This is a genomic window from uncultured Marivita sp. (assembly GCF_947488135.1).
Lineage (GTDB): Bacteria > Pseudomonadota > Alphaproteobacteria > Rhodobacterales > Rhodobacteraceae > Marivita.
Genome location: NZ_CANKYW010000003.1, coordinates 51781 through 165401 on the forward strand (window position 1 = coordinate 51781; position 113621 = coordinate 165401).

Consider the following 113621-nt stretch of genomic DNA (forward strand, 5'->3'; position numbering starts at 1 on the left):
TTACACCAGCTATGAAACCGGAATGCCGCGCGTGCATGTGCTCGAGGTGGGAACGGTGCAAAGCCGGATCCTGCAAGGCCAGGATGGCGTTATGAGCTTTGCCCCCCGGTTCGCGCCGAATGGGCAGACGGTGGTTTATTCCCTGACGCGGGGATCAAACACAGATATCTGGGCAATGGATATCGGCAGCGGCGGGACCCGGCAGCTGACGAACGCGCCGTCGATCGAAACCGCGCCCAGCTATTCTCCGGATGGCAGTCAGATCGTTTTCGAAAGCGACCGCTCTGGCACGCAGCAGCTTTACGTCATGCCCGCAGGCGGCGGTGAGGCGCGGCGGATCAGCTTTGGTCAGGGACGCTATTCCACGCCGGTCTGGTCCCCGCGCGGTGACATGATCGCGTTCACCAAGCAGAACGCGGGTCGGTTCCATATCGGTGTGATGCGGACGGATGGCTCCGAAGAGCGTCTGCTCACCGCGTCGTTCCTCGATGAGGGTCCGACCTGGGCTCCGAATGGGCGGGTCATCATGTTCGCGCGGGAAACGCAGGGCGCGCAGGGGGCGTCATCGCTTTATACCGTCGACATTTCGGGCCGGAACCTCAAGCGCGTGCGCACACCGGAAGGGGCGTCGGACCCGAGCTGGGGACCCTTGCAGTGACGCGTGCGACTTCACCAGAAATTAATGTGGAGCGCCCAGAATTTTCGTACGAAAATTCTGAAACACCGCAGATGACTAGGCGCGGCAGCGATGCTGTGATAAATTCCGTTCAAAGATAAAAGAGAGCAGGACATCTCATGCGACTTTCCGCAAAAATCACGATGCTGATGGCCGTATTGGCCGTGTCAGCCTGTACCAACGCCAATCGCTTCGACAACGACGCCGTGGATCTCAACGCAGCCACTGGTCAGGCCGGGGGCATCGTTCCCGGCAGCGCGAGCGACCCCAGCTCCCCCGCCTATTTCCAGCAGACCGTCGGGGACCGGGTGCTTTTCGCGGTGGATCAATCCACGCTCAGCCCCGAGGCGCGTGCGACGCTGGACGGTCAGGTCCAATGGCTGCGCACCAATGCCGATTACAACGCGGTGATCGAAGGCCATGCCGACGAACAGGGGACGCGCGCGTACAACCTCGCGCTCGGCGCGCGCCGGGCCAACGCGGTGATGGAGTACCTGATCGCGCAGGGCATTCCGTCCAACCGTCTGCGTTTTGTCAGCTACGGCAAGGAACGCCCCATTGAAATTTGCTCGGAAGAGGCGTGTTATGCCAAGAACCGGCGGGCGGTGACCATCATCTCCGCAGGTTTGACGAGCTGACGGAGTCCTGAATGCGCCTTGCGGCAATCTTACTGAGTTGTGCCATCGCGGTCGCGCCCCTTGGGGTGCGGGCGCAGGAAACCCTGGCGGACATCCGTCAGGATCTGTCGGTATTGTCCGTCGAGGTCCAGAAACTCAAACGCGAGTTGAGCACAACCGGCGGCACATCCATCGTGCTGCCCAGCGGTGCGCTTGACCGGATCAATGCGATCGAAGCGGAATTGCAGCGTCTGACCGCCAAGACTGAAGAGCTGGAGTTCCGCGTCAGCAGCGTCGCCGAAGACGGCGCACAGCGCGTGGGCGATCTTGAATTCCGGCTCTGTGAATTGGAACAAGGCTGCGACATCGGCGCTTTGGGCAAGACACCGACTTTGGGTGGGGAGACCGCAGCGGTCGCTCCGCCGGTGGTGTCTCCGGCATCGCAAACGGGCAACACGGAATTGGCTGTCGGCGAAGAAACCGACTTTCGGCGAGCTGGGGAGGCGCTCGCCCAAGGTGACTTTCAATCCGCCGCAGAGCAGTTTGCGACCTTTCGCCAGACCTATCCGGGTGGACCGCTAGAGGCCCAGGCGCTTGTCGCCGAGGGTCGTGCGCTCGAAGGATTGGGCAATACGCGCGATGCCGCGCGGCGGTATCTGGATGCCTATGCCGGCTACCCTGACGATGCCGCCGGGCCAGAGGCGCTGTGGCGGTTGGGCGTCGCTCTTGGAACGCTCGGCAATGTCTCCGAAGCCTGTGTGACCCTGTCCGAGGTCGCTGGCCGGTATCCCGGCAGCAGTGATGCCATCGCCGAGGCCAACGCCGCCAAGGCCCGGTTCAACTGCCAGTGAAGGACACGCCGCTAGCGCAGCGGTTTGCCGACACGATGGGCCAGCTTCTTGGTCCCGATTTTCCATCCGATCTTGGGCTTGCGGTCTCCGGTGGTGGGGACAGCATGGCCATGCTTTATCTCGCCCATAACTGGACACGCCAATATGGTGTGCGGCTTTGGGTGGTGACTGTCGATCATCGGTTGCGACCCGAAAGCGCGTCCGAGGCCGCGATGGTGGCGGAGGAATGCGCTGCACTTGGCTGGCCCCATACCACGGTCCGCTGGCAGTGGGATGGTCGCGGCAACGTGCAGAATGCCGCCCGGCGGGCCAGGCTCTCCTTGATTGATAGGTGGCGCGGCAATCTGCGCCACGTTCTGTTCGCGCATACACAGGACGATCAGGCGGAAACGGTGTTGATGCGGTTGATGCGCGGGTCGGGCGTGGACGGTCTGGCCGGGATGCGTGCGGTCCGCGAGGTGACGCCGCATCCGGTGTCGATACCGGCATTGGACCCTGAGACCGTCTCCGGTGATCTGCCGGATCGGGGCCAGGTCTCGCCCGGGTTTTCGTTGGTGCGTCCTTGCCTGGAGTTCCAGCGCGAGGAGTTGCGGCACTTTGCAGGCGTGCTCAAGGGCCGCTGGGTCGAAGACCCGACAAACGACGATCGAACCTACGATCGGGTACGCGTTCGGCATTTGTTAGGACATTTGCGGCAAGAAGGGCTTACCGCAGAGGTGCTGGTCGAAACGTCCCATCGCATGGCGCGGGCGCGGGACGGGTTGCAGGCGCGTCTGGTCGATGCCTTTCGGCAGATTTCCGTTCCGGCGCCACTGGGGCAGGTGCGCGTCGAACGGGACGGGTTCGCGCGTTTGGACAGCGAAACGCAGCTTCGGCTGCTGACATCGGCGCTGTGTTACGTGGCGTCGTCCGAATACAGGCCGCGCGCAGTGTCGAGCGAGGGGCTGCTGACGCAGGTGCTGTCGGGAAAAGGCGGCACCCTGCACGGCGCAGACGTGATTGTGGAGCGGGACCATATTCGCATCGTGCGCGAAGCCGCGGCTGTAGAGAAGGGCCGGTGCAGTCTTGAGCATCTTTGGGATGGCCAATGGCTGCTTTGCGACGATGACCGCGCCTTGCCTCAGGATGCGGTGGTCGGCGCATTGACCGAGGCGGGTTGGGCCCAGATCGCGGATCGCTCGGATCTGGGCGTGCCGCACCGGGCGGCGCTTGGTCTGCCCGCGGTCTGGTCAGGTGACGCTTTGATCGCGTGTCCGGCTCTTGGCGTGGGGCCCGGGATTACGGTGCGGCGCTTTGTCCTTGGGCGGCCCGACACCGGTTTTGAGGCATTTTGTCTTTCGCATTGAACACGCGCTGCGCATGTCTATGTTAAAGGCCAAGAGACACGGGCCCATTCGCCCCTGTCACAATCAGGAGAAATTTCCTTGGGCAACGCACGAAATATCGCCTTTTGGGTCGTTCTGTTCCTGCTGATCCTGGCGCTTTTCAACATCTTTTCTGGCGGTGGCAGCACCCTTCAGAGCCGTGAAATCAGCTATTCCGATTTCGTGGCTGCGGTTGAAGACAACACGGTCAGCTCGGTCACGTTGGACGGTGAACAGCTACGGTTCCGCAGCACGGACGGTCAGGACTACGTGGCGATCAAACCGGAAGACGCGACCGTCACGGATTTGCTGATCGAGAACAATGTTCCGATCCGCGCCGAGCAGCAGCAGCAATCGGGCTTCCAGTCCTTCCTGCTCAGCCTGCTTCCGTTCCTTCTGCTGATCGGTGTCTGGATCTATTTCATGAACCGGATGCAGGGCGGTGGCAAAGGCGGTGCGATGGGTTTCGGCAAATCCAAGGCCAAGCTGCTGACGGAAAAGCATGGCCGTGTGACGTTTGACGACGTGGCTGGCATCGACGAAGCCAAGGAAGAGCTGGAAGAGATCGTGGAATTCCTGCGCAACCCGCAGCGGTTCTCGCGTCTCGGCGGCAAGATCCCCAAGGGCGCTCTGCTTGTAGGTCCTCCGGGGACGGGTAAAACGCTTCTGGCGCGCGCCATCGCGGGCGAGGCGGGTGTGCCCTTCTTCACCATTTCCGGGTCCGACTTCGTTGAAATGTTTGTCGGTGTCGGCGCATCCCGTGTGCGCGATATGTTCGAACAGGCCAAGAAGAATGCGCCCTGTATCGTCTTCATCGACGAGATCGATGCCGTGGGTCGTGCCCGTGGCGCGGGTTACGGTGGCGGCAATGACGAGCGCGAACAGACGCTCAACCAGTTGCTTGTCGAGATGGACGGGTTCGAGGCAAACGAAGGCGTGATCATCGTGGCGGCAACCAACCGGCGTGACGTTCTTGACCCGGCGCTGCTGCGTCCCGGTCGTTTCGACCGTCAGGTCACGGTTCCCAATCCCGACATCAAGGGACGTGAGAAAATCCTCGGCGTGCACGCCCGCAAGACGCCGCTTGGCCCCGATGTGGACCTGCGCATCATCGCGCGCGGGACGCCCGGGTTTTCGGGTGCCGATCTGGCAAACCTCGTGAACGAGGCTGCCTTGATGGCGGCCCGGGTCGGGCGACGCTTCGTCACGATGGAGGATTTCGAGAACGCCAAGGATAAGGTCATGATGGGGGCCGAACGGCGCTCGATGGTGCTGACGCCCGAACAGAAGGAAAAGACCGCGTATCACGAGGCTGGACACGCCATCGTCGGGCTGACGCTGCCGCAATGCGATCCGGTCTACAAGGCGACGATCATTCCGCGCGGTGGTGCTTTGGGCATGGTGGTATCGCTGCCCGAGATCGACCGCCTAAACTGGCACAAATCCGAATGCGAGGAAAAGCTGGCCATGACCATGGCGGGCAAGGCGGCCGAGATCATCAAGTATGGCCCGGAGAACGTCTCGAACGGACCTGCCGGTGACATTCAGCAGGCCAGCGCGCTGGCGCGGGCGATGGTGCTTCAATGGGGGATGTCCGACAAGGTCGGCAATATCGACTACCGTGAAGCAGCCGAAGGTTATAGCGGCAACACTGCCGGTTTCTCGGTCTCGGCCAACACCAAGGAAATGATCGAACAGGAGGTCAAGCGCTTCATTCAGGAGGCTTATGACCGCGCCTACGAGATCCTGACCGAGAAGAAGGATGAATGGGAACGGCTGGCACAAGGTCTGCTCGAGTACGAAACGCTGACCGGCGACGAGATCAAGCGCGTCATCCGGGGCGAACCTCCGCATTCCGGCGACGACGACGCGTCCGGTGATGTGGCGGACAAGAAGCCGAGCCTGACAGCCATTCCCAAGACAAAGCCGAAGTCGAAAAAGCCCACGGACGAAGGCGGGATGGAGCCGGAACCGACGGCCTGACGATCGGCAAAACCAAGATCAAAAGCCCCGATGTTCATGCGAACGTCGGGGCTTTTTCGTTGCGGTACCACTCGTTTTGGCTTGTCCTCAGGGACGCTCCGGGGTTCTTTCCCACCAATCATGATCGGAGGGATCGGTATGCCTGCTTTGAAACCCACGGAGTTTTCCGCGACCGTCAGGTGGATCGGTCGGGTGCCGGTCGAGGGTGAGGCCATCTTGTCCGCCGCAATCGATACGCTCGACCTGGGATTTGACGGTCCGGTCGGGGAACGCCATTCCGGCCGGACACGGCCTTCATGCAGCCGCGTGACCTCGCAACACGCGCGCGGTATCGAGATTGCCAATGTGCGGCAGCTTTCCATCGTCTCTGCCGAGGAACTGGCCGAGATCGCGTCGGAGATGGACCTCGACCGGATCGACCCCACTTGGTTGGGAGCAACTTTGGTCATCGAAGGGATCCCGGAATTCACCCTTGTGCCGCCGTCGTCCCGTTTGCAGGGTCCGGACGGGGTGACGCTGATCGTGGATATGGAAAACCGCCCATGCCATTTGCCCGCGCGGGAGATCGAAGCGCTGCATCCGGGCAAGGGCAAGGCATTCAAGACCGCCGCGAAGAACATGCGCGGTGTGACCGCCTGGGTGGAGCGTCCCGGGCGGCTGACACTTGGCGACAGCCTACGGCTGCATGTTCCGGATCAGCCGGTTTGGTCGCATCTGGGGGCGGCGCGCGCCTGACAAAACGTGCGGAGGTTTCCGATTGGCGACGGTAAGACGTCGATCCCGCCGCTGTTTCGTCGGGAAGTGTCGGTTTCGCAGCGCCTTGCCTCTGGTGTGCGACTGTATGCCTTTGGCACATACAGGTCCGAACAGGGGAGCCCTTCATGTCGTTCAAATCGGATATCGAGATCGCCCGCGAGGCGCAGAAGCGCCCCATTCAGGAAATCGGCGAGAAAATCGGGATCGGGTCCGAGGACCTGCTGCCCTATGGCCATGACAAGGCCAAGGTCAGCCAATCCTTCATCAATTCCGTGCAGGATCGCCCGGACGGCAAGCTGGTGCTTGTCACCGCGATCAACCCGACCCCCGCGGGTGAGGGCAAGACCACCACGACGGTCGGGCTGGGCGACGGGCTGAACCATATCGGCAAGAAAACGATGGTGTGCATCCGTGAAGCCTCGCTGGGGCCGAACTTCGGCATGAAGGGCGGTGCTGCGGGTGGCGGTCATGCGCAGGTGGTTCCGATGGAGGACATGAACCTGCACTTCACCGGTGACTTCCACGCGATCACCAGCGCGCACAGCCTGCTGTCGGCGATGATCGACAATCACATCTACTGGGGCAATGAGCTTGATATCGACATCCGCCGCGTTGTGTGGCGGCGTGTGGTCGACATGAACGACCGGGCCCTGCGCCAGATCACCTGTTCGCTGGGCGGTGTGGCCAACGGCTTCCCGCGCGAGGCCGGGTTCGACATCACCGTGGCCTCTGAGGTCATGGCGATCCTGTGTCTGGCCAAAGACCTCAAGGACCTCGAAAAGCGTCTGGGTGATATGATCGTTGCCTATCGCCGCGACCGCAGCCCGGTGTTTTGCCGCGACATCAAGGCGGAAGGGGCGATGACGGTGTTGCTCAAGGACGCGATGCAGCCGAACCTCGTGCAGACGCTGGAAAACAATCCGGCCTTCGTGCATGGCGGTCCCTTTGCCAATATCGCGCATGGCTGCAACTCCGTTATCGCGACGACCACGGCGCTGAAGCTTGCAGAGTATGTGGTGACGGAAGCCGGGTTCGGGGCGGACCTTGGGGCCGAGAAATTCATGAACATCAAGTGTCGCAAGGCGGGCATCGCGCCGTCCGTCGTCGTCTGCGTCGCAACGGTGCGGGCGATGAAGATGAACGGCGGCGTGGCCAAGGCCGATCTGGGCGCCGAGAACGTGGACGCAGTCAAGGCGGGCTGCCCCAACCTTGGGCGGCATATCGAGAACCTCAAGAGCTTCGGCGTGCCGGTCGTTGTGGCGATCAACCACTTTGTGACCGACACTGACGCTGAGATCGAGGCGGTCAAGGACTTCGTTGCGGGCCAGGGGGCCGAGGCGGTTCTCAGCCGTCATTGGGAACTTGGGTCGAAAGGCTCGGCTGACCTTGCGACCAAAGTGGTCGAGGTTGCGGAGCGCGGTGAGGCCAAATTCGCGCCGATCTATCCCGACGAGATGTCGCTGGCCGACAAGGTTCGGACCATCGCCAAGAAGATCTACCGTGCGGATGACGCCGTGATGGATCAGAAAATCCTCGATCAGCTGAAGCTTTGGGAAGACCAGGGTTACGGCACGCTGCCGGTCTGCATGGCCAAGACGCAGTATTCGTTCTCGACCGATCCCAACCAGCGCGGCGCGCCCACGGGATTCACGATCCCCGTGCGTGAGGTGCGGTTGTCCGCCGGAGCCGGGTTCATCGTGGTGGTCTGCGGTGAGATCATGACCATGCCAGGTCTGCCGCGTGTGCCATCGGCAGAGAGCATTTGTCTCAACGATGCAGGCCAGATCGAAGGGTTGTTCTGATGTGATGACGGGTGGGCGCTCGGGCTGCGCCCATCGCCCCACCCGCTATCCCATCTCGCGCTGTTACTCAGCCCTTGCCGATTTTGGGCCAGCGGTGGATATGCATATTTGTGAAAAGAAGAAGGACGGACCATGAGCGCAAAGATCATTGACGGGAAAGCTTTTGCGGCGACGGTTCGCGAGAAAGTGGCAGGGCATGTCGCGCGCCTGAAAGAGGAGCACGGGTTGACGCCGGGCTTGGCCGTGGTGCTGGTGGGCGAAGACCCGGCGAGCCAAGTCTATGTTCGCTCCAAGGGCAAGGCCACGAAGGAAGCGGGTATGCTCGGGGTCGAGTACCGGCTCGATGTCGATGCGCCGCAGGGCGAATTGCTCCGCCTGATCGATGATTTGAACGCGAACCCAGCGATCCATGGCATTCTGGTGCAGTTGCCTTTGCCGTCGCATATCGATGCGGATCTCGTCATCAACGCCATCGATCCGGCCAAGGACGTGGACGGGTTTCACATCTCGAATGTCGGGTTGCTGGGCACGGGACAGAAAAGCATGGTGCCCTGCACGCCGCTGGGCTGCCTGATGATGTTGCGCGACCATCATGGATCGCTGTCGGGCATGGACGCGGTGGTGATCGGGCGGTCGAATATTGTGGGCAAGCCGATGGCGCAGCTTTTGCTGGGCGAGAGTTGTACCGTTACCATCGCGCATTCGCGGACGAAGGATCTGCCCGAGGTGGTGCGCCGTGCCGATATCGTTGTGGCGGCCGTCGGTCGACCCGGGATGGTGACAGGAGACTGGATCAAACCCGGTGCCACGGTGATGGATGTCGGCATCAACCGGATCGATGCGCCCGAAAAGGGTGAGGGCAAGACCCGGCTTGTCGGGGATTGCGATTTCGACAGCTGCGCAGAGGTGGCCGGTGCGATCACGCCGGTTCCCGGCGGCGTTGGGCCCATGACTATCGCCTGTCTGTTGGCGAACACGGTGACCGCGTGCCGTCGGATCAACGGCCTGGCCGAGCCGGAGGGCCTGACCGCCTGACCGCCTGACGGCGTTAGCCGGTCTGCGCCTTTGGCAGAGCGCAGAGCATCTCGAACAAGAGGTTCGACGCGATCAGCGCCGTGGTGCCGGTGGCGTCGAAGGGTGGGGACACTTCGACCAGATCGCCGCCCACCAGGTTCAGCCCGGCGCACCCGCGCACGATTTCCAGCGCCTGCCACGTGCTGAGCCCGCCCATTTCCACGGTCCCCGTACCGGGCGCAAAAGCGGGGTCGAGGCTGTCGATGTCGTAGCTCAGGTAGACGGGCACATCACCGATCTTATTCCGAATATCGGCCATGAGCGGGGCCAGCGATTTGTACCAGCACTGTTCCGCTGGGATCACCGTCCAGCCCTGATCGCGGGCCCAGTTCCAGTCGTCCGGGCTGTAGCCCGAGCCGCGCAGGCCGATCTGCCAGACCTTGTCGTTTTGCAGGCAGCCTTCCTCCCAGGCGCGGCGAAACGGGGTGCCGTGGGCTTCTTTTTCGCCGAACATCTCGTCGCTGGTGTCGGCATGGGCATCGACATGTATGAGCGCGACGGGCCCGTGCTTTTCCTTGATCGCGCGCAGGATTGGCCAGGTCAGCGTGTGGTCGCCGCCAAGGGTCAGCGGGATCGCACCGTGCTTCAGGATATCGCGGTAGTGATCGGCGATGATGCCGATGGTTTTCTTCAGATCGAAGGTGTTGATCGGAACATCGCCGATATCGGCCACCTGCATGTGTTCGAAGGGCGCGGCCCCGGTCGCCATATTATAGGGGCGCATCATCCGGCTTTCCTCGCGGATTTGGCGCGGACCAAGACGGGTGCCGGGGCGATTCGACGCGCCGTGATCCATGGGTATGCCGACGAAACAGGCGTCCAGCCCTTCGGCGGTCGGCTGCGCGGGCAGGCGCATCATGGTGTTCGGGCCGGAAAACCGGGGAGAATCATTGCCGCCAAGCGGCTGGTTGAACGTGGCCATCGGGCGTATCCTTCTAAAGATCGACGGGCATCATCGTGCCCATGAGACAGGCGACATGGCGTTCGGTGCGATCGGTTTCGGCGTAGACGTCAGAGGCCACGACAATCAGACGCCGCCCCGGTTTCACGACGCGACCGCGCGCAATCAACCGATCTCCCTTGGCAGGGGCGAGCAGGTTGATCTTGATCTCGGCGGTGACCACTTCCTGATGCACCGGGATCAGGGTTAGGGCGGCATATCCGGCAGCGCTGTCGCCGATGGAGAATGTCAGTCCCGCGTGTCCGAAGCCCTGTTGCTGCATCGCTCCGGGCAGGATCGGCGCGGTGATCGTGGCGCTGCCATCACCGGCTTGGATCAGTTGCGCGCCAAGCGTGGCCATCATGGACTGTCGGTCGAAACTGGCCTGGATGCGTGGGTCGATGGTCATGCCGAACAGTGAGCATGCCGCGCGCGTCAAGACAAGGGGGCGAGCCCCGGCATCGGGATTTGGCAGGGGCGTGCACCGGTCAGGATCGCTTGCGCGCTGGGGGACATGAGCCGCGTCAGGGCCGGGTCATGGCAGTGCAACCCGCCCGTGAACGCGCCGTAGGCAGGCAGGATAAGGCGCGTGTCGTCGTAGAGAAAACAGGGCCGGGTGAGGGCGCGTCCGCGCAGCGACAGGGTTGCCTTTGGATGGTAATGGCCGGTGACTTCCCCTTTGGTCGGGGCGGCTTCGGCGATGTGGCGGAAGTGCAAGGGCCCGATGATCAAGCTGCGCCGATGGGTTCCGCCCAATTGCACCGGACCGGGGTCGTGGTTGCCTTCGATCCAGACCCAGTCAAGCCCGGCTTGCAGGGTTGTCAGCGTCAGGAGGTCGGCTTCGGGCAGCACCGACTGAAGCGCCGGTGCGTCGAAACTGTCACCAAGGCAAATGACACGTTTCGCCCCGGTTGCGCTTAGGTCGTTGGCAAGGCGGGTCAGCGTTTCCGTGGTTTCATAGGGCGGCAGTTGTGCGCCGCCAAACCGTGCCGCGCGGGCCGATTTGCCGAGATGCAAGTCGGAGACCACAAGCAGGGATTCGGAGGGCCAGAACAAGCCACCGCTCGGCAGGGCGTGCAGGGATTGGTTGCGGAAAGAAAAGTCGAGCGCGTTCATGATTTGTTCATGGCTTACATGATCAATGAAGGCAAGAGGTCCGGACCTCTCTCACAGCATCGCGGGAACCACCTGATCGGGTGGCCGATGCCCATCGGCAAAGGTTTTGACATTGATGATGACTTTCTCGCCCATCTCGAGGCGACCTTCCTCGGTGGCAGACCCCATATGGGGAAGCATGACGACATTGGGCATGTCGCGCAGTTCGGGATTGCCGCGATGGCCGTGTTCGTAGACGTCGAGCCCGGCACCAGCCAGATCACCCGCCTTGAGCATGCGGGTCAGGGCGTTCTCGTCGATCACCTCTCCGCGCGAGGTGTTCACGATGACCGCGCTGGGTTTGAGCAATTTCAGACGCCGGGCATTGAGCAGGTGGAAGGTGGACGGCGTGTGCGGGCAATTGACGGACAGAACATCCATCCGCGCGACCATCTGATCGAGACTTTCCCAATAGGTCGCCTCGAGAGCCTCTTCGATCTCGGGACGCAGGCGGCGGCGATTGTGGTAGTGGATCTGCATCCCGAAGGCTTTGGCGCGGCGCGCGACGGCCTGACCGATGCGGCCCATGCCAAGGATGCCAAGGCGGCGTCCGCCCAGACGACCACCCAGAAACGCGGTGGGGGCCCATCCCTCCCATTCGCCTTTCTGCATGACGTTCAGCCCTTCCTGGATGCGTCGGGTGACGCCTAGCATGAGGGCCAGAACCATATCGGCCGTGTCTTCCGTCACGACGCCCGGCGTGTTGGAGACAAGGATTCCCCGGCTGCGCGCGGTGTCAACATCGATGTGATCGACACCCGCGCCGAAATTCGCGATCAGGCGAAGCTGGTCACCGGCCTGACCGATCAGTCCCGCGTCGATCTTGTCGGTCAGCGTTGGAACAAGCACGTCCGCCTCCTTGACGGCGGCGATCAGTTCGGCCTGAGTCATCGGCGCGTCCGTGTCCCGTAGCGAAACGTCGAAAAGCTCTTTCAGGCGGGTCTCAACGGCGTCCGGCAAACGTCGCGTGACGACAACACTCAGACGTTTTGATGGCATGGTTTCGCTCCCCCTGCTTCCCCGTCGTGTCAGGTTTTGGCACAGTGTCCCAAAGGCGCGGCAGGCACAAGAACCTGCCGGCAAAAACCAAACAACAGAGCAACTTGAGGCGCATCACATGAGCTGGCTTTCGGTCCGGACCTTGTCGGGCAACTTGCTACCCCTTGCATTGGCGATGGCGCTGCTGGGCGGGTCGTCTGCGGCGGGTGCCGAGCGCGGATCGGTGACGAATCTGCCGCTGCCGCGATTCGTGTCCATGAAGGCGAGCGAGGGCAATGTGCGTCGTGGTCCGTCGCTGTCGCATCGGATCGACTGGGTCTACAAACGCCGCAACATGCCGTTGCAGATCACCGCAGAGCATGGCCATTGGCGCCGCGTTCAGGATCGGGACGGCGCGGGCGGCTGGGTGCATTATTCGCTGTTGTCAGGGGTGCGCACGGCCATCATCGAGGTAGACATGCTCAACCTGCACGCGCGGCCCGATCCATCGACGCCGGTCAACGCGCAATTGTCGCTGGGAGTCGTGGCCGAGGTGCGGGAGTGCCAGACCGACTGGTGCGAGTTGTCGGCCGGTGGTTACAAGGGCTGGGCCCGCAAGGGGACCTATTGGGGTGTCGACCCGAAGGAAGTCTTTGACTGATCGCGGATCACGCCGCTTCGTGCAGCAGGATCGCGGCTTCGGAAGAGGACAGGTTCCGCCGTGCGTAGCGGCCATAACTTGTCGGGTTGAATTTCACGCTTGGCAGCATGGACATCAACCGCGCGCGGTCCTCACCGTCGAGCGTCGAGAGCGCCGCATTGGCCGGATGGAAGCTTTCCGATTCGACGCCGTTGGCGAACAGGATCTCATGTTGTGGCAGGAGCATGTGGACATAGGTGATCTCGCGCACGGTCAGATCGACCGAGACGCTGTCGTGATCGATCAGATCTCGCGCCGCGACAAGCACTTCGGGTGTGTTGAACAGGTCCATCGCCACGCGCCCCTTGATGAGCATCCGGTGTTCCGGTGACACGAGCAAATCCTCGTCCGGTTCATCGAGGCCGAACACGCCTGCCCGGATGCGGATCGGGCGCAGCTTCGGCATGGCGAACAGGCGCGCTCCGCTCATGCGGCGCTGGCCCATCCACTGGATCGGCTGACAGCCGTTGTCCTTGGTCTGGACATAATCTCCTTCGCGCAGCTCTTCGATCGGCTTGATCCCGTCGGCGGTGAGAATCCGGGTGGTCGGGGTAAAGCAGATCACGGCGCCCTGGGTTTCCGCATCGCTCTGAGTGACAGCGGTCGTCAGGGAGGTGTGTACGACCCAGAGGTCCCGATGGCGCGGCGGCATCGCGTTCAGAAACATCAGGAGCGGCGGTTTGCGTGTCCCCGAATCGATCAGTGTTACCGTGTAGGTGGTCTGTCCGTCGGTGACGACAAAGCTCTTGTCCGCGATTGGATGGTCGATCGTGATCGCGTTCGGATCCGCGCTGTCTTCGACCGCCGCACCCACGAGCCGTCGCACCATGCGCGCGGCGCGTTTGCGGCGTTCTGCGTCGCCTTCCGCATCATCCAGTCGCAACAGATCGTTTGGGCCGTCCACACGGACGGCTTCGCCTTCCCAGCCCCATGCAGCCCCGACTTTCAGGAAATCGACCGGAGCCGCCTGAAGTGTGTCGATTGTTGTTTGCGACCAGGAGATGACGAACGTGCCATTGTAAGCCGTTCCCATGTTCCCGCTTGCCTGCTCTTGTTGTTTTTCCTCACGCTAGCGAAGCGCGTTCACGTTTGCAGGCGAAAATTCGCTCTTCCGAATCACTGTGGCGAATTTGTTTTGCAGCGTGATTCTTTGGCAACGGATGCCGCAGGGGAAGGCTTATTCTGCCGGGCTGAAGCCGACGATCAGTTGCCGCAACCCGAAGGAGGCGCCTGCGAAGATCGACAGGAAGGTGACCGGCGCGCTGAAGGCGAGCATTGAAAACGCGCTGATGCCTTGACCGACGGTGCAGCCCAGAGCGATGACGGCCCCGGCCCCCATGAGGCCCGCGCCAAAGATCTGACGCCGCAATTCGCGCGGGTCTTCGCAGGCTTCCCAACGGAAGTGGCCCTTGATCAGGGATCCGATGAAGGCCCCGAACCAGACACCCGCGACCGAGCCGACGGCAAAGCTCACTGGTTGGGCCGAGCCGATCATCCACCAGAGGATTGATTCGCCCAGGGGCGCGGCGAAACTGTGCGAGACGACGGGCAGAGCCTCGAAGCCGGTCTGTGCGACGTAGGACGTGCCGGCCCATCCGCTGATGATCGCGATGCCGACTACCACGGCCCACACCGCGTATTTCGGGCTTTCGACGAAAACACGCGCGCTCGCCGAGACGATCAGGATGGCAAGGCCAATGACGATCCCGATGGCCGAGGCAGGAATGCCGGTCCACTGCGCGGTGGCATGTGCGATCCCCGGCGGCACGTCGCCGGGCAGCACGGGGCTTTGCGGAAAGAGCATGTCGCGGAGGGGGGCCAAAGGTCCGCTGAGAACGACATAGGTCGAAACGCCCATGACAAGTACGATCACGAAACTGCGCAGATCGCCGCCGCCCAGACGGGCCACCGCGCCGTAGCCGCAATTCCCTGCAAGCGCCATGCCATAGCCGAACATCAGCCCGCCGATGACCGACGCCCAGGGCAACCAGGCGATAGAAAGATAGTAGCTTTCACCCCCATCTATCCATCCCAGCGCCATCAGTGTGAAAGCGCCCAGGATCGCGGTGCCTATGGCAATGCCCCACATCCGGATGCGCATGTCGGAGCCGCCGTAGAGCAGGTCTTCGATGGCGCCCAGGGTACAAAAGCGTCCAAGCCGGGCGGCCAGCCCAAGAAGGACGCCCCCAAACAGGCCCACGGCCGCAACAAGAATGTGCTCCGGAACGCTTTCCAGCATGATGCTGTCCTCCCAAGACAGGCTCCCGCGGCAAGTATGCGGTCAGTGCGATGTGAGGGCAAGGAGAGAGTGAGAGGCCGGGATCAGTCGTCTTTGCAGAACAGATCGTAGACGCATTCCAGCATCTTGCGCGGTTTGTCATCCGCCAGCCTGTAATAGATCGTCTTGCCGTCGCGGCGCGGTATGACCAGCCCTTCGAGGCGGAGGCGCGACAACTGCTGTGATACGGCGGCCTGACGGGCGGACAGCAGCTCTTCCAGCTCGGTCACGGATTTTTCCCCGGTCACGAGATGGCACAGGATCATCAACCGCCCCTCGTGGCTGATCGCCTTGAGGAAGTTCGACGCCGTGGTCGCCTTGTCCACGATACGGTCAAGTTCGTCGTCGTTCAGATCGGGGCTGAGCTGTGGAAGTGCCATGCCGTGCCTCTAGTTCCGGACCGTTTCGGTGTCTGTGGCAGATGAAAACTCGGTATTTTCCTCTAACAGCTTGGTCAGAAGGGGCCAGAAGAAATCCTCACCGGGATAGCCTTCGATACGGGCCAGCTCCTCGCCTTCATCTATCAGGACGAAGGTCGGTGTGAACACCACGCGCCGCGCGTAGGTCACGCCGTCGGGTGGGCCGGCGCGCAGATCGGCGCGGACCAAGGGCGCGAACTGCCCTTCGGCGGTTTTCGGGTAGGCCGGGGCGATTTCGGCGTCCCAGCGTTCGCAATACACGCAGCCGGGTTGTTCAACCATGACCAGTTGCGGTTCCGCCGAAGCAGACCCCAACCATGCCGGGCTGGCCAGAAAAGCTGTGGCCAAGGCCATGAAACGAAACGCCGACATCAGACACCAATTGACGAAGCAATAACAAAACACTTAATCTGAATATGTGAATAATTCAAGGAATCTCCGCCCATGTTCGATATTTCTTTCGCGGGTGCAGCGCTTGCTGGGATCCTGAGTTTCTTCACGCCCTGTATCCTGCCTATGGTGCCGTTCTACCTGTGTTATATGGCGGGGATTTCAATGAACGAACTCAAAGGCGAGGAAGACGTGCCGCAAGGTGTGGCATGGAATCTCGTTCTGTCCGCCTGTCTTTTCGCGTTGGGCGTCACGACGATCTTCGTGCTGCTGGGTATGGGCGCCACTGCCGTGGGGCAGGCCTTCGCGGATTACCGAGAGCCCCTGCGCTATGTCGCGGCCGCGGTTCTGACGGCATTCGGTCTGCATTTCCTTGGTATCGTGCGGATCCCGATCCTGTACCGCGAAGCGCGTGTCGAGGCGAAAACCGAACCGACCACGCTCGTTGGCGCGTATGTCATGGGGCTTGCTTTCGGGTTCGGCTGGACGCCCTGCGTCGGCCCGGCCCTGGCGTCGATCCTGATGATCGCCGGGGGCATGGGCGACGTGTTCCAGGGCGGATTGCTTTTGTTCGTCTACGGGGTCGGCATGACTGCGCCTTTCGTCATCGCGGCGCTGTTCTCCGGGCCGTTCCTGCGCTGGACGGCGCGCAACCGGGGTTTCCTGAATTACGCGGAAAAGGTCATGGGCGGGATGCTCATCCTGTTTGCCGTGTTGATCGCGACGGATAGCGTTAATCTGATCGCAGATGCGATGCTGCGGTGGTTCCCGAACTGGTCATCTCTTGGGTGATCGTCGGACTTTTGGAGGAGGAGGAGGGAAGATGAGACATTTTCTGATCGGGGCGTTCGCGCTTCTGATGGCGCTTCCGGTATCGGCGGCCGAGATCGGGGATGACGGTCTGCACAAGCAGCCGTGGATGCGGGACACTTTCAAGGACCTGCGCGAAGACCTGAACGAGGCCAACGCCGAGGGCAAACGCCTGGTGCTGTTTTTCGAACAGCGCGGCTGTATCTACTGCCAACAGATGCATGAAGAGGTGTTTTCGGATCCGGGCATCAGCGACTACATCGCCGAGAATTACTTTGTCGTTCAGTTGAACCTGCACGGCGACATCGAAGTGACCGATTTCGACGGTGAAGCTCTGCCCGAAAAGGACATGGCACGGAAATGGCGGGTGATGTTCACGCCCAACATCTTGTTCCTGCCCGAAGAGGTGCCAGAGGGCCAAAACGCGCTTGAAGCGTCGGTCGCGGTGATGCCGGGCGCTTTCGGCAAAGGCACCACGCGGGATATGTTCACATGGGTCGCTGAAAAACGCTATCTCCTTGATAACGGAGAGGATTTTCAGAGGTATCATGCCCGTATGATCCAGGAAAGAAGCAACGGTAGCACGGACTGACGCTGCGACATTCATACTCAATTATTCACTTTTGTGAATTTGATGTTGCATGAATCAAGGTCAGTGGCCTACGGTATACAGAGCCATATGTCAGCTCGGTCAACGTATCGGGCGGTAAGGGAGGGACAATGAAGCTAACTGGTATTTCTGCCGCAATCGTGCTTTGCGCGAGTGCAGCCATCGCAAACCCGGTCACCCCGGGTGAAGTGACTTACGACGAATACGGCGCCGTTGCCACATCGCTGAGCGGTGCGCCGGGCGACCCGGAAAACGGTGCGGCCATCATGGTCAACCGTGGCAAGGGTAATTGCGTGGCCTGCCATGCCGTCACTGCGCTGAATGACGCGCCGTTCCACGGCGAGGTCGGTCCGACGCTGGACGGGATCGGTGGTTACCGCACGGAAGAGGAACTACGCGGAATCATCGCGAATGCGAAGATGATGTTCGAAGGCACGATCATGCCGGCCTTCTACAAGACAAGTGGCTTCATCCGCCCCGGTGACGGATACACCGGCAAGGCGGCGAAAGAAGAAGACCTGACGCCCATTCTGTCGGCGCAGGAAATCGAAGACGTGGTGGCGTTTCTCATGACGCTGCAAGACAGCTGAACCGCCTTTCACCGAGATAGGAGATACGACATGGAATTTACGAGACGCGAAACTCTGGCACTGGGCGGGGCAGCAGCACTGACCTTCGTTTTGCCGTTCCGCGCCAACGCTGCGGTTGACGATGCGATCGCCGAGTTCACTGGTGGGGCCGATTTGGCCGATTCCGGTGTTGAACTGACCGCACCCGAGATCGCCGAGAACGGCAACACCGTTCCGATCGAAGTGTCCGCACCGGGCGCCTCCGCGATCATAGTGCTGGCAGCAGGCAACCCGACACCCGGTGTTGCAACGTTTAATTTCGGCCCGCTGGCCGCGTCCCAATCCGCAAGCACGCGTATGCGTCTGGCGGGCACGCAGGACGTGATCGCCATCGCCAAACTGGCGGATGGCAGCTTTGCACGCAGCGCCAAGACCGTGAAGGTCACCATCGGCGGCTGCGGCGGCTAACGGTCAACACACAGATTTCAGGAGATAAAACATGGCATCCGGTGTAAAACCCCGCGTCAAGGTTCCCAGTTCCGCCTCTGCAGGCGAAGGCGTCGTCATCAAGACGCTGATCAGTCACCCGATGGAATCGGGCCAGCGCAAGGACGGTGACGGGAATCCGATCCCGCGGTCGATCATCAACCGCTTTACCTGCGAATTCAACGGCCAGAGCGTCATCGACGTCAAGATGGAGCCCGCGATTTCGACCAACCCGTATTTCGAATTCGAGGCCACCGTGCCCGAAGCCGGTGAGTTCAAGTTCACCTGGTACGATGACGACGGGTCCGTCTACGAAGACGCAAAATCCATCACGGTCTGAGCAAAAGCTCCTCCCTGTTCCGGTTCCACGGGGCAGGGCTGATTTTGGGAGGGAACAGAATGAAATATAAGGCAATGACCGCGTTAGCCGCGCTGGCCGTTTCGGCCCCGATGCTTTTCGCGGGGGGTGCGGATGACGATACGCTGACGATCGATGGTCAGGAAATGATCTCGAAGACAGCGGCGCCCGCACACATGGAAGAGACCGGCATCGACACGATCATGTCGGGCTGGCACTTCCGTGAAGACGACACGCAAGCCATGCAGATGGACACGTTCGACAACCCCGGCATGATCGCTGTGGATCAGGCGATGGACGCGTGGAACACGGTCGAAGGCACCGCCGAGAAGTCCTGTGCGTCGTGCCATGAAGGCCCGGAAAGCATGAAGGGCGTCCGCGCGGTCTATCCGAAGTGGAACGCCGAGGCCGGCGAAATGCGCACTCTGGCGATGCAGATCAACGACTGCCGGGAAAACCGGATGGGCGCCGAGCCCTATGCCTATGACAAAGCGCAAATGACGGCGATGGAAGCGCTGATTTCGGTGCAATCCCGCGGGATGCCGGTCAACGTGGCAATCGACGGCCCAGCCGCCGAATACTACGAAAAAGGCAAGGAAATCTACTACACACGGTATGGCCAGCTCGAGCTGTCCTGCGCCAATTGCCACGAAGAGAACTACGGCAATTACATCCGTGCGGACCATCTGTCCCAAGGTCAGATCAACGGTTTCCCGACCTACCGTCTCAAGAATGCCGGCCTTGTCCAGACGCATAACCGCTTCCGCGGCTGTATCCGTGACACGCGCGCCGAGACGTTCTCGGTCGGATCCCCGGAATTCGTTGCGCTTGAGCTTTATGTCGCGTCGCGCGGCAATGGTCTGAGCGTCGAAGGACCATCGGTCCGTCAATAATTCAAAGGCCCGCGCAGTTGGCTGTGCGGGCTTTTTCCCGTTTAACTTATTCACACATGCGAATGTGTGTCTGGAAATCAAGAAGGCCCTCCCATGATTTCACGTCGCGATTTCCTCCAGGTATCGATGGCCGCGTCCGCGCTGGTCGGTGCGTCAGGCTTCGGCAACTGGTCCCGGCTGGCCGCACAGCAGGCGCTGACGCAGGACCAGCTGTTGCAGTTCGACACGTTCGGCAATGTCTCGTTGATCCACGTCACGGACATTCACGCGCAGCTCAAACCGATCTATTTCCGCGAACCGTCGGTCAATATCGGTGTCGGTGACAATCGCGGTGCCGTGCCGCACGTGACCGGGGCCGATTTCCGCAGGCTTTACGGCATCGACGACGGTAGCCCTTCCCATTACGCGCTCAGCTCTGGCGATTTCTCCTCCCTGGCCCAGGCATATGGACGCGTTGGCGGACTGGATCGCGTGGCCACTGTGGTTAACGCGATCCGGGCCGATCGCCCGGATGCGCTGCTGCTCGATGGCGGTGATACATGGCACGGCTCCTACACCTGCTACCACACCGAAGGGCAGGACATGGTCAACGCGATGAACCAGCTGCGCCCCGACGCGATGACATTCCACTGGGAATTCACGCTGGGGTCGGATCGCGTGCAGGAAATCGTTGAGGGCCTTCCCTTCGCGGCTTTGGGTCAGAACATCTTTGATGCCGAATGGGACGAACCGGCCGAGCTTTTCCCGCCTTACCAGTTCTTCGAACGCGGTGGTGTGAAGATCGCCGTCATCGGCCAGGCCTTCCCTTATATGCCGATCGCGAACCCGGGCTGGATGTTCCCCGAGTACTCCTTCGGCATCCGCGACGAGAACATGCAGGCCATGGTCGATGAAGTCCGTGCGCAGGGCGCGGAATGCGTCGTCTGCCTGAGTCACAACGGCTTTGACGTGGACAAGAGCATGGCGAGCAAGGTGACCGGCATCGACGTGATCCTGACCGGTCACACGCATGATGCGCTGCCGGAACCGGTGCTGGTGGGCGACACGATCCTGATCGCCTCCGGCTCCAACGGCAAGTTCGTGAGCCGCGTGGATCTCGACATCCAGAACGGCCGCATGATGGGCTTCCGCCACAAGCTGATCCCGATCTTCTCGGACGTGATCGAACCCGATCCGGAAATGGCCGCGCTGATCGAGGAAGAGCGCGCGCCGTTCAAGGACCAACTGGAAGAGGTGATCGGCCAGACCGACAGCCTGCTTTACCGGCGCGGCAATTTCAACGGCACTTGGGACGATCTGATCTGCGACGCGCTCATGAGCGAACGCGAGGCGGACATTGCCATGTCGCCCGGTGTGCGTTGGGGGCCGAGTCTGATCCCCGGCGACGACATCACCCGCGAAGATATCTGGAATGTCACCTCGATGACCTATGGCAAGGCGTACCGGTCTGAAATGACCGGCGAATTCATCAAGGTCATCCTCGAAGACGTGGCCGACAACATCTTCAACCCCGACCCCTACTACCAGCAGGGCGGCGACATGGTGCGCATCGGGGGCATGGGCTATCGAATCGATATTCAAAAGCCGCAGGGCGAACGCATCAGCGACATGACCCTTCTCAAGACAGGCGAAGCCATTGATCCAGCGAAGAATTACGTCGTGGCCGGCTGGGCGTCGGTCAATGAAGGCACTGAAGGTCCGCAAATCTGGGACGTGGTCGAAGCGCATATCAAGAAGCTCGGCACCGTCACCGTTCAACCCAATGACAGCGTCACGGTCGTGGGCGCGTAATTCAAATCGGAGTGTGAGAAATGTCTGACATCCTCAAACCCTCCCGTCGTGCGTTTTTGCGGGGCTCTGCTGCGGCTGCGGCGGGGCTGACCGCTGCGGGCGCTGCACGGGCCAGCGGACCTGATCCGCTGATCACCGAAACCCAGGATTGGGCAATCTACTTTGGCGAAGGTGTCGATGCGACGCCCTACGGCCTGCCGATCCAGTACGAAGCCGACGTGGTCCGCCGCAATGTAGAATGGCTGACCGCCGACACCACGAGTTCGATCAACTTCACACCGATCCACGCGCTGGATGGAACGATCACGCCGCAAGGCTGCGCGTTCGAGCGTCATCACTCGGGTGCGATCGAGCTGCGCAAGGAAGATTATCGTCTGATGATCAACGGCTTGGTCGATACGCCTTTGGTGTTCACCTATGCCGATCTCGAACGCTTCCCGCGCGAAAACCACGTCTATTTCTGCGAATGTGCGGCGAATACCGGCATGGAATGGGCGGGCGCACAGCTTAACGGTGCCCAGTTTACGCACGGTATGATCCACAACATGGAATATACCGGCGTATCGCTGCGCACATTGCTGACCGAAGCCGGGCTGGATGCTGCGGGCGATCTCTCGGACAAATGGGTTTACGTCGAAGGGGCGGATGCGTCTTCGAATGGGCGCTCCATCCCGATGGACAAGGCGCTCGACGATGTGCTCGTCGCGTTCAAGGCCAATGGCGAGGCTTTGCGCAAGGAACACGGCTATCCCGTGCGCCTCGTCGTGCCCGGTTGGGAAGGCAATATGTGGGTCAAATGGCTCCGCCGGGTCGAGGTCATGGACGGTCCTGTGGAAAGCCGCGAGGAAACGTCGAAATACACCGACACGCTTGCCGATGGCACCAGCCGCAAGTGGACGTGGGTGATGGACGCAAAATCCGTCGTCACCTCGCCCAGCCCGCAATCGCCGATCACGCATGGCGCAGGCCCGCTGGTCATCACCGGTCTGGCCTGGTCGGGCCACGGCGCGATCACCCGCGTGGACGTGTCCAAGGACGGCGGCAAGACATGGGAAACCGCGCGTCTGGCCAAGCCGGGCGAGAAGATGGCGCTCACACGATTCTATCTCGATACCGAGTGGAACGGCGAGGACATGCTGCTTCAGTCGCGCGCGATGGACGAAACAGGATATGTTCAGCCGACCAAGGCGCAACTGCGCGAGGTGCGCGGCGAGAACTCGATCTACCACAACAACTGTATCCAGACATGGCACGTAAAGCCTAACGGGGAGGCCGAAAATGTCGAAGTCTCTTAAACTATTCGGCGGAACCGCTCTTGGCACCTTGGCGGTGCTAACGATGTCGGTGAATTTTGCCGATCGAAATATCGCGTCTTTCCCGGATAATCCGGCCGTGATGACCGCGATCGCGGCACCGGTCGTGTCCAGCGGCCTCATCAGCGCGGCGAACGCGTCGACCAGCGCAGGTGAAGGCAAGCTCGGCCTGGGCCGTGCGGCCCTTCCCGAAGAAATCGCGGCATGGGACGTCGATGTCAGCCCGGATGGCACCGGCCTTCCGGTCGGGTCGGGTTCTGTTGAAGACGGCGAAATGCTCTTCTCCGAGAACTGCGCGGTCTGCCACGGCGAATTTGCAGAGGGCGTGGGCAACTGGCCGGAACTGGCCGGTGGCGAGGGTACGTTGGCCAACGAGGATCCGGTCAAGACGGTGGGCAGCTATTGGCCGTACCTGTCGACAGCGTGGGATTACGTCCACCGCTCGATGCCCTACGGGCAGGCGCAGACGCTCAGCACTGACGAGGTGTATGCCATCGTTGCGTATATTCTCTATTCGAACTTCCTCGTCGAAGACGACTTTGTGTTGAGCAACGAGAACTTCCTTGAGGTCGAGATGCCGAACGCCGACGGTTTCATCGTCGATGACCGGGCGGAGACCGAATATCCCATCTGGCGGACCGAGCCTTGCATGGAGAACTGCAAGGACAACGTCGAAATCACGATGCGGGCCTCGGTCCTGAACGTGACGCCGGAAGACGAAGCCGCGGCCGAAGCGGAAAAGGTGATCGAAGCGGCCAACGCCGTCACCGAAACCGAAGCACCGGTCGAAGAGGTTGTCGCGGCGGTCGAGGAACCTGCGACGGATGCACCCGATCCTGAACTGGTTGCTGCCGGTGAAAAGGTGTTCGGCAAGTGCAAGGCCTGCCACCAGGTTGGCGAAGATGCGTCCAACCGGGTTGGCCCTGCGCTGAACGGCATTGTCGGTGCCGAAATCGGGGCGGTCGAGGGCTTCAAGTACTCCCGTGTGTTCGACGAAATGGACGGGACCTGGACGGAAGAAGAGCTCGCGGCCTTCCTCGCGGATCCGCGCGGATATGCACGGGGCACGAAAATGAGCTTTGCCGGTCTGAAAAGCGAAGAGGATATTGCGGCAGTGACCGCATATCTGGCAAGCTTCGACTGAAGACATCCGCGCGGCAGGGGCTCGCCTTGCCGCGCGGCACCATAGACTTTCTGCAACCCGGGAGAGTTTCGATACGCGCGCCATGACCTCGACATCTGGGATTTTCGCTTCTGTTCTTGGCGGCGCGGCGCTCGTGCTTGGGATCGCCTATGGATGGACCGCGCGGGATCATCGGGAACAGGAACTGGGCGCGCTGACCGACCGTATCGAACAGCTCGAAAGCAGCAATGCCGCACTGGCTGACCAAGCAGCGCGACAAGACGACCTTCTGGCCATAGTAACCGAGTTGGAAACCGCGCTTGCAACGGCGCTGGACGAGGCCGAAGCGGCACGGCAGGCGACGCCGGTTGCGCTGGCCGAACCGGAGCCCTCCGCCGCCGAAGAGCCCGAAACAGTCATCGCCACGGCCACGGGGCTCGAATTCGGCGATCCGGAACAGGGCGAGGCGGTGTTTGCGCAATGTCGGTCCTGCCACCAGATCGGGCAGGGCGCGACCGACCGGATCGGCCCGCATCTGAACGGCATTTTCGGTCGCCGCGCCGGGGCGCATGACGGGTTCAATTATTCCGACGACATGGCCATGATGGGGTCGGACGGTCTGACCTGGACCATCGAGACCCTGAACGCGTATCTGGAAAATCCAAAGGCTCTGGTGTCGCGCACGCGCATGAATTTCGCCGGTCTGAAGGACGCGGATGACCGCGCCGATATCCTTGCTTATTTGCGCCAATTCTCGGCCAGTCCGCAGAACATTCCTGAAGCCGCGCCCACCGCGCAGGCCCGCGAGGTGGAGCTTGCCCCCGAGGTTCTGGCGATCGTCGGAGACACCGATTACGGCGAATACCTCGCCAGTGAATGTACGACCTGCCACCAGCAGGACGGTTCGGACCAGGGAATACCGTCGATCACGCACTGGCCGACCGAGGATTTTGTCGTCGCCATGCATGCCTACAAACAGAAGCTGCGCCCGCATCCCGTGATGCAGATGATGGCCAGCCGTCTGTCTGACGAAGAGATCGCCGCGTTGGCGGCGTATTTTGCCGAAAGTGAGTAAGAGCCCGTAAGAGGCTGCGGAGTCGCGGACCGGAGTGAAGAGTTCCAAAGGGAGGACAAACCATGAAACTGAACAGACGTGTCTTTATCGGCACCGGGATGGCAGCGGCCTCGACACTGACCGCCCCGATGGTGCACGCGGCGTCGCACGGCAAACCGAAAGTGGTCGTCATTGGCGGCGGCGCCGGTGGGGCGACCGCGGCGCGCTACATCGCCAAGGACAGCGACGGCGAAATCGACGTCACGCTCATCGAACCCACGCGCAGCTATTACACCTGCTTTTTCTCGAACCTTTATCTTGGCGGGTTCTGGGATCTCGAGAACCTGTCGCATTCCTACGGAACGTTGGCGTCGGATTACGGCATCAATGTCGTGCATGACTGGGCCACCGGGATCGACCGCGACGCCAAGACCGTCGCTTTGGCGGGCGGTGGATCGGTGCCCTATGACCGGCTGATCCTCAGCCCCGGTATCGACTTCGTCGAAGGTTCGGTCCCCGGTTGGGACCTGTCGGCGCAGAACGCGATGCCGCACGCCTATAAGGGCGGCAGCCAGACCGAGCTGCTCAAGGCGCAGGTCATGGCGATGCCGGAAGGTGGCACCTATGTCATGGTCGCACCGCCCAACCCGTACCGTTGCCCGCCCGGACCGTACGAACGGGTGTCGATGGTGGCGCATGTGCTCAAGGCCAACAATCCGACGGCCAAGATCATTATCGCCGACCCGAAAGAGAACTTCTCGAAGCAGGGCCTGTTCGAGGAAGGCTGGCAGAAACACTATTCCGGCATGATCACGCGGATCGGCCCGGATTTCGGCGGTGGCAACGTCACGGTCGATCCGGCGGCGATGACGGTCGATGTCGATGGAGAGCTGATCCAGGCGGATGTCGTCAACGTGATCCCGGCGCAGAAAGCGGGCCATATCTGCGAGGCGGCGGGGCTGACCGAGGGCAACTGGGCGCCGGTGGACGGCGCAAGCATGGTGTCGCGGCTGGATGAGAATATCCACATTCTCGGCGACGCCTCGAATCAGGGCGACATGCCGAAATCCGGCTTCTCGGCCAATTCGCAGGCCAAGGTGGCGGCGATGGCGGTGCGCGGTGCGCTGACCGGGAGCCGCGTCTTCCCGGCGAAATACTCCAACACCTGCTGGTCGCTGATCGCGACGGATGACGGCGTCAAGGTCGGCGCGGCCTACGAGCCGAACGAGGAAAAGATCGCCAGCGTGTCGAGCTTCGTCAGTCAGACCGGCGAGGATGCCGCGCTGCGCAAGGCGACCTACGAGGAGAGCATCGGCTGGTACGAGGGGATCACCTCGGACATGTTCGGCTGATCGTCCGGGTAAACTCTCAGGAAAAAGGCACCCCGCAGATATCTGCGGGGCGCTGTCGTTTGCGGGGGCGGGTGTGCGGGACCGCTCTTTTCTGACTTTGGATCGTTGCGCCACGGATGCTGCCCTTGTCGCCGCTCCGCGCCGCTATACATACCGACTGTCGGTCTGTAATCAAAAGAGTCCACATGACGAAACACAGCAGGTCCCAAGGGGTGCGCCGCAGGATGGCGCCTGATGAACGCCGGGAAGCGATCCTCGACGCGGCTCACGGCCTGTTCATGGAACATGGCTGCGAGGCGGTGACCGTGGCTGACGTGCTGACGGCTGCCGGTATTTCGAAGGGCGGTTTTTATCACCACTTCAGGGCCAAGGAGGATCTCCTGACCGGTATCGTGGAGCGAATGACCGAGCAGAGCCTTGCTGCCGCACGAACCGTGAGCGGGCAGTCTGTGGGAAATTCGTTGACCAGATTGAAAGCGTTCCTGACAAGCCTGGTGCGGTGGAATGTAGAGAATGTCGCCGAGATGCGCTTTTTTGCGGTGATGCTCACCAAACCGGGGAACGATATTCTCTACCGCCGCATCTTTGACGCGACCGCCGCTGTCATCGTTCCGGTGCTGGAAGAGCTTATCGACGAAGGTGTGGCAGACGGTATGTTCGATGTCATCGATGCCCGGCTTGCGGCGGAAATGATTGTCGGTCTGTCGCATGGAAGGCGGCAGGTGCTCGACGAGGCGCTGGCGATGACAGGCGCTGGCGATCTGGAGCTTGCGACCAAGCATCTCAACACAAGAATGCAGGCCGAAGGTGCGACATGCGACCGGTTGCTTGGCCTCTCGCCCGGCACCATACCGCTGTCCCATCCAGAAGACTACCGGCGGATGCTAGCCGGGCTGACCGGTATCGACACGCTCTCCGCCGAAGGGGAGCGTTCGGCGGAACCTGAAATCACGAAGGGACGATAACATGCCGACCGCTAGTGAACCGCATACACGCCTTTTCGAATTGACCAAGGACGTCGCCATCACACGTGACGGCCGTGCGACAGTCCGTTCGGAAATCGTCGGCACCAGTCGCGACGGGGATCGAAATGTCTGGAGATAGGGAAGAGTTGTCGTTTCAGGATGACAAGGGCGCCTCGCGCTCGACATGGATTGCCGGTGCCCTCGTGGTGGCGATCATCGGCTGGATGGGCAGTGGCTTCGTGCTGCCCTCTGACGATACGGATGCCCCGCAAGCCCGAGAGACCCGCGTCGCGCCCGTTGCCGTCGCGGTTCAGCAGTCCACGGCCGAGCCTGTGACGCTCTATTTCCAGGCGGAAGGGCAGGCGCAGCCGGATCGTGACACGACGATCCGCGCCGAGACCTCGGGAGACGTGGACGAAGTTCTCGTTATGGAGGGGGATGATGTCGCGGATGGCGCCGTTATCGCGCGACTTTCTGCGACGCGCGTGAATGCGGAACTGGCCCGCGCCCAAGGAGAGTTGGACCGTGCACAGCGCGAGTTCAACAACGCGTCGGAGCTTCTGGAGCGCGGCGTGGCGACCGCCGACCGCGTGAGCGAGGCCCGCGCCACGCTCGCTGCGGCCGAGGCGGCGGTCACGACTGCGGAAGAGGCACTGGAGTCGCTCCAGATCACCGCGCCCTTTGCCGGGCGGGTCGAGTCGCTGACGCTCGACGCCGGCGAGTTCGTTCAAGCCGGTGCCGATGTCGGTCGTATCGTCGACAACCAGCCGCTGACGGTCGCGATCCAGGTGCCGCAGCAGGCACTCGGCCGGATCGAGAGCGGCCAGATCGCGACCGTCAGCTTCATCACCGGAGAGCAACGGCAAGGTCGGGTGAGTTTCGTCAGTACCGCCGCCAATGCCGAAACGCGGACCTTCCTGACCAAGATCACCGTGCCGAACGAGGGCGGCGCCATTCCTGCCGGGATTTCCGCCGAAATCCGCGTTCCAACCGGTGAGGCCGAGGCGCATTTCGTGCAACCCTCGACGATCTCTCTGAGCCCTGAGGGACGTCTGGGCGTCAAGACCGTCGGGGAGGAGAACAGGGTGGTGTTCCACCCGATCGAAATCGTGCGCGCGGAAATCGACGGCCTTTGGGTCACCGGACTGCCCGAAACCTCCCGCATCATCACCGTTGGACAGGGGTTCGTAAGCGAAGGCGAGACGGTCGCACCATCGCCGGCACCCGACGCGCCCAACACGCTCGCACGGGGAGACTGAACCATGAACACCCTCATCGACGCTGCGTTTTCGCGTAGCCGTGTCGTGCTCATGGCTCTGTTGTCGATCCTCGTGGTCGGCGCCATCGCCTATGTCACGATCCCGAAGGAAGCCAACCCCGAGGTCCCGCTTCCCTTGGTCTATGTCTCGACGGGGCTCGAAGGGATCAGCCCGGCCGATGCGGAACGGCTTCTCATCGAACCGATGGAAACGGAATTCGCCGCCATCGAGGGGCTCGACACGATCGAGAGCCACGCCTCCGAAGGCTTCGCCAGCGTGCAGCTTGAATTCACGCCCGGCGGAGACATCGACGAGGCGCTCCGTAAGGTGCGCGAGGCGGCCGATCGCGTCGAGGGTGATCTGCCCGAAGACGCCTCCGATCTGACGATCACCGAGATCAACACGGCGCTGTTCCCCATTCTTACTGCGATCATCTCGGGCCCGGTTCCCGAGCGAACCTTGAACGACCTGGCTGACGATGCACAGGAAACCATCGAAGGTGTCCCGGGTGTGCTCGAGGTCGATATCGGCGGCGCGCGCGACGAGTTCCTGGAAGTCCTTATCGATCCGACCGTCTTTCAGACGTACAACCTCAGCTTCGATGAACTGATCGGCCAACTTCAGCGCAACAACCGGTTGATCGCCGCCGGCGCGATCGAGACAGGCGGCGGCCGGATCGTCCTCAAGGTTCCAGGGCTGATCGAGGACCTTCAGGATGTCATGGAGATCCCGGTGAAGGTCCGTGGCGATACCGTTGTGACCTTTGAGGATGTGGCAACGGTCCGCCGGTCCTTTCAGGACCCGACCGGATACGCGCGGATCGACGGCCAGCCCGCGCTGGCGCTGGAGATCAAGAAGCGCTCGGGCGCAAACGTCATCGACACGGTGGCGGCATCGCGGGCGGCGCTCGACGAGTTGCGTGAGGACTGGCCCGAGAGCGTGGAAGTGACTTATCTTCAGGATCAGTCGGAGCAGGTCGAAACGCTGCTGTCCGACCTTGAGGCGAATGTCATCGCCGCCGTGCTTCTCGTGATGATCGTCATCGTGGCCGCGCTTGGATTGCGGTCAGCCATCCTCGTGGGACTGGCCATCCCCGGCGCCTTTCTTGCGGGTGTAACCGCGCTGTGGGCGATGGGCTTCACGATGAACATCGTCGTGCTTTTCTCGCTCATCCTCGTGGTCGGCATGCTCGTCGACGGTGCCATCGTCACGGTAGAGCTTGCCGACCGGCACTTGCAGGAAGGGGACGACCCCAAGACGGCCTACGCACATGCGGCCAAGCGCATGGCATGGCCGATCATCGCCTCGACGGCGACCACGCTCAGCGTGTTTTTCCCATTGCTTTTCTGGACCGGCATGGTTGGGGAATTCATGAAATTCCTGCCGATCACGGTCATCCTTACCTTATTCGCTTCGTTGTTCATGGCGCTGATCTTCATACCTGTGCTGGGTGGTCTGATCGGCAAGCGTCAGCCACAGAAAGCCGCCGCCAAGAAAGCTTTGGCAGAATCGGAAAAAGGCGATCCGCGACGCATTGGTGGGTTCACCGGACTGTATGTCCGCGTGCTTGAGAGGGCGATCCTGCGGCCTGTCTCGACCGCGGTATTGGCATTGGCGCTGCTGCTTGGTGCGGGTGGGCTCTATGGCCAGTTCGGTAAGGGGCTGTCCTTTTTCCCGTCAGTAGAACCGGAATTCATGCAGGTGCAGGTGCGTGCCCGAGACAACCTTTCGATCTATGAACGGGACGCCCTCGTGCGCAGGGTTGAACAGCGCCTGTTGGGCTACGACGAGATCGCCACCGTCTATGCCCGCTCTACCATGAGCGCAGGACAGGGCGACGAAGAGACGATCGGGACGCTTCAGCTTGAACTTATCGACTGGGACATCCGCCGCTCTGCCGACGCGATCGGTGCCGATATTCGGCAGGACGTCTCGGACATCGCCGGTATCGACGTTCAGGTTCAGACCGAGAGCGGCGGCCCGACCAGCGGCAAGCCGATCAATCTCCAGATCGCCGCGCGCAATCCGGGCGTTCAGGCCGAAGCCGTCGAGCGGGTCCGGGGGATCATGGACCGGATCGGGGGCTTCACCGACGTGACCGACACCCGCCCGCTTCCCGGCGTCGAGGTGTCCATCCGGGTCGACAGGGCCGAGGCGGCGCGCTACGGGGCGGATGTCAGCTTGCTGGGACAGGCGGTTCAGCTTCTCACGCAGGGCATCGCCGTGGCCGATTATCGCCCCAACGACGCAGACGGCGAAATGGACATCCGGGTCCGCTTCCCGGCCGAGGAACGGTCCCTGTCAGAGCTCGGCAACCTGCGCGTGCCGACCTCGGCCGGCCTCGTGCCGATCTCCAACTTCGTCACCTTCGAGCCGGTCGAGCGCACCGGCATGATCACCCGTATCGACGAGCAGCGCGTCGTGACGATCGAGGCGAATGTCGCACCAGGACTTTTGGTCAACGATCAGGTCACGGCGCTCGAGGCGGCGCTGGAAAACGCCGAGCTGCCCGAGGGCGTGAGCTACAGCTTCGCGGGCGAGGCCGAGGAACAGACCGAGGCGATGATCTTTCTCATCAGTGCTTTCGTCGCGGCGATCTTTCTGATGCTCGTGATCCTGGTGCTGCAATTCAACAGCTTCTACCAGGCCTTCGTGGTCATGAGCGCCATCATTTTCTCGGTCGCCGGCGTCCTTCTGGGCCTGCTCATCACCGGGCGCCCCTTCGGAGTGGTCATGGGCGGCATCGGGATCATTGCCCTGGCCGGGATTGTGGTGAACAACAACATCGTCCTGATCGACACCTATAACGACCTGAAGCGGTCCGGGATGTCTGCCCGCGAGGCGGCCCTCAGAACCGGGGCGCAGCGTTTGCGGCCCGTCATGCTGACCTCGATCACGACGGCGCTTGGGCTTATGCCGATGGTGTTGGGTGCGAACCTGAACTTCTTCACCCGCGAGATCGTCTTCGGTGCCCCGTCAACGCAATATTGGACAGAGCTGTCCAGTGCCATTGTCGGCGGTCTGGTTGTTGCGACGCTCCTCACGCTTGTTCTTACCCCTGCCATGCTCATGCTTGGAGAAAAGATCGCAAGCCGCACGCGTCCTATCGCGACTTCTGCGGCGGAGCCGACATAATGTGGAACGTTTAGAAACTGCCGGAACGCGGACAGTCCCCGTCCCTTGGGGGTGTCATTGTGCACAAGGATCGGATCGCTTCGCGATCCGACCGGTTGGAGGGCCAGCCCTCCAAACCTCCCGGCATATTTTTGGAACGAAGAAGATCAGACGCTCTGCAAACCCTTCATCGCGCCTACCAATTCAGGGATCTTCTTCTTGAACTTGAAAAAGCCGGCTGTGGCATGTGGCCAAGCGCGGCGGTCGAAATCCCGCAAAGGGCGGACAACCGGCAGTGCGCGGATGTCGGTCAGCACCGATGCGGACGGCCCGACAGGCGCATAAGGCGTGACGATCTGTTCCGCCCCGGCGGCGCGTGCCCATGCCTCAACGTCATCCACCGATGTCAGACCGGTGCTGATCGGACCGAGTGATTGGGACCATCTGGAGGTGCAATCTTCCATCAGTGCCGTTTTGAACGCTTTGACATTCGGCGCGACATGCAGAGGGCTGATCCGTCCGGTTGCGTCCAGCGTTGCTGTCGCGATGGGTTTCAGTCCCAGATCGAACAGCCATCCCGGGCTGAGGTCATCCTCGTGCAAGAGCAGGGCCGAGAGTTTCGAGGGGTCGAGTCTGTCGCCGGTCGGTGCGTCCATGCGCGGCGGTTGGGGCGGGCCGTCCAGCGGTTCGGGATCGGAGGTCAGCTGGTATTTCGGGCAAAACCGGCCTTCGGTGTATTTCGAAATGTTGGAAGCGCGGGCGGCGTAATTCTTGCCCTGCGTCTGAAGCCCGGCCACCCAGCGCCAGCTTAGCGTGTTCGAGGCGGGATCGCCGTCGTAGAGGTGGCGGAGGAAGAAATCCGCGCCCAACTCCCAGGGCAGGCGCAGGGTGAAGATCCAGATCGAGGCGAACCACATGCGCGCGTGGTTGTGCAGATAGCCGGTGTTCACCAGTTCCTGCGCCCAATGGTTGAAGCAGTCGATGTCGGTTTCGCCGCGACAGGCAACCTCCCATTCGGCGCGCAAGCCGGATTGGGTTTGTACCTGGTCCCAAGCGCGGGACAAGCCCTGCTGGTAGCCGCCCCAGACCGCCGGGCGCATTTCCAGCCACCCCTTCCAGTAGGTGCGCCAGTAGACTTCCTGAACGAATTTTTCAGCACTGCTGAGCGAATAGCGCCCCAGCACGGCTTTCAGAACTTCTGGTTCGGTGATCACGCGGTGGCGGATGTAGGGCGACAGGGTCGACACGTTGTCGTGATGGCCGGGGCCGCGATCATAGTTGCGCTGCGCCGCATAGTCGCGCGCGGCCTTCGGGACGAAGGACGACAGTCTTTCGAGCGCGGCAATTCGGGTGGGATGAAACAGGTCTGACATGCTCCGCGAGGTAACGTCGCGCCGTCCGGGGTCAAGGCGCATCCCGAACCGCTGCCCCTTGCAGCCCCCAGAACCGGGCACTAGTCTTGAGGCAACTCGCAACCAAGCCCGCCGTCCGGCGGGCGCATCATCCAGGCAGGCATAGATGAAAGATCCCTTCGATACATACATGAACACGCTGGTTCCCATGGTGGTTGAGCAGACCAGCCGTGGCGAACGCGCCTACGATATCTTCTCGCGCCTGCTCAAGGAGCGGATCATCTTCCTGAGCGGGCCGGTCCATGACGGGATGTCGTCGCTGATCGTGGCGCAGCTTTTGCACCTCGAGGCGGAAAACCCGTCCAAGGAAATCAGCATGTATATCAACAGCCCCGGTGGTGTCGTGACCAGCGGTCTGTCGATCTACGACACGATGCAATACATCAAACCCAAGGTCAGCACGCTGGTGATCGGGCAGGCGGCTTCGATGGGGTCGCTGCTGTTGACGGCGGGTGAGGCGGGGATGCGGTTCTCGCTGCCCAACAGCCGCGTCATGGTGCACCAGCCGTCCGGTGGCTATCAGGGGCAGGCGACGGACATCATGATCCACGCGCAGGAGACGCAGAAACTCAAGACGCGGCTCAACGAGATCTACGTCAAGCATACGGGCCAGACGCTCAAGAAGGTCGAGGCGGCGCTGGAGCGGGACAACTTCATGTCCCCCGAAGAGGCAAAGGACTGGGGCCTGATCGACGAGATCGTGGAGAGCCGCGCGAAGATGCCTGAGGAAGACTAAAACGTGATTGGGTCACGACGCCTCGGATGTGTTTTTGGCGTTGTGGCCCAAGTTTTGCTGTCCTAAGGTTCTGAGAAGAAAACATGACACACGCTTAAGGTTAGCAGACCGCTTGCAACTATCCTTCAGGTGAGTCAGGAAAGGTAAAGAGATGGCGACGAATTCTGGCGGCGACAGCAAAAATACCCTCTACTGTAGCTTCTGCGGCAAAAGCCAACACGAAGTGCGAAAGCTGATCGCAGGGCCGACCGTCTTTATTTGCGATGAATGCGTCGAGCTTTGCATGGACATCATCCGCGAAGAGACGAAGGGCGGCGGCCTGAAATCGACGGATGGGGTTCCGACCCCACGTGAGATCTGTGACGTTCTGGACGATTACGTGATCGGACAGGCGGTTGCGAAACGCGTGCTTTCCGTCGCGGTCCACAACCACTACAAACGCCTGAACCATTCGCAGAAATCCTCGGATATCGAGCTGTCGAAGTCGAACATCCTGCTCATCGGGCCGACCGGTTGCGGCAAGACCTTGCTCGCCCAGACGCTCGCGCGGATTCTCGACGTGCCGTTTACCATGGCGGATGCCACCACGCTGACCGAAGCGGGCTACGTGGGCGAGGATGTTGAAAACATCATCCTCAAGCTGCTCCAGTCGTCGGAATACAACGTCGAACGCGCACAGCGCGGCATCGTTTATATCGACGAGGTCGACAAGATCACGCGCAAGTCCGAGAATCCGTCGATCACCCGTGACGTGTCGGGCGAAGGTGTGCAGCAGGCATTGCTCAAGCTGATGGAGGGCACGGTCGCATCCGTCCCGCCACAGGGCGGGCGCAAGCATCCGCAGCAGGAGTTCCTGCAAGTGGATACGACCAACATCCTCTTCATCTGCGGCGGCGCTTTTGCCGGTCTCGACCGGATCATCAAGCAGCGTGGCAAGGGCTCGGCCATGGGCTTCGGGGCTGATGTGCGCGACGACAGCGAGGCGGGCATTGGCGAAACCTTCAAGAGCCTGGAGCCCGAGGATTTGCTCAAGTTCGGGCTGATCCCGGAATTCGTCGGCCGTCTGCCGGTGATCGCGACGTTGGAAGATCTGGATGAAGACGCGCTTGTCATCATCCTCACGCAGCCGAAAAACGCCTTGGTCAAGCAGTACCAGCGCTTGTTCGAGCTGGAAGACACGACGCTGACCTTCACCGACGATGCGCTGAGTGCCATCGCCAAGCGGGCGATCCAGCGCAAGACCGGGGCACGTGGCTTGCGGTCGATCCTCGAAGATATCCTTCTCGACACAATGTTCGAACTGCCGGGCATGGATGATGTCGTCGAGGTGGTGGTGAACGAGGAAGCCGTCACATCCGACGCCAAGCCGTTGATGATCTATGCGGATCAGAAGAAAGAGCCTGCCGAGGCAGGTTAAGCGGCTTGAGCCGAGTACGATTTTAAGGTGGGCAATTTGCCCGCCTTTCTTTTTGGGAAAACGACCATGACGATCACACGTATTTCTTCCGGCGGCGCCTTTGAAGCGAAGATCGGCTATTGCCGCGCCGTTGTTGCTGGGGGCTTTGTCCATGTCGCGGGCACCGTGGGGCAGGGTGATACAGTGGCAGAGCAATGCCAGAGCGCGCTTGACGTGATCGCACATGCCTTGAACAAGGCGGGGGCAAGCCTGGCCGATGCGGTTCGCGTGACGTATTATTTGCCCGACCGTCACGAATTCGAAGCCTGCTACGATATCCTCGCTGCGACATTCGGCGACAACCCGCCCGCTGCCACAATGATTGAATGCGGTCTGATCGACCCCAAATACCGCATCGAGATCGAAGTCACGGCACTCGCCCCCGCTGCGTCATAGCTGCGCTGGACCTTGGCCCGCAAAGCGCCCTATAACGGCGCTGAACCAACCCCGAGGAGTCGTCCATGGGCATTCTGAACACCCTTCTTCGCGCTGTCACCTGGTGGAACGGGCAGACGCTTGGCACGCAATTCTACACCTGGCGCAAAGGTGAGAAGGTCGGCGAAGACACTCAGGGCAACATCTTCTACCAGTCGCGCGATGGCAAGCGGCGCTGGGTGATCTACAACGGAGAGGCCGAGGCCAGCCGGATCGACCCCGATTGGCATGGATGGCTGCACCATACCTTCAAGGAAACGCCCTCGGATCGTCCTTTGCCGAAGAAAGACTGGGTCAAGCCGCATCAGGAAAACCTGACCGGTACGGCATTGGCCTACGCGCCTGCGGGCTCGATCCGTCGGCCGGAACCCAAGGCGCGGCAGGACTACGAGGCCTGGAGCCCCGAGTGATCGGGGCTTGAGACTGCCCTTTCACCGGACCGAAGGCGGACCGTCATGACACGTCTGACCACATGGATCGCCGCACTGCTGTTGGCGTCAGCCGCGCTGGCCCAACAGGCCACGTCGGATGGCACGGGCGTGACCGTGCGCGCGCTTGATAAGCTCACCGGCAAGGTACAGGACCTTGAGATTGCTGCGCGAAACTCCGCCACAGTCGGGCGGATCACCATTACCGCGAATGAATGTCGCTACCCAAGCGGCAACGCGGCAGGCGAGGCCTATGCGTCCCTGACGATCACCGAAATCGGCAAGCAGGCACCCGTTTACCAAGGTTGGATGATCGCATCCTCCCCTGCGTTGAACCCGATGGATCACCAACGCTACGACGTCTGGGTATTGCGCTGCACCACGTCCTGACCTGACGCCGCCAACGGCGCGCTGGTGATGTCGGCCTCCATTCTGAGAGCCTGCGCCAACTGTGTCCGGTACTCCGCCCGGCTGATCTCGATCGCGCCCAGCGACGCAAGATGATGCGTGATGAATTGGGTGTCGAACAGAACGAACCCGGTGCGCCGCAACAGATCGACGAGCCAGGCCAGCGCGATCTTCGATGCGTCGCGTTCGCGTGAAAACATGCTCTCACCGCAGAACGCGGCACCGACGGTGACGCCATAAATTCCGCCGACCAGTCGGTCGTTCATCCAGATTTCAAGAGAATGAGCATCGCCGCGTTTGTGCAGTTCCTCGTAAAGCGCACGGATGTCGCGGTTGATCCATGTCTCGCTACGGTCGGCGCAGGCATCGATCACCTCGGCAAACCGCGTGTTGCGGGTCACGCGATAGGCGTCGCGCCGCAACGTTTTGGCCAAGCTGCGCGAAATATGGAAACGGTCCAGCGGAAACACCCCACGCTTGCGGGGATCGACCCAGAACATTTCTGGGTCGTCGCGATGTTCGGCCATGGGGAACACGCCCGCGCGATAGGCTTGCAGCAAGAGTTCAGGCGTGACGGTCATCGGGCATGGCCGGTTGCCTCAGTGCGGGGCGTGGATTGGTTTATCCTTGCGGGCTCGCATAGGTGCGCTCCAACCAGTCTTCGAGCCAGTGGATGTTGTATGTCCCGCTGCGCACATCGGGGTCCTGCAACAAGTCCCGAAAGAGGGGCACCGTGCTGTCGACGCCATCCACGATCAACTCGCCAAGCGCGCGCGACATGCGGGCCAAAGCCTCGTCCCGGTCCCGGCCATGGACGATCAGCTTGCCAATCAGGCTATCGTAATAGGGCGGGATGCGATATCCATCGTAGAGCGCGCTGTCCATGCGCACACCCAGACCGCCGGGCACGTGGTACTGCGTGATCCGGCCGGGAGAGGGCGAGAAATTCGGCAGTTTTTCCGCATTGATGCGTGCTTCGATGGCATGGCCATTGATGACCAGATCATCCTGCTCGAATGACAGTGGCAGACCAGAGGCAACGCGGATCTGTTCGCGGACCAGATCGACCCCGAAAATCGCCTCGGTCACAGGATGTTCGACCTGAAGGCGCGTGTTCATCTCGATGAAGTAAAACTCGCCATTCTCGTACAGAAACTCGATCGTTCCGGCACCGGCATAATTGATCTTCGACACCGCGTCGGCGCAGATCTTACCGATCCGGGCACGCTCCTCCGCGGTGATGCAGGGGCCGGGGGCCTCTTCCAGAACCTTCTGGTGGCGGCGCTGCAACGAACAGTCCCGCTCGCCCAGATGGACGGCCTTGCCTTTGCCATCGCCGAACACCTGCACCTCGATATGGCGCGGGGTGGTCAGGTATTTCTCGATATAGACTTCGTCATTGCCGAACGCGGCCTTGGCCTCCGATCGGGCGGTCTGGAAGGCGCGCTCCATGTCGGCGGCCGTCTGCGCCACCTTCATGCCGCGCCCGCCACCGCCGGCGGTTGCCTTGACGATGACCGGATATCCGATCTCTTCGCCCACGGCCTTGGCCTCGGCCAGATCGGCCACGCCGCCGTCCGATCCGGGAACGCAGGGCACGCCCAACGCCTTGATCGTGTCCTTGGCGGTGATCTTGTCGCCCATCACTCGGATATGTTCCGCGGTCGGCCCGATGAAGGTTAGCCCATGGTCTTCGACGATCTGCACGAAGCGCGCGTTCTCGGACAAGAAGCCGTAGCCCGGGTGGATCGCCTGCGCGCCCGAGATTTCGCAAGCCGAGATGATGGCCGGAATTGACAGGTAGCTTTCGGTCGAAGAGGGCGGCCCGATACAGATCGCCTCATCGGCCATGCGTACATGCATCGCGTCTGAATCCGCCGTCGAATGCACCGCGACGCTCGCGACACCCATCTCGCGGCAAGCGCGGATCACGCGAAGGGCGATTTCGCCACGGTTGGCAATCAGGATTTTGTCAAACATGCCAGCGCCCCGTTTATTCGAGTATCACAAGCGGCGCGCCGTATTCGACGGGGGCTCCGTCTTCGACCAGAATGCGTTTCACCGTGCCGCTGCGCGGGGCCGGGATATGGTTCATCGTCTTCATGGCTTCGACGATCAAAAGCGTGTCGCCTTCGTTGATCTGCTGGCCAACCGAAATGAAGGCGGGCGCGCCCGGTTCGGCCTGCATGTAGACCGTGCCCACCATCGGTGAGGTGACCGCACCGGGATGCGCGGCGGGATCCTCGGGTGGCGCGGCAGCGGGCGCGGCCGGTGCCGCAGCCGGTGCGGGGGCCGCCGGCGCAGCCGGTGCGGCATGTGCCACGGGCGCTGCTTGGGTGACGCGGCTGACCCGAACATTCAGGCTATCGTCTTCGCCATATTCGCGCTTGACCTGCAATTCGGTCAGATCGTTTTCCCGCAACAGCTTCGCCAGTGCTTCGATAAAATCGACATCGGCGTCATGGTTGGTCTTGGTCATGCTGTTCCTCGCCCGCTTCTTGGTCTTGGCTCTCGGCGGCGTGCCTCCGGGTTTCGGAGATGTCCGCTAGCGTTCCCTACGGGCACCCCCGTATTCCAAGTCTTTCCTTGCACCGATTACACCTTGGGAGCAAGGGGGGCGACCCATCAAACTGCGGCCTCCTGTCCGCTTCAGCCTGTCCAGTCAGCGGTGTCCCTCTGCGTCGTCCCGGGACGCGTCGTCCAGCGCCTGCGCCTGTTCGTTGATCAATTCCTTGATCTGCATCTGAACCGCCGAAGGCGGCGCGGCAGGGGTTACGGCTTTGTCGTTGGTTTCTCCACCGGGAAGCGCGGGTGAGAGCGACATCGCGGGAAGGACGACCGTCTTCGTCAGGGATGGCGCATCGGCGCGGGACAGTATTCTGGGCGTAGCGTTGGGTGCGACTGGAACTATCATTGCCATCTCAAGCTCCTAAAAAAGGAGCCCCCACGACATGAATACTACACTCGGAAAGCTCGCAATGCAGCGAATTAGTTCAAACAAGGTGAATCAAATCGGAACGAAAAAGGCGACCCGAGGGCCGCCGTTTCTTTGGAGTTTGCGAATAGTCACCCCTTGTTCATCCGGTTTTCGATGAGGTCATCGACGACGGAGGGGTCAGCGAGTGTGGATGTGTCGCCCAATGCGCCGTAGTCGTTTTCGGCGATCTTGCGCAGGATGCGGCGCATGATCTTGCCGGAGCGGGTTTTCGGCAATCCGGGGGCCCATTGGATGAGGTCCGGCGACGCGATGGGGCCGATCTCGGTGCGGACCCAGGTGCGCAGCTCCTTGGTGAGCTCATCGCTGGGCTCGACCCCGTTCATCAGGGTGACGTAGCAATAGATGCCCTGGCCCTTGATGGCGTGCGGGTAGCCCACCACGGCTGCCTCGGCGACCTTGGCGTGCGCCACCAGCGCCGATTCCACCTCGGCCGTGCCCATGCGATGACCCGATACGTTGATCACGTCATCGACCCGACCGGTGATCCAGTAATCCCCATCGGCGTCGCGCTTACAGCCGTCGCCCGAGAAGTAATAGCCCTTGTAGTCCGAGAAATAGGTCTTCTCGAACCGCGCGTGATCGCCCCAGACGGTGCGCATCTGCCCCGGCCAGCTGTCCTTGAGCGCCAGCACGCCCTCGGTGGGGGAGCTGTGGATCTCCTCCCCCGATTGCGGGTCGAGCACCACGGGCTGCACCCCGAAGAACGGCTTCATCGCCGCCCCCGGTTTGGTGGCATGCGCGCCCGGCAGCGGGGTCAACAAGTGCCCGCCGGTTTCCGTCTGCCACCATGTATCGACGATCGGGCAGCGGCCCCCGCCCACCACGTCGTTGTACCAGTTCCACGCCTCGGGGTTGATCGGTTCGCCCACCGTGCCGAGGATTCGCAGGGAGCTTAGATCGCATTTCGTTACGAACTCGTTACCCTGGCCCATCAAGGCGCGGATCGCGGTCGGGGCCGTGTAGAATTGGTTGACTTTGTGTTTCTCGCAGACCTGCCAGAAGCGCGACGCGTCGGGATAGGTCGGCACACCTTCGAACATCACGGTGGTCGCGCCATTGGCCAGCGGTCCGTAGACGATATAGCTGTGGCCGGTGACCCAGCCGACATCGGCGGTGCACCAGTAAACGTCGCCTTCATGATAATCGAAGGTAATTTCGTGGGTCAGGGCGGCGTAAACCAAATATCCACCACTTGAGTGCACAACCCCCTTGGGCTGACCGGTCGAGCCTGATGTGTAGAGAATGAAAAGGGGGTCTTCGGCATTCATTTCGGCAGGGGCGGAATAGTCATCCGCTTCCAGCGCCATTTCGTTATAGTCGTAATCGCGGTCAGCGATCCAGGTGGTCTGGCCGCCGGTGCGCTTGACGACGAGGCATTTGACCGTGTCCTTGCAGTGCAGCAGCGCCGCATCGGCATTGGACTTGAGCGGGGTCTTGCGGCCGCCGCGCGGGGCCTCGTCGGCGGTGATGACGACCTTGGCGTCGGACCCGTTGATGCGGGCGGACAGCGCGTCGGGCGAGAAGCCGGCAAAGACGATGGAATGGATTGCCCCGATGCGGGCGCAGGCCAGCATGGCATAGGCGGCTTCGGGGATCATCGGCAGGTAGATCACCACGCGGTCGCCTTTCCGCACGCCCAGCGTTTCCAGGATGTTGGCCATCTTGCAGACGCTGCGGTGCAGGTCGCGGTAGGTGATGTGTTTGGCCGCCTCGTTGGGGTCGTCCGGCTCGAAGATGATTGCGGTCTGGTCGCCGCGCGTCTCAAGATGCCGGTCGACACAGTTGGCCGCCACGTTGAGCGTGCCATCGGCAAACCAGTTGATCTTGACCTGGCCCAGCGTGAAATCGACATCCTTCACCTGCGTCGGTGCCTTCATCCAGTCCAGACGCTCCGCAGCCTCCGCCCAGAACCCCTCCGGATCGGACACCGACCGCGCATACATCTCCTCGTAACGCGACGCATCGACATGGGCGTTGCGGATCATGTCTTCGGACGGGGGATAGGTTTTGTCAGTCATGGGGTGTCCTCCTCTTTGATCAAAGAAAACCGCCCCTGCCGGGAAATGGCAAGGGCGGCTAAGGTAGCAACACACAAAAACGCCGATTTAGATCGCGAGGTATTCCGCGCGCAGGGAGTCGTTCTCCAGCACCTCTTCGGCGGTGCCGTCGAACACGATGGAGCCGGTATCGAGGATGATCGCCCGATCCGCGAGTTGCAGCGCACGGATCGCGTTCTGCTCCACGAGGATCGTCGTCATACCCTGTTCCTTGATGTGGCGCAGGGTCTTTTCGATCTCGTCCACGATCACCGGGGCCAACCCTTCGTAAGGCTCGTCCAGCAAGAGCACCTTGATGTCGCGGGCCAACGCGCGGGCAATCGACAGCATCTGCTGTTCGCCGCCTGACAGGGTCACGCCTTCCTGCTTGCGGCGTTCGCCCAAGCGGGGGAAGAGATCATAGAGCCGTTCGATCGACCAGCCGACGGGCGGCGCGATCTGGGCCAGTTGCAGGTTTTCCTCGACAGTCAGGCCGGGGATGATGCAGCGATCTTCGGGCACAAGGCCAAGTCCGACGCCCGCCGCCTCGTAGGATTTCATGTTGTGCAGCGGCTGGTGGTCCAGCCAGATCTCGCCGTGGTTCACCTGGGGGCTGTCCATGCGCGCGATCGATCGCAGCGTCGTCGTCTTGCCCGCCCCGTTACGGCCCAGAAGCGCTAGGATCTCACCTTCGTGGACGTTGAAGGAAATGCCCTGCACGATGTAGCTTTCGCCGTAATAGCTGTGCATGTCCCACACCGACAGGAAGGCGGGGGCGGTCTGCGCCATGTTGGCGTTTTTCGAAAAATCGGGTCTGACGTTCATTGTCTTGTCCTTTCGATCCCGCGGGCGTTACGCCGCTTCGCCCAGATAGGCTTCCTTGACCTTCGGATGGCCCTTGATGTTCTCGGGTGTGTCCTCGACCAATGGGGTGCCTTGAGCCAGCACGGTGATCCGATCCGCGAGCGAGAACACCACGTGCATGTCATGCTCGATGATCGCGATGGTGATGTCGCGTTTTTCCTTGATTTCTTTCAGCAGGTCGATGGTGTTGTTGGTGTCCGCTCGCGCCATGCCTGCCGTTGGCTCGTCAAGCAGCAAGAGCTTCGGGTTCTGCACGAGGCACATCGCCATTTCCAGCCGCCGCTTGTCCCCGCGCGACATGGAGGCGGAATGCATGTTGCGCTTGTCGAGCATGTTGACCTCTTCCAACATTTGCTCGGCCTGGTCGCGCAGTTCGCCTTCGCTGAAGACCGACCTGATGCCGTGCAGGGCGAAGGATCCGTCGCGCCGTGCGAAACAGGGGATGAGCATGTTTTCCATCACCGTGAGGTCGCCGAAGATCTCCGGTGTCTGGAACACGCGGGAAATGCCCATCTGGTTGATTTCGAATGGGGTCCGCCCCAGCACCGACTGGCCGTCGAACATCACCGACCCGGTGTCAGGGATCAGCTTGCCGACAAGACAGTTGAGCAGCGTGGATTTGCCGGCACCATTGGGACCGATGATCGCGTGGCAGGTGTTTTCCGCCACGCTGAGGTTCACATCGCCCAGGGCCTGAAGGCCGCCGAACCGCTTGTTGACGTCTTTGACTTCGAGAATTCCCATCTGTCCGTCTCCTTATTCGGCGGGTTCGGTGGTGGCGGTTTTGGTGTCCTCGGCTTTCTTGCGTCCGAAGAGACCGGCGAGCTTCTGACCGCCCTGAACCAGTCCACCGGGCAGGAAGATCACGACCAGCATGAACACGATGCCAAGCGTCAGGTGCCAGCCCTTGCCGATGAACGGGTAGATCATGGTCACGACCAGATCCTCAAGCCCATCGGGCAGGAAGGCGAACCAGCTGTGCAGGATGTCGGCGTTGATCTTGGAGATGATGTTTTCCATGTATTTGATCATGCCCGCGCCCAGAACCGGCCCGATCAGGGTGCCGACGCCGCCGAGAATGGTCATCAGAACAACCTCGCCGGAGGCGGTCCAGAACATGCGCTCCGCACCTGCTAGCGGGTCCATCGACGCCATCAGGCCGCCCGCCAGCCCGGCATACATGCCCGAGATCACGAAGGCCGCCAGCGTGTAGGGGCGCGGGTTGAGGCCGGTGTAGTTGAGCCGCTGCTGGTTCGACTTCACGGCCCGAAGCATCATGCCGAAGGGCGACCGGAAGATGCGGATCGACACGTAGAACGAGATCAGCATGATGATCGCTGCGAAGTAGTAGCCCACGTTGAAGGTGAAGATCCAGTTGCCCAGCACCAGATCCGTGCTGTCGCGCATTTCCATTCCGAAGAAACCCGGTACGGGAATGTTGTTGGTCTGGTTGGCACCATCGAGGATCCTCGGGTCGTCCAGCGCGAGCTGCAACCCCGTTTCACCGCCCGTGATTGGTGTGAGCACCGAATAGGCCAGGGCAAAGGACATCTGGGCAAAGGCCAGCGTCAGGATCGAGAAGTAGATGCCCGAGCGCCGCAGGCTCACATATCCGATGATCAGCGCGAACACGCCCGCCGTGATGACGGCCAGGATGATCGCCGGGATCACGTTCATGCTGAGCAGTTTGAACATCCAGACCGCCGCATAAGAGCCCACACCGAGGAAGGCGGCGTGACCGAAGCTCAGGTATCCGGTCAGACCGAACAGGATGTTGAAACCGATGGCGAAGATGCCGAAGATCACGAAGCGCTGCATCAGGTCCGGGTAGCCCGCGTTGAACTGCGCCATCGCCGACCCTTCCGGGAACGGGTTGAGCAGGAAGGGCGCAAAGGCCACAAGAACCGCGACGATCAGCAGGAGGGATGCGTCTTTTTTGTCCAGTCCGAACATGGATCAGTCCTCCATCACGCCCTTGCGACCCATGAGGCCACGCGGACGCGTCAGTAGAATTATGATGGCGACGAGGTAGATGATCACCTGGTTGATGCCGGGTATGATGGCGATGACTTCGCGCATCGAGGCAAAGCTTTCCAGAATGCCCAGCAGGAACCCGGCCAGCACCGCACCGGGCAGGGACCCCATGCCGCCGACGACCACCACGACGAAGCTCAGGACAAGAAAGTCCATGCCCATGTGGTAGTTGGGCGAATTGATCGGGGTGTACATCACCCCGGCCAGACCCGCGACGGCGGCGGCCAGACCGAACATGATGGTGAACCGCTTGTCGATGTTGATGCCCAGAAGGCCGACCGTTTCCCGGTCAGCCATGCCGGCGCGCACCACCATCCCGAAGGTGGTGAATTGCAGGAACGCAAAGACCGCCCCGATGATGACTGCCGCGAAGGCGAAATAGACCAGACGCCAGTACGGGTAGATGATCGTCCCCGGATCGAACCCGACCAGCGCACCGAAATCGAACGAGCCCACAAAGGCCGACGGGGCCGGGGTCGGGATCGGGTTGGCGCCGTAGAAATACTTGATGATCTCTTGCAACACGATGGCCAGACCGAAGGTGACGAGGATCTGGTCGGCGTGCGGGCGCTTGTAGAAATGCTTGATCAGACCGCGCTCCATGATGACGCCGATCAGGATCATCACCGGGATCGCGAACAGGATCGACAGAGGCACGGCCCAGTCGATGATCCCGGCACCCAGGCTTTCGCCGAAGATTTCATATGCATAGGGCACATCGCGCATCATCGGGTTGCCAAGAAAATCGGTCTCCCCCGGAACCTCGACCTTGTGGCTGAGGCTCAGCACGCGGGACAGCGTGACAGCGCAGAACGCCCCGATCATGAACAGCGCGCCATGCGCGAAGTTCACGACCCCAAGCGTGCCGAAGATGAGTGTGAGCCCGAGCGCGATCAGCGCATAGGCCGAGCCTTTGTCGAGCCCATTGAGAATTTGCAGAATAATGGCGTCCATTGCCCCACCCTTCACGGTCCTGAGTGTGGAAGTGCAACAGCCCGGGATGCGGGCTGGAGAAAGGCGGGGGCGGGCGCGTAGCCCACCCCCGTTACGGCGTTATGCGCCGTTGTTGCAGGAGCCCAATGCGCCGCCCGCGAATTGCGGGTGATCGGGCGCATATGTGACCTGTTCGACCGGCGTGACTTCGACGATCTCCACGAGGTCGAATTCGTTCTCCGGGTTTTCCTTGCCACGCACCACGACCACGTCCTTGAAGCACTGGTGATCTTCGGCACGGTACAGCGTGGGTCCGCTGCCCAGACCGTCGAATTCGAATCCTTCGAGCGCTTCGACCACGGCACAGGGCTGGAACGAACCGGCCCGTTCCACGGCATCGGCATAAAGCAGGGTCTGCACGTAGCAGGTATGCGCGGCCTGGCTGGGCGGGAAGCCGTACTTTTCGCCAAAGGATTTCACGAAGGCATTGGTGCCGGTGTATTTCGCGCCAAGCTGGTTTTCCAGTTTCCAGTCCCAGTTCTGCGAACCGAGGATCCCGGCGATGTTCGATCCCGCACCGCGGGCCATCAACTCGGAATACAGCGGAACGACGATCTCGAACTGCTTGCCGTTGACCTGACGCTCGCGCAGGCCGAACTGCACCGCGTTGGTGAGCGAGTTGACCATGTTTCCGCCGTAGTGGTTCAGCACCAGAACGTCAGCATCCGATTGAAGTACCGGCGTGATGTAGGACGAGAAATCGGTCTGCGTCAGCGGTGTCAGAACCGTGCCGACGGTTTCCCAACCCAGGGCTTCGGTCGAAGACCGGACCGCCTCTTCGGTGGTGTAGCCCCAGTTGTAGTCGGCGGTCAGGTGATATGCCTTGCGGTCCGCCCCGTATTGCGCGGCAAGGATGGGTGCCAGCGCCGCACCGGACATATACGAGTTGAAGAAGTGACGGAAACCGTTGGCCCGCTTGTCCTTGCCGGTGGTGTCGTTGGCGTGGGTCAGACCGGCCATGAAGATGATGCCGGCTTCCTGGCAGAGCGCCTGAACTGCAACGGCCACACCCGAGGACGAGCCGCCGGTGATCATGATGGCACCGTCTTTTTCGATCATCGACTTGGCCGATGCGCGGGCCGCGTCGGATTTCGTCTGCGTGTCACCGGTGACGAATTCGACCTTTTTACCCAGGATGCCGTTGCCCTGAAGCGCCTTCGACGAGAAGGTCTGAAGCATACCGCCGTCGCCTTCGCCGTTCAGGTGCTCGACCGCGAGTTCATAGGCGCGCAGTTCGTCGGCACCTTCGTCGGCGTAGGGGCCGGATTGCGGGACGTTGAAGCCCAGCGTGACGGTCGATCCCGTGGGTGCGTTGGTAAAGCCGCTTTCCTGTGCCGACAGATATGTGGGCAGAGCAAGACCCGCGCCTGCCACAGCACCTGTCTTGAGCACGCCGCGACGTGTCAGGTTGCCTTTGGACATATAATCCTCCCAATGTCTTTGAGCGTCCGGCGGCGTTCCTCCATCCGCCAAGACCGCACTTATGTGCAAAGCGATTATCCGCCATGCATGGAAAACATAGCAATAAGCGCTTTGCTCCAAACGATTTTTCTGTCAAAAAATGAACAATGCAGTGCAGAAATCTGTAAATTTCTTTTTTCCGCATTGCAGAAACCAATTGATTCATCACGGGAATTTGACATGCCCCGCGACACTCTGACAGGAAGCCGAATTCGCGAGCGGCGCGTGATGGCAGGGCTCAAACAGTCTGAACTGGCCAAGCGTGCGGATATTTCGCCGTCCTATCTCAATCTGATCGAACACAATCGGCGGAGAATCGGCGGGAAATTGCTGATCGACATCGCGCATGCCTTGGGGGTCGAACCCGCCTCTTTGACGGAGGGCGCGGAGACAACCTTGCTCGCCACCCTGAGAGAAGCCGCGACCGATACGGAAATGTCCGAGGTCGAGTTTGCACGGGTCGAGGAATTCGCGGGACGCTTTCCCGGCTGGGCCGCCCTGCTGGCCGAGAGCCAGCGCAAGGTCGAAGCGCTCCAGCGCAGTGTCGAGGCCCTGACCGATCGTCTGACGCACGATCCGCACCTTGCCGCGTCCCTGCACGAGATGTTGTCCACCGTGACTGCAATCCGCTCGGCCGCGTCGATCCTTGCCGAGCCGGGCGATATCGAGCCCGAGTGGCAGCGCCGGTTCAATCGCAACATCTACGAAGACAGTGCACGCTTGGCAGAGACCAGCCGCAGCCTTGCGCAGTATCTCGAAGAGGCGGATTCCGAGGCGTCGGAGACGAACGCGCCGCAGGACGAGCTGGACGCGGTATTCCTGAAACACGGCTTCCATCTTCCCGCGCTTGAGGTGCCCGAGGCCAGCGTCGATCCCGCAACCGACACGCTCGGCGCGGGGCTGTCCCCTTCTGCCAAATGGCTCTTGCACACGATCCTGACGCGCTACCGCGCCGATGCAGGGCGGATGCCGCTGTCGGAGTGCGCCGATACGGTTGCGGCCTCGGGCACGGACCCGCTGGCCTTTGCGCGGCGGTTCGGATGTGACCTCGCCAGCGCGATGCGGCGTCTCGCGCATCTCCCCGATGATCTTCTTCCCGATCCGGTGGGGCTGGCGATCTGCGACGGTTCGGGTGTGACAACCTTCCGCAAGCCGCTGCCCGAATTCCCGCTGCCCAGGCTCGGGGCGGGCTGTGCGCTCTGGCCGCTCTACCGCGCTTTGGCACGGCCGATGATGCTGCACACCGAAGTGATGGAGCAATCCGCCCGCGCCGCCGCACGCCACCGCGCATTTGCGATCTCGCAGCCGACCGGGCCCGCGCAACTTGGCGATGACGTGCTTTTCGAAAGCCACATGCTGATCGTGCCAGAGCCGAAGCGCGACACGTCCGAACGGATCCGCGAGGTGGGCCTGACCTGCCGGATCTGCCCGCAAGTCACGTGCGAGGCCCGGCGCGAACCGTCGATCATGGTGGCTTCGGCGCCGCGGAAGCTTTGACACCATGCCCGCACTTCGTAATAGTCTGGACACGCTGGGGAAAAACAACGGCAAAAGCCCACCAGCGGCTTGCGGCATCGGGGGAGGGCGCGCATGTCAAAACAGGTTTTGTTGATCGAAGACGAACCCAATATCATCGAGGCGATCAGCTTCATCCTGTCGCGGGACGGCTGGACGGTGAAAACCCACTCGAACGGCGCGGATGCCGTCGAGTTGGTCAAGCAACGGCAACCCGATGTGCTCATCCTCGACGTGATGCTGCCGGGGAAAAGCGGCTACGACATCTTGCGCGAATTGCGGGACGATCCGATCAGCGCAGGCGTTCCCGTGCTGATGCTCACCGCGCGTGGACAGACCAAGGATCGCGAAATCGCAGAGCGGGCTGGGTGTGATGCCTTCATGACCAAACCGTTTTCCAATGCCGACGTTCTCGAAACCGTGAGAGCCCTTGGGGCGAAATGACCGAGCCGAGCGAAAGGCCCGGTACGCCGACAGTCTTTCACGAACGGCGCACGTATCGCCTCCGCCGCATCATGGATGCAGCGCGTGTGGCACCGGCCCTGGCGCTTGTGCTTTGGATGTTGCCCATGCTCTGGCCCCAGACCGGTGAGGACACCGTCAGCAGCGCCACGGCTCTCATCTATATCTTCGTCGTGTGGGCTGGGATCATTTTGCTGACCTGGGGGCTGTCCCGGTCTCTGGATGATCCGTCGGATACGGACACATGAGCACGCTGAACCTTCTTGTCCTGGTCAGCACGTTTTACGTGCTGTTCCTTTTTCTCGTGGCCTTCGTCGCGGACCGCTTGGCGTTGCAGGGCAAAAAAGCGTGGTTGCGCTCACCGCTGATCTACACGCTGTCGCTGTCGATCTATTGCACAGCGTGGACGTTTTACGGCGCGGTCGGGTCAGCGGCGCGCAATGGGTTCGAGTATCTGACGATCTACCTCGGCCCGACGCTCGTGATGGTGAGCTGGTGGTGGCTGGTGCGCAAGCTCGTGCGGATCGGACGCACCCAGAAGATCACCTCCATCGCCGACCTGATCTCCTCACGTTACGGCAAATCAAGCCTTCTGGCCGCCGGAGTGACCATCCTCGCGGTGATCGGAACGACCCCCTATATCGCGCTGCAATTGCAATCCGTGACCCTGTCCTTTTCGGTCTTCGCGGCTGAAGCCGATGGATCCGTCGCACAGGATCAAGGTTCGATGGCGCTTTGGCTGTCGCTGGGCCTCGCGCTGTTCACCGTGCTGTTCGGAACCCGCAACCTCGACGCCAAGGAAAAGCACGACGGAGTTGTCATGGCGATCGCCGTTGAGGCGGTGGTCAAGCTCGTCGCGCTCCTCTCTGTCGGGATCTTCGTGGTCTGGGGAGTGTCAGGCGGCTTGTCCGAAGCGCTGTCCCAGATCGACGCGTCCGAATTCGGGCAGTGGCACACCGACCGCAGCCGCTGGGCCGGTCTGATCTTCCTGTCCGCCGCCGCCTTCCTGTGTCTCCCACGCACCTTTCAGGTGCTCGTCGTCGAGAACGATGACGAAAGCCACCTGCGCACCGCGGCATGGGCCTTCCCGCTTTATCTTTGCTTGATCAGCCTCTTCGTCGTTCCGATTGCCGTTGTCGGTCTCGACATCATGCCCGACGGATCGAACCCGGACCTCTTCGTTCTAACGGTGCCCTTGGCGCTCGGGGAAAACGGGCTCGCGATGCTGTCTTTCCTCGGGGGCTTCAGTTCCGCCACATCCATGGTGATCGTCGCGGCGATTGCCTTGTCGACCATGGTATCGAACCACATCGTCATGCCGATCTGGCTTCAGCTGCGGCCAAGCGGGGCCAGCGTGTCGGGGGACGTGCGTGCGGCGGTTTTGATGGCGCGGCGCATCTCGATCGTGGGGGTGGTCATGCTGGGCTATCTCTATTTCCGCCTGTCCAGCGGCGGCGAGGCGCTGGCCTCCATCGGGTTGGTCGCGTTCTGCGGCCTGGCGCAGGTGCTGCCCGCGATGCTGGGCGGCATGTTCTGGCGCGGTGCGACGCGGCTGGGGGCCTTCGCCGGGCTGACCATCGGGTTCGGGACTTGGCTTTACACGCTCTATCTTCCCAGTTTCGGGGCAGGGACGATCCTGCCGCTGACGATCATCGAGGACGGGCTGTTCGGCCTGACCTGGCTGAAGCCGGACGCTCTTTTCGGCATCACCGGGTTGGATCAGCTCATGCATGCCTTGCTTTGGAGTATGTTGTTCAACGTCACCGCTTTCGTTACCGTGTCGCTTCTGACCTTCCCGTCGCCGCTGGAGCGGCTTCAGGCGGCGCAGTTCGTCAATATCTTCGAACACTCGACCAACACGCGCAGTTGGTCCGGGGGGCATGCACAGACCGAGGATCTGATGGTCATGGCGCAGCGCATCCTTGGCGCGGCAGAGGCGCAGGCGCTGTTTTCGCGCTATGCGGCGAAGCAGGGCGCGCGCGGGGAGTTGCCGGATCCGTCGCCCGATTTCCTCGAAGTCCTCGAACGAGAGCTGGGAAGCTCCGTGGGTGCGGCGACGGCGCACGCGATGGTTGGTCAGATCACCGGTGGCATGTCGGTGTCGGTTGAAGACCTGATGGCAGTGGCGGACGAAACGGCGCAGATGCTGGAATACTCCGCGCGGCTCAAGGAGCAATCCGAAGAGCTTAGCCGCACAGCGCTCGAGTTGCGCAATGCCAACCAGAAGCTCACGCGCCTGTCGATCCAGAAGGATGCGTTTCTCAGCCAGATCAGCCACGAACTGCGCACGCCCATGACCTCGATCCGGGCATTTTCCGAGATCTTGCGCGACACGGACCAGATGGAGCCTGAAGACCAGTCGCGCTATGCCTCCATCATTCATGACGAGGCGCAGCGGCTGACGCGGCTGCTGGACGATTTGCTGGACCTGTCTGTGGTCGAGAACGGGCAGGTAAACCTGAACCTGCGGGACGGCACCTTGCGGGCGGTGCTGGACCGTGCGGTGGCGTCGGCGGCTATCGGCGAGGATGGGGTCAAACTCGAGATCGAGCGCGACCTGGACCGCGAGGAAATCCCGCTGCATACCGATCTGGACCGACTGGCTCAGGTGTTCATCAACCTCATCGCAAATGCCCGGAAGTATTGCGATGCCAATGCGCCCCGTCTGGCGATCCGCGTCATGCAGGAGGCCGACCGCGTGGTGATCGACTTTCAGGACAACGGCACCGGCATCGCGCCCGAGGCCGTGGACATGATCTTCGAGAAATTCGCCCGCGTCAGCGACCAGAAAGCGGGCGGCGCGGGGCTTGGTCTGGCGATCTGTCGTCAGGTGATGACCCGGCTTGGCGGTTCGGTCGACTACGTTCCCGCAGCGCGGGGCGCGAATTTCCGCGTCGTCTTGCCCTACCGAACCGCGATGGCCGCGCAATAATCTAAACGCACCGATTTCGCTAAACCCTTGTTTACCAATTCCCGCCATAACGGAGGGCGTGACCTCCAAGGGCAGCGATGTGCACATGAACGACGATCCCGCCGATACAGTTCTGCAACGCAAGGCGCAGGCGCAGCGCAGGGCGCTGGGCGTCGGTGCGGTATCCCTGCCGCGTGCGTTGGGGCGGGCGTTGTCGATCGCAGCGGATGCGCTCTGGGGTGTCGGGCTCGCCGCGTCGCAGTCGAAGGACGAAACGCTGTCGGCAGACCGCGCGGTGCGCAGGATCGGCGATGACGATCTGCTCATCATTCTCGAAAACGACTCCGGACCTTGCGGACTTGCCGCCTTCGGACGCGACGTCGTGACCGGGCTGATCGAGGTTCAGACCTTGGGCAAGGTCACACGCTTTCCCACCGATGACCGGCCCTATACGCCCACCGATGCCGCCATGATGGCCCCGCTTCTGGATGCCGGTTTGCCTCGCTTCGCGTCGATGCTGGCGGGTCAGCCGGAGATGGCGCATCTGAACGGGTACAGGTTCGGCGCAATGGTCGAAGACGCGCAAACCGCGGGGCTCGCGCTCGATGCGGAGCAGTATCACGCGACCCGTTTCGATGTGAGCCTTGCGCAGGACACGCGGTCAGGTCAGGTTCTGTTCCTGTTTCCCGAACCGCCGAAACCGGACGACACGGGCAAATTGCAAAACACCGGCAAGCACGAGGGTGTGCTCAAGCTGGTCCCGGCGCGGATGCAGCTTGTTCTCACGCGGATTCATATTCCGCTCGACAAGGTGCAGGCGCTTCGTCCCGGCGATGTTCTCCCTATTTCGGCGCAGGCGATGTCATCCGCCTGCCTGGTCGGGGCGGGGGGCCATGTCGTGGCGCGTGGCAAGCTGGGGCAGATGAACGGGATGCGTGCGGTCCGCATCGGTGGCACCGACAAGTCCGTGCACAAACCGGACGCTGCCGATCAGGCAGAAGCGGTCGTGAAAATGCCAGACCAGCCCGCCTCCGGCACCGCGCTGGCCCCAAGCGCCACGTCGTTCGCCTTCGACGGCGGGTTCGACATGGCGCTTGATGAAATCGCGGCGGATCTGCCGGTGATCCAGCCCGCGGATGGCTCTTAACGCTGGGCTGCTGCTGCCGCGTCGAGCGTCGGGCGCAAGGCGGACAGGTCGTAACCGGCCCGTGCAACGGTTTGCAGAATGCTGTCGGCGGGTTGTTGACCGGCCTGGCTCAAGGCCCAAAGGACCGAACAGCGCGTGCCCGATGCGCAATAGGCAAGGACCGGCCCGTCGGATGCCTCGACGATGGCGGCCTGCTGGGCGACACGGTCGGGGGACATGGTCTGGTGCGTGATCGGCAAGACCTCGAACCGAAGCCCTTGGGCCTCGATCGCGGCGCGCATCGCATCGGCCTGATGTGACGGCGGTACTTCGGCATCCGGTCGGTTGCAGATCACCGTGGTGATCCCCGCCTCCTTGATGGCGGCGGCGTCTTCCGGGTCGATCTGCGGGGACACGTTATAGCGGTCGGTGATGGGGCGAATATCCATGATGAAGACCTACTGTGCTGTCGCTGGCCTGTCCAGCCATGCCCGCAGGCTTGGCATGACACTCATCCCGACGATCATCGCGCCAAGAAACACCAGCCCCTCGACACCGCCATAGCTCAGAGACGCGATGGCAGGGCCGGGGCAAAGCCCGACAAGACCCCAGCCCATTCCGAAAAGAACGGATCCGACGACGAGGTTGCGGCCGAGCTTCGGCTCGGGGGGCGGGGGCATGGCATTGCCCGTCAGGGCAAAGCGACGCTTCGCGGCGACGCGCCAGGCAATGGCCATCGGAATGATCGCGCCGCCCATGACGAAGGCCAGCGTCGGATCCCAGTTGCCGAAGATATCGAGCCAGCCCTGCACCTTGCGGGTGTCGGTCATGCCCGAGATGAACAGACCGGCCCCGAACAGGCCACCGGCGAGAAAAGCGAATATGTTGCGCATCAGATGATCCCCAACAGGTGACGGAACAGAACGACGGTCAGACCGCCGGCGAGGATGTAGAACACCGTGGCCACCATCCCGCGCAGCGACATCCGGGAAATCCCGCACACGCCGTGCCCGGAGGTACAGCCATTGGCCAGCCGGGTGCCGACCCCCACAAGCAGCCCCGCTGCGATGAGTAGGACGAAATTGCTGGTCGCGTGGGTTTCCTTCGGGCCGAGCAGGCCCAGAAGCACAATCGGGATCAGGACCAGCCCGGCCAGAAAGCTCAGACGTTCCCACATCGTGTCGCGACCGCTGCCATCGACCAAACCGCCGATGATGCCGCTCGCGCCCATGATACGCCCATTGGCCAGCAGATACACTGCGCCACCTGTGCCGATCAGCAAACCACCGACCAGCCCGTAAATCCAATCCGGGTTCATGTGTTTACAATCCGTTTACTGGAACTTTGAGGAAGACCTTGCCGTCCTTGTCGGCCGGCGGCATCTGGCCCGCGCGCATGTTGACCTGCAACGACGGGATGATCAGTTTCGGCATCCCGAGGGTCGCATCCCGCGCGTCGCGCATCTCGACAAACCGCTCTTTGGAAGCGTCGCCACCGACATGCACGTTCTTGGCTTTCTGTTCGCCGACCGTGGTTTCCCATGCGTAGTCGTCACGCCCGGGGGCCTTGTAGTCATGGCCGACGTAGATGCGTGTGTCATCGGGCAAGGCGAGGATCTTCTGGACCGAGTCGTAGAGCTGCTCGGACGATCCGCCGGGGAAATCACAGCGCGCGGTGCCGAAATCCGGCATGAACAGGGTGTCGCCCACGAAAGCCGCGTTGCCGATCACGTAGGTCAGGCAGGCCGGTGTGTGGCCGGGGGTGTGCAGCACATCGGCGCGCATCTGGCCGATATGAAAGCTGTCGCCTTCGACGAACAACTTGTCGAACTGGCTGCCATCGCGCTGAAACTCTGTGCCTTCGTTGAACACCTTACCGAATGTGTCCTGCACGACCTGAATGCGGTCGCCGATCCCGATCTTGCCGCCCAATGCGTCTTGCAGGTAGGGCGCGGCGCTCAGGTGGTCGGCGTGGACATGGGTTTCCAACAGCCACTGCACCTCAAGCCCACGTTCCTTGACGAAGGCGATGATGGCATCGGCGGATTTGGTGTTGGTACGGCCCGACGCGTAGTCGAAATCGAGAACGCTATCGACGATTGCGCAGGCGCTGCCCTGTGGGTCCTGGACCACATAGGAAATCGTATTGGTAGCGTCGTCGAAAAAACCGGTGACTTTGGGTGTCATGTTTCAACTCTCCTTGGTCTCGTGCAAACATATAAAGAAAATTGAATACGTAACAAGAGCCCGCGTCGAAAAAATGTATGTCGCGTGCAACTTCGCGGCCAAGCTGCCCTAGCTGCCGCTGCGCAGACTGGCTCCGGTCGGATCGGACAGATAGGCCAGCACATCGTTCTTGCCGATCAGCCCAATGGTTCTGCCACCATCGACCACCGCCAAGTCCCCTTGGCTGTGGACCAGCGTCGTCATAACCTCCTGCACCCGGGCATCCGCATCGACCCGCGGCGCGCCGTCCGTCGCCGTACCGTCCCGCATCACATCGCGTGCGCGCAGGACGCCCAGCGGGTTCATGTGCTTGACGAAGTCGGCCACGTAATGGTTCGACGGATGCCGGAAAATATCCTGCGGCGTGCCGCATTGCACGATCCGCCCGCCTTCCATGATGGCGATCCGGTTGCCGATCTTGAACGCCTCGTCGAGGTCGTGGCTGACGAAGATGATGGTGCGCTTCAGCCGCTGTTGGAGTTCGAGCAATTCGTCCTGCAACTTTGTGCGGATCAGGGGATCAAGCGCCGAAAACGGCTCGTCCATCAGCAGGATCGGCGCATCGGTGGCAAAGGCCCGTGCGAGCCCCACGCGCTGCTGCATCCCACCCGAAAGCTCGGCCACCTTGCGATCCGCCCAATCGGTGAGACCCACCAGTGCCAGTTGTTCCTCGACCCGCGCGGTGCGTTCCGCCTTGGGTTGGCCACCCAGTTCCAGACCCAGCCCGACGTTTTCCCGCACGCTCCGCCAGGGCAGCAGGCCGAATTGCTGAAACACCATCGCGACATGGCGCAGCCGGATCGTGCGCAGCACTTCGGGACTGGCATGTGTCACATCCACGAGAGCCGTGCCATCATGCACCCGCACACAGCCGCGTGCCACCGGGTTCAACCCGTTCACCGCGCGCAAAAGCGTGGACTTGCCCGATCCAGACAGGCCCATGAGCACGAGAATCTCACCCTCGGCCACGGTCAAGGAGCAATCATGCACGCCCAGAACCTGGCCTGTGTCGCGCTGAATCTCGGCGCGATCCTGGCCCGCATCCATCAAGGGCAGGGCGGCCTCGGGCTTGTCGCCGAAGACGATGGACACGTTTTCGAATGCGACGCGGATGTCGCTCATTTCTGGCGCTCCATGCGCAGCATGCGGTCCAAGATGATCGCCACGACCACGATCACGAAACCGCTTTCAAACCCTCGCGCCGTGTTGACCTGGTTCAGCGCCCGCACCACCGGCACGCCCAATCCGTCAGCCCCCACAAGCGCTGCGATCACCACCATCGAAAGCGACAGCATGATCGTCTGGTTCAGTCCTGCCATGATTTGCGGCAGGGCCGAGGGCAGTTCAACCTTCCACAGCAATTGCGATTTCGTCGCCCCGAACGCTTCGGCCGCCTCGATCAGTGGCATCGGGGTGGAGCTTACCCCTAGATGGGTTAGACGGATCGGCGCGGGCAGGACGAAGATCACCGTTGCGATCAGGCCGGGCACCATGCCGATACCGAAGAACACAATCGCCGGAATAAGATAGACAAAGGTCGGCAAGGTCTGCATGAGGTCGAGAACTGGGCGCATCCAGGCATAGAGTTTGGGCCGATGCGCCACCGCGATGCCGATGGGCACGCCGACCCCCATGCACACGACGCAGGCCGACAATACCAGCGTCAGGCTCTCGGTCGTTTCCTCCCAATAGCCCTGATTTATGATGAAAAGAAACCCGACCGCCACGAACAGCGCGACCTTCCAACTGCGTTGGAGATAGTAGGTTAGCGCCACGAAAACCGCGATGATCACCAGCGGATGCGGCGTCTGGAGCAGCCACAGAAAGCCGTCGATCATCGCCTCCAACCCGTCCGACAGCGCATCGAAAAAGAACGCGCCATTGCTTTCGAGCCAGTCAAAGCCGTCCCCGGCGATCTGCCCGACCGGGATCTTGTTCTCTGTCAGCCAATCCATGAATACGTCCCGTGGCGAATGACAAAGGGGCGGCGCGATGCCGCCCCCAAGGTGTTATTCCAGCGCGGCTTTCACCGCCGCAACAGCGTCACCACCATCTTTGGTGGTCACGCCGTCGAGCCATCCGGCATAGGCGTCCGGGTTGGCCAGAAGCCATGCCGTCGCTGCGTCGCTTGCCTCCTGGCCATCGTTCAGGATCGCGCCCATGATCTCGTTCTCCATCGCAAGGGTGAATTCCAAGTTGTTTAGAAAGGTGCCAAGGTTCGGGCAGGCGTCGACGAAGCCGGCGGTCGTGTTGGTATAGACGGTCGCCCCGCCAAGGTTCGGACCGAACCAGTCATCGCCTCCGGTCAGGTAGGTCATGTCGAAGTTCGCGTTCATCGGGTGCGGTTCCCATCCGAGGAAGACCACCGGCTCGCCCCGGTCATCGGCCCGGGCGACCTGCGCCAACATCCCCTGTTCCGAGCTTTCGACCACTTCGAAGCCTTCAAGTCCGAACGCGTTGGCCTCGATCATGTCCATGATCAGACGGTTGCCGTCATTGCCCGGCTCGATCCCGTAAATCTCGCCGTCCAGCGCGTCTCGTTGTTCTGCGATGGCGTCGAAACTCGTGATGCCCAGATCGGCCCCGGCCTTGTTGGTGGCCAGCGTGTATTTCGCGCCTTCGAGGTTGGCGCGCACTGTGTCGACCGTGCCCGCCTCGCGATAGGGGGCGATGTCGGCTTCCATCGTCGGCATCCAGTTGCCGAGGAACACGTCCACGTCGCCTTCGGCCAGCGCGGTATAGGTCACCGGAACGGACAGGACCTTGATGTCGGTATCGTATCCCAGCGCTTCGAGCACGACCGTGGTCGCCGCGGTCGTCGCGGTGATGTCGGTCCAGCCCACATCGGAAAAGACAACCGTGTCGCAATCGGCAACGGCGGCGCTCGCCGCGCAGATGGCCAGAACGGAAAGTGAAGATTTCAGCATTGGTGTGGTCTCCCTGACAGAGGTCGTTTGTTTTGTTGATTGACGAGTCAATAAAAAACGCCATACGGTCCGGCCGTCAAACACCATGTTGCGGGATCGAACGTGCCGAAGCTCGGGATGGAGCCTATACGCCGAGAGGCGCTGGTGAAAGCGACGATTGCCGAGATCGGGCAGGCGGGGTCCTTGGACGTGACCGTTGCCCAGATCGCGCGGCGCGCGGGCATGTCATCGGCGCTGGCGCATCACTATTTCGGCGGCAAGGATCAGATTTTTCTCGCGGCCATGCGACACACGCTCAGCCTCTATGGGGCCGAGGTGCGGGGCGCCTTGGCAATGGCCAAAGGGCCGCGCGCGCGGGCTGAAGCGATCATTCGTGCTGGGTTCACCAGTTCGAATTTTCGCCGCGAAGTGGTGGCGGCCTGGCTGAATTTTTATGTCTTGGCCCAATCGGATGACCAAGCCCGCCGCCTTCTCGCCGTCTATCAACGCCGCTTGCACTCGAACCTCGTCTTCAACTTGCGCCCCCTGATCGGCGCGCGTGCGGGTGAGGTTGCGGTGCGGATCGCCGGGCTGATCGACGGGCTTTACCTGCGCGAGGCGCTGCGCAAGGACCAGCCCTCGGGCGATGACGCGACGCGACAGGTGCTGACCGCGCTTGCCCATGAAATCACACACGCCGAAAGGGAGCCATCTGCATGAGCTACGACACGCAGCCGGAAGCCAGCCATTTCATCGACGGGGCTTACGTCGAAGACACGGGCGGCGTGCCGATCCCGGTGATCTACCCCGCGACCGGCGAACAGATCGCCACCGTATATGCGGCAACGCCCGCGATCGTGGATCGGGCGCTGGAGGCCGCGCATCGGGCGCAAAAACAGTGGGCCGCCCTATCGGGCACCGAGCGGGGCCGCGTCCTGCGCCGCGCGGCGGATATCATGCGCGAGCGCAATCGCGATCTTTCCGTGCTCGAAACCTACGACACCGGCAAGCCCTATCAGGAAACCATCGCCGTCGATGCCACCAGCGGGGCGGATGCGCTGGAATATTTCGGTGGCCTTGCCGGAAGCCTGACGGGTGAGCACATCCAGCTGGGCGAGGACTGGGTCTATACCCGCCGCGAGCCGTTGGGCGTATGCGTCGGGATCGGTGCGTGGAACTATCCGACCCAGATCGCCTGCTGGAAAGGCGCGCCAGCCTTGGCTTGTGGCAATGCAATGGTTTTCAAACCGTCCGAGACCACACCGCTTTGCGCGCTGAAGGTCGCCGAAATCCTGTGCGAGGCGGGCCTACCTGCCGGGATTTACAACGTCATCCAGGGGCTTGGCGAGGTCGGTGCATCTTTGGTCACGGACCCGCGCGTTGCGAAGGTTTCGCTTACCGGATCGGTTCCCACCGGCAAAAAAGTCTACGCGGCGGCCGCGGCCCAAATGAAGCATGTGACGATGGAGCTTGGTGGCAAATCCCCCTTGCTGATCTTCGATGATGCCGATCTCGAAAACGCGGTCGGCGGCGCGATCCTTGGCAACTTCTATTCCTCCGGTCAGGTCTGTTCGAACGGCACGCGGGTATTTGTGCAGAAAGACATTAAGGAAGCGTTTCTGAAACGCCTGACAGAACGCCTTTCCAAAGCCGTGATCGGCGATCCGCTGGACGAGGCCACGAATTTCGGCCCGATGGTTTCCGAGGCACAGATGAAAATCGTCCTCGATTATATCGAAAAAGGCGAAAGTGAAGGCGCGCGTCTGGTCACCGGTGGAAAGCAATTGGATCGCGATGGCTTCTACCTGCAACCCACTGTTTTTGCGGATGTAAAAGACGATATGACCATCGCCCGCGAAGAGATTTTCGGCCCCGTGATGGCGGTTCTTGATTTCGAGACCGAGGAGGAGGCGATCATCCGCGCCAATGCCACGGAATTCGGTCTCTCCGCCGGTGTGTTCACCCGCGATCTATCCCGCGCTCACCGGGTCATCGCGCAGCTCGAAGCGGGCAGTTGCTTCATCAACTCCTACAACGATGCCCCCGTCGAAGCACCCTTCGGTGGGACGAAAATGTCCGGTGTGGGGCGCGAGAATTCGAAGGCGGCGATCAACCACTATAGTGAACTGAAATCCGTCTACGTCCGCATGGGTGACGTTGAGGCGCCATTCTAAGGCACTGATATGAATGCTGATTATGTCATTGTCGGTGCAGGCTCGGCGGGCTGCGCGATCGCCTACCGTTTGGCGGAAGCGGGGCGATCGGTCATCGTGATCGAGCACGGCGGTTCCGATGCCGGGCCTTTCATCCAGATGCCGGGCGCGCTCAGCTTTCCGATGAACATGAAGCGCTATGACTGGGGCTACCGCACCGAACCCGAGCCGCATCTGAACAATCGGCGGCTTGCCTGCCCGAGGGGCAAGGTGATCGGCGGGTCGTCGTCGATCAACGGCATGATCTATGTGCGCGGCCACGCGCGCGACTACGACCACTGGCGCGACCAGGGCGCGACAGGTTGGGGATATGCGGATGTTCTTCCGTATTTTCAGAGGCTTGAGAGCTGGCATTCAGGCGGTCACGGGGGCGATCCGGACTGGCGCGGAACCGATGGTCCTCTGCATATCACGCGAGGTAGCCGGGAAAACCCTCTGACCCAAGCCTTCGTCGCGGCCGGCGCGCAGGCAGGGTATGGCATCACCGGGGATTACAACGGCCACCGGCAGGAAGGGGTCGGCCCCTTCGACATGACTGTCTGGAAGGGCCAGAGGTGGTCGGCCGCAAAGGCGTATCTGCGCCCGGCCTTGAAACATGAAAACTGCAATCTTGTCAAAGGGTTCGCCCGGCGAGTCGTTATCGAGGACGATCGCGCGGTCGGTGTCGAGATCGAGCAAGACAGACAGATCAATGAGATCCGAGCCGATGTTGAAGTGATACTTTCAGCGTCAGCCATTAACTCACCAAAATTACTTATGCTTTCGGGGATCGGCCCGTCGGATCATTTGCGCGAACACGGTATCGATATCATCGCGGATCGGCCCGGTGTCGGGCGGAATTTGCAGGATCATCTTGAGGTATACGTGCAGGCGGCGGCGAGCCAGCCAGTGAGCCTTTACAGGTATTGGAACCTTTTGGGCAAGGCCTATGTCGGCGCGCGATGGCTGCTCACGAAAACGGGCCCGGGATCGTCTAACCAATTTGAATCGTGTGGTTTTTTAAGATCACGCGCCGGGGTGGAGTACCCGGATTTGCAGATCCATTTCCTGCCCATCGCTGTGCGTTACGATGGCCAGGCCGCGGCCGAAGGGCACGGATTTCAGGCGCATGTTGGGCCTATGCGATCACCGTCTCGGGGGGCTGTGACGCTGAAGTCCGCGGATCCTAGGGAAGATCCCAGGATTTTCTTCAACTACATGAGCCACGAAGAGGATTGGATCGACTTCCGGCAAGGTATCCGGCTGGTGCGCGAAATCTTTGCGCAGGATGCGTTCAAGCCGTTCTACAAACACGAAATTCAACCCGGTGATGCCGCGCAGAGTGATGAAATGCTTGATGATTTTATCCGTGAGTATGCTGAGAGCGCGTATCATCCCTGCGGGACCTGCAAGATGGGCGCGGTGGACGATCCGATGGCGGTTGTGGATCCGGAGTGCCGCGTCATCGGTGTTGACGGTCTCAGGGTCGCGGACAGTTCGATTTTTCCGCGTATTACCAATGGGAATCTGAACGCGCCGTCTATTCTGGTTGGCGAAAAGGCGTCGGATCACATCCTGGGAAAAACGCCGCTTCCGATGGAAAACCTCGAGCCTTGGATACACCCCGAATGGCGTACGAAACAGCGTTGAATGGTACGGATCGTAAGGCTGTTTCGTACGGTTTGTCATGGAAAGTTGATCGTCGTAGTTGTTCTCTTATTTAGAACGATAGGGATTGCATCATTCTGATTTATGAATGGTATTTCCGCCAACGATTTCTTAACGATTACGCGGTATCTCTTGCTTCGTCGGCACCGCATTCCGGAACCCTCGGCCCAAAGGGCGCCAGGTCGCGAGGCTGAGAATGGAAACGCCGATGGCGGCAATAATGAAAGGAATGGACAAGGCGATTTCCCGAGAGACGACGATTTCCGACAGGCTGACCAAGGCGCCTGAGAGAAGCAAGCCGATGGGCATCATGCCCCAGGCGAGCAAACGGTAGGTGCTGTTGACCCGGCCCAGAAGGGCGTCCGGGATGGTGCGCTGGCGGTAGGATACGGACACCGTGTTCCAGACGAGACCTGCGAACTGGAACGTGGCGAGGATGATGGCGAGCGATACGGCATTCGGTGCAAAGGGAATGGCCATGAAGGCGATGGCCGAGAAAAGCTGTGCCCACCGGGCAGTATTGCCGGGGCCGAAGGTGCGGACGATGGCGTCTGCGCAAAACCCTCCGGCGATCCCGCCCAGAGCGGCGGAGGCGAGCATCAATCCGTAGGCCTGCGCCCCAAGTCCGAGGACCTCTTGCACGTAAAGGACCAAGGCGATCACGACCATCTGGTCAAAGAGGTTCCAGAACCCGGTCACGACGGCCAGCAAACGCAGTAATGGTGCGTTGCGCAGGTAGGACAGACCTTCGCCAAGTTCTTCCCGCCAGTTACGGGTGTCGCGGGATTTCGGTCTGAAGGCGCCCTGCATGCCGAGGACCAGCAAGGCGGCGAGGGCGAAGGCGGCGGTGTTGATGGCAAAGGGCAACCAGACGGCCGCGGAGATCAGGAACGCGCCGACGGCGGGACCGAGAAGCGCGTTGCCGACAAGCTCGACGCTCCAAAGTCGGCCATTGGCGGTTTCCAGACGGTCATGCGGGACGAGCGCTGGGAGCATGGTTTGCGCGGCATTGTCGCGGAACACCTCGGCGATGCCGACGATAAGCGCGCAGGCGATCAGCGTCGCGAAGAGGCCCGGCATCGCGGTGCCATCAACGGGCGGATCCGCGAGAGGCAAAGACAGCGCGACAGCCCCGGTTGCCACGGCGAAAGCCAGACCGCGAAAGAGGTCCATGGCGAGGATCAGGCGCTTGCGGTCCACGCGGTCGGTGATGATGCCCGCGGGCAAGGCAAAGAGGATCCACGGTAGCCGCAATGCGACGGGCATGAGCGATACGAGAAACGGATCGCGGGTCAACAGCGTGGCAATCCAGGCCCAGACCACAACAGCGATCCCGTCGGCAAGGTTTGTCATGCCGCTGGCGAGGATGAAACGCTGAAGCTGTGTTGGTTGGATCGTGTGCATTTGGTCTGGTCCCGATTGGCGCGTTCGTGCGGTGCCAGATAGGCCGGTCGGATGGGTCGGCCGCAAGAGATCGATTATTTGGATGCGCCACCGATCCCGATTGGTGCGTTCGTGCGTTGCCAGATAGGCCCGGCGGATGGATCGGGCGCAAGAGGTCGATTTCTTGAACGCGCCACCGGAACCGATTGCCGCGTCGCAGCGTTCCTGTCGGAAGCTCCTGTAAATGCAAGTGTGAATGGCGTATCAGACCGGAATGACCGACTCGCTCTCCGATATGATCGCCTGTCCGAAATGTGACGCGTTGCACCGTGTGCCCCGGGTGGCTCCGGGTGAGCAGGCGAAATGCGTGCGCTGTGGAACGGTGCTCATGGCGCCGAAAGAAGGGGCGATGACGCGGATCGTCATGCTGTCGGTCACCGCGCTGATCCTGATGGTCGCGGCGGTGTTCTTTCCCTTCCTCGAATTGAGCGTGCAGGGCCTTGGCACGACAAGCTCGGTCTTCGACGCGGTTCTCGCGTTTTCGGACGGGCTCATGCTGCCGCTGTCCTTCGCGGTGGCGGCGTTGATCGTGGTGCTGCCGATCACGCGGTTCATCGCGCTGATCTACGTGTTCGCGCCGATGGCGCTCGGCTGGGCGCCCGCGCGGCGGGCGAAGGATGCCTACAAGCTGGCCGAGAGGATCCGGCCCTGGGCGATGGCCGAGATCTTCATCATCGGCGTCGCGGTGGCGCTGGTCAAAGTGGCCGGTCTGGCGCAGGTGACATTGGGTCCGGCGTTCTGGGCCTTCGTGGGGCTCGTGATCATCACGATGCTCAAGGATAATTTCATGTGTCGGGTTACGGTATGGCAAACGCTGAACGCGCGCAGCCCGTCCTGACCGCCCGCGAGGCGGGGCTGGTGGGCTGTGCCGAGTGTGGGCACGTGTTCCCGATCGGCACAGAAACCTGTGCGGTGTGCGGCACGCATCTTGTCAGTCGCGACATCGCGAGCCTGCAACGGGTGTGGGCGTGGCTTTTCGCCGGCATGGTGGTCTACATCCCGGCCAATGTGTACCCGATGCTGCGCACTTCGACGCTCGGCACCACGCAGGAAAGCACGATTGTCGGCGGTGTGGTGGACCTGATCGATCATGGGTCGATCGGTGTGGCGCTGATCGTGTTCGTGGCCTCGGTGATCATCCCGGTCAGCAAGTTCATCGCGATCGCCTATCTCGCAATCCGCGTGCAGCGTGGATTGCCGGGCACGGCGAGCCATTTTCACCTGTATGAATTCGTCGAATTCATCGGGCGCTGGTCGATGATCGACGTTTTCGTGGTGGCGATCCTGTCCGCGCTGGTCCAGTTGAATTTCGTGGCCACCATCAATCCGGGTATCGCCGCCGTGAGTTTCGCGCTTTCGGTTGCATTCACCATGATTTCTGCCAATAGCTTCGATCCCAAGCTGATCTGGGACGTCCCGCCTAAAGGAAAACCGGTTTGACCGAGCCTACCCCCGCCGACATGAACGTCACCCCTCCGAAGAAATCCTTTCTGCGGAACCTGTCCTTTGTCTGGCTGGTGCCGCTTCTGGCGCTGGGCGTGTCTTTGGGCATCGCGTGGCAGAACTACGCGGATCGCGGCACGTTGATCGAGATCGCCTTCGGCAATGCCTCGGGCGTTGTCGCCGGGGAAACCACGCTGCGGTATCGCGATGTGGTGGTGGGCACGGTCGAAGAGGTGAATTTTACCGACGATCTGGGGCAGGTTCTTGTCAGCGTGCGCGTCGACAATGACGTGGCGCCGTTCATCGACGAGGAAGCGACCTTCTGGGTGGTGCGGCCCGAAGTGTCGGCGCGGGGCATCAGCGGTTTGTCGACTGTGCTGTCGGGTGTCTATATCGAGGGCGCGTGGGACAATGTCGCGGGGTCGCTCACGACCCAGTTCGAGGGCGCGGACACGCCGCCGCTGAACCAGCCGGGCCGCCCGGGCCGTCGGATCACGCTGGCCACGGATGACGGCACGACGATTTCCTACGGCTCGCCGGTGCTGTTCCGCGGGGTCGAAGTGGGGCGTCTGGAGACGCCGCGGCTGTCGGCGGATGGTCGCAGTGTTCTGGTCGACGCCTTTATCGACGCGCCGCATGACGCGCGGTTGACGCAGGCGACCCGGTTCTGGGACACCTCGGGGTTCGAGCTGTCTTTCGGCGCTTCGGGGTTCTCGGTGGATTTCGACAGTTTGGCGTCGTTGGTGACGGGCGGGATCGAGTTCGACAACGTCTACGACAACGGTGAGCCCTTGCCTTCGAGCTATGTGTTCACGCTCTACAAGGCCGAGGAGGATGCGCGGCGCAACACGCTGGTGCGCGGGCCGTCGCAGGGGGTGCCGTTCGCGATCCAGTTCGCGGAGTCGGTGAACGGGCTCGAGGCGGGAGACGACGTGACCTATCAGGGGCTCGAGGTCGGCGTCGTGACGGAATTGCGCTCGCGCGTGGTGGAGACACAGTTCGGGCCTGAGTTGTCGCTTCTGGTGAACGTGTCGATCGACCCGCAGCGCATGGGCCTTCCAGCAGGATCGACGCCCGAGGAAACGGTCGAGTTCTTCCGCTTCGCGGTCGAGACGGGGATGCGGGCCCGGTTGGCGACGGAAAGCCTGCTGAGCAGCGACTTGCGGATCGAGCTTGTGGTTCTGGACGACGCGCCGTCGGCCCGGTTGGTCGAGTCCGACGGAGAGCTGCCGCGTTTGCCGAGCATCGAATCCAACCTGTCGGATTTTACGGCGACGGCGGAAGGCGTGCTGGAGCGGATCAACGCGCTGCCCATCGAAGAGGTGATGCAGCAGGCGATCAACCTGATGAACGCGTTCGAGCAATTGGCGCGGAACGAGGATCTGCAACGCGTGCCGGGGTCGGCCGTTGCGCTGCTTGACGATACGCGCGCCCTTGTCGGCAGCGAGGCGATCCAGTCCATCCCGGCGCAGATCGAGGCGGCGGTGAACGACCTGACCGCGCTGGTGGCCGAGGTCCGCGAAGGCGGGGCGGTGGACGCGCTGGGCAGCGCCATGCGCAACCTGGACCGGGCGATGGCGGATGTCGCGGTGGCGTCGCAGGACGCGCCCGCGCTGACGGCCAACCTGCGCGAGATCACCGAGACGGATATCCCGGCGCTGCTGGCTGAATTGGAGGCGGTCGCGACCACGGCGAACGAGCTCGAGTTGCAGTCCTTCGTGGACAGCGCGACCGGCACGCTGAACCGGGTCGAGGCATTGATCGGAAGCCAGGACACGATGGAGTTGCCCGGCACGCTCAACGACGCGCTGACCGAGATGCGGCTTGCCCTGGCAGAGCTGCGCGAAGGCGGGGTGGTCGAGAACCTGAACGCGACGCTGCAATCGGCGTCGGATGCGGCGGGATCGGTCGCGGCGTCGGTCGAGGACCTGCCGCAGCTCACCGCGCGGCTGGAGCGTCTGGTGGCGGAGACGGAAACGGTGGTCCGGTCCTATGGTGACCGGTCGGATTTCAACACGCAGACGCTGTCGGCGCTGCGCGAGGTACAGAACGCGGCGCGGGCGATTTCGGAGCTTGCGCGTGAGATTGAACGCAGCCCGAATTCGCTGATTTTCGGACGCTGAGGAGGGGACGAGTGAAGATGATCGTATTGAACTGGCGCAGCCTGGCGTTCGTGATGGCGCTGCCCCTGGCCGCTTGCGGATCGGGAGACACTGCGCGCTACCTCATCGACGCGCCGGTCGTGGCGGCGGGAGAAACGCGGGTGTCGGTACGGACCGTGGAGTTGCGCGACGTGTCGCTGCCGACCCATGCGTCGGGCACGTCGATCCTCGTGCGCGACGTGGATGGGGCGTTGCGGCCGCTGGGCGATGCCGAATGGGCGGATGATCCCGAACGCGCGGTGACCGGAACGCTCGCGCAGTTGATCGACGAGCGCAGCAGCGCGACCGTGGCGGCAGAGCCGTGGCCGCTTCTGGATGGCCCGTCGGCGCGGCTTGACGTGCGCATCGACAAGATGCTGGCCAACGCATCGGGCGTGTTCGAGATCACCGGACAGGCCGCCGTCAGCGCCGTGGATGGCCGCCCGCGCGAACGGGTGGAGCGTTTTGCCATCGCGGTTCCCGTCACGGAGCTGACCGCCGCCGCCGTCACCGACGCGCAGGGGCGGGCGCTGGTGGCCTTGTCGGACGCGCTGATCGGGCTATTGCGCTGACACCCATGCCGCTTGAGCCGACAGCGCTGCCCGATCTTCTGGATCACGGGTTCGACACCGTGATCGACGTGCGCAGCCCTGCGGAATTCGCCGAAGACCACGTGCCGGGTGCCATCAACCTGCCCGTTCTCGACAACGAGGAACGCGCGCGGGTGGGTACGATCTACAAGCAGGTCAGCCCGTTCGATGCGCGCAAGCTCGGCGCGGCCTTGGTGTTTCGCAATGCCGCTCACCATATCGAAACCTCTTTGTCCCACCATGACGGAGGGTGGCGTCCCTTGGTCTATTGCTGGCGCGGCGGGCAGCGGTCGGGGTCGTTCGCGTGGCTGTTGAAAGAGATCGGCTGGCGGTCCGATGTGATCCGCGGTGGGTACAAGACCTATCGTCGGCTGGTCGTGGACATGCTGCACCGGGATGGCCTGCCGTTCCGCTTCGTGCAGTTAGGCGGGTATACCGGCACGGCCAAGACCGAGCTTCTGCCCCTCTTGGCACGACGCGGTGTTCAGGTGATCGACCTTGAAGAGCTGGCCAATCATCGCGGTTCATTGCTTGGGGCGATGGGCGAGCAGCCGTCGCAAAAGGGTTTTGAGAGCGCGCTGGCCGGGCAGCTTTGCCGGCTCGATCCCGCGCGGCCCGTTCTGGTGGAGGCCGAGAGCAGCAAGATCGGTCAGGTGCTTTTGCCGCCGTCGCTTTGGGACGGCATGAAGGCCGCGCCCTGGGTGGAGGTGGTCGCGCCGCTGGAGGCGCGGACCGAATACCTCGTTCGGGCCTATGACGATATCCTTTCGGACACCGCGTCGCTGCACGCAAAGCTGGCCCCGCTCAAGGCGCATCGCGGGGAGGCGCTCGTGTCGCGCTGGATCGGGTTGAGTGCGGCGGGCGATAAGCGGTTGTTGACCCGGTCGCTGATGGAGGATCATTACGATCTGGCCTATGCCAAGTCGATGAAGGCCATGGCGCCAAAGGTCATCGCCCGGATCGAGACCGACGGGCTGTCGCCGCCGCAGCTCGACCGTGTGGCGGGTGACATCGCGGCGGTGCTTCAGTCGATGGAGACCTCGCCGGCCTGACCCCTGTGAAGGCGTCCGATGATGGCGCTGTCGGTGTACCCGGCGGATCGCAGGGCGTCGAGGACGCGGTCCGCCTGATCGGCCGCGACCGCCGCGAGAAGCCCGCCGCTGGTTTGCGGATCGAAGAGCAGGCGGGTCTGTGGGCTGTCGGGAATGTTTGAAAATCCTGCGCGATTGTTCGTGTACAGCGAAGAATGCTCGCCCCGTTCCGACAACTCACCGGCGCCGGGCAGGACGGGCACCGCGTCGAGGGTGAGCGTTGCCGAAAGGCCCGATGCGGCGCAGAGGTTCTGTACGTGCCCGGCAAGCCCGAACCCGGTGAGATCCGTCATCGCCTGTGCCGCGTCGCGCAGGATGTGAGAGGCGGTTTTCTGGCCGTGTTGCATCCCGTCCAACGCCTGCGCGACCTGCGCGCCCTGGGCTTTGCGGGACATGAGGGCTGCCATGATCACGCCGGTGCCGATGGGTTTCGTGAGGATCAGCGCCGCGCCGTCTTGCGCGCCGGACAGGGTGATCGGGTTGCGGTCGCACAGCCCGGTGATGGCGAGGCCGATGGTCAGCTCATCGCCCAGCGTGCTGTGACCGCCGACGATGTCCGCGCCTGCCTCTTGCAGGACCGTTTGCGCGGAGGCGAGGATTTCGGTGAGGGTGCGTTCGGCGAGCTGTTCCGACAGGCGTGGCAGGGTGATCGACAGGGTGGCCGCTTGCGGGTCGGCGCCCATGGCCCAGATGTCGCCCAACGCGTGATGGGTCGCGATGCGGGCCATGACGGCGGGATCGTCCCAGAAGCTGCGCAGGTGATCGGTGGTGAAGACCTGCCGCTCGCCGCCGGTGGTCAGCAGGGCGGCATCGTCGCCGGGCAGCGGCGTGATGTCCGACCGTTGCGGCGGCGCAAGGGATGCCAGCGCGTTCGACAGCGCGTCGCGCCCCAATTTCGCGCCGCAGCCGCCGCAGAGCGGTTTGGGACCCATCGCCTCCCTGACGCCCTTCGCGCGGGGGAAGGGCAAGGGGGGTGTGGGCATCGTGGGCAGTTGGTCGAACTGGTCCATGAACTTGCGGTCGATCCGGTCTTTCCAGCCCCAGACCCAGTCTCCGGTGAAGGTCAGGCCGAAACGGTCGCCAAGCGCCGCCTTTTTTCCGAGCGAGATAAGCTTCAGGTAATCTTTTTGTGGGATGTAGGTCTTGAGCGGTCCGCCAGCGAGGATGGAGACAAGGTTATGGAATAGAACGGGGGCCTGACGCACGGCATAAACGCCCGCCTTGGGTCGGGGGGCGTGGGCCATGTGCGCGCAGTCACCCACGGCAAAGATGCGCGGATCGCTGGTTTGCAGGCGGTCGTTCACGGTGAGAAACCCGTCATGGGTGTCGAGCCCGCTGTCGGCCAGCCAGGGATAGGGCCGCGCGCCTGCGGCACCGGTGATGAAACTTGCGGTGATGGTGCCTCCATCGTCGAGGCTGACGGTGTTCTTGCCCAGAAGGGTAATCTGCACGTTTTCGTGCAGCACGATGTTGAGCGCCTTCATCGCCGTGCGCAGTTTCGCGGCGCTCTTGTCGGGCAGGGCGGAGAGGGCAGTGGCGTGGTCGATGAGGTGGATCGTGGCGGGGCGTTTGCGCCGTTTCAGAGCGTGCGACATCGCCATGGCAAGCTCGGCCCCGGCAACGCCGCCGCCGATGACCGCCACGGTGGCCGGGCCGTCACCCCTGCGGAAGGCGTCCCACTTCTCCGCGAACGGGCCGAGCGGTTTGGCGGGCACGGCGTGGTCGGCAAAGCCGGGCAGGGCGGGCATGTCGGAGGTGATGCCGACATCGACGGAACAGATATCGAAGCCCACGGGCGGGTGGCTGTCGATCTCGACCGTACCGGTCGCGGGGTCGATCCCGATGGCCGCGCCGAGGATCAGCCGCGCCCCGGCGGCCTGCGCGAGTTTGACGAGGTCGATGTCGAGCTGATCGCGGCTGTAGTGCCCTGCGACAAAGCCAGGCAACATGCCGGAATAGGGCGCAGTCGGCCCCGGGTTGATGAGCGTGAGCCGCGCACCGGGCAGGGGCTTCATCGCCCATTTGCGCAGGACCAGCGCATGGGTGTGGCCGCCGCCGATCAAAACGAGGTCCTGGGACAGGGGCAGGGACGGCTGGTGCATGGGGTCGGTCCTTTGGTGGTCGGTCCCGCCTTAGCATGGCCGTGCCGCCGCGCCCATGCGACGGGCGGTCAACTTTCGTAACGTGTCTGCCCGCGCCGGTTGGTGTCGACAGGCAGGGTCACGTGCAAGGGTTGGTGTGCGCGCTGCGGGCAGGCGGTGCGGGGGCAGACATGGCAGCTGGTCCCGATCTGGGCAAAGAGCGTGGTGTCCTCCATGTTGAAGCGCTGGGCATAGCCGATGCGGTGCGCCTGTTCGATGTCGCAACCGATGGCGACGACGAGACGGCGCTCTTGCAACCGCGCGCCGACCACGGGGCGGTCGGAGGTGCGCGAGAGGGTGAAGAATCGTCCGCCGTCGGGCATTTCGACGAATTGCGGCAGCAGCTGGCCCGGCACCTGGAACGCGCCGTGGATGTCCCAGACGGGACAGGCGCCGCCCTCTTCGGCGAGGGTGATCGTGGTCGCGTTGAACCGTTTGGACACGTTGCCCGCGCGATCCACACGCAGGAAGAAGAACGGGATGCCGCGCTGGCCGTCGCGTTGCAGGGTGGTGAGGCGCTGGCACACCATCTCGAAACTGACGCCGAACCCCAGGATGATGCGGTCGATGTCGTAGCGCGTCGCCTCGGCCAGGTCGAGAAACTCGGTGTAGGGCATCAGCAGCGCTGCGGCGAAATAATTGGTCAGTTCCACCGTCAGCCGCGCGCGGCCCGCATCGGCGGTGATGCCGCTCGCGGCGACATAGCTTTGCACGGTCTCGCGCGCCTCGAGCAGGCCGATGACGTGGGCGAGTTGAAAGACGCGGTTCGGGTGGTCCAGCGCCTCGGACAGGTGAACGATGCCATCGGTTTCGCGAAAGAGCCGCAGCGCACCAGGCATGTCGGAGAGTTTCTGCACCGTGCAGGTGACGCTGTGTTCCAGCCGCAAATGGCGTTTAAGCAGGGCATACATATCGTCGTTCGACCCGCCCAGCCGGGCGCGCAGATCCTCGGCCTGCCGTTCGAGCGGATCGAAATGGTTTTCATGTGCGCGGAACATATCGTGGATCGCGGTCTCGGGCGTCTTGAAGCGCAGATCGTTGCCGTCGGTCTGTCCGGCAAGGCGACGGAACTGTTCGGCCATGGACCTGTGGGTCTGATGCAGGTGCAGGAATCGGTCCACGAGGGTCGGCGCGTGATCCAGCGCACCGCGCAGTTCGGTCAGGTCGGGCGGCTCGTCGCCAAATACCGGATCGCGAACGGCGGCGCGCAGGTCGGCCAGCTTGGTCGCTTCGGTGTTGGTCACGAGGCTGCGCATGTCGACGCCATAGGCCTCGGTCAGCGCGACAAGAACCTGCACCGAGAGGCTGCGTTGGTTGTTTTCCAATAGGTTGACATAGGCGGCCGAAATGCCGAGTCGCTGGGCCATTTCGGCCTGCGTGTGCTTCATCTGGCGGCGCAGCTGCCGCAATTGGGGGCCAACGAAGGTCTTACTCATGTTTACAACATTACAAAAAATAAAAATGTGTTGGCAAGAATTAACATATCGACCGCATTAAAGGTGAAATTATATTTCGTAGCGGTATCAATCTCGCAAGTCCGGTGGAGGTGTGGTTGCAGGAGCGGCTGACAGGAGCGGGCTTTTTTGATCGGGAGGATATTACATGATCTACAAAATGACACGTCGTGCAGCCCTGGCGGGTGTTGCGTCCATCGCAATGATCGCAGCGGGTGCAACATCCGCGCTGGCCGAAGGCTGGAAGCCGCAGAAACCGATCGAAATGGTCATCATGGCCGGTCAGGGTGGCGGCGCCGACCGTCTGGCCCGTCTGTTCCAGTCGATGATCCAGAAGGAGGGCCTCGCGTCGATGCCGATGCTGCCGGTGAACAAGGGCGGTGGCTCTGGCGCAGAGGCGCTGCGCTATCTCAAGGACAATGAAGGCGACGCGCACAAGATCATGGCGACGCTGAACAGCTATTTCACCACACCGCTGCGCACCGACATCGGCGTCGATATCGAAGAGTTCACGCCGATTGCCCGGATGGCGGTCGACACCTTCGTGCTGTGGGTGAACGCCGACAGCGACATCCAGACGATGGAAGACTGGGTCGCGGCGGTGCAGGCCTCGGGCGGGTCGTGGAAGATGGGCGGCACCGGCACCGGGCAGGAGGACAGCCTGCTGACCGCGATGCTGGAAAAGGAATTCGGCATTGAAGTTACCTACGTGCCCTTCGACGGCGGCGGCGATGTGGCCAAGAACCTTGTCGGCGGTCATATCGACAGCACGGTCAACAACCCGTCCGAACAGATGGGATTCTTCAAGGCGGGCAAGTCGCGCCCGATCGCGGCGTTTACGACCGAACGGATCGACGCCTTCCCGGATGTGCCGACGGCGCGCGAATTGGGGCATGACATCGTCTATTCGATGCAGCGGTCCTTTGTCGGGCCAAAGGACATGCCGGCCGAAGCGGTGGCCTATTACACCGAGATGTTCAGCAAGCTGAACGAACTGCCGGAATGGCAGGCCTATACCGAAGACGAAGCGCTGGATCGCGACTTCCTGACGGGGGATGCGTTGCAGGCGTATTTCCTCGAAGAGCGGGAAAAGCATGCAGCCATTCTCGCGGATATGGACGCTGACGGGGCGTCCTGATCCCGAACCGAGACGTGTTCGACCTTTGAACGGTGGCCGGGATGCACAACATCCCGGCCGCTTTTCACCCTCCCGGATTGGGTGATCCGGGACCTATTTTTCAGATCTTCGGGGAGGTTTCGATGCTAGTCGCAGACAGAGTGATCGCCATCGCCATCATGGCGCTTTCAGCCTATTTCATGTGGCACGCCACGGCCTTGCCCATCGGGTGGAACGGCGTGACAGGTGGTCCGGGAGGCGGAGCGTTTCCGTTCTGGCTGTCTCTGGTGATGCTGCTGTCGGCGGCGGGTGTTCTGCTTCGGAGCCTGATGCAGGCGCCGTCGTCGCAACATTTCTTCGACAGTCAGATGCTGCGGAGCGTGATCGCGGTTGTGGTCGCGCTTTTCGTGACCATCGCGCTGATCCCGGTTGTGGGGGCCTATGTGGCGATCCCGCTGTTCATCTTCTGGTACATCCGCATCTATGGCGGGCACGCATGGGTTCTGACCACGAGCCTCGTGATCGGGACGCCGGTCTTTTTGTTCTTCTTCTTCGAAGTGACGCTGAAAATCCTGTTGCCCAAAGGGGTGACGGAGCCGCTCTTCTTCCCGCTTTACGCGATGTTCTTCTGATCGGGGTCTGAGACATGGATACGCTAGCTCTTCTTGCCGACGGTTTTGCGACCTCATTGTCCCCGCTGAACCTGATGATCGTGATTCTGGGGGTGACCGCGGGTCTTTTCATAGGCGCGATGCCCGGGCTTGGATCGGTCAACGGGGTCGCCATCGTGCTGCCGCTGACCTTTATCGTGCCGCCCAGTTCGGCGATCATCCTGCTTTGTGCGATCTATTACGGGGCGATGTATGGCGGGGCGATTTCGTCGATCCTGCTGGGGATCCCCGGCGCATCGACGGCGGTGGCCACGACCTTTGACGGGCGCCCGATGGCGCAGCAGGGCAAGGCGGGTCTGGCGCTCATTGCGGCGGCTGTGGCGTCATTCATCGGTGGGACGATCTCGGTCGTGCTGTTCACGCTTTTCGCCGTGCCGCTGGCGGATCTCGCGCTGGCCTTCGGCCCGGCAGAGGAGTTCGCGCTGGTGCTGATGGCGTTCACCACGTTCGTGGGGCTCGGGGGTGACGACAAGCTCAAGACGATCATCATGATCTGCCTTGGTCTGGTACTCAGCACCGTGGGGCTCGACCTGATTTCGGGGCAGCCGCGCCTGATCTTTGGCGATCTGCCGGGCTTTTATTCGGGCATCAGTTTCCTGGTGCTGGCGATCGGGGTCTACGGGATCGGTGAAATTCTTTACACCATCGAATCCTCGCGCACCGCGCCGCAGGTGACGCCCGCGAAAATCACGCTCAATGACCTGTGGTCCGGCATCAAGACGATGAACCGGATGTGGCGGACCATGAGCCTTGGGTCGTTCCTGGGCTTCTTCGTCGGCATGTTGCCGGCCGCCGGGGCGACCCCGGCCGCGCTGATGGCCTACGGGATGGCGCGGTCGACGTCGAAAGATCCCAAGAGCTTTGGAAAGGGCAATATCGAAGGTGTGGCAGCGCCCGAGACGGCGAACAATGCGGCGTCTACCGGATCGCTCTTGCCGATGCTGACGCTGGGCATTCCCGGATCGCCGACCACCGCGCTTTTGCTGGGCGGGATGGTGATGTGGGGGCTGATGCCGGGTCCGATGCTGTTCATCGAACAGCCGGATTTCGTCTGGGGACTGATCTCGTCGCTCTACACCGCGAATTTTGCCGCCGTTGCGATCAACATCGCGCTGATCCCCTTGTTCGTCTGGGCGCTGCGGATGCCGTTCACCGTGCTCTGCGCCCTGGTGATGGTGCTGTGCATCGTGGGGGGCTTCGCGCCGAGCCAGAAAATGCATGACGTCTGGCTGATCGCGGGCTTCGGTGTCGCCGGCTATCTGTTGCGTAAGGCGGATTATCCGCTGGCGCCGCTTGTGCTTGCCCTGGTGCTGGGGCCGCTCATGGAAAAAAGCTTCCGTCAGACGCTGATTTCCGAGCAGGGGAACGTGCTGGCCTTTGTCGAACGGCCGCTCTCGGGGACGTTTATTGCCATCGCGGCACTTTTCTTTGTGCTTCCTTTGGTTAAGTATCTGCGCAAGGGCGGACGCCGGAGCATCGCACCGGCGGAATAATCGGAACATCTGAAGACGGAGGGGGACAGGGCATGGCTACAAACGTCAAGGCACTGCTTGAGGGACATGACGCCGAGGCCAAGGCATTGGGCGCACCGGATCGGGACTGGCTGACCTACGGAGAGCTTCGCGATCTGTCGGCACAGGTGAGCGCCAGCTTGCGCGGGTTCGGGATCGGGGCAGGCGACCGGGTGGCGATCGTGCTGCCCAACGGCCCGGAAATGGCGGCGGCGTTCGTCACCATCGCGCAGGCCGCGGCCACGGCGCCGCTGAACCCGGCCTACCGCGAGGATGAGTACGCGTTCTACCTCGACGACCTTGGCGCGAAGGCCATTGTCCTGGCCGATGGCTATAACGGGCCTGCGCTGGCGGCGGCCAAGACGCTGGGTCTCATGGTGCTGCGCACCGTGGTGGCCGAAGGGGCGCCTGCGGGATCGTTCACGCTGTCCGCCGATGGGCAGACGGGAGACGCGCTACCTGCGAGCGATCCGGGCGATAGCGATGTGGCTCTGATCCTGCACACGTCCGGCACAACCTCGCGCCCGAAGATCGTGCCCTTGTTGCAGTCGAACGTCGCGGCATCGGCGCATAACATCGCGGAATCGCTGAACCTGACGTCCGAGGACCGGTGTCTGAACGTCATGCCGCTGTTTCACATTCACGGGCTGTTGGCCGCCGTGTCGGCGTCGCTGTCGGTGGGCGCGTCGATCTGGTGCGCGCCGGGGTTTGACGCGCTGCGCTTCTTCGGCTGGATGAAGGACGCGCGGCCCACGTGGTACACGGCAGTGCCGACCATGCACCAAGCGATCCTGAGCCGCGCCGGGCGCAACGCGGACGTGATCGAAGAGGTGCCGCTGCGGTTCCTGCGGTCGTCGTCGGCATCCTTGCCCGCGCAGGTGATGGAGGCACTGCGCGAGACGTTCCATGCGCCGGTGATCGAAGCCTACGGCATGACCGAAGCCGCGCACCAGATGTGCTGCAACCCGTTTGAACGGCAGAAACCCGGCGCGGTTGGCGTGGCCGCCGGCCCCGAAGTGCGCGTGGCGCATGAAAGCGAGAACCGCCTGATCGACGGCACCGGCGAAGTGGTGATTTCCGGTCCCAACGTGACGCCGGGATACGAGAGCAACCCCGACGCCAATGCCAAGAACTTCTTTGATGCCGATGGCAAGCGCTGGTTCCGCACCGGTGACCAGGGCGCGTTCGATGCGGACGGGTTCCTGCATCTCACCGGGCGATTGAAAGAGATCATCAATCGCGGCGGCGAGAAAGTCTCGCCGCTGGAGGTGGATGGCGTGCTCTTGGACCACCCGGCTATTGCGCAAGTTGTGACCTTTGCCCTGCCGCATCCGAAGCTGGGGGAAGAGGTGGCAGCCGCCGTTGTGCTCAAGGACGGGGCCGAGGCGAGCGAGCGCGACATCCGCGATTTCGCCGCGACCCGCATAGCCGATTTCAAGGTGCCGCGTAAAGTGGTGATCCTTGACGAAATTCCGAAAGGCGCCACCGGCAAGATGCAGCGGATCGGGCTGGCGGAGAAGCTGGGGTTGGTGGAACCGGCCTAAACCGCTTTGATGGAGCGCGGGTGGCTCCTGAGGGAGCCTCCGGCGGGAGTTTATTTGGCAAGATGAAGGAGGAGCGGTTCGCGGAATACTGGCGGATCGCTTTGGGGTGAGCGATGAAGATTTGCGTATTCGGAGCGGGCGCCATTGGCGGCTATATGGGTGTGAAGCTGGCGCAGGCGGGGGCCGATGTGAGCCTTGTGGCGCGCGGGCCGCATCTGGCGGCGATGAAAGCCAACGGTCTCAAGCTGATCGAAGAGGGTGGCGAAGAGACGGTGGTGTCGGTGACGGCGTCGGACACTCCCGCCGATCTGGGGGAACAGGATTACGTCATCGTCACGCTCAAGGCACATTCGGTGCCGCCGGTGGTCGACAAGATGAAGCCGCTCATCGGGCCGAACACAACGATCGTGTCGGGCGTGAACGGGGTGCCGTGGTGGTATTTCCACAAGCTGGGTGGGGCGTACGAAGGCACGCGGCTCGAGTCGGTCGATCCGGGCAATGCACAATGGGACGGGTTCGGCCCGGACCGGGTGCTGGGCTGTGTCGTCTATCCTGCTGCGGAGGTGATCGAGCCGGGAGTGGTCAAGCATATCGAGGGCAACCGCTTTTCCCTAGGCGAGCCGGACGGGTCGAAATCCGAGCGGGCGATGGCGTTGTCGAAGGCGCTGTCCTCGGCCGGGTTGAAGGCGCCAGTGCGGCCGCGTTTGCGGGACGAGATTTGGGTGAAGCTGTGGGGGAACCTGTCGTTCAATCCGATTTCGGCGCTGACCCATGCGACGCTGGATATGCTTTGTACCGATCCGGGGACGCGCGGTGTGGCGCGTGGCATGATGCTCGAGGCGCAGGAGATTGCCGAGGCGCTTGGGGTGAAGTTCCCGATCGATGTGGAGCGGCGGATCGACGGCGGGGCGGCGGTGGGCGCGCACCGCACGTCGATGTTGCAGGATCTCGATCAGGGTCGTCCGATGGAGATCGACGCTTTGGTGGGATCGGTGCAGGAGCTTGGCCGAATCGTGGGCGTGCCGACACCGACGATCGATACGGTGCTGGCGCTGGTGCAGTTGCGCGCGAAGACGGCAGGGTTGTACTAGGCAAGGGGCGCGTCACGCCTCGGGGTGGTCGTCGCGCTTCGGGTCATCCGGGTTGGTTGAGAACAGGGCAATCTTGTTGCCCTGCGGGTCGCGAAGGTAGCCGACGTAAAAATCCTCGCTGTAGGCTGCGCGAAAACCCGGGGCGCCTTCGTCTGTGCCGCCTGCTTTCAGGCCTGCGACATGTAGTTTGCGCACCTGCGCTTGAGTGCGCGCTTGAAAAGCCACCATGTTGCCGTTTCCGGCAGTTGCAGGATGTCCGTCAACGGGTTTTTTCACGTAAAAATCCGGTAGAAGCGGGGCCGTGCCGGGGTCTTGAGGCAAGGCATAGCTCAGGTCGCCGTGGTAGAACTCCAACTGATAGCCGAGCGCGGGAAGAATGGCCGAGTAGAACCGCTCTGCGCGCGGAATGTCGTCTGCACCGACGGTGACGTAAGCGATCATGCGACACGGTCCTTTCGCTTTGCTGTGGTGCTATGAGTAAGCTGCGGTCACGATCACTTCGACCTTGAGTTCGGGGCGGGCCAGTTTGGCCTCGCCGCAGGCGCGGGCGGGGGCGTGGCCTTCGGGGACCCAGGCATCCCAGACCGCGTTCATTTCCGCGAAATCGGCCATGTCGGCGACCCAGATGATCGCTTGCAGGATCTGTTCGCGGGAGGATCCGGCCTGTTTCAGCAGGGCATCGACGCGGGCGAGGCAATCCTGCGTCTGTTCGGTGACGGTCTCGCCTGCGCCAACCTGTCCGCACAGGTACGCCGTGCCGTTATGTTTGACGATCTTGCTCATCCGCTGGCCGATTTCCTGGCGTTGGATCATGGGGTGTCTCCTCTGGTGTGTTTGCGCTGACACTTGCCGTTGGCGCGCGGATTGTCCAGAACGCTTGGGACAGATGAGGGGAGAGATCAGATGTCCGACACGCGCGCGAACAGGCGGTTCCGGTCGCAGGAATGGTTCGACAATCCCAACAATCCGGGCATGACGGCGCTTTATCTGGAGCGGTATCAGAACCAGTCTTTCACCCAAGGGGAATTGCAGGCCGAGAAGCCGATCATCGGGATTGCGAATACCGGGTCGGATCTGGCGCCGTGCAACAAGATCCACGTGTTCCTGATGGATCGGATCAAGGCGGGCATTCGCGATGGTGGCGGCATACCGATGGAGTTCCCGGTGCATCCGATCCAGGAGACCGGCAAGCGGCCGACGGCGGCTTTGGACCGGAACCTGGCCTATCTGAGTTTGGTCGAGGTGCTGCACGGCTATCCGATCGACGGGGTGGTGTTGACCACGGGATGTGACAAGACCACGCCGGCGCAGCTTATGGGGGCGGCGACGGTGGATATTCCGGCGATTGCGCTCAATGGCGGGCCCATGCTCGATGGGTGGTACAAGGGCAAGCGCGCGGGGTCCGGCACGACGATCTGGGAAGGGCGGCGGCTGATGGCGCGCGGTGAGATCGGGTATGCGGAGTTCATGGAGCTGGCCTGTGCCTCGTCCCCGTCCCTGGGCCATTGCAACACGATGGGCACGGCCTCGACGATGAACGCGATGGCCGAGGCGTTGGGCATGACGCTGCCCGGGTCGTCGGCGATCCCGGCGCCGTTCCGCGAGCGGATGGCGATGGCTTATGAGACCGGCAAGCGTTGCGTGCAAATGGTGCTGGATGATCTGAAGCCGTCTGACATTCTTACGCGCGAGGCGTTCGAGAATGCGATTGTGGTCAATGCCGCTATTGGCGGGTCGACCAATGCGCCGCCGCATTTGCAGGCGATTGCGCGCCATGCGGGGGTGGCGTTGGACGTGACCGATTGGGAGACCATCGGGTTCGACGTGCCGCTCATGGTGAACATGCAGCCTGCGGGCGAATACCTGGGCGAGAGCTTCTACCGCGCGGGCGGGGTGCCTGCGGTGATGGGGGAATTGCGGAAAGCCGGGCGCTTGCACGACGGGGCGATGACGGCCTCGGGCGTGACGATGGGTGAGGTTTTGGCGTCGTGGGAGAGCCGTGATCGCGACGTCATCACGACCCACGACGCGCCGCTGCGCGACAGGGCGGGGTTCAAGGTGCTGTCGGGGAACCTGTTCGACTCGGCACTGATGAAGACCTCCGTCATCTCGCCGGATTTCCGCAAGCGGTTCCTGTCGACGCCGGGGGCGGAAGGTGTGTTCGAGGCGCGGGCCATCGTGTTCGAGGGGCCGGAGGATTATCACGACCGGATCAACGATCCTGACTTGGCCATCGACGAAGAGTGTATGCTGTTCATTCGCAATGTGGGCTGTGTTGGATACCCCGGATCGGCGGAGGTGGTGAACATGCAGCCGCCGGATGCGCTGGTGAAAGCGGGGATCAACCATCTGCCCACGGTGGGCGACGGGCGGCAGTCCGGCACGTCGGAAAGCCCGTCGATCCTGAACGCCTCGCCGGAGGCGGTTGTGGGCGGGGGGCTGGCCTATTTGCGCACGGGGGACCGGGTGCGGCTGGATCTCAATGCCTCGACGCTGAACGCGTTGGTCGATGAGGCGGAGTGGGAGGCGCGCAAGGCGGCGTGGGAGCCGCCCGAGATCGTCAACCAGACGCCGTGGCAGGAGATCTATCGCCGCCATGTCGGGCAATTGGCGGATGGCGGTTGTCTGGAATTGGCGACGGCGTATCAGCGCATCGCCAAGGATTTGCCGCGCGACAATCACTGACCGGGTCGGGGGCGCTGCCCCCGGTCGCCCGTCGGGCGACTCCCCCGGAGTTTACGGGCAAGATGAAGCAGGGGACAGTAAAATGGGACAGACGATCATCATCACGGGGGCAGGTAGTGGGATCGGCCGCGCCTGTGCCGAGGCGTTTCTTGAGGCCGGGTGGCGGGTCGGTCTGATCGGGCGGCGGGCCGCGCCTTTGGAGGAAATCGCCGCCGGGTCGGACCATGCGCTGGCATTGCCCTGCGATGTGACCGACGAGGCCGAGGTTTCAGCGGCTTTTGATGCGGTGGTTGACCGCTGGGGGCGGCTCGATGCGCTGTTCAATAATGCGGGCACAGGCGTGTTCGGGGCGACCATTGACGAGATCCCGCTGGAGGACTGGAAGCGCTGCATCGACATCAATCTGACTGGGAGTTTCATCTGTGCGCGGGCGGCGTTTGCGCGGATGCGGGCGCAGGACCCGCAGGGCGGGCGGATCATCAACAACGGGTCGGTGTCTGCCCATGTGCCGCGCTGGGGATCGGCGCCCTATACCGCATCGAAACATGGCATAACCGGGCTGACGCGGACGATTTCGCTGGACGGGCGGGCGTTCAATATCGCCTGCGGGCAGATCGACATCGGCAATGCCGAAACCGAGATCGTGCACGGGTTGCGCCGCCAGGCAGAGGAGGCGGGCAAGCCGGTGGAGCCGGTGATGGATGTGGCGCATGTGGCATCGTCGGTTTTGCACATGGCCAGCCTGCCGCTTGATGCCAATATTCAGTTCATGACTGTGATGGCGACGACCATGCCCTATATCGGGCGCGGCTAGATTTTCCTTGGATTCGGCGCGCGCTTCGTGCGTTTATGCCCTCAGAAAAACAGGGAGGAATAATCAATGATCAAGCGCGCATTTCTCAAGCTCGCCGGGACCACGGCGCTGGCGACGATGCTGGCGACCGGAGCCTTGGCCCAGGAGGTCACGTTGCGGATGCACCAGTTTCTGCCGGCGCAGGCCAATGTGCCCAAGAACGTGCTGGTGCCTTGGGCCGACCGGGTGATGGAAGCGTCGGACGGGCGGATCGAGATCCAGCATTTTCCGTCGATGCAGCTTGGCGGCACACCGCCGCAACTGATCGACCAGGCGATTGATGGCGTGGCCGATATCATCTGGACCGTGGCGGGCTACACGCCGGGGCGCTTTCCGCGTGCCGAGGTGTTCGAACTGCCGTTCCTGATGACCGATGCGGGCGATATGTCGGCGGCTTATTGGGAGCTGGTCGAGGAGCAGATGCTCGATCAGGATTTTGCCGATTTCAAGGTTCTGGGTGTCTGGGTGCATGGCCCCGGCGTGATCCATTCCACCGACCCGGTGACGACGCCGGACGACCTTAACGGGATGAAGCTGCGCGCGCCGACGCGGGTGACGACCAAGCTGTTCTCCGACCTTGGCGCGACCACGGTGGGGATGCCGGTTCCGGCCATCCCTGAATCGCTGTCCAAGGGCGTGGTCGACGGGGCCGTGATCCCGTGGGAGGTGACGGGGGCTTTGAAAGTGCCTGAATTGGTTGAGAACCATACGGAATTCGAGGGTCCCGCGCTCTATACCACCACCTTCATCTTTGCCATGAACCGCGATGCCTACGAGGCGCTGCCGGACGATCTCAAGGCTGTCATCGACGCGCAATCGGGCGCCGAGTTCAGCCGCATGGCGGGCACCCAGATGCAGGCCGACGATGGTCCGTCGCGCGAGGCGGCGCTGGATGCGGGCAACAACATCATCACGATTTCCGAGGCGGATGCCGCGCCGTGGCGCTCGGCGGCCGAGGCGACGACCGCCGAATGGATCGCCGAGATGGACGAAAAAGGCATCGACGGTGCGGCGCTTCTGGCGCGGGCGCAGGAGTTGCTGGACAAGCACAACACGCAGTAATGTGTGGCGCGTCGCCCGGGCCTGTGGCTTTGGGCGGCGCGACGATAGCAGGGGGCAGAGCGGCATGAAAACGGCGATCGAGCGCCTTGCACGGGCGATGGCGGTCCTGGGTGGCGTCGTGCTCACGGCGCTGGTCGTGCTGACCTGCGTGTCGGTCCTGGGCCGGGGACTCAATTCGATGGGGCATTCCGATTGGCTGAGTGCGGTGTCGCAATCGCTGGCGGATGGCCTGATCGCGGCGGGTGTCGGGCCAATCACCGGGGATTTCGAACTGGTCGAAGCGGGGATCGCCTTTGCCATTTTCGCCTTCCTGCCAATCTGTCAGCTTTATGCTGGGCACGCGACGGTGGACGTGTTTACCTCGCGCCTGTCGGATCGGGTGAACACCTGGCTGATGGCGTTCTGGGACGTGGTCTTGACGCTTGTGATCCTGCTCATCACCTGGCGTCTGGGGGCCGGTCTGGCGGATAAATTCGGCAACGGAGAGACGACCTTCCTGCTGCAATTCCCCATCTGGTGGTCCTATGCGGCAAGCTTTGCGGCGGCGGTGGTGGCGTCGGTGACGGCGATCTACTGTTCGGTCGGGCGCGTCACCTATGCCGTTACGGGCCGGTCGATCCTGCCGCCGTCGGGGGCTGACGCATGACCATGCTCGAATTGGGCATGTGGTCCTTTCCGGTCCTTCTGACGCTGATCTTTCTGCGCGCGCCCATCGGGCTTGCGATGATGCTGTGCGGGATCGGTGGTCTGTGGTTGGCGCTGGGCACGCCGGACGTGGTGCTGGCGCGGCTCAAATCCGAGACATATTCAACGTTTTCCAGCTATTCGCTGTCGATTATTCCGATTTTCTTGTTAATGGGCCAGTTCGCGACGCTGTCGGGCATGTCTTCGGCGCTGTTCAAGGCGGCGGAGTCCTGGCTGGGCCATCGCAAGGGTGGGGTCGCGATGGCATCGGTCGGGGCCTGTGCGGGCTTCGGTGCGATCTGTGGCTCGTCACTCGCGACCGCCGCCACCATGAGCCGTGTGGCGCTGCCGGAGTTGCGGCGGAACGGGTATTCCGGCGGATTTTCCACCGCAACGCTGGCGGCGGGCGGCACGCTGGGTATCCTGATCCCGCCGTCGGTGATCCTCGTGATCTACGCGATCCTGACGGAACAGAATATCGCCAAACTGTTCCTTGCGGCCTTCGTTCCGGGGGTTCTAGCGGCTATTGGCTATATCTTAACGATTTCGCTCTACGTTCGGCGACATCCGGAGGCGGCAGGGCATCGGGACCCTGTGCCGTTTGCGGATCGCTGGCGCGCGCTGTTCGACGTGTGGCCTGTCTTGTTGGTCTTTGGACTGGTTGTCGGAGGGATTTATGCAGGTTGGTTCACACCAACGGAAGGTGCCGCCGTGGGTGCTGCGGGCACGGGCGTGATCGCGCTGGTGTCGGGCAACCTGACCTGGGATGTGTTCAAGCAGAGCATCATCCAGACCGCCGTGAGCACCGCGATGATCTTTTTCATCGTGCTGGGGGCTGCGTTCTACAACGGCTTTCTGGCGCTCACGCAGGTGCCGCAGGAATTGTCGAACTGGGTGGTGGAAATGAGCCTCAGCCCGTTCATGGTGCTGTCGCTGATCCTTCTGTTCTACCTTGTCTTCGGCTGCCTGATGGACAGCTTGTCGATGATCCTGCTGACGATCCCGATCTTTTTCCCGGTGATCTCGGTCATGGATTTCGGCTTTGTCGATCTGGCGGTGATGCAGGCGGACGCCGCGCGCGAGGTGTTGGCTGCGGGCATTCCCGAGGGCATGACGCAAGACATGCTGGCGTCGATCAACGCCGCGATTGCCGGCGGTGTCGAACTGACGCGCGAGCAGATGGCCGCGCTCGACATCCGGGTGACGCAGGGCATGGCGAACCGGATCGAGGCGGAATGGGTGGCGATCTGGTTCGGTATTCTTGTCCTGATCGTAGTTGAGGTGGGTCTCATCACGCCGCCCGTTGGAATGAATCTTTTCATCATCAATTCGATGGATCGCGACACGCCGATGATGGACACCTACCGCGCGGTGATCTGGTTCGTGGCCTCTGACATTGTGCGGGTGATCCTGCTGGTGCTTTTTCCTGCGATCACGCTCTTTTGGCTCTATTGATGTGTGAGTCTGCGCATATGCGCACATCGTAATTTGCGATATGCACAAAGTTTTCGCTGGAAAACTGAACCGATCAGTTTAGATACGGCTCCAAGATGCGGGAGCGTCATAGGACATATTCCGTTCATCCGTGAGTTCTGAGCCATATGTGGAGTGCCGTCATGGGCCGCCTGTTCATTTTCCTGTTTCTGCTGATCAGCCCGGTCATGGCGGTCGCGCAGGACATGCGCCTTGCCAAGATCATCGAAGTGCAATCCGGCGACTCTGCCGTGACGCGGCAGTTCTTCGGGCATGTCGTCGCCAAGGAAACGGTGGATCTCGCCTTTCAGGTCGGTGGCCAGATCGTCGAACTGCCGTTGATCGAGGGCGAGCGGATCGAGGAGGGCACGATGGTGGCGCAGCTTGATCTTGAGCCGTTTCAATTGGCGCTCGATCAGGCGCGGGTGCAACGGGATCAGGCCGAACGCACGCTGGAACGCCTGCAAAAGCTGGAGGGCAGCACGGTGAGCGAGGTGTCGGTGGACGATGCCGAAACCTCTTTGCAACTGGCGGAAATCGCGGTGCGCAACGCCGAACGCGAATTGCAGAACGCAACGCTGGTGGCGCCGTTCGACGCGCTGGTGGCGGCGCGCAATGTCGCGAATTTCTCGACCATTTCGGCGGGCACACCGATCGCGCGGCTGCACGATATGTCCGAACTGCGGATCGAGATTGACGTGCCGGAAGTGCTGTTTCAACGCGCGGGCACCGATCCCAGTGTGGAGCTTTGGGCGAAATTCCCGACCGATGATGAACGCTACGCGGTCACGCCGCGCGAATTCAACGCCGAAACCTCCCAGGTGGGGCAGACCTACCGCATCACCCTTGGCATGACCCCGCCCGAGGACCGAACCATCCTGCCCGGATCGTCGGTCACGGTGTACGCGACGCTGACCGGTGGCGCGCAGGACATCGTGATCCCGGCCTCGGCCGTCAGCACCGCCAATGACGGCAGCACCAACGTGATGGTGTTCACGCCGACCGGCGCCGATGAAGGCACGGTCGCCCGCCGCCCCGTCGCGGTCGAGCCGACCATCCGCGGCGATGTGCGCGTGACCGAAGGTCTGGAACCGGGCGAAGAGATCGTCGCGAGCGGGGCCAGCCAACTAAGCGACGGGGACCGTGTAAAGCGGTTCTCCGGTTTCTCGAACTGAGCGGCGCGCCATGAATATCGCGAAATCCTCCATCGACCGCCCGATCATCACGTGGCTGATCATCCTTGGTGCGCTTCTGGGCGGGATTTGGGGCTTCTTCTCGCTTGGGCGTCTGGAAGATCCGGCCTTCACGATCAAGACCGCCGTGGTGATCACCGAATACCCCGGCGCCAGCGCGCAGCAAGTCGCGCGCGAAGTGTCGGAACCGCTCGAGTCGGAAATCCAGAAGATGTCCGAGGTCAAGGAGGTCCGGTCGGTGAACCAGCCGGGCCTGTCGCGGATCACGGTGGACATGAAGGACCAGTATGATGGCGAGGAATTGCCGGAGATCTGGACCAAGCTGCGCAACCGGGTGAATGCCGCGCGTTTGCCGTCCGGGGTGGGGCAGCCCTTCGTCAATGACGGGTTCGGCGATGTGTACGGCATCTACTACGCCGTCACCGCGCCGGGGTTTTCGGATGCCGAGATTTACGAATTGTCCACTTTCCTGCGCCGCGAATTGCTCACGGTCGAGGGTGTCGCGGATGTGAGCCTTGCCGGAGTGCCGAGCGAGGTGATATATGTGGAGCCGGACCTGACCCTGACCACCAACCTCAACGTGCCGCCCGCCGCCATCCAAAGCGCGCTGGCGACGTCGAATTCGGTGGTGGATGGTGGGTCGATCCAGGAGGAAAACGGTCGCACGCTGATCCAGGGGCCAGACGGCTATGACACGGTGCAGGAAATCGCCGGTCTGACCGTGGGTGTTGACGGAGAGATCCTCAACCTGTTCGACTTCGCCGAAGTGCGGCGCGCGCGGGAAGAGACGCCCGACCTGATCATCCGGCACAATGGTGTCGAGGCATTCACTCTCGGAATTGCAGGGATCGGGTCGGAAAACATCGTCGATGTGGGCAAACGCGCCGATGCCAAACTGGCCGAATTGTCGCCGCAGATCCCGGTGGGGGTCGAGCTCTTGCCGATCTACCAGCAACACGTCGTGGTCGAGGAAGCGTCGAACGCGTTTCTGCTGAACCTCGCCATGTCGGTGTCGATCGTGGTGATCGTGCTGGCGCTGTTCATGGGCTGGCGAGCCGCCGTCGTGGTGGGTGTGACGCTGCTGCTCACGGTGGTGGGCACGTTGTTCTTCATGGCGATCTTCTCGATCGAGATGGAGCGGATTTCACTTGGCGCGCTGATCATCGCGATGGGGATGCTGGTGGACAACGCCATCGTCGTGGCCGAGGGGATGCAGATCGCCATGCGGCGGGGCAAGGATTCCCGCGCGGCGGCGGACGAGGCGGCGAGCAAGACGCAAATCCCGCTACTGGGGGCGACGGTGATCGGCATCATGGCCTTTGCCGGGATCGGGCTCAGCCCCGATGCGACGGGCGAATTCCTGTTCTCGCTGTTTGCGGTGATCGGGATTTCGCTCTTGCTGTCCTGGGTGCTGGCCCTGACCGCGACACCGCTTCTGGGGCACTATTTTTTCAAGCGTGGCAGCGGCACTGAAGATGACGCTTATGGCGGGTTCTTTTTCCGGCTGTACGGCACGACCCTGCGCGGCGCGTTGCGCGCGTGGTGGTTGGTGATCCTTGGGCTCGTGGGAATCACCGTCGTGTGCTTCATGCTGTTCGGCCAGATCAAGCAGCAGTTCTTCCCCGATAGCAACACGCCACTTTTCTTCGTGCACTACAAGCTCGACCAGGGGGCGTCGATTGCCGAAACCTCGCGCGATATCAGGGTCTTCGAGGAGTGGCTGGCCGAACAGGAGGACGTGGTGTCTGCCACGTCCTTCGTCGGGCGCGGCGCGGATCGGTTCATGCTGACCTACCAGGCCGAAGATCCGAACCCGAGCTACGGACATATCATCGTGCGGACCAATACCATCGACGAGATCGCGCCGTTGATCGCCGAACTTGAGGATTTCGCGGCCCAGACCCTGCCACAAGGGGAATTCCGCGCCAAGCGTCTGGCCTTTGGTCCGGGCGGTGGAGATCCGATCCAGGCGCGGTTCTCGGGGTCGGACCCGGAGGTGCTCCGCGATCTGGCGGATGAGGCGATGGGGCGGCTGCTGGAGGCGTCCGACAACATCGTCGCCCCGCGCATCGACTGGCGCGAGCAGGAGTTGGTGCTCAAACCCGTTTACGCGACGGATCGTGCGCAGGAGGCCGGGATCACGCGGGACGACATCACCTCGATCCTGCGGTTCGCAACGACCGGGATCGACGCCGGAGTGTATCGCGAGGGCGACCGACAGATTCCCATCGTTCTCAGGGCCGATCCGAGGGACGAATTGGCGCTGACCGATCACGTCGTCTATTCGCAGAACGCCCAAAGCTTCGTACCGCTGGAACAGGTCACGGACGGTCTGACCTTCGAGGCGCAGAACACGCTTGTCATGCGGCGCGACAGGTTGCTGACCATCACCGTGGGCGCCGACATCGCCAAGGGGTTGACGGCGGCACAGGTGCAGGCCGAAGTGACGGACGCGATCGAGTCGATGGAGCTTCCCACCGGGTACAAGATGGAATGGGGGGGAGAACTTGAGAGTTCGAGCCAGGCACAAGAAAGTCTGGGGCGGCAATTGCCGCTGAGCCTCATCATCATGGTTCTGATTTCGGTCCTGCTCTTCAACGCATTGCGACAGCCGCTGATCATCTGGCTTTTGGTGCCGATGTCGGTGAACGGTGTCAGCCTGGCTCTTTTGGGCACCGGGTTTCCGTTCACATTCACCGCGCTCTTGGGGCTTCTGTCGCTGTCGGGGATGTTGATCAAGAACGGAATCGTCCTCGTCGAAGAAATCGACATCGTGCGCGCGGAAAAACCGGAGCAGTCGTTGAAGGAGTCGATTGTCGAGGCGTCGACCTCGCGTCTGCGGCCGGTGGTTCTTGCCGCCGCCACGACGATCCTTGGAATGACGCCGCTGATCTGGGACGCGTTCTTCCGGTCGATGGCGGTGACGATCATGGGCGGTCTGGCCTTTGCGTCGATCCTGACTTTGGTCGCGGCTCCGGTATTTTACTACGCCTTCTTCATGCGCAGCGCGAAGACCGCAGGCGATCCGGCCTGAGAGGCAAGGCTTGAATTCATCATGATAAATTGCTTGCATGGCAGGGCTGCCGGTTCCGGGGCAGCCGAATGCGAGGCAGGCCGCGATGACCTCAGGCACCAAAGCTGACCCCCCAGCGCGCCCGCAGCGCCGGTCCCGCCCGGTGCGGGTGGCCGAGGCGATCAAGGATTGGGTGGTCGAGCAGGGGCTCATGCCGGGCGACCGTCTTCCCGGCGAGGCGGACCTGATCGAACGCTTCCAGATGTCCAAGGGCACCATCCGCGAAGCGATGCGGATTTTGCAGGCCCAGGGGTTGGTGGAGACCAAGACGGGGCCGGGCGGGGGCAGTTTCGTCGGAGAGGTATCGCGCGACCGGGCGCACGCGCTTTTGGCCAATTACTTTTACTTCCAGAACGTCACGATCGCGGACATCTACGCGGTGCGCCTGTCGCTTGAACCTCAGATGGCGGCGTCGCTGGCGGGCAAGCTGACCGAGGCGCAACTGTCCGAGTTGGAAGCGATTATGGAGAACTACGCCGCCCCCGCAAAGGACGCGCGGGAAGAGCGGTTGCAGCACGTCGCCTCATTGCGGTTTCACGCGCGGTTGTCGGATTTCGGGGAAAATGCGCTCTTGAGTTTCTTTATAAGCTTCATGGCGCAGATCCTCACGGACCTGACGGTCTACAAGCGGCTTTACGCGACGCCGAACCATGATCTTTGGAAGCGCGGGCGCGATCACCAGTTGGAGTTGATTGCGGCGCTGCGGTCGGGCGATGCCGACGCGGCACGGGCTGTGATGGCGAGCCATATGGAGATGGCGCGCGACCTGATGGAGGATCAGGAGGCCGAGGTCATGAAACGCTTTATCGCGGAGTGACCGGGTCATTGGTCGCCGTGAACGGCACGCTGCGCTGCGGGTCGTCGAGCGTGGGCACGTAAGTGACCCAATCGCCGTAAAGCCCCGAGGTGGCGCGCTGGTGGAGACTGCGCAGATCGGCCAGTGGCGTTTCGGAATGGTCGATGCGCAGGGTGATCGGCGGCTGCGCGCGGCTGACCACGAGGAGGGCGGCCGAGAGCAGGCCCCGGCTGTCGCCCCCGGCGCGTGCTGCGGCGTCGAGTGCCGCCAAGAGGCGGGTGTCGAAAGGACCGGTGGCGTTGAGAAAGCCGTCGAGACAGGCGTCCAACACGCCCGCCGACGCCAGAAGGTTGCCGGTCACGACCACATGGCGGGCGGTGCGCGCATCGGCAACGGGGATGCTGTTGGCGCCGGTGAAATGGCCGGTACCGCCTTCGGGATCGAGCGCGGCAAGCTGGCGTTCGGCGCGGCCCGTGTCGGCGGAGGTGATCTGCTGCACCGCCTCTGCCGCTCCCGTACCGCCGCGCATGAGGGCCAGAACCTCATTGCCCCACATCGTGCTGGGCAGGGAGCCTTGCGAGGCCGACATACCCGATTCGGGATCGCCGCGCAGGACCCAGCCGCCCACGCAGAGGCTCCCGGTGGTTGCGGCCCCGCCATAAGCGCCCGTTTTTTCATCGAAAGCGAGGATTGAAATGGTCACTGCGGGCTCCGTTCTCGGTGGACTTGAATTTATCATGAAAATTTGGCCTGATGCAATTTATCATGATAAATAAAAACTGAAGTCTCAGGAGAGGAAGTCCCCCATGTTGCTTTTCCACGTCACCCGCCGCAGCCTGTTGGCCGCTGGCACCACTTTGGCGTTGACCCTTGGCGGGGTCGCGCCGGTTGCCGCACAAACCCCGCCCGGTGTTCTGATCGTCGGGCAGATCGCCGAACCCAAGGCGCTTGATCCCGCTGCTGTCACCGCGGTCAACGATTTCCGCATCCTGATGAACGTCTATGACGGGCTGGTGCGCTACAAGGACGGCACGCTGGAGGTGGAACCGGCGCTGGCGACCGATTGGGAAATCAGCGAGGACGGCACGGTTTACACCTTCACGCTGCGCGAAGGCGTGACATTTCACGATGGCAGCGCGTTCAACGCCGAGGCGGTGAAGTTCAACTTCGAGCGGATGCTGAACGAGGACCATCCCTATCACGACACCGGCCCGTTTCCGCTGGCCTTCTTCTTCTCGTCGATCGAGTCGGTCGAGGCGGTGGATGACCTGACCGTGCGGTTCACGCTGAACGGACCCTATGCGCCGTTCCTGTCGAACCTCGCCTATCCCACGGGTCTGATCGTGTCGCCTGCGGCTGTCGAACAGCATGGGGCGGATTTCGGACGCAACCCGTCGGGCACCGGGCCGTTCACCTTTGCGGAATGGCGCTCGAACGAGGCGGTGGTGATCGAGGCGAACCCCGATTACTGGGACGGCGCGCCGGAATTGCAGGCGGTGGTGTTCCGCCCGATCACGGACGCAAACACCCGCACGGCAGAGATGCTGGCGGGCGGGATCGACCTGATGGTCGAGGTGCCGCCGGTGGCCTTGTCCGAATTCCAGGGCGACGCCTACACCGTGCACGAACAGGCAGGCCCGCATGTGTGGTTCCTGATCCTGAACGCCAAGGAAGGCCCCTTCGCGGATGTGCGCGTGCGTCAGGCGGCGAACTATGCGGTGAACAAGACAGCATTGGTTGAGGAGGTGCTTGAAGGCACGGCAGAGGTTGCAGCCGGGCCGACGCCGCCCGCCTTTGCCTGGGCCTATAACGAGGATCTGGAGCCTTACCCCTACGATCCCGACCGCGCGCGTGAGTTGATCGCCGAAGCCGGGGCCGAGGGGGCGGAGCTGACCTTCTTCGTGACCGAAGGCGGGTCGGGAATGCTGGACCCGGTGGCGATGGGCACGGCGATCCAAGCCGATCTGGAAGCGGTCGGGTTCGATGTGAGCATCGAGACCTATGAGTGGAACACGTTTCTGGGCGAGGTCAATCCGGGGCTGGAAGGCAAGGCCGACATGGCCGAGATGGCGTGGATGACGAACGATCCCGACACGCTGCCCTTCCTGGCCCTGCGCACGGCGGCCTGGCCGGATCAGGGCGGGTTCAACTCGGGCTATTATTCGAACCCCGAGGTGGACGAATTGCTCGAGGCGGCGCGGGTGGCGACCGATCAGGACGAACGCGCGCGGCTTTACAAGGAGATGCAGGTGATCGTGCAGGAGGATGCGCCCTGGGTCTTTGTCGCGAACTGGAAGCAGAACGCGGTGACGAGTGCGGCGGTCGAGAACTTCGCGTTGCAGCCGTCGTTTTTCCTGCTGCTGGATGACGTGGTGAAGAACTGAGTTTCGGCCGGGCGAGGCCCGACCGACCCGCGGGGGGCCAGCCCCCCGCACCCCCCCGGAGTTTACCGGGCAAGATGAAGGGGTCTTGGGTGAGCGGCTATATCCTCAAGCGGTTGCTGTCGGCGATCCCGGTGTTGCTGGGGATCACGGTGATCGTGTTCCTGATCATGGCGCTTATTCCCGGCGATCCGGCCACGGCGATCCTCGGCAGCTATGCGACGCCCGAGAATGTCGAGAAGCTCAACCGGGATTTGGGTTTGGATAAGGGATTGGTGCAGCAGTATTTCATCTGGCTGGGCAATATGCTCACCGGGGATTTCGGGACCAGTTTCGCGCTCAACCGGCCGGTGTTGGACGAAGTGCTGGAGCGGTTCAACGCAACATTGATCCTTGCCGGGACGGCGTTCGTGTTGTGTTCGGTGCTGGGCATAGTCGCGGGCGTGGTGTCGGCGGCGAACCAGTATGGCTGGGCGGACCGGGCGATCACCTTTGTGGTGCTCTTGGGCATTTCGATCCCGTCGTTTTTCCTTGGCATGATGATGATCCTCTTCTTCGCGGTGAACTTGCGCTGGTTCCCGGTGTCGGGCATGTGGCCGATTTATGGCGCGCGGGACATCTGGGCGTTGCTGTCGCATCTGACCATGCCCGCCTTGGCACTTGCGGTGGTGGCGACCGGGGTGATCGCGCGGCTGTCGCGGTCGGCCATGCTCGAGGTGTTGCGGCAGGATTTCATCCGCACGGCGCGCGCCAAGGGCGTGCATGAACGCGGCGTGATCTGGCGCCATGCGCTGCGTGCGGCGATGGTGTCGATCATCCCGGTGTTGGGCATTCAGGCCGGGTTCGTGCTGTCAGGGGCGGTCTATATCGAGATCGTGTTCCAGTGGCCCGGCGTCGGGCGGATGCTGGTCGATGCGATTCTCAAGCGCGACATCCTCTTGGTGCAGGGCGGTGTGGTGTTCGTTGCGGCCTGTTACGTGCTCTTCAACATCGCAGTGGACGTGGCGCAGAGCCTGCTTGATCCGAGGATCAAGACGTGAGGGCATTTCTGATTTTACTTGCGCGCAATCGGCTGGCCCTGGCGGGGGGTATCGTGATGGCCGTGGTGGTGCTGCTGGCGCTTTTGACGCCTGTGCTTTCGCTGGCGGACCCGGACGTGACCGACACGAGCAACCGCTTTCAGCCGATCTTTTCCGAAGGTGCGTTGTTGGGGACCGACCATCTGGGGCGCGATTTGCTGTCGCGGTTGATGTGGGGCACGCGGTTGTCGCTTGCCGTGGGGTTCGCGGCGGCGATCGTTGCGGCGACGCTTGGTGCGGCCATCGGGATTATTGCGGGCTTCTACGGTGGACGCACCGACAACATCATCATGCGCGGCGTCGATATGTTGATGGCGTTTCCCTATATCCTTCTGGCGCTGGCGATTGTCGCGGCGCTGGGGCCGGGGCTTTTTAACGCGCTGATTGCGGTGGCGGCAGTGAACGTGCCGTTCTTTGCGCGCAACATCCGGGGGATCACCGTGGGCATCGCGCATAAGGAATTCGTCGATGCGGCGCGGCTGGCGGGGCTGTCGAACACCCGTATCATCCTGTCCGAGATCCTGCCCAACGTGGTGCCCGTGATCGTGATCGCCATGTCCACCACGATCGGTTGGATGATCCTCGAGACCGCCGGTCTGTCCTTCCTCGGTCTCGGCAGTCAGCCGCCACAGGCCGATCTCGGCTCGATGCTGGGCGAGGCGCGGTCGGCGCTGATCACTAATCCCCATACCTCGATCGTGCCGGGGGTGATGATCCTGATCATCGTCATGTCGATCAACCTGTTGGGCGACGGGGTGCGGGATGCGTTGGATCCCCGGCTGAAATCCGGGGCGCTGTCGCGGCCCATGGCGGCGACGCGGGTGGATCGACGCTGGCCTGTGCCGGAGCCTGTGGGCAAGGGGTTGCTCGAGGTGCAGGGGCTTGAGACGCAGTTCCATGTCAAGGATCGCGTCTACCGTGCCGTGGGCGGTGTCGATCTGCACGTGGAGACGGGCGAATGCCTTGGCATCATCGGGGAAAGCGGGTCGGGCAAGTCGGTCACGGCGCTGTCGCTGATGGGCTTGGTGGCCTCGCCCCCCGGGGTGATCACCGGCGGGGCGGTGCATTACGACGGCGAAGACCTGATTGGGGCGCCCTATGGTCGGTTGCGGGATATGCGCGGGCGGAACGTCGCCTATATCTTTCAGGATCCGCTCTCGACCCTGCACCCGCTCTACCGCGTGGGTGATCAGTTGATCGAGGCGATCCGGGCGCATCGCTCGATCGGCAAGGCGGAAGGTCAGGCCAAGGCGGTTGAATTGCTCAAGGCGGTGCGGATTCCGAACGCGGAACAGCGCGTCACGGATTACCCGCACGAAATGTCCGGCGGGATGCGGCAGCGGGTCGGTATCGCGATGGCACTGGCGAATGACCCGGACATCATCATCGCGGACGAGCCGACGACGGCGCTGGACGTGACGGTGCAGGCGCAGATCTTGACTATTCTGGACGATTTGCGGCGGTCGCGCGGGCTTGCGATTGTGTTCATCACCCATGATTTCGGCGTCGTGGCGCAGCTCTGTGACCGGGTGGCGGTGATGTATGCGGGGCGTATCGTCGAAGAGGGCAGCACGGAGGACATTCTTCAAGCGCCGCGGCATCCGTATACCGCGCGGCTGATGGCCTGTGTGCCCGAACTGGGTGGCGGCAAGCGGCGGCTCGAGGCGATTGGCGGGCTGCCCCCGGTCGTTGATAAGCTGCCCGAGGGATGTGCCTTTGCGGATCGGTGCCTCAAGGTGCGGCCCGAGTGCCGGGCGGGAGAGATCCCGCTGGACCGTGTTGGCGATCGCAAGGTGCGGTGCCTTTACCCCGAGGACGGCGCGCGGGAGGCGGCGGAATGAGCGACGCGCTGAAGCTGACGGAGGTGTCAAAGACCTTCCCGGTGGGGCGGACCTTGTTCGGGGCGGTGAAGGGGGCGGTGAAGGCGGTGCATCCGATCACGCTCTCGGTGCGGCAGGGGGAAACGCTGGGCATCGTGGGGGAATCCGGTTGCGGGAAGTCGACGCTGGCGCGGATGCTGGTGGGTCTGTTGGAGCCGACAAGCGGGACCATCGAGATCGAGGGTGAGGCGTTGGATACGGCGGACCCGGCGCTCTTCGGCAAAAAGATCCAATATGTGTTTCAGGACCCGATTTCGTCACTCAACCCGCGCAAGACAATCCGGCAAGTCATGGAAGCGCCTTTGAAGCACCTCTACGGGATGGGTGTGGCGGACCGCGCCACGCGGATCGCCGAGATTTTCGACAGCGTGAACCTGCGGGAAGAGTTTCTTGACCGCTATCCGCATGAATTCTCCGGCGGGCAGGCGCAGCGGATTGGGATCGCGCGGGCGCTGGCGGCGAAGGCGCGGATCCTGATCCTGGACGAGCCTGTGTCGGCGCTGGACGTTTCGGTGCAGGCGCAGGTGCTGAACCTGTTGGCGGATCTCAAGGCGCAGTTCGATCTGACCTATCTTTTCATCAGCCATGACCTTGCCGTGGTGGAGGCGGTGAGCGACCGGATCGCGGTGCTGTATTTTGGGTCGGTGGTCGAGATTGGCCCGGCGGAGGAGATCTTTGCCAAGCCGCGCCATCCCTACACGCGGCTGTTGGCGCAAAGCGCGCCCGTGGTGGGGCGCCCGCTGACCGAACCCGAGGCGAAGGGTATGGAGTTGCCCGACCCGCTGAACCCGCCACCCGGATGTGCCTTTGCGGCGCGGTGTCCGAAAGCGCAGGACAGGTGCCGGTCGGAGGTGCCGCGGCTTGAGCGCGGGGAAGGTGCGACAGAGGTGGCCTGTTTCTATCCGTTAAGTGATGCGCCCTAGGAAAAGCGGTTCGGCTTGTAGGGGGATAGGTCAATATTCATGGGCGTATTGGTGGCGATATCCGCAACGATGCGGCCGGTCTTGGGGGCCATCATCAGGCCCCAGTGGCTGTGCCCGAAGGCGGCGATCAGGTTCGGGAAGCCGTCGAAGGTGCCGATGCAGGGCAGGCTGTCCGGCAGGCTGGGGCGTTGGCCGGACCAGGTGGTATAGGCGTCCGCGTTCAGATCGGGCGACAGCCTGCTGGCCAGCTTGACCAGACCTTTGGCCCGTTTCTCGTTCGGGGGAGCGTCCAGCCCCGCAAATTCGGCTGTTCCGGCGACGCGCAGGCCGTCGTTCATCGAGGAGGCCACGAATTTCATGTCCACGTCCATGATCGAATTGTTCAGCGATATCCCCGGATCGGTAAAGTTGACGTGATAGCCGCGCTCGGCCTCGAGCGGGATCCTGATGCCCAAGGGTTTGAGCAGTTCCGCCGACCATGCGCCCATGGCAACGATCAGTTTCTGCGCAGTGTGTTCCCCGGTATCAGTGACGTAGCGCCATGCGCCGTCCTCCTGCGGGAGGATCGCGCGGACGTTGGCCTGTTCGATGGTGCCGCCGAGGCGTTTGAATTTCTCGGCCAGCGCGGTGCCGATCTGTCCGGGTGACAGGGCGCGGGCCTGGCCCTTGATGACGATGGCGGCTTTGAAGTCTTCCGTCAGGTGCGGCTCCAACTCTAGCAGGGTCGGGCCGTCGATCCGCTCTACATCGGCCCCGGCAGAGCGGCGCAGTTCATTGTCGAGCGTGTCGAGCCGGGCCTCATCCGCGTTGCGGAAAGCGTGGATGTAGTAGCTGTCGCGGACCAAATGTTCTTGCCCGGTGCCGTTCAGGTGGTGCCGGTACAGCGTGATGCAATCAGAGTTCAGGGTATCCATCGCGGCGGACACCGCGCGGACACGGGCTTCGCTGCCTTGAGCGAGAAACGTCAATCCCCATCCGGCGAACCGGGGCAGATAGCTTGGTTTCACCGAGACCGGACCCAGCGGGTCGATCAGCCAGCCGGGGATCTTTTTCCAGAGACCGGGCACGGATTGCGGCACGATGGACCAGGGCGAGATCACACCGGCATTGCCGAAGGACGTCGCCTGTCCCGGCTCCGACCGGTCGATCAATCGCACGGAGGCACCGCGTTCGATCAGGGAGAGGCCCGTGCAGATGCCGACGATGCCGGCGCCGAGTATGGTGATGTCTGTGGTCATGGGTCAGGCCGGTTGTGCGAGGCGTTTTCGGTGTAGCACCTGGCTGATGATCGCGGGGCTTGCAATGGCAAGAGCCACCAGATCGGCCTGGAACGAGGGCGCAATGAAGACCAGCCCGGCCAACGCCATGAGCCAGCGATACCCCGCCCCCATCGGCGCAAGCCAGTACCCGACCACCGCCGCCGAGAGGCAGATGACCCCTGCGATGCAACTGGTGGCGGTGTAGCTGAATTCGAGCAGGTCGAACCCGGTCGAGGACACGAGGAGCAGGACCGGTGCGTAGACGAAGGCCATCGGAGCCACCACCTTGCCCAGACCAAGCGTGAAGGCCGATATGCCGGTGCGGAAAGGATTGGACCCGGCGATGGCTGCGGCGGCATAGGCCGAGGTGCAGACCGGCGGTGTGATCTCGGCCACGACGCCGTAGTAGAGCACGAACATATGGCTTGCGATAGGCGGGATGCCAAGCTGCGCCAAGGCCGGTTGGGCGACCGAAACCAGCATGATGTAAAGCGCCGTCGTCGGCACACCTGCTCCCATGAGGATACAGGCCAGCGCGATGAAGACGAGGCTGATAAAGAGCGTCAGATCGGCGATCGAGAACAGCTCCCACGCGCCGAAGGTGAAGAGCCAGTGCAGATCGGTTCCCAGGTTCGACGCGGCCTGCGTGACCATGAAGCCGATGCGAAAGCCGACGCCGGTGGTGTTGATGACGCCGATCACGATACCGACTGCGGCAGAGGCTGCACCGACGGCCAGCGCGTATTTCACGCCGGTTTCGAACGTGTCCGCCATTTCGATCAGGGTGGTGCGCTGCTGCGGGTTGAACGGTGCGATCACCGCGCCCGCGATCAGGATGGCGGACATGGTCAGGTCGAACCCGCCGCCCGTGTATTTCCAGATGACAAAGGCGATGAAGGCCGCCGAATAGATCAGCGTGATCGGCTCCCGCACCCGTGACATCCCGGCGATGATCGCCAGCGAGATGCCGCAGAAGGCGGACATATAAGGCGTGTACCCCGAGAACAACACGACCAGAAGCCCGATGAGAGGCACGATATTGGCCCAGCCGTGGCTCCAGACCGCCTTGAGCTTTGGCAACTTGTCGGCGGAGAGACCCTGAAGGTTCAGCTTTCGCGCCATCAGGTGCACCACGGCGAACACGCCGACGTAATGCAGCAGCGCCGGGAAGATCGCGGCGATGACGATGGTGGTGTAGGGAAGCTCCAGGAATTCGGCCATGATGAAGGCCGCAGCGCCCATGATCGGCGGGGTGATCTGCCCGCCGGCCGAGGCCGCCGCTTCGACGCCACCGGCAAAGTGCCCGGGATAGCCGAGGCGCTTCATGTTGGGGATCGTCAGCGCGCCGGTGGACACGGTGTTGGCGACGGACGATCCCGAGATCGTGCCGAAAAAGGCCGACGATACCACCGACACCTTGGCCGGACCGCCGGTGTAGCGGCCCGCGAGAATGGTCGCGTTGTCGATGAACAGCTGCCCCAGCCCGGTGCGCTGCGCGATCACACCGAACAGGACGAAGTGGAACACGATGGTCGAGACGACCCAGAGCGTGACGCCGAAAATGCCTTCGGACGGGAAGTACATAGAGCTTACGAAAGTGCGGAAATTGACACCGGGGTGTTGCAGCAGGCCCGGAAAGACCGGACCGAAGAGCGCGTAGCTCATGAAGATGCCGATGATGAGCGGCAGGATCCAACCCAGCGTGCGCCGCGCGATATCGAGTACCAGCACGATCAGGATACAGCCGAAAACCATGTCATAGGTGTTCGGATTGCCCATGCGGAAGGTCTGTTCCTCGATCCCGAGCCATTCGATCCCGCGCCAAGCGAGGCCGAGATAGAGCGCCGATGCGGTGCCGAGGATCATCAGGAGGATGTCGAAATAGGGCACGCCCCCCAATCGAAGCCCCCCGGTGTTCAGGTCGAACGCGGTCTTCGTCTTGATCAGCGGGAACAGGGCGTAGGTCAGGATGAACAGGCCCGACAGATGCCAGCCCATGTGCCAGTAATCGGTTGGCAGCCCAAAGCCCGCCGTCAGGTAATGGTAGATTGCGAAAGTGAGAGCGACATATCGCAGAAGTTTGCCGAAGCCCGGAGACACTTGCCGTGTGGCCGCGCCTTCGTCGTACTTCTTTTCGATATCCGCCAAGTCTTCGGCGGAAAGCTCACGCGCGTCCTGCTCGGATGAGTTCGACATGGTCGCCTCTTTCACAACAGTCAATCAGGGGTATGAGGGCGACGGACGGTTCCGCCCGCCGCCCGTGTCGCGTGGTGGCTTATTCCAGAAGCCCGGCTTCCTTGTAGAACTTCTCGGCACCGGGGTGCAGCGGAACACCCAGCGCTTGAATCCCGTCAAGCGCGGTATCCGGCGTGATCTGCTTGCCCTTGGCGTGCCCGTTGTCCAGCAGCGTGCGGGTGTTGTCGTTCCAGAGCGCCTTGGTGATGCCGTAGACCAACTCTTCACTCAGGTCCGAAGACACGACCAGAAGCGCGGACACGGCAGGGGTCTTGACGTCGTAATCGACCCCTTCATAGACGCCCGCGGGGATAGTGGACGGGATGTAGGCCGGGATGGTTTCGTTGATGATGGCAAGGTCTTCATCGGAAAAGCTGTGCAATTCCATGCCCTTGGTTGTCGCCAATTGGACCATGGCCGAAACCGGCCATCCTGCGGCGTAGAAATAGGCGTCGATCTGGCCGTCCGCGAGACGCTCGGCAGACTGGCTGTTGTTCAACTCGGCCTCGTCGATGTTATCGCGGGTGATGCCCCATTTTTCGAGCATCTGAAGCACCGCGACCTGTGTGCCGGACCCGGCCTGCGCGATACCCACGCGCTTGCCCTCGAGATCGGCAAGGCTTTCGATCGAGGTGCCCTTGGGCAGAACGAGGTGCAAATCCTCGGGAAAGAGGTTGGCCACGATCCGCAGCTTATCGTGCGGTTTGCCCTCGAACTTGTCCTCGCCCAGATACATTGACCGGGTGACGTCGGCTGCGGCCATGCCGGCCTCGAGCTCTCCGTTCTGAACGGCGGTGTTGTTGAAGACCGACGCCGTGGTCGACTGCGCGATGGCGATCAGGCCCGGCACGCCGCATTGGCCACCCTCGTCGCAGGGGCGCGATCCGGGAGGGGCGGAAATGCCGTTGGCGATTGTGCCGCCGATTGGGAAGTACGTGCCGCCCGCCGATCCGGTACCGATCCGAAAGAATGTCGGGTCCTGCGCGGCAGCGACGCCGGCCGTCAGGGCCGTGGCGATCGCTGCTGCGGTGATTTTTGTAAAGAGTCCCATATTTTATCTCCCTGTTGGAAAGGCGGCCCGCCGTGGACGCAGGCCGCATGGTGTTGGACCAGGTTCAGATCAGAGGGCAAGACTTGGATAAAAGCAAATTTGAAATTTATTTGTTGTTCAAAATTTTTCTTATATCAGGATTGCATGAATTTGCAGCAACTCGCCGTCTTCCGCGAAATCATGACGACCGGTTCCATGAGTGCCGCGGCGCGCAATCTCAACCGGACGCAGCCTGCGGTCAGCGCCTCGCTCAAAGCGCTTGAAGCGACGCTCGGGATGCAGTTGTTCCACCGCGAAGGGCGGCGGCTCGTTCCGGTTCCCGAAGCGCGGTATCTGCTGTCCGAAGCGTCGGAGATCCTGGACCGGCTGTCCGCCACGCGGTCCAACATGGAGGGTATGCGCAACCGCATCCGGGGATCGTTGCGGATCGTCGCCATGCCAGGGCCGTCCGCTTACCTGATGCCGGATTTCGTCAGCCGTTTCGCGCAGGGCGCGCCGGACATCCGTGTCACGCTGTCCACAAGAAGCTCGCCGCAGATCCTCAACCTGATCGCGGCCCAGAGTTTCGATATCGGGTTTTGCGATATTGGCGTGAACGACAGCGCGAACGGAACCTTGCCGGACGAGCTGTTCAAGTCGTTCACCTTGGATTGCGATTGCCTGTGTGCGGTGCCGATCGACCATCCGCTGGCTGCGCGCGCGACCATTTCGGCGGGTGATCTCAACGGTCAGCCCATGGGTGCGTTGCAGCCCGGCCATTCCACGGTGAAAGACACGCAGGCGGTCTTTGATCAATGCGGCGCCACCTTCAACGTGGCCGTCGACGCGCAGTACTTCCTGCCGTTGTTCCACTTCGTCGAAGCGCGTCAGATCTGCGCCGTGGTCGACCCGCTCAGCGCGAAAAGCTACCTGCTGCAAAAGGGGCAGGAGCGTCGGATCAAGTTCATCCGGTTCGAACCCCGCGTGCCATTCCGCTACGCCCTGATCACCCCCCAACGCCGCCCGCCCTCGCTCTTGGCCGACACATTCGCGCGGCAATGGCAGGGCTATGTTCAAGCCATCGTCGACAACAGCGACGCGCTTTGCGGCGCGTGACAGCAGCGTGCGGGGCCGCTCGCGTGGCGGTCTCGTCGCATCCGTCGGAAAGCCTGTCATCTGTCGCTATCGGTGCATTTCCACGCATCCTTCCGACTATCCGCAAGTATCTGATGCTAAAAGTGCCACCTTGGGGAGTCTTACAAGTGGTTATTCCGGCCAGTCCTGAATACCCCATTGCTTGAAGGCCGGGTCCAGATCGGCACAGGCTGCGAGTAGGAGATCGCGGGACTGGAAGGGGCCGGCGTCGTCGATGGTGGGCGCGACGGTCACGCATTGCGACGGGTCTGAAACCAGAGAGAGTTCCATGCTGGTATCGTCGTAGGCAAACAGCTGGGCCTCATCCGCTGCGTCGCAGGCGACCAGACCGAAGGGGTTTTCGGAATTGTTCGGTGCGTTATAGGCCATGCACATATCCGTGTAGGTCGCCGATTGGATCAAGCCGCTGTCAGCCGTGAACGTGAAGAGCACGTCGTCACCGGTGGGCTTGCAGGAATGGGCGTGAAGCTGGTCGCTCACCCCGCGGCCTTCGGTGTCGATGCACCATCCGAGCATGGCTTCCTCGCCGAGGTTGTCGGCGAGGTGGATCACCGGTCCTTGGGTCTGGATGGTCGGAGCCTCGGCAAGTGAGACCTGGGGGATGGTCAGGCCCAGTGCAGTGGCAATGAGGGCGGTGTGGATTGTGGTGCTGTATGTCATGGGGCAGTCCTTTCCAGGGTGTTCCGGGGTTCAGGGATGTCTCGTGAAGGTCGACCTTGCGCGCCGCTCTGGAGCTGCCAGTAACCGCCACGCAACGCCATGAGTTGGTCATGCGTGCCGGTTTCGCGCACGTTTCCGCTCTCCATGTAAACGATCATGTCCGCGTCGCGGGTGGTTGACAGACGGTGCGCGATGACGAAGCTGGTGCGGCCCTCGCGCAGGTCGGCCATGGCGGTCTGGATTTGCAGTTCGGTGCGCGTGTCGACCGAACTTGTCGCCTCGTCCAGGATGAGGATCGGGGCATCCAGCAGGAAAGCGCGCGCAATCGTCATCAGCTAGCGCTGACCCTGCGAGAGGCTCCCGCCGCCGTTCTCCAGAACCGTGTCGTAGCCGTCCGGCAAGGTGCGCACGAAGTCGTCCACATGGCAGCGTTTCGCGGCGGCGATGACCTGCGCGCGGGTCGCATCCGGGCGGCCATAGGCGATGTTGTCATGCACCGTTCCGGTAAAGAGCCAGGTATCCTGCAACACCATCGCCATGGCGCGACGCAGGTCCTTTCGGGACAGAGTGGCGATGTCTTCGCCGTCCAGCCGGATCGTCCCGCTGTCGATCTCGTAGAAGCGGATCAGAAGATTGACCAGTGTCGTCTTGCCCGCGCCGGTGGGACCGACGATGGCCAGCATCTGGCCCGGCTTTGCCTCGAGGCTGACATCCTCGAACAGCGGCTGGTCGGGGACGTAGCGAAACCCGACATGCTCGAAGCGCACGTCGCCCTTGACCGGCAGGGCGAGATGTGTCGTCACCTCCGTGTCGGTGGACAATTCAGGCGCGTCCAGCAGCTCGAAAACCCGTTCGGCTGACGCGAGGGCCGACTGGACCTGCGCAGCCATGCTGCCAAGCTGCGAGATCGGCTGGCCGACCTGGCGGATGTACTGGATGAAGGCCTGCACGCCGCCGAGGCTCAGTGCACCCGACAGGACCTGGAGCGCCCCGACGACGACCACCGCGATATAGGCGACGTTGTTCACGAACATCGTGGTCGGCTGGATCAGGCTGGCGAAGATCTGCGCGCGCATGCTCGCGGCGGTCAGGGTGCTGTTTTTCTCGGCGAACTGCCGGTCCACACGGTCGCGCGCGCCGAACACCCGGATCAGCGTCTGGCCGGTGAAGGTTTCTTCCACCAGCGCATTCAGGTGGCCGGTTTCACGCCATTGCTCGGCATATTTGGGCTGTGCGGCGCGGCTGAGCAAGCGCGTCGCCGCAAGCGAGACCCCAATGGCTGCGAGCGCCGCGGCCGCCAGCGGAACAGACAGCCAGAGCATCATGGCCAGCACGCCCACGATGGTCATCAACATCAACATCGCCTGGCTGGCGACCTGCTGAATATTCTGAATCATGTTGTCGATATCATTGGTGAACCGCGAAAGAACTTCGCCGCGCGGTTGCGCATCGAACCACTTGAGCGGCACCCGCGACAGCTTGGCCTGCGCGGCCTCGCGCAGGTCACGCCCCATGTTCTGCACCAGATCGTTGATCAGCCACGCCTGTACGAAGTTGAGGCCCGAGGCGACGAGATAGATCGCCGCCACCACCAGAAGCTGGCGCCTAAGAGCCGACCACGTATAGCCGTCGCTGACCAGAAGATCGGTCGCAAGGCCAAGCTGCCAGGGGCCGAGGGTGCTGCCGATCACGCTGCCGACGCTGAGCAACAGCGTGACGATCAGGATCTTGCGGTTGCTGCCAAAGGCCGTCCAGACCCGCCGAGCGGCATCTCTGGCTGCTTTTGGTTTCTCCCCGGCGATCGAACCGCCCGGCGTTCGCGGTCCGGGCGCGCTGTCTTGTGTCCTTGAGACGGTTTCAAGTTTCAACTCTGACGTCGCGGTCATGCTGCGTCCTCCTCGGGCATGGCCTGCGAGTTGACGGTTTCCGCGTAGACGGGGCACTCCCGCATCAGGGAGTCGTGCGGCCCAAGGCCCACCATGCGGCCCTTGTCGATGACGACAATCCGGTCCGCATCCCGGATCGAGGCCACGCGCTGGCTGACAATCACGGTGGCGGCATGGCTGACGGCCCCCCGCAGTGCCGCGCGCAGTTTGCGATCCGTCGCCTGATCGAGCGCGGAGAAGCTGTCGTCGAACAGATAGAGATCGGCATCGCACACAAGCGCCCGCGTGATCGCGAGCCTTTGGCGCTGCCCGCCCGAGAAATTGGCGCCGCCCTGCGCCACTGGTGCCCCGAGCCCGTCGGGCATGGCGCGGACGAAATCGGCGGCCTGCGCGATCTCCAGCGCAGTCCAGAGCGTGGCCTCGTCCGCCTGCGGGTTTCCAAGCCGCAGCGTATCCGCAACGGTGCCCGAAAACAGGTAGGCCTTCTGCGGCACGTAGCCGATATGGGAGGAGAACTCCTGCGGCGCGATCTGACGCAGATCGACACCCCCCAGCGTGATCCGCCCGGTGTTGGGATCATTGAGCCGCGCGATCAGGTTGAGAATTGTGGATTTCCCCGAGCCCGTCGCGCCGATGATGCCCAGCACTTCGCCGGGGCCGAGATCGAAGCTGATCTCTTCGATGACCATCGCTTCCGCGCCGGGATAGCCAAAGCCCACGTCCTCGAGCCGCAGGTGCAGTCCCTCGCCATGGGGCGGCAGGGATCTGGGATGCGGGGACGGGCGACTTCGACCGGACTTTGCAGCAGCGTCGTGATGCGGCGGGCACTGACAAGCGCACGGGGCAGCATGACGATCATCAGGCCCAACATCATTACGGCGATGAGGATCAGCGCAACATAGGACAGAAAGGCAATCAGCGATCCGATCTCCAGAACGCCGTTGCGCACGCGGCTGGCGCCGGCCCAGATCAGGGCGACGGATGTCAGCTGCATCACCGCCGTCAGCGACGGCATGATCATCGCCATCAACCGGCCGGACCGGATCGCCGTGTCGGTCAGGTCGGTGTTCGCCGTCTCGAAACGCGTGCTTTCCCGGGATTGTTGCAGAAAGGCGCGGATGACGCGGATGCCTTCGATCTGTTCGCGCAGGATGCTGTTCACACCGTCGAGTTGCCGCTGCATGCGCTGGTAGAGCGGGATGGCCTTGAAGGTCAGAAACCCGATGATGCCCGCCAAGACCGGCACCGCGACCACCATCAGCCATGAGAGCTGCACATCCTGCCGCACCGCCATGATCGCACTTCCCACACCCATGATGGGGGCGACCACGATCATCGTGAATGTCATGATCAGCATCGACTGGACCTGCAAGACATCATTGGTGCAGCGGGTGATGAGCGAGCCGACGGTAAAGCCCTGCACCTGCGACAGGGCGAGGCTGTGCACCTTGCCGAACACATCGGCGCGCAGGCTCTGGCCGATCCGGTAGGCGACCGATGCGCCGAGAAAGACCGCCACGGCACTCAGCACGAGTTGTACCCCGGCGGCGATCCCCATGAGCCCGCCATAATAGCGGATGACCGAGATGTCTGCGGCCGCGATCCCGGTGTCGATGACATCGGCGCTGAAGCTCGGCAAGAGCAGCGAGGCGGTCACCTGGCCCACCTGGCACAGCAACAGGGCGAGGAGGGTCCACTTGTGGTCCATGAACCTGTCGCGCCAAGTTGGTGCGCCCGGGAGGCGAACGTCATCGCTTGCTGCATTTGTCGCATCAATCATGCCGAGACGCGCCCTGTTCGGAGTTCGATTGCAGGGCTCTGCATGCGCGGCCACAGCTGTACAGGTGGCCCTGCGGGGGTTTGAAAAAACGCGAAGGTCATTCGCGGAAGCGTTGCTGAAAGTCGCGGATCCGCGCGGCGTTGACGCCCTGGTCGCTGCGCCCGACCCGCGAGACGCCGCGCATATCGACGCGGCTTCCGTCTTCAAGCGGCGTCACGACGACCACCACATCGTCCGCGAAATAGAAAACAGAGGTGCGGGCGGTGGCCTCGAAACGGAGACGGTCGGCATCCGCGGCGACGATCTCCCATCCCAGGTCCTGAGCGACCGTCAGCGCGCGCTGGAAGGCCTCATCCGCGGAGAGGTCCGTTTCGAGCGGCGCGATATCCGGATAGGCGGCGGCCTGGGCCTCGGCGAGTTCGGGCCCGCCATAGTCGAGCGTATTGCTGGCTCCCGCGCGGGTGTCGTCCAGAACCTCGAAAAGCGGCGGGTTCACCGTGTCGGTCGAGATGTCGTGGATCGGTGCCGCGCGGGTCGTCGGGTTGAATGAGCTGGCGATCAGCGGGATCAAGAGGGCGACACCAATGAACGCAGCCACGCCGCCAAGCAAGGCCTGTGCTTTTTCCTTGCGGACAAGATGAATGACCAGCGCAAGCAGCCCTGCACCCGCAATGACCGCCGCCAGCGGATTGAAATAGGTACGATAGAGCCCAAAACCCGTGATCGGCTCCCACAGCCCCAAGCGTGCGCCAAACAGCATCAAGGCCGCGCATAATGTACCGATACCGGCGATCAAAAGGGCGATTTTCCCAAGATGTTTCATCAGTTTCACAGGCCTTTCACTGCCAAATTTCAATTGCTCAGCGGGCCTGTCACGTCAGAGCCTGCACCCGTGGCGATCTTCAGTGTCGCCCAGGCTTGTGCTGCGTCATTCACCGCAGACGCCGCTGAAATCCGTGCCGCGTTGGTGTTCCGATCCGTCTCGAGGAGGTCCAGAAGCGTGATCGCGCCGCTGCGGTAGTTTTCCTGTGCAAGAGCGAGAGCACGGCCGTAGTCGTTCGCCGCCGTGCGCAACAACGCTGCCCGCTGGCGGTAGCGGGACAGGTTGGATTGCGCGACCTGCACATCTTCCACGGCCCCGCTGATCGATGCACGCCATGTGATTTCCGCCTGCCTGGCGACGGAAACCTGCGCATCACGGCTCGCTTGAAGAAGGCCCTGATTGAAGACGGGAAATGTCAGGTACGGCCCGAAACCCCAGGCATCCGCACCCTCGGTGCGCCCGACCGTTCCGGTCAGCGAGAGCGACGGGTAAAGCGCGGCCTCAGCCACGCCAATCTCGGCCACGGCGGCGGCCAGATCAGCTTCGGCATTGCGCACATCCGGGCGGTTGCGCAGGAGTTCTGCGGGCACACCCGTGCGCGCGCCGCCGGGCGTGGGAAGCTGCGGCGCGCCCTGTTGCATCTGCGCCATGATCGGACCGGCAGGTTCGTTGAGCAGGGTCGCGATGGCATAGACATTGGCATCGAACAGCGCCGCATATTGCGGCAGGCTGGCCCGCGCCGTTGAGAGCAGCGCCTGCGCCTCGGCGACCTCGTATTCCGTGGCCGCTCCGGCTTCGAGTTGGCTGCGGGTGATATTCACCGTCTCCTCGCGCGCTCTGACCGTCGTGCGGGTCAGGGCCAAAACCTCCTGATAAAACCGCGCATCCGAATAGGCGGCCAGAAGCTCGGCCAGCCAGGCAAGCCGGACCGTTTCGGCCTCGGCACGCGCCCCGGTCAGCGATGCGGCGGCAGCTTCGCGTTCACGTCGGATCCGCCCAAAGAGATCAATGACGAATGATGCGCCCAATTCACCGGTTTCTGTCGTATTCGTTCCGCTGATGTCGTCACCGCCGGATCGTGTCGCCGAGCCGGACAGCAACCCGTCCAACGCCGCATTGACGCCGGTTACGCGCAATTCTGCCTGCGCCTGTCGGATTGCCTCGGTGGCGGTCATCACATCGAGGTTCTGTGCCAGACCACGGGCGACGAACTGGCTCAACGTGGCATCCTTGTAGCTCAGCCACCACTGTTCCGTGGCAACCGCGCCAATCGCTTCGGCGTTGCCCCCGACAAAGCGGGTTTGCATCGGAACTTCCGGGCGCTGATAGTCGGGACCGACAGCGCACCCGGCGAGAAGCAGGCCCATCACGAGGTAATATGGTTTCATTGAACCGTCTCCTTTCGAATACGGAACAGTTCCGTGGTCTTGTTGACGGCGACATAGAAGACCGGCACCATCACGATCCCGATCACGGCCGAGAAAATGATCCCGCCGAGCATCCCTGTGCCGATGGATTTTTGCGCGTTCGCGCCCGCCCCGGAGGCCAGAACCAGAGGCGTGATGCCAAAGCCGAAGGCCAGCGATGTCATGAGGATGGGGCGCAGCCGCTGGCGGGCTGCCGTCACGGTCGCTTCCAGCAATGCCTTGCCGTCCGATCGCAGGGATTCCGCGAATTCGACGATCAGGATGGCGTTTCTTGCGGCAAGACCGATCGTGGTCAGCAAGCCCACCTTGAAGTACACGTCATTCGACTGGCCGAAATACCAGGTCGTCAACAACGCGCCCAAGATGCCCACCGGTACAGAGAGCATGACGGCAAAGGGCACGGTCCAGCTTTCGTAAAGCGCGGCGAGGCACAGGAACACGACCAGCGCTGAGATCGCGTAGAGAACGGCTTCCTGATCGCCGGACAGCCTTTCCTGATAACTCAAATCCGTCCAGGCTACCGCGTAAGAGCCATCGAGATCGGCGGTGAGTTGCTCCATCACATCCATCGCGTCGCCCGAGCTTGTTCCCGATGCCGCCTCTCCGGAAAGCTCCATCGCGCGCGTGCCGCCATATCGGGCGAGTGACGGCGTGATCGTTTCCCATTCTTCGCTGACAAAGGCCGAGAGGGGGACCATTTCGGAGCCGTCATTGCTGACATACCAGTGATTAACATCGTCCGGCTGCATGCGCCATTCGGCACCGCCCTGCACGATGACCTCGCGCAAGTCGTTTCCGAGTGGGAAATCGTTGACATAGGTGCCCGAGAAGATGGTGGAGAGCATGGAATTCACGCTCGTCAGGGACACGCCGAAGGCTTCGGCCTTTTGCTGGTCGATCACCAGCTTCAGCGCCGGTTCGGTGGCCGCATCGTTGCCACGCAGGTTGGTCACGCGCCCGTCTTGCGTCCCGTTCGCCACGAGCTGATCGGCCGCCGCGGTCAGGGCGTCCAGCCCCGCACCGCTCTGGTCGACAAGATACATCGTAAAGCCGGACGAGGTTCCCAACCCCTGAATGGCGGGCGGTTGCAGAACAAAGACGCTGCCGAGCCGGGACTGGAAGAATTTCATGTTGGCCCGCATCATCAGATCTGCGGCATCCAGTCCGGGTCGGTCATCGTAATCCTTGAGGCGAATGAACATCATCCCGTAATTCTGTCCCGTTCCGCCAAAGCTGTAACCGACATTGGCGAAGACGCCATCCACGATGTCGGTTTCCTCGGTCAGCAGGTATTTCTCAATTTGCGTGATCATGTATTGCGTCTGCTGGACGGTCGATCCTTGCGGCAGTTCGACCATTGCCATCAGCACGCCCTGATCTTCGGTCGGCAGGAAAGACGACGGCAGGCGGTCATAGATCCAATAGGCGCCAAGGCCCACAAGCCCGAGGACGACGATCATCCGGAATGGCCGTAGGGCGAACCGCCCGACCACGGCGCTATATCCGCCGGTCAAACGGTCGAGCCCGCTATTGAACCAGCGCAGGGGGGCGAAAATGGTCTTGCTGTGGTTGAGCTTGAGCAGCTGCGCGCACATCGCGGGCGTGAGGATCAGGGCCACGAACAGCGACAGCACCATGGCCGAAATGATCGTGACCGAGAACTGTTTGTAGATCACCCCGGTCGACCCGTCCATGAAGGCCATCGGCAGGAACACCGCAGACAGCACCATCACGATCCCGACCAGCGCGGGTGAGATTTCGCCCATGCTCTTTTCCGTCGCGCCGACGGCATCGAGTCCTTCTTCCTCCATGACCCGTTCGACATTCTCGACCACAACGATCGCGTCATCGACCAGCAGGCCGATGGCCAGCACCAGCGCGAACATTGTCAGGGTATTGATCGACATTCCGAAGGCCGACAAGACGCCGAACGTTCCCAGCAGAACCACCGGTACCGCAATGGTCGGAATAAGCGTCGCGCGCCAGCTTTGCAGGAACAGGAGGATCACCAGAAAGACCAGAAAGATCGCCTCGATCAGCGTCTCATAGACCTGGTCGATGGATTCTTCGACAAAGGGCGACGTGTCATAGGGGTATTCGACGGTCACGCCCGCCGGCAGGGCAGAGGACAGGCCGTCGACCACGGCGCGCACCGCTTCGGCGGTATCGACCGCATTGGCGCCGGTGGAAAGGTTGACGGAAAAACCCGCTGCAGGATGGCCGTTGAAGCGGCTGACACTGCCATAGTCTTCCTCGGCCAGCTCGATTGTCGCGACATCGGCAAGATAGATTGCCGATCCGTCCGCATTGGTTTTCAACAGGATGTTCTCGAAGTCCTCGACCGATTCAAGCTGGGATTGCGCGGAGAGCGACACCGTGAACTGCTGGCCTTTGACAACGGGTTGATCCCCCAGACTTCCAACGGTGACGTTGGTGTTCTGTTCGGAGACGGCCGAGGTCACATCGTTTGGGGTCAGTTGGTATTGATACAAGCGCTCCGGGTTCAGCCAGATGCGCATCGCATATTCAGTCCCGAACGTGTTGACCGAGCCCACACCATCCGTACGCTGGACGGCATCCTGGATCGTGCTGCTTAGAATGTCGCCCAGTTCCAGCGAGGAATAGCTGTCATCCTCGCTGACCAAAGCACCGACGAGGAGGATCGACGTTGTCGAGCGGGTGACGGAGATACCCAGGTTCGTCACCACATCCGGCAGTTGCGACTCCACCAGTTGCAGTTTGTTCTGCACCTGCACCTGCGCCATGTCAGGATCGATGCTGTCGTCGAAGGTCAGGGAAATACTGGAGTTTCCTTCGTTCGATGTCGAGGTCATGTAGGTCAGACCGTCCAATCCGGTCATTCCGTCCTCGATGACCGTGGTGACCGAATTCTCGACCGTCGCGGCCGATGCACCCGTGTAGGACGCCGTGATCCGCACCGTCGTCGGCGCGATGTCGGGGTATTGGGAAATCGGGAGGCTGGTCAGGCTGTAGGCGCCGAGAAGCATGGTCGCAATGGCAAGCACCCAGGCAAAGACAGGGCGGTGAATGAAGAAGGAGGCCATTGATCACTCCTCCACGGCTGTGGTGTCGGCATCGAGCGCAACGCCATCTTCGTTGATCGTCACGGCGACCGGTGTCACCGCCTGTCCCGCGCTCAGCGAGGAGAGACCGTCCACGATCAATTGGTCCCCTTCGCTCAATCCCTCGCGCACGATCCACGCGTTTTCATAGCTGCCATCATCGTCCAGGGTGACTTGCCCTGCCGTTCCGTCGTCGCCCACGATGTAGACGGTCAGTTGGCCGGAATTTCCACGTGTGGCCGCGCGTTGCGGCACGAGAAAGGCTTGCGTCGTGCCAAGAGTGACTTCGCCGCGCACGAACATGCCCGGGATGATGACATGCTCGGGGTTGTCGAATTCGAACCGGATGGTCACCGTGCCTGTTGACGTCGAGACATCGTTGCCGGGCGTGACCAATTTGCCCGTACCGCGAAAGACGTCGCCGTTTTCCAGCGTCAGCGTCGCCTCAAGGACGTCGTTCTGTGTGAGGGTGCCTTCGGAAATGCCCTTGCGAAAGGACAGGATCCGTGCGCTGGCTTCCATCATATCCACATAGATCGGGTCGGACCGGACAATGGTGGTCAACGCATCCGCCTGTCCGGCGGTCACGAGATCCCCGACAGAAACCGTCGCAACATCGGCGCGCCCGGCAATCGGGCTTTGCAGCGTGGTCCATGACAGCTCGGTCTGCGCATAGTCCAACGCGGCCCTGGTCGAGTCCAGCGTTGCCTCGGCCTCCGCAAGACTTGCGCGCGCGGCCTCGACTTCGGCCTCGGTATAACCTCGGCCCGCCAATTGCTCGGCCCGCTCAAAGGCCGCCTGCATTACGGGAAGATTGGCTTCTGCCGTGGCGACGTTCGCACGAGCGGTCGCGACAGCCGCGATATACGACGCATCGTCGATCCTGAAGAGGGGATCGCCAACCTCAAGCGACCGGCCCGGAGTGTAGAGGATTTCTTCGATCACACCGCCTACTCGGGGGCGCACCTCGACCTCCTGAAATGCGACAGCGCGCCCTGGGGAGGTCACGACCTGCGGAACGTCCTGCATCGTCATTTCGACGACACCGACTTCGATATCCATCGGCCCAGACGGCGCGCCTTGGGCATGTGCCATTGTGGAGAGCGCTGTCAACGCGATGATAGCGCCGAGCGTTGACCAAATGCTCGCGTTCAGTTGAGGGCCAATCATTGAACAATTCCACCCTGACTGAATGCGCGGCAATTCTGAACCGGCCCCGTTTGATCGGATCGGTCGCTGCCCCGAATACCGTTCGAAAAGGCTGACCCACCGGCGCTTCGACCTGCACACGATGTCGCTGAAACGACGGCGGCTGGGGTGATCAGGGAAATTCCCGAATTCCTGTTCATATTCTACAATCCATCCAAATGGGTCCGATGCGGGACAATGCCCTGTCCCAGCGCCTTCATCGGACGTCAGATGCCATCCGCACCCTTCAGAAAATTGACAAAGGTCAATTGCCGAACAGGTCCGGAGTGCATCGACGTCGACCTCTGCGCGCGGGTTGCTTCCGGAGAACGTCAGGTCGCAGGGACGCGCCGCGTCCCATCTGCCAGTCGGGGCCGGAGCGATAATCGGGATCGCGCCTTGCGCCGGAAGTCCGGCAATTGATGAATGTCAATCCCGACATGAAACGACGGGCTAGACCGCAATGACATTGCAGGAGCCTCGCCATGATGGACGTACAGGATTCTCACCGGACCACTTACATCAACATCCCCGAGGCTGTGGGGGTGTTCGACAGCTTCGAAACCTTGCAACAAGCGATCTACGATCTGCGCATGGCCGGATTCAGCCGCTATGACATCAGTCTTCTGGGCAGTAAGGAAACCATGACCGAGAAGCTTGGATCGGCCTATTGGCGTGCCGAGGATCTGGAAGACGATCCCAACGCCCCGCGGGCGGCCTTCGTGTCGGAGGAAGCGATTGGAGAACTGGAAGGCGCCATCGCAGGCGGTTTCTTCTTTCTTGGCTCCTACATCGCAATGGCCGCTATGCTGACACCCTTGTCGACGCTG

104 protein-coding genes and 1 pseudogene (2 of these 105 only partly in view) are annotated in these 113621 nt (G+C 62.4%); 61 read left to right on the top strand and 44 right to left on the bottom strand.

Going from position 1 to position 113621, the window contains the following annotated elements:
* The 8 genes from tolB to folD all read left to right on the top strand — a co-directional run.
* Positions 1-658, top strand: partial view of a Tol-Pal system beta propeller repeat protein TolB gene (tolB, locus tag Q1B16_RS11125; protein WP_299788083.1) — the 3' portion only. 668 nt of this gene lie to the left of the window's left edge; 658 of the gene's 1326 nt are visible here — the last part of the coding sequence; its start codon lies beyond the left edge, outside the window; it ends in the stop codon at positions 656-658.
* A 137-nt stretch (positions 659-795) separates the two neighbouring features.
* Positions 796-1314, top strand: a complete 519-nt coding sequence (gene pal / locus Q1B16_RS11130; RefSeq protein ID WP_299788086.1) for a peptidoglycan-associated lipoprotein Pal — start codon at positions 796-798, stop codon at positions 1312-1314.
* A gap of 11 nt (positions 1315-1325) precedes the next feature.
* Positions 1326-2144, top strand: a complete 819-nt coding sequence (locus tag Q1B16_RS11135; protein ID WP_299788089.1) for a tetratricopeptide repeat protein — start codon at positions 1326-1328, stop codon at positions 2142-2144.
* Positions 2141-3490, top strand: coding sequence for a tRNA lysidine(34) synthetase TilS (gene tilS / locus Q1B16_RS11140; protein WP_299788092.1), 1350 nt, complete (start codon positions 2141-2143; stop codon positions 3488-3490). The genes Q1B16_RS11135 and tilS overlap by 4 nt, the downstream gene beginning before the upstream one ends.
* 78 nt (positions 3491-3568) lie before the next feature.
* On the top strand, positions 3569-5491 hold the full coding sequence (gene ftsH / locus Q1B16_RS11145; protein WP_299788095.1) for an ATP-dependent zinc metalloprotease FtsH: 1923 nt from the start codon (positions 3569-3571) through the stop codon (positions 5489-5491).
* Positions 5492-5629: 138 nt separating this feature from the next.
* Complete coding sequence (locus Q1B16_RS11150) at positions 5630-6226, top strand: MOSC domain-containing protein (protein WP_299788098.1); 597 nt, start codon at positions 5630-5632, stop codon at positions 6224-6226.
* Positions 6227-6372: 146 nt separating this feature from the next.
* The gene (locus Q1B16_RS11155) at positions 6373-8049 is read left to right on the top strand and encodes a formate--tetrahydrofolate ligase (protein ID WP_299788101.1); all 1677 of its coding nucleotides are present in this window, start codon (positions 6373-6375) and stop codon (positions 8047-8049) included.
* Between the two features lie 132 nt (positions 8050-8181).
* Positions 8182-9084 carry a bifunctional methylenetetrahydrofolate dehydrogenase/methenyltetrahydrofolate cyclohydrolase FolD gene (folD, locus tag Q1B16_RS11160; RefSeq protein WP_299788104.1) on the top strand — a complete coding sequence of 301 codons (903 nt, stop codon included), beginning with the start codon at positions 8182-8184 and terminating at the stop codon, positions 9082-9084.
* Positions 9085-9097: 13 nt separating this feature from the next.
* Here folD and speB read toward each other — a convergent pair whose 3' ends face one another.
* The 4 genes from speB to Q1B16_RS11180 are packed head-to-tail and all read right to left on the bottom strand — an operon-like array spanning position 9098 to position 12217.
* The gene (speB, locus tag Q1B16_RS11165; protein WP_299788107.1) at positions 9098-10045 is read right to left on the bottom strand and encodes an agmatinase; all 948 of its coding nucleotides are present in this window, start codon (positions 10043-10045) and stop codon (positions 9098-9100) included.
* A gap of 13 nt (positions 10046-10058) precedes the next feature.
* Positions 10059-10472 (bottom strand): PaaI family thioesterase, encoded by a 414-nt coding sequence (locus Q1B16_RS11170; protein WP_299788110.1) that lies wholly within the window; start codon positions 10470-10472, stop codon positions 10059-10061.
* A 26-nt stretch (positions 10473-10498) separates the two neighbouring features.
* Entirely contained in the window at positions 10499-11179 is a 681-nt protein-coding gene (pdeM, locus tag Q1B16_RS11175) for a ligase-associated DNA damage response endonuclease PdeM (protein WP_299788113.1), read from the bottom strand.
* Positions 11180-11230: 51 nt separating this feature from the next.
* The gene (locus tag Q1B16_RS11180; RefSeq protein ID WP_299788116.1) at positions 11231-12217 is read right to left on the bottom strand and encodes a D-glycerate dehydrogenase; all 987 of its coding nucleotides are present in this window, start codon (positions 12215-12217) and stop codon (positions 11231-11233) included.
* Between the two features lie 175 nt (positions 12218-12392).
* Between Q1B16_RS11180 and Q1B16_RS11185 the strand changes: the two genes are divergently transcribed.
* Entirely contained in the window at positions 12393-12857 is a 465-nt protein-coding gene (locus tag Q1B16_RS11185; protein ID WP_299788959.1) for an SH3 domain-containing protein, read from the top strand.
* Between the two features lie 7 nt (positions 12858-12864).
* On the opposite strand, the gene Q1B16_RS11190 is transcribed toward Q1B16_RS11185, so the two are convergent.
* From Q1B16_RS11190 to Q1B16_RS11205, 4 genes are all read right to left on the bottom strand, one after another.
* A complete protein-coding gene (locus Q1B16_RS11190; RefSeq protein WP_299788119.1) occupies positions 12865-13929 on the bottom strand; it encodes a Hint domain-containing protein in 1065 nt (354 codons plus the stop codon).
* A 144-nt stretch (positions 13930-14073) separates the two neighbouring features.
* A complete protein-coding gene (locus Q1B16_RS11195; protein ID WP_299788122.1) occupies positions 14074-15135 on the bottom strand; it encodes a YeeE/YedE family protein in 1062 nt (353 codons plus the stop codon).
* 83 nt (positions 15136-15218) lie between these two features.
* Entirely contained in the window at positions 15219-15554 is a 336-nt protein-coding gene (locus Q1B16_RS11200) for a metalloregulator ArsR/SmtB family transcription factor (RefSeq protein WP_299788125.1), read from the bottom strand.
* Between the two features lie 9 nt (positions 15555-15563).
* Complete coding sequence (locus Q1B16_RS11205; RefSeq protein ID WP_299788128.1) at positions 15564-15947, bottom strand: thioredoxin fold domain-containing protein; 384 nt, start codon at positions 15945-15947, stop codon at positions 15564-15566.
* Between the two features lie 90 nt (positions 15948-16037).
* Here Q1B16_RS11205 and Q1B16_RS11210 point away from each other — a divergent pair, with 90 nt between their 5' ends.
* The 14 genes from Q1B16_RS11210 to Q1B16_RS11275 all read left to right on the top strand — a co-directional run bounded on the left by Q1B16_RS11210 (position 16038) and on the right by Q1B16_RS11275 (position 31701).
* Positions 16038-16775: a cytochrome c biogenesis protein CcdA gene (locus tag Q1B16_RS11210; protein ID WP_299788131.1), complete on the top strand. Its 738-nt coding sequence runs from the start codon at positions 16038-16040 to the stop codon at positions 16773-16775.
* A 31-nt stretch (positions 16776-16806) separates the two neighbouring features.
* A complete protein-coding gene (locus tag Q1B16_RS11215) occupies positions 16807-17385 on the top strand; it encodes a thioredoxin family protein (protein ID WP_299788134.1) in 579 nt (192 codons plus the stop codon).
* Between the two features lie 128 nt (positions 17386-17513).
* Positions 17514-17993: a sulfur oxidation c-type cytochrome SoxX gene (gene soxX / locus Q1B16_RS11220; protein ID WP_299788137.1), complete on the top strand. Its 480-nt coding sequence runs from the start codon at positions 17514-17516 to the stop codon at positions 17991-17993.
* A 30-nt stretch (positions 17994-18023) separates the two neighbouring features.
* The gene (gene soxY, locus Q1B16_RS11225; RefSeq protein WP_299788140.1) at positions 18024-18440 is read left to right on the top strand and encodes a thiosulfate oxidation carrier protein SoxY; all 417 of its coding nucleotides are present in this window, start codon (positions 18024-18026) and stop codon (positions 18438-18440) included.
* A gap of 31 nt (positions 18441-18471) precedes the next feature.
* On the top strand, positions 18472-18798 hold the full coding sequence (gene soxZ / locus Q1B16_RS11230) for a thiosulfate oxidation carrier complex protein SoxZ (protein ID WP_299788143.1): 327 nt from the start codon (positions 18472-18474) through the stop codon (positions 18796-18798).
* Positions 18799-18857: 59 nt separating this feature from the next.
* Positions 18858-19709: a sulfur oxidation c-type cytochrome SoxA gene (gene soxA / locus Q1B16_RS11235; protein WP_299788146.1), complete on the top strand. Its 852-nt coding sequence runs from the start codon at positions 18858-18860 to the stop codon at positions 19707-19709.
* Between the two features lie 93 nt (positions 19710-19802).
* Complete coding sequence (gene soxB / locus Q1B16_RS11240; RefSeq protein WP_299788149.1) at positions 19803-21500, top strand: thiosulfohydrolase SoxB; 1698 nt, start codon at positions 19803-19805, stop codon at positions 21498-21500.
* A 20-nt stretch (positions 21501-21520) separates the two neighbouring features.
* The gene (soxC, locus tag Q1B16_RS11245; RefSeq protein WP_299788152.1) at positions 21521-22795 is read left to right on the top strand and encodes a sulfite dehydrogenase; all 1275 of its coding nucleotides are present in this window, start codon (positions 21521-21523) and stop codon (positions 22793-22795) included.
* The gene (locus tag Q1B16_RS11250; RefSeq protein ID WP_299788155.1) at positions 22779-23957 is read left to right on the top strand and encodes a c-type cytochrome; all 1179 of its coding nucleotides are present in this window, start codon (positions 22779-22781) and stop codon (positions 23955-23957) included. The genes soxC and Q1B16_RS11250 overlap by 17 nt, the downstream gene beginning before the upstream one ends.
* A gap of 397 nt (positions 23958-24354) precedes the next feature.
* Positions 24355-25011, top strand: coding sequence for a c-type cytochrome (locus tag Q1B16_RS11255; protein WP_299788962.1), 657 nt, complete (start codon positions 24355-24357; stop codon positions 25009-25011).
* Between the two features lie 62 nt (positions 25012-25073).
* Positions 25074-26342: an NAD(P)/FAD-dependent oxidoreductase gene (locus tag Q1B16_RS11260; RefSeq protein ID WP_299788158.1), complete on the top strand. Its 1269-nt coding sequence runs from the start codon at positions 25074-25076 to the stop codon at positions 26340-26342.
* Positions 26343-26566: 224 nt separating this feature from the next.
* Positions 26567-27307 (top strand): TetR/AcrR family transcriptional regulator, encoded by a 741-nt coding sequence (locus Q1B16_RS11265; protein ID WP_299788965.1) that lies wholly within the window; start codon positions 26567-26569, stop codon positions 27305-27307.
* Positions 27308-27432: 125 nt separating this feature from the next.
* Entirely contained in the window at positions 27433-28566 is a 1134-nt protein-coding gene (locus Q1B16_RS11270) for an efflux RND transporter periplasmic adaptor subunit (protein WP_299788161.1), read from the top strand.
* 3 nt (positions 28567-28569) lie between these two features.
* A complete protein-coding gene (locus Q1B16_RS11275; RefSeq protein ID WP_299788164.1) occupies positions 28570-31701 on the top strand; it encodes an efflux RND transporter permease subunit in 3132 nt (1043 codons plus the stop codon).
* Between the two features lie 146 nt (positions 31702-31847).
* Here the strand turns inward: Q1B16_RS11275 and Q1B16_RS11280 are convergent, their stop codons facing one another.
* Positions 31848-33053: an FAD-binding domain-containing protein gene (locus Q1B16_RS11280; RefSeq protein WP_299788167.1), complete on the bottom strand. Its 1206-nt coding sequence runs from the start codon at positions 33051-33053 to the stop codon at positions 31848-31850.
* Between the two features lie 145 nt (positions 33054-33198).
* Here Q1B16_RS11280 and Q1B16_RS11285 point away from each other — a divergent pair, with 145 nt between their 5' ends.
* The 5 genes from Q1B16_RS11285 (at position 33199) to Q1B16_RS11305 (ending at position 36537) form a co-directional block, all read left to right on the top strand.
* Entirely contained in the window at positions 33199-33828 is a 630-nt protein-coding gene (locus Q1B16_RS11285) for an ATP-dependent Clp protease proteolytic subunit (RefSeq protein ID WP_299788170.1), read from the top strand.
* A gap of 151 nt (positions 33829-33979) precedes the next feature.
* The gene (clpX, locus tag Q1B16_RS11290) at positions 33980-35245 is read left to right on the top strand and encodes an ATP-dependent Clp protease ATP-binding subunit ClpX (protein WP_299788173.1); all 1266 of its coding nucleotides are present in this window, start codon (positions 33980-33982) and stop codon (positions 35243-35245) included.
* 66 nt (positions 35246-35311) lie between these two features.
* Positions 35312-35680, top strand: a complete 369-nt coding sequence (locus tag Q1B16_RS11295) for a RidA family protein (protein ID WP_299788176.1) — start codon at positions 35312-35314, stop codon at positions 35678-35680.
* 65 nt (positions 35681-35745) lie between these two features.
* Positions 35746-36129 (top strand): NADH:ubiquinone oxidoreductase subunit NDUFA12, encoded by a 384-nt coding sequence (locus Q1B16_RS11300; RefSeq protein WP_299788179.1) that lies wholly within the window; start codon positions 35746-35748, stop codon positions 36127-36129.
* A 45-nt stretch (positions 36130-36174) separates the two neighbouring features.
* Positions 36175-36537 carry a DUF2155 domain-containing protein gene (locus tag Q1B16_RS11305; RefSeq protein WP_299788182.1) on the top strand — a complete coding sequence of 121 codons (363 nt, stop codon included), beginning with the start codon at positions 36175-36177 and terminating at the stop codon, positions 36535-36537.
* On the opposite strand, the gene aat is transcribed toward Q1B16_RS11305, so the two are convergent.
* The 10 genes from aat to Q1B16_RS11355 form a co-directional block, all read right to left on the bottom strand.
* Positions 36501-37136, bottom strand: a complete 636-nt coding sequence (gene aat / locus Q1B16_RS11310) for a leucyl/phenylalanyl-tRNA--protein transferase (protein ID WP_299788185.1) — start codon at positions 37134-37136, stop codon at positions 36501-36503. The two genes, Q1B16_RS11305 and aat, sit on opposite strands and share 37 nt — an antisense overlap.
* A 40-nt stretch (positions 37137-37176) precedes the next feature.
* Positions 37177-38535, bottom strand: coding sequence for an acetyl-CoA carboxylase biotin carboxylase subunit (gene accC / locus Q1B16_RS11315; RefSeq protein WP_299788188.1), 1359 nt, complete (start codon positions 38533-38535; stop codon positions 37177-37179).
* 13 nt (positions 38536-38548) lie between these two features.
* The gene (gene accB, locus Q1B16_RS11320) at positions 38549-39034 is read right to left on the bottom strand and encodes an acetyl-CoA carboxylase biotin carboxyl carrier protein (RefSeq protein WP_299788191.1); all 486 of its coding nucleotides are present in this window, start codon (positions 39032-39034) and stop codon (positions 38549-38551) included.
* Between the two features lie 183 nt (positions 39035-39217).
* Positions 39218-39475 (bottom strand): hypothetical protein, encoded by a 258-nt coding sequence (locus tag Q1B16_RS11325; RefSeq protein WP_299788194.1) that lies wholly within the window; start codon positions 39473-39475, stop codon positions 39218-39220.
* A gap of 146 nt (positions 39476-39621) precedes the next feature.
* On the bottom strand, positions 39622-41571 hold the full coding sequence (gene acs, locus Q1B16_RS11330; RefSeq protein ID WP_299788197.1) for an acetate--CoA ligase: 1950 nt from the start codon (positions 41569-41571) through the stop codon (positions 39622-39624).
* An 87-nt stretch (positions 41572-41658) separates the two neighbouring features.
* Entirely contained in the window at positions 41659-42414 is a 756-nt protein-coding gene (locus Q1B16_RS11335) for an ABC transporter ATP-binding protein (protein ID WP_299788200.1), read from the bottom strand.
* A gap of 27 nt (positions 42415-42441) precedes the next feature.
* Positions 42442-43197 (bottom strand): ABC transporter ATP-binding protein, encoded by a 756-nt coding sequence (locus Q1B16_RS11340; protein ID WP_299788203.1) that lies wholly within the window; start codon positions 43195-43197, stop codon positions 42442-42444.
* 12 nt (positions 43198-43209) lie between these two features.
* On the bottom strand, positions 43210-44406 hold the full coding sequence (locus tag Q1B16_RS11345) for a branched-chain amino acid ABC transporter permease (protein ID WP_299788206.1): 1197 nt from the start codon (positions 44404-44406) through the stop codon (positions 43210-43212).
* Between the two features lie 3 nt (positions 44407-44409).
* Positions 44410-45441 (bottom strand): branched-chain amino acid ABC transporter permease, encoded by a 1032-nt coding sequence (locus Q1B16_RS11350; protein WP_299788209.1) that lies wholly within the window; start codon positions 45439-45441, stop codon positions 44410-44412.
* Positions 45442-45540: 99 nt separating this feature from the next.
* Positions 45541-46902: a substrate-binding protein gene (locus Q1B16_RS11355; RefSeq protein WP_299788212.1), complete on the bottom strand. Its 1362-nt coding sequence runs from the start codon at positions 46900-46902 to the stop codon at positions 45541-45543.
* Positions 46903-47121: 219 nt separating this feature from the next.
* Between Q1B16_RS11355 and Q1B16_RS11360 the strand changes: the two genes are divergently transcribed.
* From Q1B16_RS11360 to Q1B16_RS11380, 5 genes are all read left to right on the top strand, one after another.
* Positions 47122-48438 (top strand): helix-turn-helix domain-containing protein, encoded by a 1317-nt coding sequence (locus Q1B16_RS11360; RefSeq protein ID WP_299788215.1) that lies wholly within the window; start codon positions 47122-47124, stop codon positions 48436-48438.
* Positions 48439-48531: 93 nt separating this feature from the next.
* On the top strand, positions 48532-48900 hold the full coding sequence (locus Q1B16_RS11365; protein WP_299788218.1) for a response regulator: 369 nt from the start codon (positions 48532-48534) through the stop codon (positions 48898-48900).
* Entirely contained in the window at positions 48897-49166 is a 270-nt protein-coding gene (locus Q1B16_RS11370) for a hypothetical protein (RefSeq protein WP_299788221.1), read from the top strand. Before Q1B16_RS11365 ends, Q1B16_RS11370 begins: the two co-directional genes overlap by 4 nt.
* Positions 49163-51850 (top strand): sensor histidine kinase, encoded by a 2688-nt coding sequence (locus Q1B16_RS11375; RefSeq protein WP_299788224.1) that lies wholly within the window; start codon positions 49163-49165, stop codon positions 51848-51850. Before Q1B16_RS11370 ends, Q1B16_RS11375 begins: the two co-directional genes overlap by 4 nt.
* Before the next feature lie 85 nt (positions 51851-51935).
* A complete protein-coding gene (locus Q1B16_RS11380; RefSeq protein ID WP_299788227.1) occupies positions 51936-52976 on the top strand; it encodes a FliM/FliN family flagellar motor C-terminal domain-containing protein in 1041 nt (346 codons plus the stop codon).
* Here Q1B16_RS11380 and Q1B16_RS11385 read toward each other — a convergent pair.
* The 7 genes from Q1B16_RS11385 to choX all read right to left on the bottom strand — a co-directional run bounded on the left by Q1B16_RS11385 (position 52973) and on the right by choX (position 58107).
* Positions 52973-53404: a TIGR01244 family sulfur transferase gene (locus Q1B16_RS11385; RefSeq protein WP_299788230.1), complete on the bottom strand. Its 432-nt coding sequence runs from the start codon at positions 53402-53404 to the stop codon at positions 52973-52975. The genes Q1B16_RS11380 and Q1B16_RS11385 overlap by 4 nt on opposite strands.
* Before the next feature lie 9 nt (positions 53405-53413).
* Positions 53414-53848 carry a DUF6691 family protein gene (locus Q1B16_RS11390; RefSeq protein ID WP_299788233.1) on the bottom strand — a complete coding sequence of 145 codons (435 nt, stop codon included), beginning with the start codon at positions 53846-53848 and terminating at the stop codon, positions 53414-53416.
* On the bottom strand, positions 53848-54273 hold the full coding sequence (locus Q1B16_RS11395; RefSeq protein WP_299788235.1) for a YeeE/YedE thiosulfate transporter family protein: 426 nt from the start codon (positions 54271-54273) through the stop codon (positions 53848-53850). Before Q1B16_RS11395 ends, Q1B16_RS11390 begins: the two co-directional genes overlap by 1 nt.
* 4 nt (positions 54274-54277) lie before the next feature.
* Positions 54278-55141: an MBL fold metallo-hydrolase gene (locus Q1B16_RS11400; protein WP_299788238.1), complete on the bottom strand. Its 864-nt coding sequence runs from the start codon at positions 55139-55141 to the stop codon at positions 54278-54280.
* A 108-nt stretch (positions 55142-55249) separates the two neighbouring features.
* A complete protein-coding gene (choV, locus tag Q1B16_RS11405; RefSeq protein WP_299788241.1) occupies positions 55250-56302 on the bottom strand; it encodes a choline ABC transporter ATP-binding protein in 1053 nt (350 codons plus the stop codon).
* Positions 56299-57135, bottom strand: coding sequence for a choline ABC transporter permease subunit (gene choW, locus Q1B16_RS11410; protein WP_299788244.1), 837 nt, complete (start codon positions 57133-57135; stop codon positions 56299-56301). Before choW ends, choV begins: the two co-directional genes overlap by 4 nt.
* A gap of 54 nt (positions 57136-57189) precedes the next feature.
* Positions 57190-58107 (bottom strand): choline ABC transporter substrate-binding protein, encoded by a 918-nt coding sequence (choX, locus tag Q1B16_RS11415; RefSeq protein WP_299788247.1) that lies wholly within the window; start codon positions 58105-58107, stop codon positions 57190-57192.
* A 117-nt stretch (positions 58108-58224) separates the two neighbouring features.
* Between choX and betI the strand changes: the two genes are divergently transcribed.
* From betI to betA, 3 genes are read left to right on the top strand one after another with little or no spacing between them, the layout of a single operon-like run.
* Entirely contained in the window at positions 58225-58806 is a 582-nt protein-coding gene (gene betI, locus Q1B16_RS11420; protein WP_299788968.1) for a transcriptional regulator BetI, read from the top strand.
* Positions 58803-60260 (top strand): betaine-aldehyde dehydrogenase, encoded by a 1458-nt coding sequence (gene betB / locus Q1B16_RS11425; protein ID WP_299788250.1) that lies wholly within the window; start codon positions 58803-58805, stop codon positions 60258-60260. Before betI ends, betB begins: the two co-directional genes overlap by 4 nt.
* 9 nt (positions 60261-60269) lie before the next feature.
* Positions 60270-61928, top strand: a complete 1659-nt coding sequence (betA, locus tag Q1B16_RS11430) for a choline dehydrogenase (RefSeq protein ID WP_299788253.1) — start codon at positions 60270-60272, stop codon at positions 61926-61928.
* 129 nt (positions 61929-62057) lie between these two features.
* Here the strand turns inward: betA and Q1B16_RS11435 are convergent, their stop codons facing one another.
* On the bottom strand, positions 62058-63350 hold the full coding sequence (locus Q1B16_RS11435) for an MFS transporter (RefSeq protein ID WP_299788256.1): 1293 nt from the start codon (positions 63348-63350) through the stop codon (positions 62058-62060).
* A 253-nt stretch (positions 63351-63603) separates the two neighbouring features.
* Here Q1B16_RS11435 and Q1B16_RS11440 point away from each other — a divergent pair, with 253 nt between their 5' ends.
* The 6 genes and pseudogenes from Q1B16_RS11440 to mnmH all read left to right on the top strand — a co-directional run bounded on the left by Q1B16_RS11440 (position 63604) and on the right by mnmH (position 68615).
* The gene (locus Q1B16_RS11440; protein ID WP_299788259.1) at positions 63604-64227 is read left to right on the top strand and encodes a paraquat-inducible protein A; all 624 of its coding nucleotides are present in this window, start codon (positions 63604-63606) and stop codon (positions 64225-64227) included.
* Positions 64194-64829 (top strand): paraquat-inducible protein A, encoded by a 636-nt coding sequence (locus Q1B16_RS11445; protein ID WP_299788262.1) that lies wholly within the window; start codon positions 64194-64196, stop codon positions 64827-64829. Before Q1B16_RS11440 ends, Q1B16_RS11445 begins: the two co-directional genes overlap by 34 nt.
* A gap of 54 nt (positions 64830-64883) precedes the next feature.
* Positions 64884-64976 (top strand): annotated as a pseudogene (locus tag Q1B16_RS22350) (hypothetical protein); the annotation flags it as partial.
* Complete coding sequence (locus Q1B16_RS11450) at positions 64934-66955, top strand: MlaD family protein (RefSeq protein WP_366140152.1); 2022 nt, start codon at positions 64934-64936, stop codon at positions 66953-66955. The pseudogene Q1B16_RS22350 and the gene Q1B16_RS11450, both read left to right, overlap by 43 nt.
* 17 nt (positions 66956-66972) lie before the next feature.
* Positions 66973-67545: a PqiC family protein gene (locus Q1B16_RS11455; RefSeq protein WP_299788971.1), complete on the top strand. Its 573-nt coding sequence runs from the start codon at positions 66973-66975 to the stop codon at positions 67543-67545.
* A gap of 5 nt (positions 67546-67550) precedes the next feature.
* Positions 67551-68615, top strand: a complete 1065-nt coding sequence (mnmH, locus tag Q1B16_RS11460) for a tRNA 2-selenouridine(34) synthase MnmH (RefSeq protein ID WP_299788268.1) — start codon at positions 67551-67553, stop codon at positions 68613-68615.
* Here the strand turns inward: mnmH and selD are convergent.
* Both selD and Q1B16_RS11470 read right to left on the bottom strand, forming a co-directional pair.
* Positions 68588-70756 carry a selenide, water dikinase SelD gene (gene selD, locus Q1B16_RS11465; RefSeq protein WP_299788271.1) on the bottom strand — a complete coding sequence of 723 codons (2169 nt, stop codon included), beginning with the start codon at positions 70754-70756 and terminating at the stop codon, positions 68588-68590. The genes mnmH and selD overlap by 28 nt on opposite strands.
* A 68-nt stretch (positions 70757-70824) precedes the next feature.
* Positions 70825-72231 carry an XRE family transcriptional regulator gene (locus Q1B16_RS11470; protein ID WP_299788274.1) on the bottom strand — a complete coding sequence of 469 codons (1407 nt, stop codon included), beginning with the start codon at positions 72229-72231 and terminating at the stop codon, positions 70825-70827.
* Positions 72232-72397: 166 nt separating this feature from the next.
* Between Q1B16_RS11470 and Q1B16_RS11475 the strand changes: the two genes are divergently transcribed.
* The 5 genes from Q1B16_RS11475 (at position 72398) to Q1B16_RS11495 (ending at position 78183) form a co-directional block, all read left to right on the top strand.
* A complete protein-coding gene (locus Q1B16_RS11475; protein ID WP_299788277.1) occupies positions 72398-73387 on the top strand; it encodes a tripartite tricarboxylate transporter substrate binding protein in 990 nt (329 codons plus the stop codon).
* Between the two features lie 122 nt (positions 73388-73509).
* A complete protein-coding gene (locus Q1B16_RS11480) occupies positions 73510-73998 on the top strand; it encodes a tripartite tricarboxylate transporter TctB family protein (protein WP_299788280.1) in 489 nt (162 codons plus the stop codon).
* Positions 73999-74012: 14 nt separating this feature from the next.
* Positions 74013-75530 (top strand): tripartite tricarboxylate transporter permease, encoded by a 1518-nt coding sequence (locus tag Q1B16_RS11485; RefSeq protein WP_299788283.1) that lies wholly within the window; start codon positions 74013-74015, stop codon positions 75528-75530.
* Positions 75531-75562: 32 nt separating this feature from the next.
* Positions 75563-77092, top strand: coding sequence for an acyl--CoA ligase (locus tag Q1B16_RS11490; RefSeq protein WP_299788286.1), 1530 nt, complete (start codon positions 75563-75565; stop codon positions 77090-77092).
* Between the two features lie 113 nt (positions 77093-77205).
* Entirely contained in the window at positions 77206-78183 is a 978-nt protein-coding gene (locus tag Q1B16_RS11495; RefSeq protein ID WP_299788289.1) for a 2-dehydropantoate 2-reductase, read from the top strand.
* A gap of 12 nt (positions 78184-78195) precedes the next feature.
* Here the strand turns inward: Q1B16_RS11495 and Q1B16_RS11500 are convergent, their stop codons facing one another.
* Together Q1B16_RS11500 and Q1B16_RS11505 are read right to left on the bottom strand one after the other, a co-directional pair.
* Positions 78196-78624, bottom strand: a complete 429-nt coding sequence (locus Q1B16_RS11500; protein WP_299788292.1) for a VOC family protein — start codon at positions 78622-78624, stop codon at positions 78196-78198.
* A gap of 30 nt (positions 78625-78654) precedes the next feature.
* Positions 78655-78996: a RidA family protein gene (locus tag Q1B16_RS11505; RefSeq protein WP_299788295.1), complete on the bottom strand. Its 342-nt coding sequence runs from the start codon at positions 78994-78996 to the stop codon at positions 78655-78657.
* 90 nt (positions 78997-79086) lie between these two features.
* Between Q1B16_RS11505 and Q1B16_RS11510 the strand changes: the two genes are divergently transcribed.
* The 8 genes from Q1B16_RS11510 (at position 79087) to Q1B16_RS11545 (ending at position 90023) form a co-directional block, all read left to right on the top strand.
* Positions 79087-80868, top strand: a complete 1782-nt coding sequence (locus Q1B16_RS11510; protein WP_299788298.1) for an IlvD/Edd family dehydratase — start codon at positions 79087-79089, stop codon at positions 80866-80868.
* 82 nt (positions 80869-80950) lie between these two features.
* Positions 80951-81682, top strand: coding sequence for an SDR family oxidoreductase (locus tag Q1B16_RS11515; protein ID WP_299788300.1), 732 nt, complete (start codon positions 80951-80953; stop codon positions 81680-81682).
* A gap of 66 nt (positions 81683-81748) precedes the next feature.
* Positions 81749-82783 carry a TRAP transporter substrate-binding protein gene (locus Q1B16_RS11520; protein ID WP_299788303.1) on the top strand — a complete coding sequence of 345 codons (1035 nt, stop codon included), beginning with the start codon at positions 81749-81751 and terminating at the stop codon, positions 82781-82783.
* 64 nt (positions 82784-82847) lie between these two features.
* Entirely contained in the window at positions 82848-83429 is a 582-nt protein-coding gene (locus Q1B16_RS11525) for a TRAP transporter small permease subunit (RefSeq protein ID WP_299788306.1), read from the top strand.
* Complete coding sequence (locus tag Q1B16_RS11530; protein WP_299788309.1) at positions 83426-84922, top strand: TRAP transporter large permease; 1497 nt, start codon at positions 83426-83428, stop codon at positions 84920-84922. The genes Q1B16_RS11525 and Q1B16_RS11530 overlap by 4 nt, the downstream gene beginning before the upstream one ends.
* Before the next feature lie 161 nt (positions 84923-85083).
* On the top strand, positions 85084-86115 hold the full coding sequence (locus Q1B16_RS11535) for an efflux RND transporter periplasmic adaptor subunit (protein ID WP_299788312.1): 1032 nt from the start codon (positions 85084-85086) through the stop codon (positions 86113-86115).
* A gap of 10 nt (positions 86116-86125) precedes the next feature.
* Positions 86126-89167 carry an efflux RND transporter permease subunit gene (locus Q1B16_RS11540; protein WP_299788315.1) on the top strand — a complete coding sequence of 1014 codons (3042 nt, stop codon included), beginning with the start codon at positions 86126-86128 and terminating at the stop codon, positions 89165-89167.
* A gap of 85 nt (positions 89168-89252) precedes the next feature.
* Positions 89253-90023: an FCD domain-containing protein gene (locus Q1B16_RS11545; protein ID WP_299788318.1), complete on the top strand. Its 771-nt coding sequence runs from the start codon at positions 89253-89255 to the stop codon at positions 90021-90023.
* Here the strand turns inward: Q1B16_RS11545 and Q1B16_RS11550 are convergent.
* On the bottom strand, positions 90010-90705 hold the full coding sequence (locus Q1B16_RS11550; RefSeq protein WP_299788321.1) for a DUF1028 domain-containing protein: 696 nt from the start codon (positions 90703-90705) through the stop codon (positions 90010-90012). The genes Q1B16_RS11545 and Q1B16_RS11550 overlap by 14 nt on opposite strands.
* 103 nt (positions 90706-90808) lie before the next feature.
* Here Q1B16_RS11550 and Q1B16_RS11555 point away from each other — a divergent pair, with 103 nt between their 5' ends.
* From Q1B16_RS11555 to Q1B16_RS11570, 4 genes are all read left to right on the top strand, one after another.
* Entirely contained in the window at positions 90809-92386 is a 1578-nt protein-coding gene (locus Q1B16_RS11555; protein WP_299788324.1) for an ABC transporter substrate-binding protein, read from the top strand.
* 89 nt (positions 92387-92475) lie between these two features.
* Positions 92476-93423 (top strand): ABC transporter permease, encoded by a 948-nt coding sequence (locus tag Q1B16_RS11560; RefSeq protein ID WP_299788327.1) that lies wholly within the window; start codon positions 92476-92478, stop codon positions 93421-93423.
* Complete coding sequence (locus Q1B16_RS11565; RefSeq protein ID WP_299788330.1) at positions 93420-95303, top strand: dipeptide/oligopeptide/nickel ABC transporter permease/ATP-binding protein; 1884 nt, start codon at positions 93420-93422, stop codon at positions 95301-95303. The genes Q1B16_RS11560 and Q1B16_RS11565 overlap by 4 nt, the downstream gene beginning before the upstream one ends.
* Positions 95300-96265, top strand: coding sequence for an oligopeptide/dipeptide ABC transporter ATP-binding protein (locus tag Q1B16_RS11570; protein WP_299788333.1), 966 nt, complete (start codon positions 95300-95302; stop codon positions 96263-96265). The genes Q1B16_RS11565 and Q1B16_RS11570 overlap by 4 nt, the downstream gene beginning before the upstream one ends.
* Here Q1B16_RS11570 and Q1B16_RS11575 read toward each other — a convergent pair.
* From Q1B16_RS11575 to Q1B16_RS11585, 3 genes are all read right to left on the bottom strand, one after another.
* Positions 96262-97503, bottom strand: coding sequence for an FAD-dependent oxidoreductase (locus Q1B16_RS11575; RefSeq protein ID WP_299788336.1), 1242 nt, complete (start codon positions 97501-97503; stop codon positions 96262-96264). The genes Q1B16_RS11570 and Q1B16_RS11575 overlap by 4 nt on opposite strands.
* 3 nt (positions 97504-97506) lie before the next feature.
* The gene (locus tag Q1B16_RS11580; protein WP_299788338.1) at positions 97507-99720 is read right to left on the bottom strand and encodes a TRAP transporter permease; all 2214 of its coding nucleotides are present in this window, start codon (positions 99718-99720) and stop codon (positions 97507-97509) included.
* A 79-nt stretch (positions 99721-99799) separates the two neighbouring features.
* A complete protein-coding gene (locus tag Q1B16_RS11585) occupies positions 99800-100810 on the bottom strand; it encodes a TAXI family TRAP transporter solute-binding subunit (RefSeq protein ID WP_299788341.1) in 1011 nt (336 codons plus the stop codon).
* A gap of 144 nt (positions 100811-100954) precedes the next feature.
* Between Q1B16_RS11585 and Q1B16_RS11590 the strand changes: the two genes are divergently transcribed.
* On the top strand, positions 100955-101905 hold the full coding sequence (locus tag Q1B16_RS11590; protein WP_299788344.1) for a LysR family transcriptional regulator: 951 nt from the start codon (positions 100955-100957) through the stop codon (positions 101903-101905).
* Positions 101906-102055: 150 nt separating this feature from the next.
* Here Q1B16_RS11590 and Q1B16_RS11595 read toward each other — a convergent pair whose 3' ends face one another.
* The 9 genes from Q1B16_RS11595 to Q1B16_RS11635 form a co-directional block, all read right to left on the bottom strand.
* The gene (locus tag Q1B16_RS11595) at positions 102056-102604 is read right to left on the bottom strand and encodes a ricin-type beta-trefoil lectin domain protein (protein ID WP_299788347.1); all 549 of its coding nucleotides are present in this window, start codon (positions 102602-102604) and stop codon (positions 102056-102058) included.
* Positions 102601-102936 carry a hypothetical protein gene (locus tag Q1B16_RS11600; protein ID WP_299788350.1) on the bottom strand — a complete coding sequence of 112 codons (336 nt, stop codon included), beginning with the start codon at positions 102934-102936 and terminating at the stop codon, positions 102601-102603. The genes Q1B16_RS11595 and Q1B16_RS11600 overlap by 4 nt, the downstream gene beginning before the upstream one ends.
* 3 nt (positions 102937-102939) lie before the next feature.
* Positions 102940-104490, bottom strand: coding sequence for an ABC transporter ATP-binding protein (locus Q1B16_RS11605; RefSeq protein ID WP_299788353.1), 1551 nt, complete (start codon positions 104488-104490; stop codon positions 102940-102942).
* Entirely contained in the window at positions 104487-105179 is a 693-nt protein-coding gene (locus tag Q1B16_RS11610) for an ABC transporter ATP-binding protein (protein WP_299788356.1), read from the bottom strand. The genes Q1B16_RS11605 and Q1B16_RS11610 overlap by 4 nt, the downstream gene beginning before the upstream one ends.
* A complete protein-coding gene (locus Q1B16_RS11615) occupies positions 105083-106198 on the bottom strand; it encodes an ABC transporter permease (RefSeq protein ID WP_299788359.1) in 1116 nt (371 codons plus the stop codon). The genes Q1B16_RS11610 and Q1B16_RS11615 overlap by 97 nt, the downstream gene beginning before the upstream one ends.
* Positions 106199-106367: 169 nt before the next feature.
* Positions 106368-107093 (bottom strand): DUF1499 domain-containing protein, encoded by a 726-nt coding sequence (locus tag Q1B16_RS11620; protein ID WP_299788363.1) that lies wholly within the window; start codon positions 107091-107093, stop codon positions 106368-106370.
* A 29-nt stretch (positions 107094-107122) separates the two neighbouring features.
* Positions 107123-108481, bottom strand: a complete 1359-nt coding sequence (locus Q1B16_RS11625) for an efflux transporter outer membrane subunit (RefSeq protein ID WP_299788366.1) — start codon at positions 108479-108481, stop codon at positions 107123-107125.
* Positions 108478-111585: an efflux RND transporter permease subunit gene (locus Q1B16_RS11630; protein WP_299788369.1), complete on the bottom strand. Its 3108-nt coding sequence runs from the start codon at positions 111583-111585 to the stop codon at positions 108478-108480. The genes Q1B16_RS11625 and Q1B16_RS11630 overlap by 4 nt, the downstream gene beginning before the upstream one ends.
* 3 nt (positions 111586-111588) lie before the next feature.
* The gene (locus Q1B16_RS11635; RefSeq protein WP_299788372.1) at positions 111589-112698 is read right to left on the bottom strand and encodes an efflux RND transporter periplasmic adaptor subunit; all 1110 of its coding nucleotides are present in this window, start codon (positions 112696-112698) and stop codon (positions 111589-111591) included.
* A 578-nt stretch (positions 112699-113276) separates the two neighbouring features.
* Between Q1B16_RS11635 and Q1B16_RS11640 the strand changes: the two genes are divergently transcribed.
* Positions 113277-113621, top strand: the 5' portion of a protein-coding gene (locus Q1B16_RS11640) for a hypothetical protein (protein ID WP_299788375.1). The gene runs 231 nt beyond the window's last position; 345 of the gene's 576 nt are visible here — the first part of the coding sequence; it begins with the start codon at positions 113277-113279; its stop codon lies beyond the right edge, outside the window.

What these genes read in the sequence shown, in the direction of transcription:
- Q1B16_RS11275 (WP_299788164.1), top strand. Translation starts at nt 28,570, where the DNA reads ATGAACACCCTCATCGACGCTGCGTTTTCGCGTAGCCGTGTCGTGCTC.
- acs (WP_299788197.1), bottom strand. Translation starts at nt 41,571, where the DNA reads ATGACTGACAAAACCTATCCCCCGTCCGAAGACATGATCCGCAACGCC.
- Q1B16_RS11295 (WP_299788176.1), top strand. Translation starts at nt 35,312, where the DNA reads ATGACGATCACACGTATTTCTTCCGGCGGCGCCTTTGAAGCGAAGATC.
- Q1B16_RS11590 (WP_299788344.1), top strand. Translation starts at nt 100,955, where the DNA reads ATGAATTTGCAGCAACTCGCCGTCTTCCGCGAAATCATGACGACCGGT.
- Q1B16_RS11195 (WP_299788122.1), bottom strand. Translation starts at nt 15,135, where the DNA reads ATGCTGGAAAGCGTTCCGGAGCACATTCTTGTTGCGGCCGTGGGCCTG.
- Q1B16_RS11205 (WP_299788128.1), bottom strand. Translation starts at nt 15,947, where the DNA reads ATGGCCTTGGCCACAGCTTTTCTGGCCAGCCCGGCATGGTTGGGGTCT.
- accB (WP_299788191.1), bottom strand. Translation starts at nt 39,034, where the DNA reads ATGACCAAGACCAACCATGACGCCGATGTCGATTTTATCGAAGCACTG.
- Q1B16_RS11505 (WP_299788295.1), bottom strand. Translation starts at nt 78,996, where the DNA reads ATGATCCAACGCCAGGAAATCGGCCAGCGGATGAGCAAGATCGTCAAA.
- Q1B16_RS11515 (WP_299788300.1), top strand. Translation starts at nt 80,951, where the DNA reads ATGGGACAGACGATCATCATCACGGGGGCAGGTAGTGGGATCGGCCGC.
- Q1B16_RS11555 (WP_299788324.1), top strand. Translation starts at nt 90,809, where the DNA reads ATGTTGCTTTTCCACGTCACCCGCCGCAGCCTGTTGGCCGCTGGCACC.
- Q1B16_RS11455 (WP_299788971.1), top strand. Translation starts at nt 66,973, where the DNA reads ATGATCGTATTGAACTGGCGCAGCCTGGCGTTCGTGATGGCGCTGCCC.
- Q1B16_RS11525 (WP_299788306.1), top strand. Translation starts at nt 82,848, where the DNA reads ATGAAAACGGCGATCGAGCGCCTTGCACGGGCGATGGCGGTCCTGGGT.
- Q1B16_RS11530 (WP_299788309.1), top strand. Translation starts at nt 83,426, where the DNA reads ATGACCATGCTCGAATTGGGCATGTGGTCCTTTCCGGTCCTTCTGACG.
- clpX (WP_299788173.1), top strand. Translation starts at nt 33,980, where the DNA reads ATGGCGACGAATTCTGGCGGCGACAGCAAAAATACCCTCTACTGTAGC.
- Q1B16_RS11340 (WP_299788203.1), bottom strand. Translation starts at nt 43,197, where the DNA reads ATGGGAATTCTCGAAGTCAAAGACGTCAACAAGCGGTTCGGCGGCCTT.
- Q1B16_RS11535 (WP_299788312.1), top strand. Translation starts at nt 85,084, where the DNA reads ATGGGCCGCCTGTTCATTTTCCTGTTTCTGCTGATCAGCCCGGTCATG.
- Q1B16_RS11570 (WP_299788333.1), top strand. Translation starts at nt 95,300, where the DNA reads ATGAGCGACGCGCTGAAGCTGACGGAGGTGTCAAAGACCTTCCCGGTG.
- Q1B16_RS11260 (WP_299788158.1), top strand. Translation starts at nt 25,074, where the DNA reads ATGAAACTGAACAGACGTGTCTTTATCGGCACCGGGATGGCAGCGGCC.
- aat (WP_299788185.1), bottom strand. Translation starts at nt 37,136, where the DNA reads ATGACCGTCACGCCTGAACTCTTGCTGCAAGCCTATCGCGCGGGCGTG.
- Q1B16_RS11150 (WP_299788098.1), top strand. Translation starts at nt 5,630, where the DNA reads ATGCCTGCTTTGAAACCCACGGAGTTTTCCGCGACCGTCAGGTGGATC.
- Q1B16_RS11490 (WP_299788286.1), top strand. Translation starts at nt 75,563, where the DNA reads ATGGCTACAAACGTCAAGGCACTGCTTGAGGGACATGACGCCGAGGCC.
- soxY (WP_299788140.1), top strand. Translation starts at nt 18,024, where the DNA reads ATGGAATTTACGAGACGCGAAACTCTGGCACTGGGCGGGGCAGCAGCA.
- Q1B16_RS11265 (WP_299788965.1), top strand. Translation starts at nt 26,567, where the DNA reads ATGGCGCCTGATGAACGCCGGGAAGCGATCCTCGACGCGGCTCACGGC.
- Q1B16_RS11250 (WP_299788155.1), top strand. Translation starts at nt 22,779, where the DNA reads ATGTCGAAGTCTCTTAAACTATTCGGCGGAACCGCTCTTGGCACCTTG.
- Q1B16_RS11540 (WP_299788315.1), top strand. Translation starts at nt 86,126, where the DNA reads ATGAATATCGCGAAATCCTCCATCGACCGCCCGATCATCACGTGGCTG.
- soxA (WP_299788146.1), top strand. Translation starts at nt 18,858, where the DNA reads ATGAAATATAAGGCAATGACCGCGTTAGCCGCGCTGGCCGTTTCGGCC.
- mnmH (WP_299788268.1), top strand. Translation starts at nt 67,551, where the DNA reads ATGCCGCTTGAGCCGACAGCGCTGCCCGATCTTCTGGATCACGGGTTC.
- Q1B16_RS11390 (WP_299788233.1), bottom strand. Translation starts at nt 53,848, where the DNA reads ATGCGCAACATATTCGCTTTTCTCGCCGGTGGCCTGTTCGGGGCCGGT.
- betI (WP_299788968.1), top strand. Translation starts at nt 58,225, where the DNA reads ATGGAGCCTATACGCCGAGAGGCGCTGGTGAAAGCGACGATTGCCGAG.
- Q1B16_RS11595 (WP_299788347.1), bottom strand. Translation starts at nt 102,604, where the DNA reads ATGACATACAGCACCACAATCCACACCGCCCTCATTGCCACTGCACTG.
- Q1B16_RS11615 (WP_299788359.1), bottom strand. Translation starts at nt 106,198, where the DNA reads ATGGACCACAAGTGGACCCTCCTCGCCCTGTTGCTGTGCCAGGTGGGC.
- pdeM (WP_299788113.1), bottom strand. Translation starts at nt 11,179, where the DNA reads ATGAACGCGCTCGACTTTTCTTTCCGCAACCAATCCCTGCACGCCCTG.
- Q1B16_RS11365 (WP_299788218.1), top strand. Translation starts at nt 48,532, where the DNA reads ATGTCAAAACAGGTTTTGTTGATCGAAGACGAACCCAATATCATCGAG.
- Q1B16_RS11360 (WP_299788215.1), top strand. Translation starts at nt 47,122, where the DNA reads ATGCCCCGCGACACTCTGACAGGAAGCCGAATTCGCGAGCGGCGCGTG.
- Q1B16_RS11580 (WP_299788338.1), bottom strand. Translation starts at nt 99,720, where the DNA reads ATGTCGAACTCATCCGAGCAGGACGCGCGTGAGCTTTCCGCCGAAGAC.
- Q1B16_RS11400 (WP_299788238.1), bottom strand. Translation starts at nt 55,141, where the DNA reads ATGACACCCAAAGTCACCGGTTTTTTCGACGACGCTACCAATACGATT.
- Q1B16_RS11280 (WP_299788167.1), bottom strand. Translation starts at nt 33,053, where the DNA reads ATGTCAGACCTGTTTCATCCCACCCGAATTGCCGCGCTCGAAAGACTG.
- Q1B16_RS11635 (WP_299788372.1), bottom strand. Translation starts at nt 112,698, where the DNA reads ATGGCACATGCCCAAGGCGCGCCGTCTGGGCCGATGGATATCGAAGTC.
- Q1B16_RS11600 (WP_299788350.1), bottom strand. Translation starts at nt 102,936, where the DNA reads ATGACGATTGCGCGCGCTTTCCTGCTGGATGCCCCGATCCTCATCCTG.
- Q1B16_RS11350 (WP_299788209.1), bottom strand. Translation starts at nt 45,441, where the DNA reads ATGGACGCCATTATTCTGCAAATTCTCAATGGGCTCGACAAAGGCTCG.
- Q1B16_RS11480 (WP_299788280.1), top strand. Translation starts at nt 73,510, where the DNA reads ATGCTAGTCGCAGACAGAGTGATCGCCATCGCCATCATGGCGCTTTCA.
- speB (WP_299788107.1), bottom strand. Translation starts at nt 10,045, where the DNA reads ATGGCCACGTTCAACCAGCCGCTTGGCGGCAATGATTCTCCCCGGTTT.
- Q1B16_RS11345 (WP_299788206.1), bottom strand. Translation starts at nt 44,406, where the DNA reads ATGTTCGGACTGGACAAAAAAGACGCATCCCTCCTGCTGATCGTCGCG.
- soxC (WP_299788152.1), top strand. Translation starts at nt 21,521, where the DNA reads ATGTCTGACATCCTCAAACCCTCCCGTCGTGCGTTTTTGCGGGGCTCT.
- Q1B16_RS11215 (WP_299788134.1), top strand. Translation starts at nt 16,807, where the DNA reads ATGAGACATTTTCTGATCGGGGCGTTCGCGCTTCTGATGGCGCTTCCG.
- Q1B16_RS11200 (WP_299788125.1), bottom strand. Translation starts at nt 15,554, where the DNA reads ATGGCACTTCCACAGCTCAGCCCCGATCTGAACGACGACGAACTTGAC.
- Q1B16_RS11470 (WP_299788274.1), bottom strand. Translation starts at nt 72,231, where the DNA reads ATGAGTAAGACCTTCGTTGGCCCCCAATTGCGGCAGCTGCGCCGCCAG.
- Q1B16_RS11270 (WP_299788161.1), top strand. Translation starts at nt 27,433, where the DNA reads ATGTCTGGAGATAGGGAAGAGTTGTCGTTTCAGGATGACAAGGGCGCC.
- Q1B16_RS11545 (WP_299788318.1), top strand. Translation starts at nt 89,253, where the DNA reads ATGACCTCAGGCACCAAAGCTGACCCCCCAGCGCGCCCGCAGCGCCGG.
- choX (WP_299788247.1), bottom strand. Translation starts at nt 58,107, where the DNA reads ATGCTGAAATCTTCACTTTCCGTTCTGGCCATCTGCGCGGCGAGCGCC.
- Q1B16_RS11605 (WP_299788353.1), bottom strand. Translation starts at nt 104,490, where the DNA reads ATGACCGCGACGTCAGAGTTGAAACTTGAAACCGTCTCAAGGACACAA.
- Q1B16_RS11170 (WP_299788110.1), bottom strand. Translation starts at nt 10,472, where the DNA reads ATGACCATCGACCCACGCATCCAGGCCAGTTTCGACCGACAGTCCATG.
- soxB (WP_299788149.1), top strand. Translation starts at nt 19,803, where the DNA reads ATGATTTCACGTCGCGATTTCCTCCAGGTATCGATGGCCGCGTCCGCG.
- selD (WP_299788271.1), bottom strand. Translation starts at nt 70,756, where the DNA reads ATGCACCAGCCGTCCCTGCCCCTGTCCCAGGACCTCGTTTTGATCGGC.
- Q1B16_RS11375 (WP_299788224.1), top strand. Translation starts at nt 49,163, where the DNA reads ATGAGCACGCTGAACCTTCTTGTCCTGGTCAGCACGTTTTACGTGCTG.
- Q1B16_RS11355 (WP_299788212.1), bottom strand. Translation starts at nt 46,902, where the DNA reads ATGTCCAAAGGCAACCTGACACGTCGCGGCGTGCTCAAGACAGGTGCT.
- Q1B16_RS11625 (WP_299788366.1), bottom strand. Translation starts at nt 108,481, where the DNA reads ATGAAACCATATTACCTCGTGATGGGCCTGCTTCTCGCCGGGTGCGCT.
- Q1B16_RS11300 (WP_299788179.1), top strand. Translation starts at nt 35,746, where the DNA reads ATGGGCATTCTGAACACCCTTCTTCGCGCTGTCACCTGGTGGAACGGG.
- Q1B16_RS11520 (WP_299788303.1), top strand. Translation starts at nt 81,749, where the DNA reads ATGATCAAGCGCGCATTTCTCAAGCTCGCCGGGACCACGGCGCTGGCG.
- Q1B16_RS11370 (WP_299788221.1), top strand. Translation starts at nt 48,897, where the DNA reads ATGACCGAGCCGAGCGAAAGGCCCGGTACGCCGACAGTCTTTCACGAA.
- Q1B16_RS11445 (WP_299788262.1), top strand. Translation starts at nt 64,194, where the DNA reads ATGGCAAACGCTGAACGCGCGCAGCCCGTCCTGACCGCCCGCGAGGCG.
- pal (WP_299788086.1), top strand. Translation starts at nt 796, where the DNA reads ATGCGACTTTCCGCAAAAATCACGATGCTGATGGCCGTATTGGCCGTG.
- Q1B16_RS11285 (WP_299788170.1), top strand. Translation starts at nt 33,199, where the DNA reads ATGAAAGATCCCTTCGATACATACATGAACACGCTGGTTCCCATGGTG.
- Q1B16_RS11155 (WP_299788101.1), top strand. Translation starts at nt 6,373, where the DNA reads ATGTCGTTCAAATCGGATATCGAGATCGCCCGCGAGGCGCAGAAGCGC.
- Q1B16_RS11180 (WP_299788116.1), bottom strand. Translation starts at nt 12,217, where the DNA reads ATGCCATCAAAACGTCTGAGTGTTGTCGTCACGCGACGTTTGCCGGAC.
- Q1B16_RS11395 (WP_299788235.1), bottom strand. Translation starts at nt 54,273, where the DNA reads ATGAACCCGGATTGGATTTACGGGCTGGTCGGTGGTTTGCTGATCGGC.
- betA (WP_299788253.1), top strand. Translation starts at nt 60,270, where the DNA reads ATGAATGCTGATTATGTCATTGTCGGTGCAGGCTCGGCGGGCTGCGCG.
- Q1B16_RS11495 (WP_299788289.1), top strand. Translation starts at nt 77,206, where the DNA reads ATGAAGATTTGCGTATTCGGAGCGGGCGCCATTGGCGGCTATATGGGT.
- Q1B16_RS11135 (WP_299788089.1), top strand. Translation starts at nt 1,326, where the DNA reads ATGCGCCTTGCGGCAATCTTACTGAGTTGTGCCATCGCGGTCGCGCCC.
- Q1B16_RS11500 (WP_299788292.1), bottom strand. Translation starts at nt 78,624, where the DNA reads ATGATCGCTTACGTCACCGTCGGTGCAGACGACATTCCGCGCGCAGAG.
- Q1B16_RS11435 (WP_299788256.1), bottom strand. Translation starts at nt 63,350, where the DNA reads ATGCACACGATCCAACCAACACAGCTTCAGCGTTTCATCCTCGCCAGC.
- Q1B16_RS11440 (WP_299788259.1), top strand. Translation starts at nt 63,604, where the DNA reads ATGACCGACTCGCTCTCCGATATGATCGCCTGTCCGAAATGTGACGCG.
- Q1B16_RS11475 (WP_299788277.1), top strand. Translation starts at nt 72,398, where the DNA reads ATGATCTACAAAATGACACGTCGTGCAGCCCTGGCGGGTGTTGCGTCC.
- soxX (WP_299788137.1), top strand. Translation starts at nt 17,514, where the DNA reads ATGAAGCTAACTGGTATTTCTGCCGCAATCGTGCTTTGCGCGAGTGCA.
- Q1B16_RS11630 (WP_299788369.1), bottom strand. Translation starts at nt 111,585, where the DNA reads ATGGCCTCCTTCTTCATTCACCGCCCTGTCTTTGCCTGGGTGCTTGCC.
- Q1B16_RS11585 (WP_299788341.1), bottom strand. Translation starts at nt 100,810, where the DNA reads ATGGGACTCTTTACAAAAATCACCGCAGCAGCGATCGCCACGGCCCTG.
- Q1B16_RS11190 (WP_299788119.1), bottom strand. Translation starts at nt 13,929, where the DNA reads ATGGGAACGGCTTACAATGGCACGTTCGTCATCTCCTGGTCGCAAACA.
- Q1B16_RS11185 (WP_299788959.1), top strand. Translation starts at nt 12,393, where the DNA reads ATGGCGCTGCTGGGCGGGTCGTCTGCGGCGGGTGCCGAGCGCGGATCG.
- Q1B16_RS11485 (WP_299788283.1), top strand. Translation starts at nt 74,013, where the DNA reads ATGGATACGCTAGCTCTTCTTGCCGACGGTTTTGCGACCTCATTGTCC.
- Q1B16_RS11335 (WP_299788200.1), bottom strand. Translation starts at nt 42,414, where the DNA reads ATGAACGTCAGACCCGATTTTTCGAAAAACGCCAACATGGCGCAGACC.
- Q1B16_RS11210 (WP_299788131.1), top strand. Translation starts at nt 16,038, where the DNA reads ATGTTCGATATTTCTTTCGCGGGTGCAGCGCTTGCTGGGATCCTGAGT.
- Q1B16_RS11305 (WP_299788182.1), top strand. Translation starts at nt 36,175, where the DNA reads ATGACACGTCTGACCACATGGATCGCCGCACTGCTGTTGGCGTCAGCC.
- Q1B16_RS11510 (WP_299788298.1), top strand. Translation starts at nt 79,087, where the DNA reads ATGTCCGACACGCGCGCGAACAGGCGGTTCCGGTCGCAGGAATGGTTC.
- betB (WP_299788250.1), top strand. Translation starts at nt 58,803, where the DNA reads ATGAGCTACGACACGCAGCCGGAAGCCAGCCATTTCATCGACGGGGCT.
- Q1B16_RS11610 (WP_299788356.1), bottom strand. Translation starts at nt 105,179, where the DNA reads ATGGTCATCGAAGAGATCAGCTTCGATCTCGGCCCCGGCGAAGTGCTG.
- Q1B16_RS11620 (WP_299788363.1), bottom strand. Translation starts at nt 107,093, where the DNA reads ATGAAACATCTTGGGAAAATCGCCCTTTTGATCGCCGGTATCGGTACA.
- Q1B16_RS11575 (WP_299788336.1), bottom strand. Translation starts at nt 97,503, where the DNA reads ATGACCACAGACATCACCATACTCGGCGCCGGCATCGTCGGCATCTGC.
- Q1B16_RS11385 (WP_299788230.1), bottom strand. Translation starts at nt 53,404, where the DNA reads ATGGATATTCGCCCCATCACCGACCGCTATAACGTGTCCCCGCAGATC.
- choW (WP_299788244.1), bottom strand. Translation starts at nt 57,135, where the DNA reads ATGGATTGGCTGACAGAGAACAAGATCCCGGTCGGGCAGATCGCCGGG.
- Q1B16_RS11380 (WP_299788227.1), top strand. Translation starts at nt 51,936, where the DNA reads ATGAACGACGATCCCGCCGATACAGTTCTGCAACGCAAGGCGCAGGCG.
- choV (WP_299788241.1), bottom strand. Translation starts at nt 56,302, where the DNA reads ATGAGCGACATCCGCGTCGCATTCGAAAACGTGTCCATCGTCTTCGGC.
- accC (WP_299788188.1), bottom strand. Translation starts at nt 38,535, where the DNA reads ATGTTTGACAAAATCCTGATTGCCAACCGTGGCGAAATCGCCCTTCGC.
- folD (WP_299788104.1), top strand. Translation starts at nt 8,182, where the DNA reads ATGAGCGCAAAGATCATTGACGGGAAAGCTTTTGCGGCGACGGTTCGC.
- soxZ (WP_299788143.1), top strand. Translation starts at nt 18,472, where the DNA reads ATGGCATCCGGTGTAAAACCCCGCGTCAAGGTTCCCAGTTCCGCCTCT.
- Q1B16_RS11325 (WP_299788194.1), bottom strand. Translation starts at nt 39,475, where the DNA reads ATGGCAATGATAGTTCCAGTCGCACCCAACGCTACGCCCAGAATACTG.